This window comes from Gardnerella sp. c12Ub_1 (genome assembly GCF_055804375.1).
The window spans coordinates 1441783-1532315 of record NZ_JANUZC010000001.1; the positions used below are offsets into that span (position 1 = coordinate 1441783).

Annotated in this window: 68 protein-coding genes, 4 tRNA genes and 1 pseudogene; 56 read left to right on the forward strand and 17 right to left on the reverse strand. The window is 43.2% G+C overall.

From position 1 onward, the window contains the following. Positions 1–93: 93 nt before the first annotated feature. A complete protein-coding gene (locus tag NYP65_RS05760) occupies positions 94–1986 on the reverse strand; it encodes a PfkB family carbohydrate kinase (RefSeq protein ID WP_415702816.1) in 1893 nt (630 codons plus the stop codon). A 197-nt stretch (positions 1987–2183) separates the two neighbouring features. Between NYP65_RS05760 and NYP65_RS05765 the strand changes: the two genes are divergently transcribed. The 10 genes from NYP65_RS05765 to NYP65_RS05810 all read left to right on the forward strand — a co-directional run bounded on the left by NYP65_RS05765 (position 2184) and on the right by NYP65_RS05810 (position 11757). Next, a complete protein-coding gene (locus tag NYP65_RS05765; protein ID WP_032813263.1) occupies positions 2184–2840 on the forward strand; it encodes an ECF transporter S component in 657 nt (218 codons plus the stop codon). A gap of 91 nt (positions 2841–2931) precedes the next feature. Next, positions 2932–3753, forward strand: a complete 822-nt coding sequence (locus tag NYP65_RS05770) for an energy-coupling factor transporter transmembrane component T (protein ID WP_473410743.1) — start codon at positions 2932–2934, stop codon at positions 3751–3753. Beyond that, positions 3750–4622 (forward strand): energy-coupling factor ABC transporter ATP-binding protein, encoded by an 873-nt coding sequence (locus NYP65_RS05775; protein ID WP_004133372.1) that lies wholly within the window; start codon positions 3750–3752, stop codon positions 4620–4622. Before NYP65_RS05770 ends, NYP65_RS05775 begins: the two co-directional genes overlap by 4 nt. Then, positions 4619–5422: an energy-coupling factor ABC transporter ATP-binding protein gene (locus NYP65_RS05780; protein ID WP_415702818.1), complete on the forward strand. Its 804-nt coding sequence runs from the start codon at positions 4619–4621 to the stop codon at positions 5420–5422. Before NYP65_RS05775 ends, NYP65_RS05780 begins: the two co-directional genes overlap by 4 nt. A gap of 5 nt (positions 5423–5427) precedes the next feature. After that, positions 5428–6129 (forward strand): phosphoribosylanthranilate isomerase, encoded by a 702-nt coding sequence (locus tag NYP65_RS05785; protein ID WP_116689386.1) that lies wholly within the window; start codon positions 5428–5430, stop codon positions 6127–6129. Further along, entirely contained in the window at positions 6122–7090 is a 969-nt protein-coding gene (locus NYP65_RS05790) for a carbohydrate kinase family protein (RefSeq protein ID WP_473410744.1), read from the forward strand. Before NYP65_RS05785 ends, NYP65_RS05790 begins: the two co-directional genes overlap by 8 nt. Positions 7091–7166: 76 nt before the next feature. Beyond that, positions 7167–8150 carry a nucleoside hydrolase gene (locus tag NYP65_RS05795; RefSeq protein WP_032813262.1) on the forward strand — a complete coding sequence of 328 codons (984 nt, stop codon included), beginning with the start codon at positions 7167–7169 and terminating at the stop codon, positions 8148–8150. A gap of 80 nt (positions 8151–8230) precedes the next feature. Continuing rightward, positions 8231–8944: an HAD family hydrolase gene (locus tag NYP65_RS05800; protein ID WP_353938385.1), complete on the forward strand. Its 714-nt coding sequence runs from the start codon at positions 8231–8233 to the stop codon at positions 8942–8944. Between the two features lie 2 nt (positions 8945–8946). Then, on the forward strand, positions 8947–10152 hold the full coding sequence (locus tag NYP65_RS05805; RefSeq protein ID WP_473410745.1) for an iron-containing alcohol dehydrogenase: 1206 nt from the start codon (positions 8947–8949) through the stop codon (positions 10150–10152). A gap of 159 nt (positions 10153–10311) precedes the next feature. Then, positions 10312–11757 (forward strand): MFS transporter, encoded by a 1446-nt coding sequence (locus NYP65_RS05810; RefSeq protein WP_016635358.1) that lies wholly within the window; start codon positions 10312–10314, stop codon positions 11755–11757. Positions 11758–12215: 458 nt separating this feature from the next. Here the strand turns inward: NYP65_RS05810 and NYP65_RS05815 are convergent, their stop codons facing one another. From NYP65_RS05815 to NYP65_RS05825, 3 genes are all read right to left on the reverse strand, one after another. After that, positions 12216–13400: an SGNH/GDSL hydrolase family protein gene (locus tag NYP65_RS05815; protein WP_473410746.1), complete on the reverse strand. Its 1185-nt coding sequence runs from the start codon at positions 13398–13400 to the stop codon at positions 12216–12218. A 75-nt stretch (positions 13401–13475) separates the two neighbouring features. Continuing rightward, on the reverse strand, positions 13476–15506 hold the full coding sequence (locus tag NYP65_RS05820; RefSeq protein ID WP_473410747.1) for a family 20 glycosylhydrolase: 2031 nt from the start codon (positions 15504–15506) through the stop codon (positions 13476–13478). A 101-nt stretch (positions 15507–15607) separates the two neighbouring features. After that, positions 15608–16747, reverse strand: coding sequence for an ROK family protein (locus tag NYP65_RS05825; RefSeq protein ID WP_102704739.1), 1140 nt, complete (start codon positions 16745–16747; stop codon positions 15608–15610). A gap of 278 nt (positions 16748–17025) precedes the next feature. Here NYP65_RS05825 and NYP65_RS05830 point away from each other — a divergent pair, with 278 nt between their 5' ends. From NYP65_RS05830 to NYP65_RS05875, 10 genes are all read left to right on the forward strand, one after another. Next, the gene (locus NYP65_RS05830; RefSeq protein ID WP_018618127.1) at positions 17026–17979 is read left to right on the forward strand and encodes an ROK family protein; all 954 of its coding nucleotides are present in this window, start codon (positions 17026–17028) and stop codon (positions 17977–17979) included. A 74-nt stretch (positions 17980–18053) separates the two neighbouring features. Beyond that, entirely contained in the window at positions 18054–19337 is a 1284-nt protein-coding gene (locus tag NYP65_RS05835) for an ABC transporter substrate-binding protein (protein ID WP_016785565.1), read from the forward strand. Further along, entirely contained in the window at positions 19337–20308 is a 972-nt protein-coding gene (locus NYP65_RS05840; RefSeq protein WP_415680512.1) for a carbohydrate ABC transporter permease, read from the forward strand. The genes NYP65_RS05835 and NYP65_RS05840 overlap by 1 nt, the downstream gene beginning before the upstream one ends. Next, the gene (locus NYP65_RS05845) at positions 20298–21140 is read left to right on the forward strand and encodes a carbohydrate ABC transporter permease (protein WP_102704738.1); all 843 of its coding nucleotides are present in this window, start codon (positions 20298–20300) and stop codon (positions 21138–21140) included. The genes NYP65_RS05840 and NYP65_RS05845 overlap by 11 nt, the downstream gene beginning before the upstream one ends. 1 nt (position 21141) lies before the next feature. Continuing rightward, a complete protein-coding gene (locus NYP65_RS05850; RefSeq protein WP_115756867.1) occupies positions 21142–22668 on the forward strand; it encodes a DUF4127 family protein in 1527 nt (508 codons plus the stop codon). Positions 22669–22698: 30 nt separating this feature from the next. Then, positions 22699–23637, forward strand: a complete 939-nt coding sequence (locus tag NYP65_RS05855; RefSeq protein WP_415684666.1) for an acyltransferase domain-containing protein — start codon at positions 22699–22701, stop codon at positions 23635–23637. Positions 23638–23755: 118 nt separating this feature from the next. Then, positions 23756–23828: transfer RNA gene (locus tag NYP65_RS05860), tRNA-Gly, on the forward strand. A 27-nt stretch (positions 23829–23855) separates the two neighbouring features. Beyond that, positions 23856–23926: transfer RNA gene (locus tag NYP65_RS05865), tRNA-Cys, on the forward strand. A gap of 31 nt (positions 23927–23957) precedes the next feature. Next, a tRNA-Val gene (locus NYP65_RS05870) sits at positions 23958–24029 on the forward strand. A gap of 40 nt (positions 24030–24069) precedes the next feature. Beyond that, positions 24070–24142 (forward strand) — tRNA-Val (locus NYP65_RS05875). 303 nt (positions 24143–24445) lie between these two features. Here the strand turns inward: NYP65_RS05875 and NYP65_RS05880 are convergent. After that, the gene (locus tag NYP65_RS05880; RefSeq protein WP_473410748.1) at positions 24446–33211 is read right to left on the reverse strand and encodes a Rib/alpha-like domain-containing protein; all 8766 of its coding nucleotides are present in this window, start codon (positions 33209–33211) and stop codon (positions 24446–24448) included. A 459-nt stretch (positions 33212–33670) separates the two neighbouring features. Here NYP65_RS05880 and NYP65_RS05885 point away from each other — a divergent pair, with 459 nt between their 5' ends. The 14 genes from NYP65_RS05885 to NYP65_RS05950 all read left to right on the forward strand — a co-directional run bounded on the left by NYP65_RS05885 (position 33671) and on the right by NYP65_RS05950 (position 49213). Next, entirely contained in the window at positions 33671–33964 is a 294-nt protein-coding gene (locus NYP65_RS05885) for an ACT domain-containing protein (protein WP_004131818.1), read from the forward strand. A 19-nt stretch (positions 33965–33983) separates the two neighbouring features. Further along, positions 33984–35348: a DUF711 family protein gene (locus NYP65_RS05890; RefSeq protein ID WP_473410749.1), complete on the forward strand. Its 1365-nt coding sequence runs from the start codon at positions 33984–33986 to the stop codon at positions 35346–35348. Positions 35349–35446: 98 nt separating this feature from the next. Further along, positions 35447–36469: a ribokinase gene (locus NYP65_RS05895; protein WP_415684669.1), complete on the forward strand. Its 1023-nt coding sequence runs from the start codon at positions 35447–35449 to the stop codon at positions 36467–36469. A 67-nt stretch (positions 36470–36536) separates the two neighbouring features. Beyond that, complete coding sequence (locus NYP65_RS05900) at positions 36537–37553, forward strand: ribose-phosphate diphosphokinase (RefSeq protein ID WP_115761538.1); 1017 nt, start codon at positions 36537–36539, stop codon at positions 37551–37553. A gap of 195 nt (positions 37554–37748) precedes the next feature. After that, on the forward strand, positions 37749–38045 hold the full coding sequence (gene rpsF / locus NYP65_RS05905) for a 30S ribosomal protein S6 (RefSeq protein WP_004131822.1): 297 nt from the start codon (positions 37749–37751) through the stop codon (positions 38043–38045). A 98-nt stretch (positions 38046–38143) separates the two neighbouring features. Then, entirely contained in the window at positions 38144–38785 is a 642-nt protein-coding gene (gene ssb, locus NYP65_RS05910) for a single-stranded DNA-binding protein (RefSeq protein ID WP_060785657.1), read from the forward strand. Positions 38786–38992: 207 nt separating this feature from the next. Beyond that, entirely contained in the window at positions 38993–39241 is a 249-nt protein-coding gene (gene rpsR / locus NYP65_RS05915) for a 30S ribosomal protein S18 (protein WP_004105399.1), read from the forward strand. 16 nt (positions 39242–39257) lie between these two features. Then, on the forward strand, positions 39258–39704 hold the full coding sequence (gene rplI, locus NYP65_RS05920; RefSeq protein WP_004112972.1) for a 50S ribosomal protein L9: 447 nt from the start codon (positions 39258–39260) through the stop codon (positions 39702–39704). Positions 39705–40244: 540 nt separating this feature from the next. Beyond that, entirely contained in the window at positions 40245–41414 is a 1170-nt protein-coding gene (mvk, locus tag NYP65_RS05925) for a mevalonate kinase (protein WP_473410750.1), read from the forward strand. A gap of 21 nt (positions 41415–41435) precedes the next feature. Continuing rightward, entirely contained in the window at positions 41436–42593 is a 1158-nt protein-coding gene (gene mvaD / locus NYP65_RS05930) for a diphosphomevalonate decarboxylase (protein ID WP_473410751.1), read from the forward strand. After that, positions 42586–45015, forward strand: coding sequence for a type 2 isopentenyl-diphosphate Delta-isomerase (gene fni / locus NYP65_RS05935; RefSeq protein ID WP_473410752.1), 2430 nt, complete (start codon positions 42586–42588; stop codon positions 45013–45015). The genes mvaD and fni overlap by 8 nt, the downstream gene beginning before the upstream one ends. A gap of 142 nt (positions 45016–45157) precedes the next feature. Continuing rightward, positions 45158–45352: a 50S ribosomal protein L28 gene (gene rpmB, locus NYP65_RS05940; RefSeq protein ID WP_004105392.1), complete on the forward strand. Its 195-nt coding sequence runs from the start codon at positions 45158–45160 to the stop codon at positions 45350–45352. A gap of 222 nt (positions 45353–45574) precedes the next feature. After that, positions 45575–47956: an ATP-dependent DNA helicase RecG gene (locus tag NYP65_RS05945; protein WP_473410753.1), complete on the forward strand. Its 2382-nt coding sequence runs from the start codon at positions 45575–45577 to the stop codon at positions 47954–47956. 108 nt (positions 47957–48064) lie between these two features. Then, positions 48065–49213: a PfkB family carbohydrate kinase gene (locus NYP65_RS05950; protein WP_004131834.1), complete on the forward strand. Its 1149-nt coding sequence runs from the start codon at positions 48065–48067 to the stop codon at positions 49211–49213. Between the two features lie 280 nt (positions 49214–49493). On the opposite strand, the gene uriT is transcribed toward NYP65_RS05950, so the two are convergent. Next, complete coding sequence (gene uriT, locus NYP65_RS05955; protein WP_473410754.1) at positions 49494–50915, reverse strand: uridine transporter UriT; 1422 nt, start codon at positions 50913–50915, stop codon at positions 49494–49496. A gap of 107 nt (positions 50916–51022) precedes the next feature. Beyond that, positions 51023–51970, reverse strand: a complete 948-nt coding sequence (uriH, locus tag NYP65_RS05960) for a uridine-preferring nucleoside hydrolase UriH (RefSeq protein WP_016635661.1) — start codon at positions 51968–51970, stop codon at positions 51023–51025. 242 nt (positions 51971–52212) lie between these two features. Here uriH and rsmD point away from each other — a divergent pair, with 242 nt between their 5' ends. Next, complete coding sequence (gene rsmD / locus NYP65_RS05965) at positions 52213–52797, forward strand: 16S rRNA (guanine(966)-N(2))-methyltransferase RsmD (protein WP_353938371.1); 585 nt, start codon at positions 52213–52215, stop codon at positions 52795–52797. Positions 52798–53307: 510 nt separating this feature from the next. Here the strand turns inward: rsmD and trmD are convergent. From trmD to rpsP, 4 genes are read right to left on the reverse strand one after another with little or no spacing between them, the layout of a single operon-like run. Then, positions 53308–54111 (reverse strand): tRNA (guanosine(37)-N1)-methyltransferase TrmD, encoded by an 804-nt coding sequence (trmD, locus tag NYP65_RS05970; protein ID WP_004574709.1) that lies wholly within the window; start codon positions 54109–54111, stop codon positions 53308–53310. A gap of 29 nt (positions 54112–54140) precedes the next feature. Continuing rightward, the gene (rimM, locus tag NYP65_RS05975; RefSeq protein ID WP_004131853.1) at positions 54141–54725 is read right to left on the reverse strand and encodes a ribosome maturation factor RimM; all 585 of its coding nucleotides are present in this window, start codon (positions 54723–54725) and stop codon (positions 54141–54143) included. A gap of 8 nt (positions 54726–54733) precedes the next feature. Next, positions 54734–54967 carry an RNA-binding protein gene (locus NYP65_RS05980; protein ID WP_004131855.1) on the reverse strand — a complete coding sequence of 78 codons (234 nt, stop codon included), beginning with the start codon at positions 54965–54967 and terminating at the stop codon, positions 54734–54736. 2 nt (positions 54968–54969) lie between these two features. Continuing rightward, on the reverse strand, positions 54970–55431 hold the full coding sequence (gene rpsP, locus NYP65_RS05985; RefSeq protein WP_004113466.1) for a 30S ribosomal protein S16: 462 nt from the start codon (positions 55429–55431) through the stop codon (positions 54970–54972). Positions 55432–55744: 313 nt separating this feature from the next. Between rpsP and NYP65_RS05990 the strand changes: the two genes are divergently transcribed. Beyond that, positions 55745–55873, forward strand: a complete 129-nt coding sequence (locus NYP65_RS05990; protein WP_004131857.1) for a hypothetical protein — start codon at positions 55745–55747, stop codon at positions 55871–55873. A 121-nt stretch (positions 55874–55994) separates the two neighbouring features. On the opposite strand, the gene NYP65_RS05995 is transcribed toward NYP65_RS05990, so the two are convergent. From NYP65_RS05995 to cysS, 3 genes are read right to left on the reverse strand one after another with little or no spacing between them, the layout of a single operon-like run. Then, on the reverse strand, positions 55995–57056 hold the full coding sequence (locus NYP65_RS05995) for an endonuclease/exonuclease/phosphatase family protein (protein WP_473410755.1): 1062 nt from the start codon (positions 57054–57056) through the stop codon (positions 55995–55997). Between the two features lie 22 nt (positions 57057–57078). Beyond that, positions 57079–58785, reverse strand: a complete 1707-nt coding sequence (gene ffh, locus NYP65_RS06000; RefSeq protein WP_102704727.1) for a signal recognition particle protein — start codon at positions 58783–58785, stop codon at positions 57079–57081. 51 nt (positions 58786–58836) lie between these two features. Next, positions 58837–60432, reverse strand: a complete 1596-nt coding sequence (cysS, locus tag NYP65_RS06005) for a cysteine--tRNA ligase (protein WP_473410756.1) — start codon at positions 60430–60432, stop codon at positions 58837–58839. Positions 60433–60609: 177 nt separating this feature from the next. Between cysS and NYP65_RS06010 the strand changes: the two genes are divergently transcribed. Further along, positions 60610–62019 carry a nicotinate phosphoribosyltransferase gene (locus NYP65_RS06010; protein WP_473410757.1) on the forward strand — a complete coding sequence of 470 codons (1410 nt, stop codon included), beginning with the start codon at positions 60610–60612 and terminating at the stop codon, positions 62017–62019. Between the two features lie 50 nt (positions 62020–62069). Here the strand turns inward: NYP65_RS06010 and NYP65_RS06015 are convergent, their stop codons facing one another. Further along, positions 62070–62417, reverse strand: a complete 348-nt coding sequence (locus tag NYP65_RS06015; RefSeq protein WP_032819058.1) for a DUF3039 domain-containing protein — start codon at positions 62415–62417, stop codon at positions 62070–62072. Between the two features lie 451 nt (positions 62418–62868). Between NYP65_RS06015 and coaD the strand changes: the two genes are divergently transcribed. The 6 genes from coaD (at position 62869) to NYP65_RS06045 (ending at position 67798) form a co-directional block, all read left to right on the forward strand. Then, positions 62869–63420, forward strand: a complete 552-nt coding sequence (gene coaD / locus NYP65_RS06020) for a pantetheine-phosphate adenylyltransferase (RefSeq protein WP_018633895.1) — start codon at positions 62869–62871, stop codon at positions 63418–63420. Positions 63421–63576: 156 nt separating this feature from the next. Further along, complete coding sequence (locus tag NYP65_RS06025; protein ID WP_473410758.1) at positions 63577–64518, forward strand: hypothetical protein; 942 nt, start codon at positions 63577–63579, stop codon at positions 64516–64518. A 1-nt stretch (position 64519) separates the two neighbouring features. Further along, positions 64520–65161, forward strand: a complete 642-nt coding sequence (locus tag NYP65_RS06030) for a YceD family protein (RefSeq protein ID WP_473410759.1) — start codon at positions 64520–64522, stop codon at positions 65159–65161. Between the two features lie 111 nt (positions 65162–65272). After that, positions 65273–65467 (forward strand): 50S ribosomal protein L32, encoded by a 195-nt coding sequence (gene rpmF, locus NYP65_RS06035; RefSeq protein ID WP_004113441.1) that lies wholly within the window; start codon positions 65273–65275, stop codon positions 65465–65467. A 201-nt stretch (positions 65468–65668) separates the two neighbouring features. Beyond that, positions 65669–66619, forward strand: a complete 951-nt coding sequence (gene rnc, locus NYP65_RS06040; protein WP_473410761.1) for a ribonuclease III — start codon at positions 65669–65671, stop codon at positions 66617–66619. 42 nt (positions 66620–66661) lie between these two features. Then, positions 66662–67798 carry a tyrosine recombinase XerC gene (locus tag NYP65_RS06045; protein WP_473410762.1) on the forward strand — a complete coding sequence of 379 codons (1137 nt, stop codon included), beginning with the start codon at positions 66662–66664 and terminating at the stop codon, positions 67796–67798. A gap of 36 nt (positions 67799–67834) precedes the next feature. Here NYP65_RS06045 and NYP65_RS06050 read toward each other — a convergent pair whose 3' ends face one another. Further along, positions 67835–68098 (reverse strand): type II toxin-antitoxin system RelB/DinJ family antitoxin, encoded by a 264-nt coding sequence (locus NYP65_RS06050; RefSeq protein WP_004113434.1) that lies wholly within the window; start codon positions 68096–68098, stop codon positions 67835–67837. Between the two features lie 175 nt (positions 68099–68273). Between NYP65_RS06050 and sufB the strand changes: the two genes are divergently transcribed. From sufB to NYP65_RS06095, 9 genes are all read left to right on the forward strand, one after another. After that, a complete protein-coding gene (gene sufB, locus NYP65_RS06055) occupies positions 68274–69863 on the forward strand; it encodes a Fe-S cluster assembly protein SufB (protein WP_101889787.1) in 1590 nt (529 codons plus the stop codon). Continuing rightward, positions 69863–71152, forward strand: coding sequence for a Fe-S cluster assembly protein SufD (sufD, locus tag NYP65_RS06060; protein WP_473410763.1), 1290 nt, complete (start codon positions 69863–69865; stop codon positions 71150–71152). Before sufB ends, sufD begins: the two co-directional genes overlap by 1 nt. 9 nt (positions 71153–71161) lie before the next feature. Further along, positions 71162–71938, forward strand: a complete 777-nt coding sequence (gene sufC, locus NYP65_RS06065; RefSeq protein WP_004113429.1) for a Fe-S cluster assembly ATPase SufC — start codon at positions 71162–71164, stop codon at positions 71936–71938. Between the two features lie 82 nt (positions 71939–72020). Next, positions 72021–73943 carry a translational GTPase TypA gene (gene typA, locus NYP65_RS06070; RefSeq protein WP_004114597.1) on the forward strand — a complete coding sequence of 641 codons (1923 nt, stop codon included), beginning with the start codon at positions 72021–72023 and terminating at the stop codon, positions 73941–73943. A 9-nt stretch (positions 73944–73952) separates the two neighbouring features. Then, positions 73953–74387, forward strand: a complete 435-nt coding sequence (locus tag NYP65_RS06075; RefSeq protein ID WP_004574855.1) for a hypothetical protein — start codon at positions 73953–73955, stop codon at positions 74385–74387. Positions 74388–74539: 152 nt separating this feature from the next. Further along, a complete protein-coding gene (locus NYP65_RS06080) occupies positions 74540–75568 on the forward strand; it encodes a prephenate dehydratase (protein WP_004113425.1) in 1029 nt (342 codons plus the stop codon). Further along, positions 75562–76629 carry a prephenate dehydrogenase gene (locus tag NYP65_RS06085; RefSeq protein WP_174142898.1) on the forward strand — a complete coding sequence of 356 codons (1068 nt, stop codon included), beginning with the start codon at positions 75562–75564 and terminating at the stop codon, positions 76627–76629. Before NYP65_RS06080 ends, NYP65_RS06085 begins: the two co-directional genes overlap by 7 nt. 24 nt (positions 76630–76653) lie before the next feature. Further along, entirely contained in the window at positions 76654–77661 is a 1008-nt protein-coding gene (locus NYP65_RS06090) for a site-specific tyrosine recombinase (RefSeq protein WP_473410764.1), read from the forward strand. A gap of 53 nt (positions 77662–77714) precedes the next feature. Continuing rightward, entirely contained in the window at positions 77715–78554 is an 840-nt protein-coding gene (locus tag NYP65_RS06095) for a ParA family protein (RefSeq protein ID WP_004113420.1), read from the forward strand. Between the two features lie 239 nt (positions 78555–78793). Here the strand turns inward: NYP65_RS06095 and NYP65_RS06100 are convergent, their stop codons facing one another. Continuing rightward, positions 78794–79075 (reverse strand): DUF6725 family protein, encoded by a 282-nt coding sequence (locus tag NYP65_RS06100; RefSeq protein WP_009994887.1) that lies wholly within the window; start codon positions 79073–79075, stop codon positions 78794–78796. Positions 79076–79845: 770 nt separating this feature from the next. Between NYP65_RS06100 and NYP65_RS06105 the strand changes: the two genes are divergently transcribed. From NYP65_RS06105 to NYP65_RS06120, 4 genes and pseudogenes are all read left to right on the forward strand, one after another. Next, entirely contained in the window at positions 79846–86070 is a 6225-nt protein-coding gene (locus NYP65_RS06105; protein ID WP_473410765.1) for a Rib/alpha-like domain-containing protein, read from the forward strand. A gap of 255 nt (positions 86071–86325) precedes the next feature. Further along, positions 86326–88110 (forward strand): SpaH/EbpB family LPXTG-anchored major pilin, encoded by a 1785-nt coding sequence (locus NYP65_RS06110; RefSeq protein WP_473410766.1) that lies wholly within the window; start codon positions 86326–86328, stop codon positions 88108–88110. 243 nt (positions 88111–88353) lie between these two features. Then, positions 88354–89502, forward strand: a complete 1149-nt coding sequence (locus tag NYP65_RS06115; RefSeq protein WP_473410767.1) for a class C sortase — start codon at positions 88354–88356, stop codon at positions 89500–89502. Between the two features lie 308 nt (positions 89503–89810). Continuing rightward, positions 89811–90533 (forward strand): annotated as a pseudogene (locus NYP65_RS06120) (hypothetical protein); the annotation flags it as partial.

Below are 90533 nucleotides of genomic sequence, written 5' to 3' on the forward strand. Positions count from 1 at the left end.
AATCTCGAATCTCTACCGCTCTTGATGCGGTCAGCGAGAGCGATTTTTCCGCTTTTTGTAGCTCTAAACGGCGTGTCTAACAACAAAAAGCGTCTACTGGTTTATCAAACTGCTTTTAGGCATAGTTATACTTGTTTCTAAAGTATATTTGTCTATAAAAGATGGTGTTATCTCTTCTCTGGAATTCGAATAATTTGCAGCGTAGGCCGCAATTTCTGCTGCTTGGTTTGTAGTGTAACCATATAGCATATATGCTGCTAGTGCTGATACAAAAGCATCACTGCAGTTGCTATACTTCTCGATGTTGGGTTCGTTGCTATTTACTATTTTTTCTTCTTTGTAATCAGATAGTAAGTATCCTTTATGCAGCATATTTATAATTACTGTTTTTACGCCTTTATTTATAAAAGATGAGGATTTTTCTTTTGCTATTTCCTCAATTCGATCAGTGTTTTTACTATCTATATTCGTAAATAAAATATCTATTTTATCTATTATTTCTTTCGGTATGTTTTCGGATGAAACATGATTGAATATGATTTTTGCGCCAACTTTTTTAGCGATTTTGCACGCAGATATTATTGCATCGACAGGTATATCTGATTGAATTATGCAATATGCTGTGTTTTCAAACAAATTAGCTCTATCTTGTATGTTTGATTGATTTAATGTGCTATTTGCGCCAGATATTACAGATGTTATTGAATCCCCGCAAGCGTCTACTAATGTGTACGCTTTTCCAGTGTGAGATTCATGTTTGCGTATTACGCCAGATGAATCTATTGCCCATTGTGAAAGTGTTTTATATATTTTGTCTGCATCCAAGTCGTATCCAACATTTCCTATTAGGGTTACACGTTGGCCAAGGTTAGATACTGCTATAGCTTGGTTTATTGCGCTACCGTTTGGATAAGTTTTAGAAGTTTGAACATTAATGCTTTCATTTTTACTTGGCAAATTTTGCACAGATAGGAATGTGTCTAGGTTAATAGATCCTATAATTGTTATCTTTTGTTTTCTTAGCTGAGACGGTGATCCTATAGTTCTTGTATTGTCCAGATGGAATTCTTGAACGAAAGAAGTCTTTGATTCATGTCTTTTTTCTATTTCGTCTATAAGCTTGCTGCACAAGTATGACCCAAAATCAGCGTTGCGGATTGTATATGTAGATATTTCAGAGTTTTTTGCCAATATAGGCTGTTCGTTTGTGTCATTTTTTATGGATACGAGTGACACGTCCTCGGGAATGCTTCTATTTAGAGAAGTCATTAACTGTTGAAATTCTAAAGCTTTTCTATAATGAGAAGACACGAGCGCAGTAATAGAGTGATCGCTTATTTTTTCTACTAATTTGTCGTTGAGGTCAAAAAATATTCTGCTTTCGTCAAAATCGAGGTGATGGTCAAATAAGCATGATTTGAATCCGTTAAGAAAATCTTTTGTTCTTCTTCCATCTGTCATTAAACATCCTATTGATGTGTGACCATGCGATATTAGTTGTTCCGTCAGTTTATATGCTGCATCTGAATAGGGCAATAATAGTGATTCGTCGCCTCCTATTGATCCAATAGTTAGCCATGGTATTTCGTGTTCAATTCCTTTTAATTTATTAAAGCTTTCTTTGCTTACTGGCTCCCATATAACACCGTCGATTTTGTGTTTGCTAAGCGCGCTTATATTTTTACTTTCTTGTTCTATGTTTGAATAGCTATTGAAAACTACTGTTCCATAGCCTGATTGTTGGGCTGTTTGTATTATTCCGTCTAAAGTTGTGTCAAAAGATATTGAAGATCTAAGAATTACTGCAATATGCCAAGTTTTTGATTGTGACGATATTTTTGCATATGGAGTGTAGTGATATTGTCGTATTACAGATAAGACGCGCTCGCGAGTTTCAGAACTGATTGAATCATCTTTACTGTTAACAATTTTTGACACAGTTGATGCTGAAACTTTGGATAATCGAGCTATGTCTTTAATGTTCATTTGATTCCTTCTTTTTTGTCTTCAAAGATATAGTTTATTCATAACTGTGCATTATTGACAATAAGTATTTATTATTCTAAGATGAATTATGAAAACTGTTTAGGAAACAATTTTCATACAGTGTTGTTTTGTTGAAATTTTGAAAGAATTAACAACTTTGCAAGACTTATCAACATTTTGTTGAAGGGTGGTGCATGATGGCAAAGAAGCTATTATTTATTGAGAATATTAAGAATCAATTCTCAACTAAATCGTTAGTTTTGATTCCTATTGCAGTAGGTATAAATCTTATTGGCGGTACTCTATGCTCAACGCTAAAGCTCCCTCTGTTTCTAGATATGATTGGAACTATGGTAGTTGCCTGCTTATCGGGACCGTGGGTTGCTGCCTTAACTGGGTTCTTAACAAATGTATTTTTAGCATTGGTGGCAAATCCGGTTAATTTACCTTATGCGGTAGTTAGCGTTTTATGTGGTCTTGTTGTTGGTTATATGGTTAAGGCAGGTTTATTCAAAAAGTGGTGGGGTGTTCTAATTGTTTGGGTTGTTGTAACCTTAGTAAACGCCGTTTCTGCATCACTTATAACAGTATTTGTTTTTAGTGGAGCAACTGGCATTAATGGAACCTCGGTTCTTACTGCAACGCTTGTTGTAGCAATGAAAAATATTTTTGCTTCTGTATTTTCATCATCAATTATTGAGAACCTATTAGATAAGGGAATTGCTGTTGCTGTTGCCTACTTTATTGTTAAAAAGGTGCCTAAGAGGTTCTTAAGTCAATATGCTGCAGGCAATTCAGATGATTCGGATAATTCTGATGAATCAGATGAATATGATGAAGATTCTGTTGATTAATTAGTTTTTTGGCAAAGAAGCTGATTTAACAATCTTGAATCAGCTTCATGGTTTTATGGTTTCATAAGTTTAACAAGGGAGTTATGTTGCAATGAGTGATAATAAAAGTTGTTTAACATGGCAGCGTTGCGATAATAATCCTGTTTCTATGCTGAATCCTATAACAAAAATAATTGCTATTTTTACTTTAGGAATCTCATCTATGGCATGGCCAGATCCTTGTCTAGGAATTGCATTTATTGTAGTTCTTTTTGTTGTAGCAATTATTGCAAGGATTGTTGTTCCATATGTAAAACTTATGTTTGGCTTTGGAATACCAATGACATTAATGCTTATGTTTATACAAGGGCTATATAGTCCCAGTAATAAAACCTTTATAGCGGATTTTGGATTTGCAAAACTTGGTCTCGAAGGAATGATTTATGCGGGAAGAGTAGTAGTTACTGTTCTAGTATTTTTGGGCAGTTTTTACATTATGAATAAAACTACTTATATAGGCAGTATGGTCGCTGCTTTAACTGGCATAGGTCTTCCTGCAAAAATAGGTTACTTAGTTTTAGCAAGCTTAAATGTTGTTCCGCAAATGCAAAGACGAATGTCTGTTATTAGCCAGGCTCAAAGCGCTAGAGGGTTAAAAATGTCTGGAAGTGCGATTGGTAGATTGCGTGCTCTAATACCTTTACTTGGGCCTGTTGTTTTAAGCTCTTTGACTGATGCTCAAGAGCGAGGAATGACATTAGAAACGCGTGGCTTTGGTGTAAATGGAGTAAAAAGAACAAGCATAGTAGAAGTCCAATGGAAAGTTTATGACTCAGTTTTGGCTTATATATTATTACTAATTCTTGCTATCTCTTTAGTCTTGTCTACCTGTTTCTATGTTGGAATTATTCCTTATTATGGGGGTCTAAAATGAATAATATTCTCTCCGTAAAAGATTTTTCATATAGATACAGCGGTAGTAAGAAAAGTGCATTAAAACATATAAGCTTTGATGTTAAAGAGGGAAGCTTTTTATGTATCATAGGCGCTAACGGATCTGGTAAATCAACATTATGTAATGCATTAGTTGGTTTAATACCGCATTATTTTGTTGGCAAATCTCGCGGGAAAGTGGTTGTTGACGGCAATGATGTTTCTTCTTCTAGTGTAGCTAAACTTTCTAAAACAATCGGTCTAGTATTTCAAAATCCGTTTAATCAACTTAGCTACACTTCGGGCACTGTTGCAGAAGAGCTTGCATATGGATTATGTAATCAAGGTGTTGCTCGTAAGGAGATGACCGAAAAAGTTATTCAAGTTGCAGAATTAATGCGTATAAGTGATATTTTAGACCGAAATCCTCTTGAGCTTTCGGGTGGACAGATTCAAAGAGTTGCATTTGGATCAACTTTTATTATGGAACCTAAGATTTTGGTTTTAGATGAGTGTACAACACAACTTGATCCACTTGGCAGCGAGGAGATTTTTGACATTGTAAAACGTCTTAATAATAGTGGCGTAACTGTGATTATGGTTGATCACGATATGGAGCGCGTTGCAAGGTGCGCTGATACTGTTATGGTACTGGATAATGGCGAAGTTTTTACAAGTGGATCGCCTTATGAAGTATTTACAAATCCAGATATTACTAATCACGGAATTGAACCTCCAGATTACGTAAAACTCGGTTTTGCTATTGCCAATTGCGGAGTAAATGTGACTAAAATTCCTATCACCGAAAATCAGGCAGTTGATCTTGTTAAAAGTAGCATACGTTCTAATAAAAGTGAGGTTAACTCATGAAGTTAGATGTTATCAATCTTGTGCACGAATATAAATCGGGGCACAAAGCGCTTGATGGTGTTTCTTTTAGCATTAGTAGCAATGAGCCTGTTGCAATAATTGGTCAAAATGGCGCTGGTAAAACAACGCTTGTTAAGCATTTTAACGGTATTCTTAAAGCAACTTCGGGCAAAGTCTTAATTGATGGGATAAATGTTGATGCTAAAGATACCTCTGAATGGGCTTGCGAAGTTGGGTATGTATTCCAAAATCCAGATGACCAGCTGTTTTTAGAGAGTGTTCGTAAAGAATTTTCGTTTGGTCCAGAACAAATAAAAATGGATTCAAAATTAATCGAAGAACGCATGGAATTAGTTTCAAATCTTGTTGGTCTTAACAATAAGTTAGATATTCATCCTTTTGACCTATCTTTAACAGAGAAAAAATTCTGCACTATTGGTGCAGTACTTATGATGGATCCAAAAGTCATTATTTTTGATGAGCCTACATGTGGTCAAGATGTTTTAGGAAATCTACGTCTTAAGAAGATTATAAAAACGCTGCAATCTCAAGGAAAATTGTGCATAACAATATCGCATGACATGAAGTTTGTTACGGAGAATTTTAGTCGAATAATTGTTATGCAGTCTGGAAGAGTTTTGTTAGATGGGCCAGCAGAGAAGGTGTTTTCTCAAACGGATATCTTGCGATTATCTTTTGTAACTCCTCCACCGATTACAAGAGTTGCGCAAAAAGTTGGTATGAATGGCACTCCATTTACTGTGCCAGCGTTTGTTGAATTGTTTAACAGTGAAAGGTGAATAATATGGCTGACGTTATTGTACAAATTTATGGAATTAGGACTGTGGAAGATGCGCGTATGGTTGTAAGTCTTGGCGCTAAGCATATTGGCGTAAGCTATGGGCATATTCAACATACTCCAGGTCAGTTGTCTTGCTCGCAAGCAAAAGAGATTTTTAATGGAGTACAACCAGGTGCCGTAAGAATTGGCTTAACGTGTTCGGAGAATATAGACGAAATTAGTGAAGACTTAAATTTAGCAATGCCAGATGTTTTGCATTTATCTGGAAACATAGAAGGTATAACTCCTGAACAAGTTGGTGAGTTAAAAAGTAGGTTTCCTGAGCTTCTTATTATGCAAGCTATACCTGTTCTTAAAGGCGTTCCTTTAGAAGAGCAAAAAGTTCTCCAATATGTTAAAGATTATGAAAAAGTTTCCGACTTCTTTTTAATAGACACAAAATCGCCAGATGCTAACGACATAGGCGCAACTGGAATTGAGCACGATAGGTCTATTGATAAGGAGATTATTGACTCTACATCTGTTAAATGCATTATTGCTGGAGGCCTTGATGCTTCTAATGTTGCTGATGCGATTCATGATACTAGCCCATATGGTGTTGACTCATTTAGTCTTACAAATTACAAAGATGAGCGTGCAAATACGTTGAGATGTAAGGATCCTGTAAAAGTGGAAGCTTTTATTAAGGCGGCGTTAAATGCATAATGTTATTGTTGTTGGCGATGCAAATGTAGATATTATAGTTCCTTATCCGCGATTTTTGAATGAGCAAAGAACTATTGTTAAGTATCCTGATGTATCTATTCAAGGTGGAGGTACTTCTGCAAATACTGCTGTTGCGCTTTCTAGATTAGCAGTTAATACATTTTTTGTTGGTTCTATAGGGAATGACCAATATGGTCGTTTTGTTTTAGATGATTTTGCTAAGGAAGGCGTTGACACAACCTATTTGCGCACGCATGCTGAGTTAAATACCGTTGGAGTGTTTGCGTTTGTAGATGAGTTTGGTGAAAGGTATTTGTGGGGTTGGCCAAGGGAGAGCCAATCCTTTAAGGTGCTAGATCTTGATGATCGCATTATGAATGCTGTTAGAAACTCTGATTGGATTCATTCTTCTGGTATGTGCCTTGTGTATAACACTTCTGCAAGAGATTCCATTACGCGCATATTTAGAGAGGCTTATAATCTCGGAATTCCTACTTCATTCGATTTGAATTTACGAGTTGATAATGGCGTATTAAATCCTGATTTTTATGATGCTTTGATGGGAATAATGCCATATGTAACTCATTTATTAGGTTCTGGTCCAGACGAGTTTTCTTATTTAGGAGATGATACATGGGAAAATAATGCAAAAGATTTATCTGTTAACGGACGTACAGTTGTTGCAAGAGATGGTGCAAACGGCTCTATAGGATTTAAGAATAGTAGCGTTATATCTGCTCCACCGTTCAATGTTGATGTTGTAGATACTATAGGTGCTGGCGATATTTATAACGCTGGTTACATAAAATCTATGTTGGATTGTTCTAATATTGAACGATCCTTACTGTATGGGAATGCTGTTGCTGCGTATTCAGTAGCGCATAAAGGTGCTAGGAATTCTCCTAATATCAATCAAATTAATGAATTTTTGTTGCATTATGATGTAAAAACTTTCAAATAACAATTGAGGTTATTGATTAATAAATAATGCAATAAATAATAAGTTACCAAACAATATGATAAGGAAGTCATTAATAATGAGTAATAAAAAGAAAGTAATTTTGGATTGTGATCCAGGTCATGATGATGCATTTGGAATAATGATTGCGGTTAAGCATCTTAATGTTCTAGGGATTACAACAATTGGCGGCAATAGCCCATTAGAAAATGTTACGACTAATGCAATTAAAATTCTTGAAGTTTTAGGCGAGGCAGATAATATTGGTGTTTACCCTGGGCATAGCTGTCCTATGGTTGCGCCTCTTGTTACTGCGCCTCAATTCCACGGTGTTACTGGTCTAGATGGTCCAGTTCTTCCAGATCCTGTTCATAAGCCACAGAATAAGCATGCTGTAGATTTTATTGTTGATACAGTTATGAGCACAGATGATGTAACTCTTATAGCTACAGGTCCGTTAACAAACATAGCATCTGCAATAAATAGAGAACCTAGAATTGTTGATAGAGTCAAAGAAATATGCATCATGGGTGGGTCTGTTACTTTTGGAAATTGGACTCCATCGGCAGAATTCAATATTTTTGTTGATCCAGAAGCAGCATCTAGAGTGTTTAATTCTGGAATTCATGTAAAAATGACTGGAATTAATTTAACTCGTCAATGCGATCTTAAAGCAGAGCATGTTGCTAAATTTAGGCAAATTGGAACAAAAGCAGCAATGTTAGCTGCTGATTTAACTGAATTCTTTATAGGAACATGTGCTGAAGAAACAAATCTAACAGGCGCAACAATGCATGATGCTTGTGCTGTAACATGGGTTGCTTTCCCTGAACTTATTAAGGCTGTGCCAATGCATATTGACGTTGAGCTTGATGGAAAGCTAACAAGAGGAATGACTGTATGTGATTACAGACATCTACGTGGCGAAAATCCAGCTGTTGATTTAGAGCGTACTCCAACTATGGAGCCAAGAGGTAAGGAACCTAACGCAGAAGCAGCTCTTGAGCTAGATTTCCCTGGATTTGTAGATATGCTTTACAAGACTCTTGAAAGTTATAACTAATTTAGTTTTAGAAACAGTATTAAGAAGCGCTATTTAGAAACATTGTTCATTATTAACAATCTATAAAGAAAGGGCTTGGGATGAGGTATAAATTAATCCTTTGGGATTTTGATGGAACCATAGCCAGTACAAGCGAAGACGTGTGGCGTTCCATAAACTATGCCGCATGTGCTTGTGGGTCTAAGCTTCCTGAAGGATTTATATCTAATAGTTCTAATTTGAGTAAGTCAACATTAGAAATATTTAAGTGCCTCATCCCATATCCTGGATTTGAATTTTATAAAAAATTCGATTCAGATATTAGTAATCATTATAGGAATTTAAATAATTTTCATAGTACGCACATGTATGCGGGTATTGCTCGGCTTATTTTGAAACTTAAAAAATGCGGAGTAATAAATGCAATAGTTACGAATAAGCCATTGGTTGCATTGGAAAAGATTTTGAATATAAAAAAATGGATTGAGCTATTCGACAGTTGGATTTCTCCAGATTCTTTGTATTCTGAATCGAAAGTTTATATGAGCAAGAAAGAAATGATCTCTTTAATGATTAGTAAATATAATATTAGCCCTTTTGATTGTGTATATATTGGAGATTCCTATAGCGACGTTGAGTCTTCTAGAGAAAATTGTGTTGATTGTATTGCTGTATCTTATGGAGACGGTGAAATCTCTGCATTGAAGTTGGCCAGGCCAAAGTATTTAGCTAATTGCGTAAATGACATTTCTTCAGTTCTATTTTCTTCTGATATTGCAAATGAAGAAAGAAACTCTTTGCTGGAGGTTCGGTAATCATGATTAATAATTTTGATCTTTGCATTGGAACTAAGTTTGTGTTTGGCAGGAATGCTCAATGTAAAGTTGGAAAAGAATTAAAAGATAGAGGTATATCCAAGGTTCTTCTTCATTATGATGGGGGAGAATACCTTTCACATATTCTTTTTGATATTAAAAATAGTTTGCATAAATACAATATTGATTTTGTTGATCTTGGTGGAGTTGAGCCAAATCCGAAGCTATCGCTAGTTAGAAAAGGTATTGAAGTTGTAAAAAATAATTGCATTGATGGCATCGTTGCAATTGGAGGTGGTTCGGTAATTGATTCTTCTAAAGCTATAGGTATTGGAGCTGCTGGTAATTGTGATGTATGGGATTATTTTACTGGGTTTGCGAAAGTAAAGTCTAGTTTGCCAGTGTTTTCTGTGCTTACTTTGCCTGCGTCGGGTAGTGAATCAAGCAAAGTAGTGGTTATAAATAATGACTCTGAGCATCTTAAGCTGCTTATATCTAATACAATAGTCAGACCTGTTGTTGCTTTTATGAATCCAGAGCTAACTCTTAGCGTTCCAGCATATCCAACAGCATGCGGAATAGTAGACATGTTTAGTCATATTTGCGAAAGATATTTTAGCGATGATAACGATTTCGGGGTAGTGGATTCAATGTGCGAGGGCGTTCTGCGCACTCTAATTTCCATAGGTCCGCGCTGTTTGGAAAATCTGGAAAACTATGATTTGCGTGCGCAGATTATGTGGATTTCAACAATTGCTCAGAATAATACTTTTAGTATTGGTCGCAATGAAGATTGGTCTACGCACACGTTAGCGAATGAGATTAGTGCTCTATATAACACTCCTCATGGTGCAACATTATCTATAATCATGTGTTCATGGATGAAGGTTGCTTCTAGCAAGAATGCTAAGAGATTTGCTAGATACGCAAAAGAAGTGTTTGGCATTTCTACTGAAGCAAATGTTAGCACTGTAGATAGTGAATCTTATTTAGCAAATAAGGGAATTTTGGAAACTGAAAAGTTTTTCAAATCCTTAGGTATGCCTACGAGTTTTGAAGATGCGGGTTTGCCAAAAGATGGAATCGATAAGATGCTGAGTCAAATTGAGTTCTTTGGTGAAGATAATTCTATAGGTTCCGTTGCAAGGCTAAATCCAGATGATTGTAAAAAAATATATCAGCTTTCTATGCATAGGAAAATCTGTTAGAAAATTCGTTTTTTAGTGGGTATTGCTGATTTAGCTGATTTATAAGTAAATGTTGTTGACATAAGTCAAATGAAGATTTGTGCCAGCGATGCTGCGTCAAAAATATAGGCGTGGCAAAAATATTCCATTTAATTGGAAGAATAGAAGAAAGGAATAGCCATGACTAAAGTTGAAGTCAGTGAGCGAACTAATGGCATTCCAGTTCCTGAAGAGGGAACTGAAGAGTTCGCAAAAATGAATAAAATGGCAAAAGTTGCAATTCCTGTTGTGCTCGCTATTTTTACTCTTGGCGTATTGCAGCAGCAGGCTTTTGGAATGATTTACGTAAATATTGGAGACCAGCTAAAACAAGCAAACCTTGCTCCATTGATCACGTCTTTGCCAGGAATTGTCTTGGGTATTGTGTGCGTTATTTATGGTTCGCTTGGTGATTTTGTGTCGCTAAAGAAGATGATGACATTAGGAACTGTTGTGTTTGTTGCTGCATCGGTTCTTGGATGCTTTGGTCATCTTAATATTTGGATTGTAATTATTGCTAGGATTTTACAATCTGCTGGATGGCAAGTTTCTGGCTCTATATTCTTGGTGCTGGTTTCTAAGTATGTAGAAAAGAAGAAGCGAGTTATTTGGTACGGAATATTTGTTGCAGTATTCCGTGCTGCTGCCGCTTTAGGTGTGTTCCTTGCAGGATATATGACCCTAGTTGATTGGAGAATTCTGTTTGGCATTGGCGTGTTGGCAGTGTTCTTGCTGCCAGTATTGCGTAAGAATCTGCCAGATGAACATTGCAAGGGCGCAAGGATTGATGTTATTGGCTTTGCGCTTATAGGTCTATTTGCAGCATCTGTAACTATGTTCTTTACAGATATGAATTATTTCTGGCTTGCTGCTTGCGTGGTTACGTTAATCGCATTTGTTGTTTATATAAATAAGGCTAAGAACCCATTCATTACACCTAAGATGCTTACAAATCCAGCATTTGCAATGACTATGGTTGTAATCTTTGTTGGATACTTCTTTAGCTACACTTTGAATGCAGGATGCAATGCTATTGGATTAAATGTTTATAAGATTGATTCTTCCCAAGTGTCTAATTGGCTTGTTTGGTCAATCATCTTAGCTGCGATTATGGGATTTGTTGCTGGTCCTATTATTCAAAAGATTGGACGCAAAGCTTCGGTAATTCTCGCTCTTGCGTGCATGGGATGCGGCTTGATTGCAATAGCTATTTTGATTCCTGCAGGTCAGATTTGGGCGCTTGCTGTTGCTCCGTGCATCTACTACTTTGGCACTTCATTCTTCTACCAACCAATTGTTGATACTGCAACTTTGACAGTAGAACCTGAAGAATCTGGTAGAGCTTTAGGATTTAATGATTTGCTTCAAGCTATTACTGGTTCGATTGGTGTATCGTTATTCGGACAGCTTATGGCCAATGGCTCGATGAGCGGAGGATCTATGTTTGGAACAGCAAGCGGCCTTGCTTCCACATATGCAAACGTGTTTATGATAGGCGGAATTATCGTTCTTGCAGCTATGGTTATTTTCATCTTCTCTATGAAGATGATTTATAGCCATTCGCACGTTGAGAAAGATGAGGCGTAGTAGAGTCAGGTATTGTAGTCATGTATTTTAGTAAATAAATTATTTATTGCCGTATTTAACTGTAATTGTTAAATTGCAGAGTATTAGGCATTGTTGAAAATTTTAGAAAGGTTTATAAGCAATAAAAGCCGCAGTGGATTTTTCGTTGCGGCTTTTATTTTATTGTTGAACACGCTGATTATAACTACAAAATGCGGAAGATTTGCGGTTTCATGTAGTGCGTTTTCGCGATGACCTGCCTTGCGCTACGCTTTAAGTTCTCATGCAAGTAATTGTTCGCGCGGTCTAAGCGCGCGAACGTCTTCGCTTGCGTTGAAAGCACACTGTGCTTTCAACCTTAAGCAAGCTCAGCGCTCCGAATTACCTTTTCGTGCTACGCTTTAAGCGAAAAGGTAATTCGTCGCGCAATCACACTACAGTTTTGTGTAATGCATACTTTCTTCTTTGATTGTCATCCTTTACATCAACTGTTTTATTTTATTAATTAAGATTTGCGCAGCATTTTTATGTGCTATTTTTCCAGGGTGACTGCATGCGCCAAGATTATTATCGCTAGTATTTTGTAATTCAATATAGAATATTTTCTTGTCGCTCGTTTTATTACAGAAATCATTAATGGATTGTTTAATAAGATTCTCCAGCCTATTTCCAAGCATCCCATAGCACCAAATTATGGTTGAGTCTGGGTTAATCTTTCTAACTGTTTCTAATAGGTTATTTACGCCGTTTTTAACTATCTTTGCAGACTCATTATCTAAGAAGTCATTTTCACTTGAGTTTAGAGCGTTTTTATCTAAACTTAACTTGAATTTTTTATGTGTTTTCGGGTCTTCCCACTCGTTTGCAAAGCAGGCTGTGGCGTCGTTTGTTCCAAGATTTATAACAATAAAATCAGTGTTGTTTACTGGTTTATAGCTGTCGTTGCAGCCAAATTCAATGTTTTTCCCTTGAGCAGGTTTACAAATTTTTGAGTATATATTTGTTAATGTGCAATTAGGATTATTTTCGCAGTTGCAAACTATTCCCCAGCCTGCTTGAGATATTACGCTAAAATCTGCATTTAAGGCGTCTGACACTATTCTAGGGTATCCATTCCAAGCGCTAAAAATGGCAGAGCAATATTTCTGTATACTCGCATTCGCGCATGCTCCTTCTGCGCTTGTTATACTGTCTCCTATAAATTCAAGAGTTAAAGATGGTTTTTCTGGATTCCTAAAAGTTCCATCATATATGACTTTTTCTATAACGAAAGTTTGGGTTGGGTCTTCGTGCATAAACTGTGTTTCTTTTAGCAAACGTATTTTATGATATTTGTTATCTTCTAAATCGTTAGACAATTGGATTAAGTTAATGCCATTGTTAAGTGCTTGTTTGCTTATTTGGCATCCATCTATGTCTACGCTTACCCAAGGTTCATATTGTGTGTAAGATGACTCAATTACAAGTTTTAGTGAGTTTCCTGAATACAAAAATTCAACGCCGCTTCCAGTCCAATAAGTTGAATAGTATTTTTTGTTTCCACAAGGATTTTTTACATTATTATATCTTCCTAAAACTCTATGTTTTACATCGAATATGTTAGATATTTTTAATCCAGAGTCTAGAATTGCTTGTTCGTTGATTGAGCAGTTTGTGTTATTCATAAAAGCCTTCATCTTGTATTTATAATTTTCACAAAATAGTCATCGGATAATAAACAGTAATAAAAAGTAATATATTTAATTGGAATTTTTTAGCAGCCAATCTATGTACCAATCAAAAACTTGTCGAATCCTGTACAAGTCTGCAGATTTTCCTATAGAATTCCACCTATTTGCATATTGAACAAACCAATTGTTTATAGTCTGTACAAAGTAAGCTACTTGGTCTTTGCTTATTTTACTGCTGCTATTTGAATATTCTGCGCTTGCGTTAAGAATATACAATCCAAGGCTGTTAAGTATTTGCTGGCCTTGAATGCTTAAAATTGTTGTGTTTATAAAGTCTTTATTTATTCTTTCTTTGAGTGTGTAGCATTTGGAGCAAGAGTACGTTTTATAAAGATCATTTATGCATTTGTACAATGTGTTGTTGTATTTTTCTGCATTTAATATTTGTTGATTTCTATCAGTCAAAAACTGTTTTCTTGCTTCTTTTAGAGATATGTCTTTTTTGAATCCTAATAAGAATAAAACATCTTTGTTTGAATCGCCATTATCATCAAGCTCTTTAAATTGCACCGCGTCTGACCAGCTAAATGCTTGTGAGTGTGATGCTTCTTGAAGAATATTGCATAATTGAGGGCAAATATTATCGGTAAGAATATTGCTTATATCTTTTAATAAGGTATTTAGCGAATTGATATCTGCAAAATCGTGTTCTACATTGTTTTTACTTATCTTGCTAGATCCCCATGAGTATTGAGCAGTCATAATCAAATAAGGCAAAGAGAGAATTGGGTCATTTATATGACCATAATCTCCCCAGTCTGTGAGTAATAATCCACAAGCGTTATTTTTGTGAGCATATTTACACATTTTGGATATGTTGCTAATTGCACAATCAAAATCTGGTATTAGCCTATTCCATGTTTGTGTTCCAGGGCATACGTATTGCTGTGCGTTTTGATTACGTATTAATTTAACACTATCTTCTGTAACGTTTGCTGCATAATTCCAGTTTGCAAAAATAACATTTTTTGGAATGGCGCATAACATATTTGGATGTTTTAATGCAATATCTGCATACATTATTGGCTGTGATCCTATTTCTTGTAACGTATTGCATAATTTTTGAACGTAAGATGAATATAGGTTTGCTACGCCATCTTTTTGCGCAATTTCTTTGCTTTCTCCGCAGCCAAGATCAAAGGTTTCATCTGCACCAATGTTGAATTTATTTGATCTAAATAATGCTGCATAATCTTTAATTCTTTTACTTATGAATGGTATTGTTTGTGGGTTTGCAGGATTAAATGTGTGATGCAGCATTCTTTCTACAAAGCTAAACGGCCTTTGTGATTGGCTAGGGAATTCGCCAAGATTTTTATAAGACGTACTTCTTAAAACTTCGTACATATGACCAAAAGTTGCCATAGTAGGAACAAGCTCAATTCCTCGGTTGTAGCAATATTTGTCTAGTTCAATAATTTCACTGCATGTAAGTGGAGTATGTTTAATCCATGATTCAATAGTATTTTCTAAATCAATAGTATGCTCAACATAAAGCTGTAGTTGGTTATATTTGTATAAGCACAATTGATCTACCAAAATCTTTAGCCAAGAAAGCTTAGGTATTCTACCTCTTGAAACATCGTAAGAGTATGCTCTGACTGGTATTTTTGGAAAGTCTTCAATTTCTATTAAAGGCATACTTGTTCCAAATTGTTTAATTAACTGTCTTATAGTTTGTATTGCAAAACAAATACTCTGAATGTCTTTAGCTTCTACAGTGATTATTGCACGATTTATTCTTGGTTGATTATTTGCTAATGACGTATAAATTTTATATTCTTGTGCGCGAAGATCCTTGTTTATTGATACATTTATGGCGCTTTTATAGCCATCCCCGTAGCTAACATTCCAATCAAAATTAAATTGATTTTTTAAGTCTACGCATAACTGTTTTCCAGCAGTAGTAATTCTTGTATCTGGTTTAATATTTTTGAAACTAATATAGCTTGACTCTGGAAGAGTTATGGAGTCGTTTCCTGTAATTTTTAATTTTTGTGGATAAGGCACAAGTATTATTGTTGATTCTTTTATATCCATGATTAATGCTTCTTTGCTATTTTTGTTTAAGTTTTATCTTTTAATACATATTCAATATGATTAAAGATTTTTATTGGTAAATATTGGTATATTTTCGTATATTAAAGATGCATAATTCTGTTTTGAATAACAGAAATGCATTCTCCAATAAGAGTTATGTCGTTATTACACGTACAGCGTCTTACGGTGCATAAGTGTTTTGGATTATAAGGGCCGTACTCTTGTATGGCTTCTTCCGTTGCGCTTATAAAGACTTTGTTTACAATGTCGGATGGTCCATAAATAACAACATCTGTTAAGTCTAAAAGATTAATAGTTGTTGTAAGAGCTTTTCCTAAATAATGACCAGCTTCAGTTAGTATGTCTATTCTTGCTTGATCAGATGTGAACATTTTTTTATGCAATATTTCTGCAGATATATATGTTTCTAAACATCCCTTTTTTCCGCATGTGCAAGTTGGGCCATTTGGGTCAACAGTTATATGACCGATTTCTCCTGCAGAATTGTTTATGCCGGTAATTATTGCATCATTTATTAATATAGATGCTCCAACGCCTAATGATAATTGTATAAATATAGTGTTTGATACTCCGTTGCCAAAAAATCTTTCTGCTAGAAGTGCGCTATTTGTATCGTGGTCAATAATGATAGGGCAGTCAAAATATTTGTTTAATTCTTCTTTAAGATTTATATTTTCCCACTTAAGATTTAACGAACGTATGACTTTTCCATTGTTGTCTACAATTCCAGGAACAGCAATGCCTATTCCCAATATATTATTGTTCGATTCCTTTATAAGAGTTTGGCACAATTCAACTATTTTGTCTGTGCTAACGTCTGTGTTTTTGTATAGTGATATTTCTGATCGTTTTAATATATCTCCGCATAGGTTGAGGATTGCTCCTTGTATTAAGCATGGTTGAGAAATATCAATAGCTATAATATTCCAATAAGTTTCATCAACTTCTAGTAGTGTTCCTCTTTTTCCTCGTTCTATTTTTGATTCATGCCCACTTTCTATAAGCATGTGGTCATCTAGCATTTCAGAGACAACCGTAGAGATTGATGCTTTTGAAAGTTCGGTCTTTCTTACAAGCATTGCTCTAGAAAGTATTTGCTTTGGGAATAAATAATTGAATACTAGCATTCTATTATTTATTCTTGCATCTGCGGGTATTGTTTTTTGAGAAACCGTCATTAGCTGATTTATCATCGACTGAGGTATTTGGGTATCTTCCATATTGCATCCCATCTTCAAGCCCTTTTATTTTTATATGTTACATATTATCAGATAAATATATAGTTTGGAACATATACTAAAAGATGTTTTTGGAAATTATTTTTTTGAATTTAAGTTTTTTGTATTAATAAGTTATATTGCGAAACGCCTTTATTTTCAATGTTTTTTGATAAATATTATAAACGGTATTGCTTTTTTATTTTTTAGTGCAATAATTGTACTTAATCCAATAAATATGGACTTTACTTCAAGGTAGAGGTAATTATAAGGAGTTTATTATGGCACTTGATTCGCCAATACGTATAGGTGTAGATGTTGGTGGCACAAAGGTGCTGTGTGCAGCTTTTGACACGGACAATAAGCCGATCGCGTATTCTCAAGTGTCTACTCATCAAGGAGAAAAAGAAATCGTTGATGAGGTGTGTAATCTCATATCAAAAGTGATTAAGCAAGTTACTAATAAGTATGGAAAGGAAGTTGATTTAAGTATTGGTATTGGAGTACCTGGATTAGTGAATCAAAACACTGGTTGCGTATGTGAATCGGTGAATTTGGGTTCGCATAATCTAGATTTCAAATCTGAAATCTTAAATAGATTTGGAATAAATGCCTACATTGATAACGATGTTAATGCTGCAGCATTTGGTGCATACCATTATTATGGAGCAAATTCAAGCAGCTTAGTGTTCTTGAATTTAGGCACTGGTGTTTCGGCAGGAGTAGTTATTAATGGGTTGCTTTTCCACGGTTCAACTGGGATTGCAGGAGAGGTAGGACACATTGTTGCAGATAAAGATGGTGCAATGTGCCCATGCGGTCAGCGTGGGTGTGTAGAAACAATAATATCTGGAAGTGCTTTAGCGCAAATGTGGCCTACCAAAAATGGATATCCTATTGCATCGTTGCTAAGAGAAGTCTCCAATAAAAATGAAAAGGCTGAAAAAGTCTGGCATAAATTCATATTCACGCTTGTAAGCACAATACAAATGCTCACAGTAACTTTTGACCCAAAAATTATTGTTATCGGCGGTGGCATAAGCAAGATAGGAACAATTTTATTAAAGGATATACAAAAAGTTATTGGTGAACTTGAGACAAAATCGCCATTTTTGTCCTCATTAAATATATCTAATCGTCTAGTGATTGCAGATCAAGAGGTGTTTTTTGGTGCGTTAGGAGCAGCTCTTATCGGCAATCACAATGACGATATAAAAAAGGAGGGAAATAATTAATTACATACATTTCCAACTAGATATTGCTAATACGTAACTGTTAATACATAAATTGATTTCAAAGGAGAAACATTATGAATGCTATTGGTAAAGGTGTTATTGCTGGATGCGTCTCAATCGCAGCCGCACTATCGTTATGCGCATGCGGTTCTTCTGCAAATAATTCCGAATCTTCTACAGTATCGTTCCAAACTTGGAATCTTAAGAACGATACTTACACTCCATATTTTACAAAACTTATTAGTGAGTTTGAAAAAGAAAATCCTGGAGTAAAAGTCAAGTGGGTCGATCAGCCTGCAGAAAACTATGATTCAAAGTTGTCTACGGATGCCGCAGCTGGTCAATTGCCAGATATTGTAAATGTTAACGAACAGCAAGCATACAATCTTGCAAAGTCTGGAGCGTTGCTGAATCTTAGTAAAGAAGCTGCAGGAATGGCCAAGGACTATTTGCCTCAGGTTTGGGATGGATCTAAATTCTCGGGCAATGGTATTGACGAAGGAGTCTACGGATTCCCATGGTACTTAAATATTGATGTTGCTTATTTGAACAAGGATGTTTTTGCTAACTGCGGTCTAGACATTAATAAGCCGCCAAAAACCTACAATGATTTATTCGATCAGGCAAATACGGTTAATGAAAAATGCGGTGGTAAGAGCTACATGATTGCTGTTCCATACGTATTCCCTTCGCAATTTGAGGAATATGGTGTTAACTTCTTGAGTAAAGACAGGTCAAAGTTTACCTTTAACTCTAGCAAGGGTGTTGAGTATATTCAGCATTATGCAGATCTTTATAAGAAGGGTGCTATTCCTAAAGATGGAATGAATGCAAACATAATTAACGCAGAGAAACTATACTTCCAAGGAAACATAGCGTATATGCTTGATTCAACTTCATCTGTTGCCGCATTTAAGGCAAATGCTCCGCAAGTCTATAAGCAACTCGATGTAGCACCATTGGCAACAAACAAGAAGAATACGCTTAACCCAATGCTAATGGCAGTAAATTCTCAAACAAAGAATAAGAAAATGGCTCTGAAGCTCGCTAACTTCTTAACAAACAAGAAGAATCAAGTTGAGTTTTCTAAGAAGTCAAACACTTATCCTTCGGCAGCTGGCGCAATGGACGATCCATTCTTTAAGAGCATTGACGAATCTACTATAGAAGGCAAGGTTCTTAGAGTTGCTAAGGAAGAAATTGATAATGGTACTGTTGCAAACTTCCCACCAGAGATTTCCGATACTGACGGCGTAAACTATCTATCTCCTGAATTAACTCAGGCAATTCAAGGAGAAAAGGGAGTTAAAGAAGCGCTTGATAAAGCAGTTGCCGCACTAAACGACAGGTTAAAGTAATGATTTCTCCTATGAATAATCCACAAGCCGAGTCGGCAGTGAGTCGCAGTAATGCGGCTCCTGCCCCTCGGGGCATCTTCCGTAAAAAATTTAACGAAGATGGGTGCATATCTTGGTTATTTGTTCTGCCAGCTTTAATCATACTTATATTGTTTTGCATTTATCCGTTTATAAACACCATCTTAAGATCTTTTACAAACGCTAGAATGCTTATACCTGGGCACAATGTTGGATTTGCAAATTACGCAAAACTATTTGGCGATAGTCGTTTTGTAACTGCTATTTTCAATTCTGCTTTATACACAGTATGCGTTGTGCCATTTATGATTATTTTGCCTCTTATACTTGCTGCTTTGGTGAGTAAAGATTCAAAAATAATAGGATTCTTTAGAACAACCTACTACTTCCCAGTAGTGTTGTCTGCAGTGGTAATAGGGCTTATCTGGACTAACTTGCTCGATACAAGGGGATTAGTTAATTCCATTCTACAGATGATTCACGTAGTAACAGGGCCATTGCCATTCCTTACAGACAGATGGCTAACAATTTTTAGTGCAATGTTTGTAACAATATGGTTAGGTCTTGGATATTACATGATTATTTATTTAGCAGCTTTAGCTAACATAAATAAATCATTGTACGAAGCTGCAGATATAGACGGAGCTGGAATAATGCGCAAATTCTTCTGCATCACAGTACCAGGAGTTAGATCCACAATGACTCTAATAATGATGCTTTCGTCTGTAGCAGCATTCCGAGTGTTTAACGAGGTGTATGTAATTACTCGTGGTACAGGCGGAATAGGCGGAAAAGACATAACAATGACAATGCTGATTCAGCAAGAAGGAACAGGATTGAGCGCTCGCACTGGGTACGCTAGTGCAATAAGCGTTGTTCTGTTAATTATTGTTGGTTTTATAACAGTTATTCAGCAAATATTTGTTCACAGGGGTGCTGGAGATGAAAACTAATAACACTCATCGCGTTAGAATCGGAACGATAGTTCAATATTGCATTCTTGTATTAGTGTTCATATTGCTAGCTGGTCCATTAGTATGGGAAATTGCACTAGCATTTAAGGGCCCTAATGACAATGTTTTTGCAATGCCTCCGTATTTGATTCCGCATGATTTTACAGTGCAAAATTTTGTAAAAGCATTTAGAACAGTTCCTATACTTCACTATTTGTGCAACACCTTGATTGTTGTAGCAATGAATGTTTTAGGCAATATAATCGGATGCTCAATGGCTGGATATGCTTTTGGGTGCTTAAAGTTTAAGTTTAGTAAAATTGGTTATTTGCTTTTTGTTGCCGCAATCATCATGCCATGCGAAGGTATTCTTGTTTCTACATTCCTTCTAGTAAAAGGTATGGGATTAACTAATACTCTGTTTGGTTTGGCTTTGCCTGGTTTAATCGGCCCGTTAAACGTATTGCTTATGGTAAATGCGTTTAAATCTGTTCCGCAAGATTTACTAGAAGCTTCAAAAGTAGATGGAGCGAATATTTGGCAAAGATTCGTGTATGTAGCCTTGCCGCAGGTAAAAGGAACGCTTACTGTTATTGGAATATTATCATTTGTTGGAAGCTACAACGACTTCTTGTGGCCATTGGTTGCATTAAGCGATGACGATAAATATACGCTTACTGTTGGCTTGAATCGTTTACAAGGAACGTTCTATACGGATCCTAGATTAGTTGCGGCTGGTGCAATAATATCGCTTATTCCTATAGTTGTATTCTTTGCTTTATTCCAAAAGCATCTTTACAAAGGATTACAAGAAGGTGGGTTGAAAGGTTAAAATGAAAGTCTTATTTCTTCCATTAGACGAGCGACCTTGTAACTATAAGTTCCCAGAGCTTTTAGCTAAAAGTAGTGATTTTGACCTTGTAAATGTGCCGTTAGAATTATTAGGTAATAAAAAACAGTCTGCAGATATTAATGGAATAGTTGATTTCTTGATGGATAACGCCAAAAAATGTGATATTGCTATAATATCTGCAGACATGCTTGTGTATGGGGGATTGGTTCCTTCAAGAGTACATAATTTACAAAGCGATTGTTTGCAAAGCAGACTGAGCGTATTGGAAAAGCTCAAAAAAGTTAATCCAAATATGACTTTATTTGTTTTTTGCACTGTTATGCGCGCGCCTGCGTATAACAGCAGCGATGAGGAGCCTGATTATTACGCAGAATATGGTAGGAGTCTTTATTTAAGAGCATATCTGAGTGATAAAAAGATTAGATGCAATGATCTAACACAATTGCAGGAGAAAGAGTTAGAATCTTTTGATATTCCTCAATATGTTATTGATGATTATGAAAATCGTCGTGATAAAAATCTTGGTATTAATATATCAATTCTTGATTTAGTAGCAAATAATACTATTGATTATCTTATTTTTCCACAAGACGATTCTAGTCCATACGGATATACTGCAGTATCTCAAAGAAGACTTCAATCAGCTGTTTATTCTAAGAGGTTAAACAGTAGAGTTGCTATGTATCCTGGATCAGATGAAGTTGGCATGACTCTGCTTGCAAGAGCGTTTTGTAAATCGCATAGAATAAAGCCTGCTATAAGTGTTGAATATTCGTCTATATTAGGGCCAACAATAGTTCCTTCTTACGAAGATAGGCCTATGTTTGAAAGCCTAAAATCTCATGTTTTAGCTTGTGGAGCAAGGCTTTTAGAAAATTGGGAAGATAGCGATTTAGGTGATTTAAGCGGTTTAAGTGGACTAAACAACATTTGTTTAATGATTAATGCTCCTGGAAAAGTTATGCAAGAAGCAGAATTTTCTGTATCTAATCATGATGTAGCGTACGACACGTATAGAAATTTAGATTATTTTACTAATCATATTTGCACGCTAGTTGAATCTGGTAAGAAAGTTGCGTTATGCGATAGTGCGTATTCAAATGGTGGGGATTTGCAATTATTAACTTTGCTAGATGATAATAACGTTTTAGACAGAATTATTAGTTATGCGGGATGGAATACAAATTGTAATACTTTGGGAACAGTTTTATCTCAAGCAATTCTGGGTATTGATTCAAAAAGTATAAAGAAAAATATTGCATATAGAATAATAGAAGACGCGTTATATCAATCAAATATTCGATGGAATATAGCTAATAGGATTGATAATTATGGTGGTAATTATTTTGATGTAAAGCCATGCGAAGAGTGGGCTAAGCTTGAAGCTAAAAACTTGTTGCAGAAAGAGTATAGCAAGTTGAATTTATCGAAAGCGCTTCCTTTGAAAATCAATAATGTAGATTTTCCATGGAAAAGGATGTTTGAAGTTAATTTTGATTTGTTGTGAGGCTTATTGTGAGTTTATTGTGAGGTAAAAATGTGTGATTTGTTAAAAGAAGATGAAAAGTCATACCTGATTTCGCAGACTGCAGAAGATGTTGAAAATCTGTGTAACGAATTGCATTTTGATGATTGCCTAACGCGCACAATAATACAATCGTTTAAGAATGTAGATATTTCTGTTTTGATGGATTGTATACAAGACCTTTTTAATGACGGGTTTAATCAAGAGCTAGCAGTTGCAAAATTGAATGAATATTGTGCTGATGATAGCGGAATGCGTATTCTTTCCATATTTATGGTATGCATTCTTTTGGTGCGTAGAAGATATGAACAAGCTGGAATTAAAGATGAAGTCTTTTTAAGTACTTTTGGTTTTATTAAAAGATTTGTTAAGAAGATTTATGTTGGCAAGTATCCTTTTGTTTTTAGTGAAGAATTTTGGTTTCCGCGTCTTCTTTCTATGAAAATATTTAGATTAGGTGAATTAGAATTTGAGTTTTGCAAAAGGCAAAATCTGGTAAGCGTACATATTCCGTCTGATGCAAAGTTAAGCATAGAAAATTTAACGATAAGTTTTATGTTGGCTAATGAGTTTATAGATAAGTACATTCCTGAGTTAAAGAATTGCACTTTTTATTGCATATCATGGCTGCTTGATCCTGCTTTAGATAAGTTGCTACCAGAAAAGTCGAATATTCGAGTATTTAGATCTATGTTTAGAGTTTTTGGAATTGCATATTCTGACGACTATAAGCGTTGGGTTTTTGGAGAAAATCGCGAGATAGCTGGGCATAAAGAAAGTGGAGTAGATTGTGGCAAGGAAAACAATGTAGAAGCGTGTGGGGAAGTGCGCAAGGAAAGTGGCAAGGAAAGTGGCAAGACGGAAACAAGTTTGCAAAAAAATATTAGGGAATATGTTGAAAATGGGGGAAGGATGGCGATTGGGTACGGAGTTTTAAAGAATGTTAGGTAGAAAATTTAACAGTGTTTGCTATTCGACACGCCAATGGGCGGCGGACTTGAATTTATAAATATTTCTGGTATAGTAGTTACTCGTGCTTCGGGCTGGCGTTAGTTAGCGAGAAAGCATTGCGGACATAGCTTAGTTGGTAAAGCGCAACCTTGCCAAGGTTGAGACCGCGGGTTCGAGTCCCGTTGTCCGCTCTAGGTCTGGTGAGTTATCGGCCTTGTGGTGGGTTAGCCAAGCGGTTAGGCAGCGGCCTGCAAAGCCGTATAGATGAGTTCGACTCTCGTACCCACCTCGATTGAGCGTGTTAGCTTAATAAACAACCTGGGCGGTTGGCGCAGTGGTAGCGCACTTCCCTGACACGGAAGGGGTCACAAGTTCGAACCTTGTATCGCCCACTCGAAAGGATTGCCTTTCACGCATAATTAAAAAAATTTTGGGTGATTGGCGCAGCGGCTAGCGCACTTCCTTCACACGGAAGGGGTCATAGGTTCGATTCCTATATCACCCACAATATGTTTGTTTTCGCGGTATTTTGCCGCGTTTTTTTTTACTCATTGACGTTAGCGCGCTTAGGCTGCGCGAACGACACGATCTGTTTTCCGCTTTTTGTACCATTTTTAGGTCAAATATAGTACAAAATGCGGAAGTTTTTTCCGGGTTTTGTACGTAATTTAGGTGGAATATGGTACAAAGTGCGGAAATATCGTTCGCGCAGGTTAGCTGCAGAATTCAGAAAAGCGGGTAACAAAAGGCCCAGAGCAATCGCTCCAGGCCTTTGTTTGTTGGTTTATAGTTACTTAGCGCGTGCTAGCTAGTTGCGCTTCTTGCGGCGAGATACAGCCCTTCCTGCAGCACCCATGCCAGCAAGCATCGCAGACGCAAGAGCACTTAATGCAACACCAACGCCAGTATTGCCTAGCGCACCCTTACCTCTTCTAAATCCACTATTAGATCCACTATTGCGAGATTGGTTTCCATGATTATTGCTGCCATTCTTGTTTGCGTTGTTGGCGTTGTTTGCGTTGTTGGCGTGGCTTCCGCTATCGCCACTACCATTATCGCCGCTATCATCGCCACTACCACTGTCTCCGCTTCCGCTATCGCCACTACCACCGTCTCCAGGCTGCGCAATCGTGCCTGTAACAGTACTAGACGAGCCTTCAGCAGTGTTATCAGTGCTATTCTTTGCAACAGCGGTGATCGTGCTTCCGTCTTTAACGTTTGCAGCTGGAATCGTAACAACGCCAGTCTTTGGATCAACAGTTACGCCGTCAGGCGCAGAGCCATCAATCTTCCACACGCGCTTATCGCCCTCGGCGATAACGGTGATTGTAACAGTTTGCGGCGTGCTTCCGTCGCCTTCAGGCGTATACGTAATAACAACCTTATCTATGCGCGTATCCGTAAGATTTGGCGTTATTGTGGCACTTCCGTCTGCAGGCGTGTCTATGCGTGGAACGGCAATATCTCCGCCAACCGTTACTTCAACAGTGTTTCCAGTCTTAGCAAAATCACCTGTGCCGTTTGTAGGCGTAAGGTTTACAATCGCGCCAGGCGTTTGCTTGTTGATAGTAATAGTGAAGTTGCCATTCTTATCTGCAACGCCTGTTCCGATTTGCTTTCCATCTTTGTCGGTAACAGTTACTGTTGCGCCCGGAATAGTCTTTCCAGTGATGATTTGCTTAGTAGAATCATCTGGATTATCTTTCAGTGTTTGCTCGCTAATCTGTGGAGTCTTAAAGCCAGTCACAGCAGTAGCAGGATCAGATGGTTTGTCTGTCTTGTTCTTAGATACTGCAGTAATAGTGCTGCCATCCTCCAAATTCTTTGCTGGAATAGTAACAACGCCAGTCTTTGGATCAACAGTTACGCCATCTGGAGCGTCTCCGTCAATCTTCCACTTACCATCGTTATCCTTCTTAGCAATAATTGTGCGAACTGGCTGTTCTGGACCATTGATTGAATTTGGCTTAGCATTGATTTCAATCTTTACAACCGTTGTGTCGCCAGTTGGCGGAGTTACAGTTACGTTTCCGTCGTTCTTCTGGTTGTCGGTTGGTACCGTAATCGTTGGCTTTTGTGGTTTAGCCGTGACGGTTACTTCTACTGGAGTGCCTTCTTCATTACCTTTGCTTGGAACAAGCTTGAGTGTTGTACCAGGATCCTTCTTATCGATTTCGATAGTGAAGTTTCCGTCTTCGTTGGCAGTTCCAGTACCAACAGTATTACCGCCATTGTCTTTGACAGTTACGGTGTTTCCTGGCTGAGTTTTACCAGTAATAGTGGTCTTATCAGGCTTAGTTGGCGTGTTTTCAGCATTGCCATCATTAATAAATGGCTTGTCTGTAACGTTTAGAGTTACTTGCACTTCTACTGGGTTATTTACGCCTGGAATCTTGACGAGCACAGTGCCTTTAGTGGTGCCTGGCTTGTCAGTATTTGGAGCAGCATCTTTCTTCCAGTCGAAGGTGGTTCCCTGAGGTAAATCATCTTTGTTGGAGATGCTGTCTTCTGGCTTTGGCTTGGCGTTTACTGGCACGCTCACCGTCTTGCCTTCTGGATTTGGCACAACAAGCACGTTTACAGGCACATCTACAGGAGTCATTCCTGGAACCGTAATAGTCACAACGCTTGGCTGGTTGCCAGTCTTTGACGTATCAGGCTTCTTCTTCCAAGAAACATCAGCATTCTCAGGCAAATCGCTATGATTCTTAATAACTTCCTGTGGCTGAGGAGTGGTATCCTTGCCGCCAGTCTTTTGCAGCACGGTTACGTCTTTTCCTTCAGGAGATGCTGTAACAGTAATTTTTACAGTCACTTCTTGAGGATCTTGCCCTGGAATCTTTACAATCACAGTGCCGTCAACAGTGCCTGGCTTGTCTGTCTTTGGAGCAGCATCTTTCTTCCACTCGAAGGTGGTTCCCTTAGGTAACTTATCGTTGTCTTTAATGCTGTTCTTAGGATCTGGATCGCTGTTCTGAATGACGGAGGTGTCCTGCGCTGTAGGCGCAGGGTTTACGTTCACAGTAACTTTGGCTTTCACTGGATCTTTCACACCTGGGATATGAACGAGCACAGTGCCAGTAGCAGGACCCGTCTTGTCGGTCTTTGGCTCGTCATCCTTCTTCCAGTCGAAGGTGGTTCCCTTAGGGAACTTATCCTTATTAGCAATACCCTTCGATGCGTCTGGAAGTTTGTCGCCAACCTTCACGTTAACAACATTCGTTTCTGGATTTGGCGTAACGTTCACTGTTACAGGCACCTCTACAGGGGATTGGCCTGGTAGGGTGACTAGTATAACTCCATCTTTCTTTCCAGAGTTGCTGGTATCTGGTGTATTCTCAGGTTTCCATGTAAAGGTAGTTCCGCTAGGATACTTATTCGTTTCGCTAGAATCCTTAATAACATCCTTAGCATCTGGCAACTTGCCTTTTTGTGGCACGTTGACTTCAGATGCACTTGGGTCAACAACGTTAACCTTTACTGGCACTTCTTGAGTAGTAGATCCAGGAATAGTGATCTTTACTTTTCCGGACTTGTTGTTGCCTTCCTCAGATGTGTCTGGTTTTTCGGTCCACTCGAAGATGGTGCCATCAGGGAACTTATCCTTATTAGAAATCATGTCTTCTGGCTTAGGTTCCGCACCCTTTGGCACAGTCATGCCAGTTTTCGCTTGTGGCTTTGGAGCCTTAATAATTACAGGCACGTTGATCAAGGTTTTTGATCCATCCGGATACGTAACCGTTACAGGCACCTCAAACTTGCCAGCCTTATCTCCAGCAGGGATCTGAGCCTTATCACTATCAGCAATAGAGTAAGTTGGATTATCTTTTTCGCCTGCTGGCCAATTAGGAATCGTAACCTTACTTGTAATGTCGCTATCCGAAGGCTTTCCGCTGTCGATATTTCTTTCAAGTGGTTCAGCTTGTGGAGTATGCGTATTCGCATCCGCATCCTTAACAACCACATGAACATTTACAGTGTCAGTTGTGCCATCTGGGTAAGTAACAGTAACCGGCACGTTGCTTTCGCTTGGAGTATTAGTATTTGGAAGCGTTGCTCCAGTTCCTACATTCTTATTCGGTTGCTTTTTGCCGGTTGGATAATTAGGCACACTTACTTGACCGGTAATATCGTCATTGCTAATCGTTTCGCCGTGCTTCTTCGTAAGAGTTTTAGCGGTTGGTTCGTAAGAGTCGGAATCCTTATTCAAGATTGTAACGTTTACGTCCACATCTTCGCTTGTGCCGTCCGGATAAGTTACTGTTACAGGTACTGTGTAAGCTCCAGGCTCTGAGTTTCCTCCTGGAATCTTCTTAGTGTCCTTGACTTTGTAAGAGATTTTAGTTGCATCTCCAACAAAGTGTGGAACCGTAACCTTATCAGTAATATCCTTATCGCTAATAGTTGAGCCGTAAGGCTTTTCTAGCGTAGAAGACGTTGGCGTGTAAATATCCTTGTCAGTGTCCTTAACTACCACTGGAACTTCAAGAACAACTTCTGACCCATCTGGGTATGTGACCTTAACAGGAACATTAGTTGTGCCAGTCTTAGTCATATCAGGCAAGTTGTTTTTGTTTACAAGCTCTACTTTTGTTTTGCTCTTATCCGGGGTCTTGCCATCAACTGTAGAAGTCTTTACAGCATTCTTAATGTCATCAGCTGTGATTTCATCACCACGGTTTTTCTTAACTTCGTTTGCGCTTGGTGCGTAAGTCTTAGTATCAGGATCTCCAGTAGTAACTTTTACTGTAACGCGAGATTTGGAGCCATCAGAATACTCGATACTAACGTTAATATTTACGTCGCCAGGAGTCTTACCATTTGGAATATCGCTAGCGTTTTCAACAGTTACTGAAGTTGGATTAGGTTTACTACCGTCAAAAGTAACGTGCTTCTTTACTTCAGCTTCGTTAGTTGTTTTACCATATTCCTTCGTTATATTAGTAACAGTTGGATTATTTGTTTCGCTTTGTGGCTTGTTAATTTTTACCTTAACAACTGTATGATCTTCTGAACCGTCCTTGTATGTAATTGTTACAGGAACAGTAAAATCGCCAGCTTTAGTTCCGTCTGGAATATTACTTGGGTTGTCAATAGCAATATTTGCGCCAGTAGGAAGCGCTGTATCTTTACCATGATTATCTTTAAGACTAATGCCTTTATCCTTGCCAACACCAGTAATTTTACCGGATATGTTGTCAGTCTTTGGCTTCGAGTTGTAAGCAAACGTAAGCGTATTGCCTTGTGGGTTGTAGCTCTTGCTCTGCGGCTCGCCAATCTTAACTTTTACTGTGGCGTATCCAACAGAGTTATCGCTATACGTTATCTTTACAGGAACTTCATATATGCCAGGTTCAGTTCCTCTAGGAATCTTGGTTTCGTCTGCAATCTTAATTGTTGTTCCTGCAGGAATTTTGTTCTTAGGCCAAGATATTCCGCCGCCAGTAGAAGTGCTTGTTATGGAATCTTCTATTTGCTTCTTAGTAGAGCCGTAAGACTTATCAACCTCGTTTGTAGTAGGTTTATAAGTCTTACTCATTGGCTCTTGGATGGTAATAGGCACTTCGACTTCTGTTGTAGAACCATCTGGATAAGTAACAATAGCTGTTATTGTGGAGTTTCCAGGAGTGCTTCCATCTGGTAAAGTTTGGCCAGTTTTTACAGAAACTACTGGTTTCTTAGTTTTGTCTTTATTTGTATAGTCAGTTGTTACTGCTTTCTTTATATCGTCTTCTGTTACTTTTTTACCGTTTTGCTTAGTAATACGCGTAGCGGTTGCAGTGTGTTCCTCCGCGCTTGTATATACAGCAATCTGAATAGGGAGTTTAGAACTATTACCAGCCTCGTCTGTTACAGTAACAGTACGGCTCCAATATTGGCTTGTTCCTTCGTTGGTTGGTGCTGTGCCAGTTATATGAACAATAGCAGGGTTCTTAACACTGTGGTTGCCTGCATTGTCAACTGTTAAATTAGTTTTAGTAATTCCGCAATCAGGTACCGTGCTATCCAAGTTTGCGCCGACTACTTTGCCAGTGTTGTCGTGAACTTTCAGTGTAAGATCAAACTTCTGTCCGCGATGAACTTTCAGTAAGTAATGATCTTTGCTTCCATGTTTTGCTGTTCCTAAATCAGGCTTTTCAATAACAGGCTTAATAGTATCCGTAACAGTAAGCTTTGGTGAAACGTCTACGTGAGAACCATCCGGGAACGTTATGCGAATTGTAGCAGTTGTATTTTTGCCAGGCTTATTCCAATCTGGTTCCTTAACCCAAGAATACGTTGTACCGGTTGGCAAATCTTTCTTGCTAGTTTCGGATATACCATCTTCAGCCTTTGGGTGATTATTATTGTTTCCATCTTCAGGAATGTTATGAGTTATATCCTTTGGAGTAATCTTGCCGAATTTATCTGCTTGATTGTGCACAATAAAGCGAATTGGGAAGTTCGTTTGATTTCCAGAGCCATCAACTGCTACAAGAGTCCTAGAGTACGCTCCGGCAGCCGTGCCATTCGGCACATTTCCTGCAATCTTTATAGCTCGAGGATCTTGTTCGGAACCAGCGCCTTTCTTTGACTCAAAATCAGATGAAGACAAGCCTGTTAATAAACTATTAATATTCAAATCTGTAACGTTGCCACTGTTGTCTGTTGCTGTTATTTTCAGTTCGCACTTGTCGCCGTGGTACGTGTCAATCTTTGTGTAACTTGTTTTGCCTTCAGTAACCTTTTCGGTTACTTCAGTCCAAGTGTCACCAGGACCTTTCTTGTACACCCTTATTACTGGTTTCACTTTATCTTGAACTGTTACGGCTACAGGAATCTCCTTAGTTTCTCCTCCAGGAATGCTGACTTTTACTGTGCCTTGCTTTTCTTTCCCAGTTGAGTTTGTTTCAGGTTTAGTAACCCAAGTGTATGTTGTTCCAGAAGGAACATTTTTGCTGTTTTCAAATATCTTCTTAGCGTCATCATTAGTAAGTTCATGACCTAAGTCAACGGTAATAGGATTTGCTTTTAGCTCGTAAGGTTGCTTAACTGTTAGCTTAACTTCCTTCTCAGTTTTGTTTCCAGCAGCATCAGTAACTGAGAACTTAAGTTCGTGTTCTCCAATTTCGCTTTCTTTCATGCCGAGTATCGTAATTTTTACTTTGCGATTTTTTGGATCATCTTGTTTGCCTTGGTATTCAATCTTCAAACGTGAAAAATCACCATTTACAAGTTTCGCTAGTGGAGCTGCAATATTGAAGTCGTCAATTTTAATATCATCTTTTGCTTCAAGATTAAAGATTAAGTTTTCTCCAACTTTTGCAGTTGCATCGTTTGCTGTAAGTGTTGGCTTTTGTTTATCTTCTGTAGCTTGATGATTTTCACTTTTATCGGAAGATAAATTGAAGGTATTTGTATGTTTATCCTGATGATTGTTGTATGAACTGCTTGTAATCGCATACACATTTCCTGCAGGTATGCCATTAGCTACAGTAATAGTTGCCTTACCGTCTTTGATTTCGGTAGTAGAGCCAATTGCGTTATTGTTGGCATCGTATAATGTAACTTTGTTTGTGGCACCTGGTATAAACCCAGTGCCGACGTTTACTACTACTTTCTGGTTTTTAATTTTTGCGCGACCGGTTAAATCTGTTTCAATAACAGGTGTTTTCGGCTTAACGTTAAATGTTACAGTAGTATCTTTGTGGCTACCGTCTGTGTAATGCACTCTGACAGTGTTATTAAAGTTGCCAATTGTGCTGGAATTAGGTGTTCCGCCGTACCATTCTACTTTTTGCGGCTTAACTTTATTGTCAGAATTATTTTCGAGTGTTATGTAATCGCTTGGTTGTTTAAGTTTATCCCCAACGGTTACAGTGTTCTCGCTACCTTTTGGTGCGTGCTCAAAAGCAAGTGGCTTTCTAACTGTTACAGGAATGTTCACTATATGGTAGGATCCATCCGCATATATGATTTTTGATGCGACTTGCAGAGTGTTTTTAGAATGTTTGAAACGGCTTTCGGATAGATTTGTCTTTGGTAACTTTTTGTCAATAAAAGTTATTGTACCATTTCCATCATTGCCTTTTATCTGATTTTCCAGTTCTTTTTCAGTAAGCTTATGCCCCCAATCAACAGTAAGTGGGGTAGCGGTTGGAGCCTTGTACTTCTGGTTCAGGTTCTTAAGATGTACAGTGACTTTCTTTTCTGCTTTGTTGCCGGAAGCGTCGGTTGCAGAAACTGTAATCGTGTAGTCGGAGTTTACTGGATTATTTTTTTCATCCTTGTGCTCAAACTTAACGCCATTAATTTCGTGTTTGTAAGGATTCTTTTCAGTTGCGTCATAACCGTCCTTATTATTCTCATCAAAGTTTGCATTCTTTATGCTATCCGGGAATCCTTTTACAGAGAAATTAGTTACTTTTTCGCTATTATCGGACGTGCCGAAAGTAATCTTTTGCTTATCACCTTGATATACGGTAATGCTACTGGAGTCGTCTGTAAGCTCCTTGCCATTAAAATACAGCTTTGGAGGCAAATTATCGCTTTTTGTGCGAGGGAAGTTTTCGTCGTGAGTTCGTCCGGAAATGAAGGTGTAAGCAGAATGTGTATTTCTTCCGTAAGAGCTTGTGTTTGCGTAAGTAAAAGCGTTTTGAATGTCGTCTGTTGTTACGCCTTGGCGCAGCTTTACCTTGCAATGCATGCGTACAGCGTAATCAACATTAACAGTTGTTATACCAATGCCGTAATTGTATCCGCTATAAGGGCTTGGTCCAGGAGCTATAGCCTTCTTAATAGCGTCATCTAAATCTCTTTCGTTAACGTGGAAGTTATCGGATATGTCTCGTCCTCTACTTCCTCCGTTACGAACGTTCAATGAATTCTTATAAGTAGAGCCATTATAATCATGGTCATTGTTAAATAAATTCTGATCGAACGATTTGCTTGCCTCATGATTAAACAATTTAATATCATGAGAAAGGTTTGCATACGTTTGAGGTGAACTGCCATTGCGCTTGTAGAAATCAAATCGTAAATCAGTTACGGTATCGCTTTTATAAGCACCATTGTTTAAATCTGCAACAGCATAAGGCACTAGCCACACATATTGCTGTTTTTTAGACGATGTAAGCATGGACTTGCCGTCGTTGTTAAAGAACACGTCGAAGACTAGGTACTGGTCGTTTCCTATCGTTTTAACATGCGCATACATATCCGTCTTGTTCTTTAAGTCGTCGTAGTTGCCCTTGTTGTAGTCATCATGATTTTCGTCAGTGTTCACGTAACCTGCGTCACCATTGCTATTTTGGTAACGGTAGCGCTGATACTCAAGAATGTTTGGCGTATGTAGCCAAGGAGTAGGGTCTGCGTTACGCACTTCTTGCGCAAATGCCGCAGTAGTTGGAGGAAGAAGAATATTAGAGGATGCGAGGATTGGCTGACCGCCCAAGCAAGTGGCGGCAGTAAGAACTGTTGTAAGTGCGCTAAGTGACAGTTTGCGTGCGGTTGATGCACTAAAATTGGCGCTTACATTTGCAAATGAGCGATACTCTTGATTGCGAGCGTGCTTTTGACGAGTGCTCTTTACCATAATAATCCCCGTTCTTTTTGTGTTCTTCTTTTATTCGTCCGCTTTATGGAGCATGCGATGCATTGCGATTGCTAATGTGTGCTTAACATGCATGCATTCAAGCTTTGCCCAATTACATGAACAGATAAATATTCATCAATTCAAGATATTATATCGTATTTTTGTTTTTTGAGTGAAATTTTTTAAGCGTGACGTTGTTTATAAGTGTAAAATTTACTGATGGGGGGGGGGTATTTGACGCATATTATGTTGATATAACGATATATAGAGGATTTTATTATAAATTTTTAACCTTTTATGAAAATTTATTCATATGTTATTTTGGCGTGTTGCACAACTAAGCGATTATACGCGGCGGGCAATAGTATAAATAAGGAGCAAAACGCGCGCGAATGGCACATAAAATAGATAGAATAGCTGTTGCGCAGCAAAAATCACATATAGCCAATAGGAGTGATTATGAACACCACTAATAATGATGAAAACAAAGCCGTAATCACCGTAGTGGGCAAAGATGCTGTAGGAATCATAGCAAAAGTTACGACTCATTTAGCAAATAGCAAGGCGAATATTTTAGATATATCTCAAACAATCGTCAACGGATTCTTTAACATGATGATGATTGTAGACGTAAACGAAATAAGCGTAGAATTTGGCGAGCTGGCCGAAGAATTGGCAAAGCTGGGCGAAGGAATAGGCGTTAGCATACACTGCCAGCGCGCAGAAATATTTACAAACATGCACAGAATCTAGGGATTAGTAGGAGAAGCCCATGCTAAACATTATGGAAGTGAGCGAAACAAACTCCATGATCGAGCAAGAAAAGCTCGACGTTAGAACCATAACAATGGGAATAAATCTGCTAGACTGCGCAGACGCAAGCGTGCAAAAAGTGTGCGAAAACGTGTACAACAAGATTACGCGCCTTGCAAAAGACTTAGTTAGCACGGGCTGCGCGATTGAGCACGACTACGGAATTCCGATTGTAAACAAGCGCATAACCGTAACGCCAATAAGCCTAGTTGGAGCAGCAGCGTGCAAAAGCCCAGACGACTTTGTGCAAATTGCGCACGCGCTAGATAAAGCAGCAAAAAAAGTTGGAGTAGATTTGATTGGCGGCTACTCCGCTCTGCCTGCAAAATCCATGACAGCTGCCGACCGCATGCTTATAGAATCGCTGCCAAAAGCCTTGAGCGAGACGGATATTGTGTGCTCGAGCGCAAACGTGGGGTCTACGCGAACTGGAATTGATATGGATTGCGTTCAGCTGCTTGGGCGAGTAATCAAGCAAATCGCGCGCGCGACTGCAGACCGCGACTCGTACGGATGCGTAAAGTTTGTGGCATTTTGCAACGCTCCAGACGATAATCCATTTATGGCAGGCGGATTCCACGGCGTAACCGAAGGAGACGCTGTAATAAACGTTGGAGTATCGGGGCCAGGCGTGGTTTCGCGCGCGCTAGACGAGGCACGTGGCAAGGATTTTGCGTTCTTGTGCGAGACGATTAAGCGCACAGCTTTTAAGATTACGCGAGTCGGTCAGCTTGTTGCGCAAGAGGCATCTAGAAGGCTTGGTGTGCCGTTTGGAATAATCGACTTGTCGCTTGCGCCAACGCCAGCCGTGGGAGATTCCGTAGGCGAAGTCCTAGAGAAAATCGGACTTTCTACTGTTGGTGCGCCTGGCACAACAGCCGCTCTTGCAATGCTTAACGATCAAGTTAAAAAGGGCGGAATAATGGCCAGCAGCTACGTTGGCGGGCTTTCTGGCGCGTTTATACCTGTTTCAGAAGACGCAAACATGATTGCTGCTGCAAAGTCTGGCTGCCTTAAAATAGAAAAGCTAGAAGCAATGACGTGCGTATGCTCCGTAGGGCTAGATATGATTGCGATTCCTGGAAGCACAACTGCTGCAACAATATCTGGAATGATTGCGGATGAGGCAGCAATTGGCATGATAAATCAAAAAACAACTGCTGTACGCATAATACCTGTGGAAGGCAAAAGCGTTGGGCAAATGGCTAATTTTGGCGGTTTAATGGGGTACGCTCCTATTATGCCAGTAAATACCGCAAGCTGCGAGGAGTTTGTTTCGCGTGGCGGAAGAATTCCAGCGCCTGTTCATAGCTTTAAGAATTAGGCGAGTTAATCGTAAGTTAAATTGTGATTTGATTGCGGCTTGAATTAATACTTAATCACGCTTAAATCACGAATTAATGGAATTTTACGAAAGGATTTATGATGGAAAAGACTACGCCACTAAGCGGCGAAATGCTTGCTAGCGCGCTAAAAAAGATAGGCGAATCAAGCAATCACGTTGCTGTAGTAGGCTCCATGAACGCAGACTACACAATAGTCGCAGATCGTCTCCCAAATCCTGGAGAAACTGTAAACGGAAGTGATTTGCGCGTTCTTCCAGGCGGAAAATCGGGAAATCAGGCCGTTTCTGCAGCAAAAATAGGTGCAAACGTGCAAATGTTTGGCGCGGTAGGCAGCGACGAAAATGCAAAATTCCTACTAAACACGCTAGAATCTGCTGGAGTAGACACGTCTAGAATTTTGCGCGTAGAAGGCGTAAAAAGTGGCGCAACAGTAATAACAGTAGACGCAAAAGGTGGCGAAAACACAATCGTTTACGCTCCAGGGTCTAATGCAAAAGTGAGCGTTGAATACATTAATCAAAACGATGTTAAGCAAGCAATTTGCGGCGCAAGCGTTTTAGGACTTTGCCTAGAAAGCCCAATGGAAACCGTAACGGCGGCGGCAAAAATTGCGCGTGCGGCTGGCGTAAAAGTTTTGCTAAATAATTCTCCTTTTGTAAGCGAGCTGCCACGCGAATTGATTGAAAACGCAAGCATACTTCTTGTAAACGAGCACGAGATGGCGCAATTGCTTAAAATTAGCGAGCCAGAAGACGGAAATTGGGACGATTTTGATTGGCATGATGCGGCGCGCATTATGCACGAGTACGGCTTTGACGAGGCAGTTGTAACGCTTGGTGCAGAAGGCTCGGTTGTTTTAGACTATGCTGCGCAAGATGGCAAGAAGGCTGTGCGCATTTGCCCTCAGCGTGTTAAAGCAGTAGATACAACGGGTTGCGGAGACGCGTTTATGGGAACCGTTTTAGCAGGACTTGCCGCTGGCTTTAGTCTAGCGCAAAGCGCGCAAGTTGCCACTTACGTTTCGGCGTATGCAGCAATGGGATTTGGGGCGCAAAGCTCGTATGGAAGTGCGCAGCAGGTTGTTCGCGCATTTGAGTAGTGGCGTTGTATGCTGCTAAACTAGTCGCGTATGCGTTTTTACAGATTTTGCAAACGGGAAGGCAAATATGTCAACAATTCTTGAAGGCACTCCAAAAAAGCAAATGATGCTTGTAACGGGTAGAGCGTATCCGCAACTTGCGGAAGAAACCGCCAACTACCTTGGAATAGACGTGCTGGAAACAACTGCCTACGATTTTGCAAACGGAGAAATGTATGTGCGCTTTACGCAGCCAGTTCGAGGCGCAGACGTTTTTGTTTTGCAAGCGCACACAGATCCAATCAACAATTGGATTATGGAGCAGCTGCTTATGGTGGATTCTTTAAGGCGAGCATCCGCTAGAAGCATAAACGTTGTTGCGCCTTTCTTTGGGTATTCGCGTCAAGACAAAAAGCATCAAGGCCGCGAGCCGATTACAGCGCGACTTATGTTTGACTTGTTCCGATCTGCTGGAGCTACTCGTATTTTGACTGTAGACATGCATGCTGCTCAAGAGCAGGGATTCTTCGACGGTCCTGTGGATCACTTGACTGCTATGCCAGTTTTGATTGACTACGTTCGCAACACTATGAGCCTAGAAAACACTACGATTGTTTCTCCAGACGCAGGGCGAATCAAGGTTTCGGAGCAATGGGCTGCAAAGCTTGGCGGATTGCCATTAGCGTTTATTCACAAAACGCGCGATATAACAAGGCCAAATCACGCGGAAGCGCATGGAATTATTGGAGATATTCAAGGCCGCGATTGCATTGTTGTAGACGATATGATTGATACTGCTGGCACGATTTGCGAAGCTGTGCGCACACTTAAAGGCGCTGGTGCAAAATCCGTTACTTTGGTTGCAACTCATGCGCTGCTATCTGGCCCTGCAGTAGAGCGACTTAAGAGTTGCGGCGCGCGTGAAATCATTTTAACGGATACAGTTCCTGTTTCCGAAGAAAAGCGCTTAGAAAATATGACGGTTCTTTCGATTGCGCCTCTTTTGGCTGCTGGAATTAGGTCTGTGTTTAGGTCCGGATCGCTTGTTTCGCTTAGAAACGCGCTTCCAGAAGACATGAAGCATAGAAATATTTACGCTCATTAGTGTGGTTGATTAGCTGCGCGGCGGTGAGTCGCAAGCATGATGTAGACTTAGTAGGTTGTTCGTAAAATTAAATATGCAAAAATATTGCGTGAGAATTTGCGTAATAATGCGTAATAAGTTTGATTTACGAACGATTTTGCAAACACACTCCTGCTGTGGAAAGCCCGCAGCCGAATAGTCCGAAGGAGGTGGGTGATGTCTGCACATAAGTATGAACTGATGTTCATTGCCGATCCAGAGCTTGACGAGCGCGGTCTTAAGAAGTTGACCGAGCAGTATCTTGAGCTTGTCACCAAAGAGGGCGGTTCCGTTGATGGTACCGACTATTGGGGTCGCCGTAAGCTTGCTTACGAGATTGATGGCAAGAACGAAGGTAACTACGTTGTAGTGAATTACACTGCCGAGCCAGCTCTTAGCGACGAGCTTGACCGTGTTTTGAACCTTAACGAATCTGTAGTCCGCACGAAGATTCTTCGCAAGGACGCAAAGTAAAGCGAAATAAAGCAAAGTAAAGTCAAGATTTGAAAATAGTCAAAATTATTTTAGATATGCTCTAAATTGTTCCAAGTCTTAATAGAAAAGAGGCTACGATGGCTGGAGAAACTGTTATAACGGTGATTGGTAATTTGGCTAAAGAGCCAGAGACTGCTACCAGTTCCAATGGTAGTGTTAGAACGTCTTTCACGATTGTTTCTAATTCCTCTACTTTTGACAGAAGAACAAACAGCTACGTTAACGGCACGCCATTATCGCTTAGATGCGTTGCATGGGGTGACTTAGCTGAGCATTGCGCGCAAACGCTTACAAAGGGAATGCGCGTTATTGTTCAAGGTAGGTTGCGTGCAAACAACTACGTTGATAAAAACAGCAACGAAAAACGATACAGCATTGATTTGATGATTGATGAGATTGGGCCATCCTTGCGTTTTGCAACCGCTCAGGTTAATCGTTTGAGCTCGAAGGGCGGTTTTGCTGGGAACAATGGCGGATTCAATCAGGGCGCTGGTGCTGGAGCTGGTATGAATGCTGGTGGATACACTGGCGGTTATGCTGGCGGCGCGAATTATGCGAATAGTGCGGCTGTTGGTGCTGGTATGAATGCGCAAAATGGCGCTAATCAGGGCGTAAACGTTGAAGATCCGTGGAGTGCTTCTGCTCCATCAAACGGCGGATTTGCAACGTTTGGAGCTAGCTCCGATTTTGGTGGATCAGACGAAGAGCCAGAGTTCTAGTTTTTCTAGTTTTACTGGTTTACTAGTTTTATGCGCGCGCTAATGGCGTCTAGTCGCCGCTGCTTTAGGGCAGATAGTTTAGCGAATATGACTTATTGCTTGTAAAACTAATGCTGGTAAAAATCTAAATACGACTTTACAATTAAAAACATCAGTTTAGCGTATAAACAAAAACAAAAGTTTAACGCATTTAAGAGAGGACATCCTATGTCACGTAAGAGGCCGCAACCACCGGTCAAGCCTTTTAAGAAGAAGCCAAATCCTTTGAAGGCTGCCAAGATTACTGAAATTGATTACAAGGACGTTGCTTTGTTGCGTAAGTTCGTTTCGGACCGCGGCAAGATTCGTTCCCGTCGTATTACTGGTGTAACCGTACAGGAACAGCGCAAGATCGCGAAGGCCGTTAAGAACGCTCGCGAGATGGCTTTGCTCCCATACGCCACCACTGGTCGCTGATTGAGAGGATAAGAACATGGCAGAAACCAAGGTTATTCTCACCAAGACCGTTGCAAACTTGGGTCACTCGGGTGACGTTATTACTGTTAAGGCTGGTTACGCACGTAACTACTTGATTCCACAGGGCTTGGCCTTTGCGTGGAATAAGGGCGCTGCTTCCCAGATTGAAGCGATGCGTCGCGCTCGCTTGGCTAAGGCTGTGGCCACTCGCGAAGAGGCCGTTGCAGCTAAGGCCGCAATCGAAGGCACTGTTGTAGAAATCGCTGCTAAGGTGAGCGAGTCTGGCAAGCTCTTCGGTGGTATTTCCGCCGATAAGATTGCTGCTGCTTTGGCACCAAAGGCCGCCGTTGAAGCACGCGCTATTAGCGTTGCTGCAATCAAGACCACTGGCGAATTCCCAGCAACTGTGGCTCTTCACCCAGAAATCAGCGCTTCCTTTACTGTTAAGGTTGTAGCTGAGTAGTTAAACGTGTTCCAGCTTCCCACGCGGGTTTTGTGAGTTCTTGCAAGTTATTGTGATTTTGCGAGTTTTGCAGGATTTGCGTATTCTTGCAGGATTTCTGCGAAATTTGCGATGGGAGGCAATCCATTTGGATTGATCTTAAGCATTGGCTCTGTGCGAATTGTGGTGAGTTTTACTTGCTGCGACTTGCGCAGAGCTTTTTATTTCCCGTGTTTGTTTCCAAAATTGGCTGAAATGGGAACAAACGTGGGGGAAAAGAAACAAACGTGGGCGCGAACGACGACCTACATCTCCGCTTTTTGTACGTGATTTAGGTCAAATTTGGTACAAAGTGCGGAGTTGTTTTCCGTGTTTTGTTGTTGAACACGCTAATTAGAGAAACAAAATTCGGGAAATGTGAATGTGTTGTGTGTGTATTGCACAAATCGTGGTGTTTAGTCGCTTTAGCTACTAAATTATAAAAGTTGTGCAAATAAGCTTAAACGCGCATCAATTAAGCAATGCCAGCGAGTGAGCCAGATGAGTCGCAAAGGAGGATTAGTGACTGAGTGCAACACTTTAGCGAATCGCCACGTGTCTAATCCGTGCGATTGCAAGAATGCGCACAATAATGAGCATGTGCGTGCGAGCGCGAAAAATCGCATACACAATCGCATTGGCGTTGGGCAGACTTGCGCAAAAGTAATTCTTTTTGGTGAGCATTCGGTTGTTTATGGCTACAGTGCAGTGGCTCTTCCGCTGAAAAATCTTAAGATGCGCGCAACAGTTAGTAGCGCAAACGAAGAAAACGCATCAATTGCAGAAAACGCAGAAAACGTATTAAACACAGGTGCGCAAAAGTCACAAGCAACCGACGAGCTAGTTGCACAAATCGAAAATAATCCTAATAAAAACAGCTTGCAAGAGCTTGCTCAAAGTTACGTAACGCTTAAAGCGTTGAATTTTTGCGGGCCATTAAAAAATGCACCAAAGTGTTTGAACTCCATTAAAACCGCGATTTATAAGGCTTTGCAATTTGCGAATTGGCGCGGCGAAGCGTTACAAGTGGAAACGGCTTGCGATTTTCCGCCAGAGCGAGGATTGGGGTCGTCGGCTGCAGCTGCAGGCGCTGTAATTCGCGCGATTCTAGACTATTATGCGATTGAAGCCAGCGAGGATCAGCTTTTTGCGCTTACGCAGGAGGCGGAAAATGTTGCTCATGGAAAGGCATCGGGATTAGACGCTAAGGCTACTGCTTCGGCGCGCGCGGTGCGATTTTTGTGCGGCGAATTTAGCAACATAAATATACGATTGCACGCGTGTCTTGTTTTGGCTGATTCGGGATGCAAGGGTCAAACGCGCGATACGGTTGAAGAATTGCGCAAAAAGCGCGATTTGAATCCGCATGCGGTTGATGCGATGCTAGAGCAGCTTGGGAAAATTGCTATTAGCGCGCAAGAGGATTTAGAGCTTGGGCAGCCGCTGGAAATTGGGCTTAAGATGAGCCGCGCGCACAAGATTCTTGCGCAATTAGGCGTGAGCACGCCACTTTTAGACGAGTTGGTTAGTGCTGCGTGCAAAAGTGGTGCTTTGGGAGCAAAGCTAACTGGTGGAGGCGGTGGCGGATGCGTTATCGCGCTTGCGCAAAGTTACGAGGATGCGCTTAAAGTGGCGCTGGCTTTAGAGCGTGCAGGTGCTGCCAAAACGTGGATTGTGGAAATCGGCAGTTAGAAAGGTTATAGAAAGGTTATTGTGGAAAACGTTGAAATTGAGCCAAAAATAGCGTTTGACGAGTCGATGCAAACGCATTGCGCAATCGCGGAAGCAAACGCAAATATTGCGCTAATCAAGTATTGGGGAAAGCGCGACGAGCAGCTTATTTTGCCGTATTCTTCCTCGCTATCTTTGACTTTAGGCGGATTTTCCACTAAAACTAGCGTGCATTTTGACGATTTTCTAAAAGAAGACTCCGTTTGTTTAAACAACACAGAGCTTAGTGGCGATTTATTGCAAAGCGAAGAGCGTGCGCGAATCGTAAGAATGCTAGACATGGTGCGGAAAATGGCTGGAATCGAAAGCCATGCGCGAGTCGTAAGCAAAAACACGTTTCCAACGGCCGCAGGTCTTGCGTCTAGCGCCTCGGGTTTTGCGGCGCTGGCTGCGGCGTCAGCGTATGCGTCTGGTCTTAGGTTAAACGCGCGCGAACTTTCGATTTTATCGCGCAAAGGGTCGGGGTCGGCATGCAGGTCGATTTATGGCGGATTGGTGTTGTGGAACGCGGGCGTGAGTAGCGAAACAAGTTATGCGGAGCCAATTGAATCGCCAAAAGATTTGAATCTTGCAATGGTGGCTGTTGTTTTGAATACAAGCAAAAAGAAGATTTCGAGCCGCAATGCAATGCGGCAAACGGTTGAAACATCGCCGCTTTATAAAAGTTGGATTGAAAGTTGTAAAGATGACATTGCAACGGCTTTGCAAGCGATTAAAAACTGTGATTTAGAGGCTTTGGGCGAGGTTTCGGAGCGAAACGCTTTAGGAATGCATGCTGCAATGCGCGCGGCCAATCCTAGCGTTGACTACCTTAGCGAAGAATCGCACGCCGTGCTTAGAGTTGTGCATCAAATGCGCGGCGAGGGGTGGCCTGTTTGGGCTACAATGGACGCAGGTCCAAATGTTAAGGTTTTAACTAACGCGGAGCATGCTTTGCGCGTTAAAAATGAGTTGAGTTTGCGCGTGTTGAGTGAGATTAAGAGTTTGCGCGAGTCGCAGAAATCGGCGGATTTGGCGGAATCTGTTGAATCAACGGAATCTGTGGAATCGGCGGAGTCGTCGCAATCCAATCCGCAGTGTGTTATTGCGCGCCCAGGCGATGCGGTTAGCGTAACGGCGTACGGAGAAAATCATGACTAAGTTTCAAGCGGAAGCACCTGGAAAGCTTTATATAGCAGGCGAATACGCTGTTGTAGATGGAAGAGCTGCAATCGTAACAGCAGTGAATCGTTATGTAAAAGTTACGGTTGATGCGGCTGGAGCTTGTGATTTTCTTGAAAATGGTGCATGTAGTAGGAATTTTTACGGAAAAATTACGTGTGAGGATAAAAATTTTGAGCCGTTGTATTGGAAGTTTGGCGGCGCGCGTTTTGGCAATAACAAGGAATTTATTTTAGATAAAAATGATGGATGCGGATGCGATTCGCGCTCGGTTGCTTGCGACTTGCCAGCGGAAAAATCGCCAGCAACCAACGATTTGCTAGAACAAACTAATGTAGAAAAAATTAAAAAATACTACGCGTATGTGATTTCCGCAATGAACGTTGTAGATGAATATGCGCGCGAGGTGGGCGCGTTGGGTGCGGCGGAAGCACTGGGCAACACGCGCGAGTATAACGTACACATTGAAAGCGATTTAGACGATAAAAAAACGGGCAAAAAATACGGGCTTGGATCTTCGGCTGCAGTAACGGTGGCTGCTGTGCGCGCGCTGTGTGAATGGTACGGATTGGCGCTTGCAACGCCAGAACTGTGCAAATTAGCCATAATTGCGTCTTCGCTAGTAAAAAAGTCGGGAAGTGGCGGAGACGTGGCAGCCAGCGCATACGGCGGATGGGTATTGTACCGCGCGTACAATCGCGAATGGCTTAAAGCAGAAGTAGAAATGATTGAAAGCGGAGACTCCAGCTTGTGCGAGTTGATGCAAAGAAAATGGCCGCGATTTGAAGTAAAACGATTAAAAGTGGGCGGCGGCTTGCGACTTTTAGTTGGGTGGACGGGTAGCCCTGCAAGTAGCGCGGAGCTTGTTGGAAGCGTGAAGGCTGGCGTTAAAGCTGGCGCGAATGCTGGCGCAGCAACTAGTGATTTAACCGCGCGCAATCCTACTAAAACTTACGCTAAAACCTACGAAGATTTTTGCGCGCAAAGCGAAAAATGCGTGCAAAAAATCGCAAATGCGCTAGAAAATGGTGATTTTAACGCGTTGTTAAGCGGATTCGCGCAAAATCGTGCGTTACTAAAAGATCTTGGCGAAATCACGGGAACGCTAATCGAAACGCCAAAACTTACGCGACTAATAGAAGCAGCAAATTGCGCAGGATTGCCAGCAAAAACAAGCGGCGCAGGCGGCGGAGATTGCGGAATCGCGATTGCGCGCGCACAAGATTTTGATGCCGTGTTTGCTCGCATTAAAGACGAATGGCAAAAAAGTGGGATTGAGGCGCTTAATCTGAAAGTCGCAGAAATTGATGAAAGTGGCGATTTTTCGCTTATCGAGCAACGCAAAAACGATCACATAAAACTTGCGTGCGAACAATATAAATCGCACGCGGACGCTGGTTTTGAACAAGTGCGATTTATTCCAAATGCGTTGCCGCAATTGGCGCTAAGCGATGTAGATACAAGCGTGCGCGTGTTTGGAGAATCCGAAAAATGGGACGTTCCGCTGTACATTAACGCAATGACGGGCGGCAGCAAGAATGGCGAAAATATAAACGCAATGCTTGCAAAAGTGGCGGAAAAAACTGGTGTAGCAATGGCTTCTGGCTCGCTAAGCGCAGCGCTTAAAAATCCGCGTCTTGCAGAGACTTTTAGCGTGATTCGGCGCTTTAATCCGCGCGGATTTGTGATGGCGAATGTAAGCGCTGGGGCAAGCGTTGAGCAGGCGATTAAAGCTGTGGAAATTTTGCAGGCAAACGCGTTGCAAATCCACCTTAACGCGGCGCAGGAGCTTGTTATGAACGAAGGAGACCGCGATTTTAGCGCGTGGCTTAGCAATATTGAGGCCATTGCGCGCGCGCTTGATTCAATGAAAGTGCCAGTTGTTGTTAAGGAAACTGGATGCGGAATGAGCGCTCGGGATGTGTTGCGCTTGCAAAATGTGGGCGTGCGCGCGGTTGATGTTGGCGGACGCGGCGGCACGAATTTTGTTGCGATTGAAAATGCACGGCGTGGGCGTGGGCGCGGCTACGAGTTTCTTGATTCTTGGGGGCTTACCACTGTTGAATCGTTACTGGATATAGCGCAATGTGATGAGATTTTGCGCGATTCTTGCGATTGTGCGGCTGCTTGCGATAGTGCGCAAATGCAAGTGTTTGCAAGCGGAGGAGTGCGTACGCCGCTTGATGTTGTGCGCGCGCTAAAGCTTGGGGCGAGTGCGGTTGGAGTTGCTGGCGAGTTCTTGCATACGCTAACTTGCGGCGGTACGGACGCGCTTGTTGAGCAGATTGAAGATTGGAAGGCGCAAATTCGCGTAATAATGGCGTTGCTTGGATGCAAGAATATTGCCGCCTTGCGCAAAAATTCGCGCATCTTGATTGATTCCAACTCGTTCTCGCTGTAATGTCTGGTGTGGTGATATACTTGTGTAGTTGTGCGTTCAGGCATGCTTATTTGTTTATGCGATTTAGCGTCGGTTAGTCGCGTTTGGATTTGCATGGATGAGCGACGCAAGACTTGCAAGTCAAAGAAAATAGGAGTCCATTATGGCAGCTCGTTGCGCAGTATGTGGCAAGGGACCGCAGACCGGTTTCAGTGTTTCACATTCGCACATTCGCAATAAGCGCACCTTCCGCCCGAACCTTCAGCCAGTTCGCACCACCATTGATGGCGAAAATGTTCGCCTTCGTGTGTGCGTAAAATGCATTAAGGCAGGCAAGGTTCAGCGTGTTGAAGCGTGAATCGCGTGTTAAATGTAAGGCCCTGAGCAGTGCTCGGGGCTTTTTTGTTCGCTCCGACCTGCCTTTTCGCTTAGAGCGTAGCGCGAAAAGGCAATTCGGAGCGCTGAGCCGCTTAGAGCAGAAGCACTGCTTCTGCGCGGCGAAGACGTTCGCGCGCTTAGACCGCGCGAACGACGACCTATCTTTTCGCTTAAATCGTAGCGCAACGATTATAATCGAAGTATGGCAGCACGCATAACACTTAACACAGCAATATCTTCAATCGTAAGCAACAAGCGCCGCGTGTCTGCATTAAAATCGCTAGGTGTAGTCACAGTAAAAGACGCGCTAACGTACTACCCGTTTAGAGTCACAAATCCGCTAAAACGCGCGCATTTAAGCCAAATTTTGCCAGGTCAAGAAGTGGCGTTTTGTGCGATTATACAGTCCATAAACTTAGTGCAAATGAATGCCCGAAGAGGGTATCGCCTAGATGTAAACGTTGCGCAAGATGCGTCGCGCGCTCAAATCGTCTATTTTTCAAAAAGCAAGCAATACGCTCAATGGGTTAGCAGCCGCATGAGCGTTGGTCAAACCGTTGTTGTGGGCGGCACGAGCGGCGCGTTTAATGGCGTTTTGCAATTTACGCATCCGCAAGTTATAAGCGTTTTAGCGGCGTGTAGTGATGATGAGAAGTCTAGCAACGATAGCAATGAGAGCAACGATGACAAGTCTAGCGCGTCTGGCGATTTTGTTGCACAAAGTGTTGAAGAAGCGTTTGAAAAGTTATGCGCTCCTCGGCCGATTTATCACGCAAATTCGCGTATTTCTAGCGACCATATTCACGAGACGATTTTAGGATTATTGCAACTTTGTAAGAGTTATTGTAGTGGCGATTTTGCGCCTGAATCCCTGCCTGAATCCTTGTCTGGATCCCTGCCAGACATTCTTCCGCAATCCGTAATCGCAAGTAAAAATCTTATGCACCGTGCGGATGCGTTTGAATCAATCCACAATCCGCAAAGCAAAGAGGATTTTGCGTGTGCAATTAACACAATGCGTTTTGAAGAGGCGTTTATATCTCAAATTGCTGTTTTGCAATCGCGCGAGAATTCGCGTCTAGGCTCTGCTTATAAATGCAACAATGGCGCTTTAAGGCAGCAGTTTGAAGAAAGTTTGCCATTTGCGTTGACGGAAGGTCAAAAAAACGTTATTAGCGAGATTACTGAAGATATGCAAGGCGCGCAGGGCGAATCGCAAGCAGCCGCAGAATCCCCATTAAAACCAATGCGTCGTCTTTTGCAAGGAGAAGTCGGCTCTGGAAAGACGGTTGTTGCAATGAGCGCAATGCTTCAAGCTGTTGGTTCGGGCCATCAAGCGGTTCTTGTTGCGCCAACTCAAGTGCTGGCTCATCAACACGCCGAAAATTTGCGCAAAATGATTGCGCGCGCGCATATAAACGTTGAAATTACGCTTGTGACGGGCGGGATGAAGCTGGCGGATCGAAGAAGTGCTTTGGCAAAAGTAGCAAGCGGCGAGCCAGCGATTATAGTGGCCACTCATGCCGCATTTTCCGCCAGTTTTAAGCCCACAAACCTTGCGCTTGCGATTATCGACGAGCAACACAGATTTGGCGTTGAGCAGCGCGATTCGCTTATACGAAAAATGAGCAATAATGCGGATGTTCATCTTCTTGTTATGACTGCTACGCCGATCCCTAGGAGCGCTGCAATGACTTGGTTTGGTGATTTAGACGCGTCTTATTTAACGGAGCTTCCAGGCGGCCGCAAGCCGATTCGCACCTTTGTTATAAACGAGCTGGACTTTGCAAAAATGGCCGCTATGTTTAGTCACATTCGCTCCAGAATTGACGCAGGGGAGCGCGCGTACATTGTTTGTGCGCGAATCGACGATGATGATAATGGCGATAATGGCGATAATCGCGATTGCGCGGTTGCTGGCGATTTTGGCGCATACGCATCTAATCCACTAAACGATTCGCAAGTTAACTCGCAAGTTCACACAGTATCGCAAATTTTAACCCGCCTTAAAAACCTAGCTCAATTTAGTGGCGTCAATTTTGCTGAGCTTACAGGCCGCACAAGCGACGACGAGAAGCGCAAAATTATGAGCGACTTTGAAAGCGGAAAAGTGCAAATCTTGGTTTCTACAACCGTAATCGAAGTTGGCGTAGACGTTGCAAAAGCAAGTTGCATAGTGATTTTTAACGCAGAGCGATTCGGCCTTGCGCAGCTTCATCAGCTTAGAGGCAGAGTCGGGCGCTCTGGCACGCAATCATGGGCTTTTTTGGTATCTGCAGCTCAAGACAACGAGTTGGCAGCAGAGCGTTTGCAAGTTGTAGAAGAGTCGTTAGATGGCTTTGTAATCGCGCAAAAAGACTTGGAGCTTAGAAACGCTGGAGACGTTTTAGGAGACAGTCAGTCTGGCGGAAAATCAAGCTTAAAGCTGCTTCGAGTTGTTAAAGACGCGCATATTATTGCAGACGCAAGGCAATGCGCAACCTCGATTCTTGCAATCGACCCGACTTTGCAAAATCACACGCAACTCGCTGGAGCTGTTTTAGACTTTACTCGTGGAAGTAGCACTGCGATTTTGAGCAATTAGAAGAAAATCGAGAAGAAAATCGCACAATTTTTTACAATTTACGTGCGAAAAAGACAATTTTTGAATATTCTAGAGATATAAGGTAAAAACGCGAGAGACGAGGCAAAGATGACTGAACGCGAACAACAAATATTGTCGTGGATTCAGCAGAATCCTATGATTAGTCAGCAAGAGCTTGCAGATTTAGCTGGCATTACGCGATCGGGCGTGGCCGCGCACATTTCTAATTTGATTCGCAAGGGATACCTTAGAGGCAAAGGTTACATTGTTACGCCACCAAGCTACGTGACTGTAATCGGCGGAATAAGCATGGATGTTTTGGGAATCGCGTGCGGAGATCTTATGGACTACACGTCGAACGCTGCAAAAGTGCGCTACGCGCTTGGCGGAGTTGGGCGAAATATCGCAGTTGCTTTAGAGAGGATGAACACGCGCGCAAGTCTGGTCTCTGTGTACGGAGGCGACCATAATGGCGAACTGTTCAAAATCGATGCATCCGTAAATGGACTAGATATAGGCTACTCAAAGCAGCTTCCAGACGCAATGACAGCGTCTTACATGTACGTTGGAGACGCTTCTGGTCAAAGGCTTTTGGCGCTAGATGACATGAGCATCTACGATTACATGACGCCAGACTTTTTGCGTGAAAGAATATCAATCATAGAAAACGCAGATATTGTTGCGCTCGACACCAATATTTCACAAAAGTCGTTTGAATGGGTGTGCGATAACTACAAGAAGCCGATTATGGTTCGTGCAATAACGGATGCAAAAGCGCCGAGAATACTTTCGCGCTTAAATTGCATTGATACTCTTGTTTTAGACACTGCAGAATCGCAAGCGCTTACTGGAATTTGCGCTGTAGACGAAAGGTCTGCCATTCAATGCGCAAAGGCTCTGCTTAAGCGTGGAGTAAAGCGCGTGTTTGTTAATTCTGGGCGAGAAGGCGTTGCGTATGGAATTCTTGGGGAAGGCATTGCGTTTTATCCTGTGCCTTTGCGGCGCGTTCAAAGGATGATTGTTTCTAGAGGAAACGGATCCGAAGGCGCTAAGGCTGTTGGCAACGACAACGGTTCTAGTGATACTGCGACTGCAGCTTTGATTTACGCGCGATACAACCACTTTGACAATTCTAAGACTGGGCGATTTGCGGTTGCTGCTGCTGCGCTTAACATGGAGTCTGTTGAAGCGGTGCACGAGGCGATGACGCCAGAGCTTGTTGAGGAGCGTATGCAAAGCATTCATGAGCGCGCGTGAATCGACTTGCATGAGCGCTTAAAGCGTAGCGCGCGAATGCACTTCGATTCGCTGAGCAGCTCAAGGCAGAAGCACTGCTTCTGCGCTGCGAAAACGCGAGCGCGCTGTAACGCGCGAGCGATTACCTGCCTTGTAGTGTGTTTGTATATGATTTACGGCGTGTCGCTATACAATCGCACTACAAAGTCGGTAGGATTTTTGTTTTGATATAAAAAAGACCGCAGCTAAAAAAACTGCGGTCTTAGTTTATTCTGTTATTCTCTAGTGATTGATTAGCAAATCACTCGCAATCTTCTGGCTTAGGGATTAAGAACGAGCATGCAAACGCTAGAGCAAGCAGCACGATTCCAGCAATCATCGAAGCAACGTAGCCAGTGGTCGCTCCAGCGTTCTGCGCAAAATTGGTCATAACAGCGTAAAGAATCGCAAAGCTCAATCCTGCTCCAAGGTTAAACGCGCCAGCATTCATGCCAGGCAAATATCCAGGATTATCCTTAGGCGAAAGCACAATTCCAAGGCCGTTAAGCATAATGTTTGCAACACCTGCGTAGCTAATTCCAAGCCACAAGGAAAGCACTACGAGTCCCCAAACAGAAGGCATCTCGGAAACGTACATTCCAAATACAACGCCAAGAACGCTTACAAGGATTCCAGCGCGCAAAACGAGTCGGTATCCAAACTTTGCAGAAAGCATGCCAGCAACAGGGCCAAACACAAAGCCAATGATTGCGTATGGTGTAAGAGTTGCAAAGCTCACAACACTTGCGCTCATTGCAGCTCCAGACTTAGCATCTTGTGCAAGCTGTGGAACAACGCCATTCATGATTGCAAAAACGCCCGTCATTGTAAGAAGCGTGCAAGAAAGCAAGCCCCAAGTTCGGCGCTGGCTCATGTATTTTGTGGAAACAAGCGGAGCGGAGTTTTTGCCCTCTACGTTCCAGAAGATTACAAAGAAAACGATTGCAAGAACTACAAGAACTGCAACAAGCGTCAAGTTGGCGCTAGCAAGTTTGCCGATTTCGTTAATCGCAAGATATGCAGCCAAGAACGCGATTCCAAGCGTTACAACGCCAACCCAATCCATCTTAGGAGTGTCTTGAGCGTGCGACTCTTCAGTTTGGAATATAACCAAAAGAACTGCAATCACGCCGATTATAGCCATAGTCCAAAACACGGATCTAAAGCCAAAGTTGCCTGCGAGCCAGCCGCCTGCAAGTGCGTCCACGCCTGCAATTCCGCCGTTTACAGACGTTAAAATTGCCATCAACTTTGCGTAACGCTTTTCTTCGCTAACGCGCACGCGCAGCATAATCAAGCACATTGGCACAACTGGACCGCTTGCGCCTTGAAGAATTCGGCCAATCATAAGAACCGTAACATTTGGTGCAATGGCGCTAATAACGCATCCTAAAATGGTTGAAACCAGAATGCCTGTAAGTACTTTTTTGCGACCAACAAGGTCTGCTAAGCGAGGTAGGAATAGCGAAAACAGCGCTGCTGCAGTAAAGAACACGGTTTGTGTTAGCGCGATTTGCGTATCTGTTGTTTTAAGCTCGTGCGTCATAGTGGCGAGTGCTGGGGATAGCATGGATGCGTTTAGCTGGAACGCAAAAATGGCCACTAGAAGTGCGGTCATAAGTGCTACGATTGAGCGCCCGCCCTTGTCTAACATGTGTGGAGCTGGAGATGAAACCTCAGTCATAATAACTCCTATATATTTGTTTGGTTATTAGGGATCTTCTCTTGTTAGGGATTTTCTCTATTATCTTTTATTTATTTGTTTGATGTCTATTGTTTGACTTATTTGACTTATTTGATTCCATCGATTCGCTTTAGAGCGTCGATAATCAAATCCCAGAACTTGTTAAAGTCAAGCTTAGTGGCCACTTGCGTATGGCATTCGCTGGCTGATGGCTCTGGTCCGCGCAAATCTGCAACCGTCATTCCAAGTGTTAAATCGCCTTTAATTTCAACGTCTAGAGGGCATCTGCGAGTTTGTACAACACTGTGGTCAATCAAGTATGCAACCGTGCATGGATCGTGTACAGGTGGGTCAATAAAATCTTGATTATTTTGATACGCCTTACGGAAGAAGTCCATCAAGCCGCTTGCAAAGGCAGAAAGAGGCGTGCCGATTGCGTCGATTTTAGCCTGCACTTGCGGCGTGCAAAGTGCTTGGTGCGTTAAATCAAGGCCAACCATTGTAATAGGCCAATCTTCATTAAACACAACGTGAGCGGCTTCTGGATCTACCTTAATGTTAAATTCTGCAACTGCGCTCCAATTGCCAACGTGGTAGCCGCCGCCCATAAGCACAACTTCCTTAACGCGGCTAACGATTCGCGGCTCCATTCGCGCAGCCATTGCAATGTTTGTAAGTGGGCCAGTTGGAACAAGTGTAATCGTGCCTGGCTCGCTGTTCATAATCGTGTTGATAATCCAGTTTACTGCGTGGCCTTCGTCTAATGGGCGAGTTGGCTTTGGAAGCGTTACTCCGTCTAGGCCAGTTTCGCCATGAATGGATGCAGCCACTTCTAGCGGGCGAATCATTGGGCGATCGCATCCTGCGTGAACTGGAATGTTTGTTGCGTGAGCCATTTCTAGCGTTGCTCGCGCGTTGTACGTAACTTTTTCGAGGCTTTGATTACCGCCGACTGTTGTTACGCCAATCAAATCAATGTTTGGGTTGCCAAGCGCTAGAAGAATTGCCATCGCGTCGTCGTGGCCAGGGTCGCAATCTAAAATGATTGAAGTCATTGCTGCTCCTTAGTTGTTTAGTTATATGTCAGTTGTATTTGGGATTTAGATATTTTATGCTTAGGCTTTTTAGCAAACTTCATTGTTTAGCGTAGTTTGGGATAAATCGCCAGAAACCAGTGCTAAGCAACATTTGTTGATGTTAATAAACAAATGACCAATACAATTTTAACAAGTATAAAATTTGACACAAGTAAAAAAGATACATAAGTCAAAATAAATTAAAATGATATGCTTAAAATATGCACGTAATTGCAGGAAGATTTAAGGGCACGCCATTATGCGCCGCAAAGTCATGCACAAGACCAACAACAGACCGCACAAAAGAGGCGATTTTTTCTAGACTCGACTCGTGGGGAGTGTGCGGGGGAGCGCGCGTACTCGACTTATTCGCAGGCACTGCAGCTCTAGGTATTGAGGCGATTTCTAGAGGCGCCAAAGAGCTTGTGTGCGTGGAGGCGAATGCAGCTGCGGCAGCGTTAATTGCAAAAACCGTTAAAGTGCTAGAAAACCAAAGCGCGTGGAGTGAAGATTTAAGCGCGCGCGTAAATAAAAAGCGCGCGGAGCAATTTGTGCAAGACTACAGCGGCGAGGCTTTCGATTTGGTGTTTGTGGATCCGCCGTATGCGTTGGAGACTGCGCAAGTTGAGCTTTTGATTGAAAACATGGTTAAAAACGGCGTTGTAAGTGATGCGGCAGATACGCTGATTGTTTTGGAGCGTAGCGCGCGCAGTGTTGCGCCTAAGATTTGCGCTGGGTGGGAGATTTTCGACACGCGAAACTATGGCGAAACTGCCGTAATGTTTATTCAAACTACAAATCGATGACTTTTATTTGCGTTTATAGAGTAGCCAAACTAGGTAGAGATTCGAGATTTTTCGCAGCGAAAGAGGTGTATCGCTCGCGCGTTACAGCGCGCTCACGTCTTCGCTTGCGTTGAAAGCACACTGTGCTTTCAACTTTGAGCAAGCTCAGCGAATCGAAGTGCATTCGCGCGCTACGCTTTAAGCGCTCATGCAAGTCGATTCGCAGTGCCGAAGGTGGTGACTCGCCGAGAGAGCAAGAAAAATCGAGAATCTCAGGCGACTAGCGATACGCAAAAGTTTTAGCATGTAAGAGGGCTGGGTGATTCTTGGTCGAACAGTATAAGAGCGGCAGCCGATACCAAATAGTCCAATGACTCACCCTACAAACAAACTTAAACCAAAAACAAAACAAAAAGCCGAATCGGAACAACCGCAACAACAGACTACACGTAATAGGCGGAGCGTTGTGAGACAAGAAACACCCAGCCCTCCTACACACCAAACAAGGAAATGCGCTAGCGATAGCTAGATTTATAGGCGCTTCGGCGAATCGCCAGAAACCTCCCACCCAAGGCTAATCAGCGTTTTTCTATCTTGCTTACTAAGCGACTTGCAATCAAGTTTTTCAATCAAATCTGGTCTAATTTGACTTGTGCGCTCCAACGCATCATCTCTACGGAATCGATCCACTTTAGCGTGGTCTCCCGAAGTGAGAATCGCAGGCACGCTAAGGCCGCGCCAAGTTGTTGGTCGCGTGTACTGGTGATGCTCAAGAATCGCGTCCGCGCCCGTATACGACTCTTCCACAATCGACTCGGGATTTCCCATAAAGCCTGGAATCAAGCGCGTAATGGCCTCTACCATAACGCTAACAGCCACTTCGCCTCCATTAAGAACGTAGTCGCCAATTGAATATTCGCGCACATCTAAGCCGCGCGATTTGTAGTATTCTGGGATTCGCGCGTCGTAGCCTTCGTAGCGGCCGCATCCAAACACAAGTCGCTTTGCGTTTGCTAATTGCGTTGCGTCTTTTTGCGAAAACAGTGGTGCAGAAGGATTTGGGAATATTAGAATTGTGCCGTTATCGCCATTGTCGCCATTGTCGCCACTAAAAAGCAGCTCATCAAGGCACTCCGACCACACTTCGGGCTTCATCACCATTCCAGCGCCGCCCCCAACTGGCGTATCGTCAACAGATTGATGAACGTCGTGTGTCCATCTTCTAAGATTGTACGCGTTAATTTTAAGCAAGCCATTATCTTGCGCTTTGCCGAGCAAGCTTAAATCAAGCATGCGAAAATATTCTGGAAATACGGAGATTATGTCGATTTGCATTTTTATAAGCCTTAAGCTTAAGTCTTTAGCTAAAGCCCAGGGATTAAGCCGCCTGGAGGGTCTAAAGTTAAATATTCGTCTTTAAGATTTACTTCGGGAACAAGCGCTTGAACAAAAGGAACTAGCGCAATTTTATCATCGCCAACTGGCTCCAAAAGGCGGATTTTAAGCAGCGACTGCGCGCCGTCCACAACGTCTACGACTTTGCCGATTTCGCGAGGAGCAACACCAAGTGAATTATTCTTACAAATGCGCGCGCTAAGGCCTACTAAATCCTTAATATACCAGGCGTTTTCTTGCTCTAACTCTTCCGCGCTTTGAGCCTTAGTGTAAAGCTCCAAGCCGTTTAATGCCTCTGCGTCGTTACGATTTAGGCTCTGTTCAAAAAGCAGAATCCAGCGGTTTTTGAAAGTGCGAGAGGCTTCGATTGTAAACTTGCGCTCGCCGTCTTGCGTGTAAAGCACATTGCCTGGTTCAAAGCGATTATAAGGTTCGTCGGTAAAGATTTGAACCGTGACTTCGCCTTTTAATCCTTGCGCTTTTCCAATACGACAAACCCTCAGTAGGGTGTTTGAACCTTGCTGAGGGTTGTCAAAAAGTTGGTTTTTAGCCACGTTCAATCTCACTTACGTACGTCCATAATGTCTACGCGCACATTGCGACGGCTTAGAGCCTGAACAACAATACGAATAGCATTAGCGGTACGACCGTTTCTTCCAATAACGCGACCGATGTCTTCTGGATTTACGCGCACGCGCAAAAGTTCGCCGCGAGCGTTTGAATGAGAACGCACGGATACGTCATCTGGAAAATCCACAATGTTCTTAATGAGATGTTCCACAGCTTGAGCCAGCATAATTACTCAGCCTTTTCCTCGGCTTCAGCATCTGCTGCTGGAGCTTCTTCGGCTTCGTTCTTAGCGGCTTCTGCAGCAGCCTGAGCCTTTGCAGCGGCTTCGGACTTAGCAGCCTTAAGCTTCTGAGCTTCGGCTTCTACAGCTTCAACGCGAGCTTGAGCATCTGGGCCAGCTTCGCTAGTCTTCAAAGTGCCTTCTGCACCTTCAAGACCCTTGAACTTCTGCCAATCGCCAGTAATCTTTAGCAGCTTCAACACTGGTTCGGTTGGCTGTGCGCCAACGCCAAGCCAGTACTGTGCGCGATCAGACTTAATCTGAATCAAAGATGGCTGCTTGTTTGGATCGTAGATGCCGATCTCTTCGATGGACTTGCCGTTGCGCTTGTTGCGCGAATCAGAAATCACAACGCGATAGAAGGCGTAGAACTTCTTGCCCAATCTCTTAAGACGAATCTTGGTTGCCAAAATGGCTCTCCTTATAACTAGAGTCGTAGAATTTCGCTCGGGTGTGGGGCACTCCTTGCGAGTTCCACTGTTCCTCGCGTGGTCGATAAGAGGGCTTCGATTCACGCGAATAACTTTTCTATTATGACTGATTGCGTGGACTATTCGCTCCGACCTGCCTTCGCGCTTAGAGCGTAGTGCGTGAACGATATTTCCTATTTCCTATTTGGTGTTGTAGGAGGGCTGGGTGTTTCTACGCTCGCGCGTTACAGCGCGCTCACGCCTTCGCCGCGCAGAAGCAGTGCTTCTGCTCTAAGCGGCTCAGCGAATCGAGGTGACTTCTCGCGCGCTATGCAGCTCGAAGTCGTCGATTCGCCGCGAAAAATCTCGAATCTCTACCTTGCTTGGCGGAGTAATGTACGCAAAGAACGTTGTTATTCGCGTGAATAAGCGCTTTGACTGAGCTTGAAATTGCATAACGCATTTCAAGCTCCTTCAAAGCGTGATTTGGCTCAAGCATAAAGTCCAGTGGACTTTATGTGCCAAATCAGCCGAGCGGCTACTAATAGCCGTGAGGAATAGAGCTAGAGGAGGATTGAAACGCAAACGATTAGCGCAAAGTGGTCGCTGCCGTCCACGCGAATCGTGCTTTGCTCTGTGGCTTTAGCGATGCATCCGCTTGATTTTACTAACACATGGTCAAGCGCAAGATTCGGCCATTTTTGCCACGTTGGCCAAGTCTTTAGTCGCTTGCCGATTTGCATTGATGCGTCGAAAAAGCCTGATTTTAGTAGCGTTCTAAAGCTTGGGTGGTCTGGAGTAGAGTTTAAGTCTCCGCCGATTATTGTGACTTTTTTGCATCCGCTTTTATTATGATTTTCGCCGATTTTTGCAAGCGACATTATTCCGCTGCACCAAGCCGCGCATCCGCGCATAGGCGATTTTGGATGCGCTGAGGCGAATGTTATTAGAATATTTTCCGCGGAAGAATCGCAAGCCTCCGCCGTAACAATTGGCACGTTTGCTGCATCAATCTTAATCGACTTACCAAAAGATTTAACATTGCTTAGTCGCGTATAAATCGCGTTAAAGCCGCCATTTTCGTGGTCGTTCGCGTTGCCCAATTGCACATGCGCAAAATCACGCTTAATGCCAAGTTTTTCAAGGTTTTTTACAAGTTTTTTGCTTACTTCTTGCAAAAGAATCGTATCTATTTTATGCGTTTTTGCGATCTTTATTATTTGACTTGCGTTTGCGTGGCCATATCTGCAATTAAGCGTCATAACGCGGATTTCTAGTGATTTTTCCTGCGATCTTGTCTGCGATTTTTCCTGTTTTATTCGCATCAATCGTTTTGCAAAATAGGGCGAATACGATTTCAAAGAGATTACGAACAACACAAAATATGCAATACACAAAAATACGTAAGATTTATAAAATTCATTTTGCGAGCGTGTTGCAACTGCAGCCACAGCGCTGGCGATTAGCCCAAGCGCCGCACAGAACGGCGCAATTGGAAGCAGCGCAATAACATAGGGCAGTGGTTTTAGCCCGTCTGCTCCAGCTGGCAGCCACCTAAGCAACTGCCAAGCTAGAAGCAAAACAAGCGCAACAAGTAAAATCGCAAGTAAAATCGAGTAAATCATCTACTGATTATCTGTTATTGGCTTATTTGCCAAAAAGACCTGCGAGTCCGCCGCCCAAGTTTGGCGGCAAATCAGGCATTCCGCCAGCAAAATCACCTTCGCCGCTCATAAGGTTTTGAAGATTTTCTGGCAGATTATTAGGCAAATCCTGCTTCTTCTTCATAAAAGCAGATTCGCCATTCGCGTCATCGCCATTATTCGAATTATTTGCATAAGAATTTCCAGACAAGCGGTCTCTTAGCGCGCGCTCCTCAGCCTCGCGGCGCATAGGATTACCAGACTTTCCGCCCTTCTTCTTGCTCTTTTTGTCTTTGCGCTTCGACTTTCCTGCGCCGCCGCCAAATCCAGGAATTCCGCCCATTCCAGGCATTCCTGCGCCGCCGCCATTGCTCATGCGCTTCATCATCTTAGCTGCCTGCTCAAAGCGTTGCAAAAGCGCGTTCACTGCGGAAACCGAAACGCCCGCGCCAGCTGCGATTCGCGCGCGCCTAGAACCATCGATAATCTTTGTATCTTTGCGCTCTTTAGGCGTCATCGAACGAATAATCGCCTCTGTGCGGTCTATCTCGCGGTCGTCAAACTGCTCAAGCTCCTGTCTGTGCGCCGCCATTCCAGGCATCATTCCAAGAATCTTCTTCATAGAACCAAGCTTTTTAACCTGTTGAAGCTGATCCAAAAAGTCGTCTAGTCCAAAAGTTCCTTCGGAAATCTTAGCCGCCGCTTTTCGAGACTCTTCCTCGTCGAACTGCTTTTGTGCATTCTCAATAAGCGTTAGAATATCGCCCATATCTAGGATTCTGGAGGCCATTCTATCTGGATGGAAAATCTCAAAATCCTTCAAACCTTCGCCAGTAGAAGCGAACAAAATCGGCTTGCCTGTAACGCTTGCAACAGATAGCGCAGCGCCGCCTCTCGCATCGCCATCTAACTTAGAAAGCACAACGCCTGTAAAGTCAACGCCCTCGTTAAACGCTTGAGCCGTGCGAACAGCATCCTGACCAATCATGGCGTCTATAACAAACAGAATTTCTTGCGGATTAACAGCATCGCGAATTTCTCGCGCTTGATGCATAAGAGCATCGTCCACGCCAAGGCGACCAGCGGTATCAATAATAACCGTGTCGTACATTTTTGCGCGCGCGTAGTCAATGGAATCTCGCGCAACTTTAACAGGATCCCCAGTGGCTAAACCAGCCGAAACAACTTCGCCGCCGCCATCACTTTGCACGCCTCGCTCTGGCGCAAAAATCGCCACGCCTGCGCGCTCGGCAACAACCTCAAGCTGAGTAACGGCGTTAGGGCGCTGTAAATCCGCCGCAACAAGTAAAGGCGTATGTCCCGAATCTTTAAGCCAGTAGCCCAATTTTCCTGCAAGCGTTGTTTTACCAGCGCCTTGCAAACCAGCAAGCATGATTACGGTTGGGGGGTATTTTGCAAAATTCAGCGGACGCTCAACGCCTGCGCCCAAAACGTTTGTAAGCTCGTCGTTTACAATTCGCACAACCTGTTGAGCAGGATTTAGCGCGCTAGAAACCTCTTCGCCTAGTGCGCGCTCGCGGATTTTAGCGGTAAAAGATCGCACAACGTCTAGAGCCACGTCTGCGTCTAAAAGTGCGCGGCGGATTTCGCGAATCGTGCCGTCTATGTCGGAATCGGATAATTTGCCTTTTCTGCGCAAGTGCTTGAATGCGCCAGAAAGTCTTTCTGTTAACGAACTAAATGCTGCCATAATTGCTCTATTCTACAGGTTGTTTGGAATGTTTTGTTATATTGTTTTTGCTTAAGACAAATGCCACGATGACCCTTGTGCGGAATCTTCGATTACAACTCCAGCGGCAGTTAAAGAGTCGCGAATCGCGTCTGCGCGTGCAAAATCCTTAGCGGCGCGCGCAATCGCCCTTTGTTCCAGCTGATTTGTAATCAAAGATTCAAGAGCCTTGTGTTCTGCGCTTGCGCCATTATCTGCGTCTTCTCCTAAATCTTGCGATTTTTGCGCGTTACTGCGCCATTGTGGAGAGTAAGGGTCTAATCCAAGCGTGTCTAGCATTGCACGAACTTGCAAAACACAAGTCTTAAGAAGGTTTTTAATACTATCGTTTTGACTGTTATCTTGACTTTGCGCATAGTCGTCCAAAAGCGCGTTGCCAGAGCGAATCGCAGTAAAAATCGCGGCCAGCGCGCCCGAAACGTTAATATCGTCGTTCATAGCTTTAGTAAAATCTTCTGGAAGATTATCTGCATCAACGCCCTGAACTTCCGCATAATCTGGCTGATTTTCGATTACGCGGCAAGCGCGCTCGAGGAAGTTAGATATGCGATCATAAGCAGATTGTGCCTCGTTCAAAGATTGATCCGACCACTCCAGCATTGCGCGATATTGCACGCCGCCTAGTGCGTATCGCACAACCCACGCGGATTTTTGAGCCAAAACAGATGGAACCGAAAGGCCGTTTCCAAGGGATTTGCTCATTTTCTCGCCCTTAGATGTAACCCAAGCGGAATGCATCCACACGTTTGCACTCTTCCATCCGGCAGCGAGTGTTTGTGCCATCTCATTCTCGTGGTGTGGGAAGCGCAAGTCTAGTCCGCCGCCGTGAATGTCGAAGGAATCGCCAAGATAGCGGTGACTCATCGCCGAGCATTCAATGTGCCATCCTGGTCGGCCTGCTCCAAACGGCGTATTCCAGCGCGCGTCTTTTTGGTCAAAATCGCAAGGTGCTTTCCAAAGCGCAAAATCGCGAGCATCGTGCTTATCTGGGCTTGCGTCGGCAGGGTCAATCGGATTGTATTTGTCGGCCTTGCTGGATTTGTCGTCGCTATTGCTGCCATCTGAATTGCCATTTTGATGCGTAAGCGCGCCATAATCTTGCCAACTTGGAACACTAAAATACACGTTTCCAGTAGGATTGCCATTCGTGTCTGTTATTGCGTAAGCGTGGCCGCGATCAATCAAGCGCTGTATAAGCTCCACCATGTCGTTGATGTGACCAGTCGCGCGCGGCTCCACAGTTGGCGGCATAACGCCAAGCGTATCGTAAGCTTTAGTGAATTCGCGCTCGTAAATGTACGCGCGCTGCCACCATGTTTGGCCATTTTCACTAGCTTTTTTGATGATTTTATCGTCTATATCTGTAACGTTTCTAACAAAAGTAACACTGTAGCCAAGGCGTAAAAGCCATCTGCGAACAATGTCGAAGGCGATTGCTGCGCGAATATGGCCTATGTGCGGCGAGCTTTGCACAGTTGCACCACACACGTACATTCCAACATGACCAGGAGTAACGGTTGTAAACTCGCTAGTGTTGTGCGTTGCTGTGTTATATAAGCGCAATCGCGCGGCTGCGGACGTAAGAGTTCTGTTCGTATTTTCAAGCATAATCTCAATTATATGTTTAGCTAATAACTCCGCGCTAACGTCTTCGTCGCGCAAAATGCGTAGATAGGCATAGGACTATGATTGCAAGCAGATAGAAAATGCAAGCGCAGCTACGGAAAAATGGCCATTAACCGCCCGCCGAATGCACGCCACTAAAATCGCAAGAAAGGATTGAAAATGATTGATTCTTTTGATTTCGCAAAGTCTGAAGTAAAGTCTGACGTAAAATCCTACGCAAACTCTTCCGTACTCATGACCGATATGTACGAGTACACAATGCTAGACGCAGCGCTAAAAGACGGCACAGCAGACCGCAAATGCGTTTTTGAGATTTTTACGAGGCATCTTCCGCAAGGCCGACGCTACGGAGTGGTAGCAGGCACAGGCAGAATCCTAGAGGAGCTAGCGCGATTCCACTTTAGTGACGAGGATTTGCGATTTTTGCAAGACCGCAAAATCGTAAGCAAAGACACCATTAAATGGCTAGAAAACTACCATTTTAGCGGCAAAATTCGCGGTTACAGGGAAGGTGAAATGTTCTTCCCAGATTCGCCAATTTTGCAAGTTGAAGGCACTTTCGGCGAATGCACATTGCTAGAAACACTGCTGCTTTCCGTGCTTAACTACGATTGCGCAGTGGCGAGCGCCGCCGCACGCATGGTTTCCGCATCTGCTGGAAGGCCGTGCATGGATATGGGCGGCAGGCGCACAAACGAGTGGTCGGCAGTGGCTGCCTCTCGCGCGGCGGTAATCGGCGGTTTTAAGGGCACTGCAAACTTGCTCGCGGCAAAGCTTTACGGTCTTAAGGCGATTGGAACGGCCGCGCATTGCTTTACTCTTGTGCACGACCGCGAGCGCGATGCTTTTGAATCGCAAATTGCCGCGCTTGGCAAGGGAACAACGCTGTTAGTAGATACGTACAACGTGGAAGAGGCTGTTAAAACCGCCGTTCAGGTTGCTGGCGCGAATCTTGGCGGCGTTCGCATTGATTCGGGAGATTTGTGTGTTATGGCTCGTCGCGTGCGCGCGCAGCTCGATGCGTTAGGCGCTAAAAACACTAAAATCACAGTTACTAACGATTTGGACGAGTACGCTCTTGCGTCTTTGCAAAACGCGCCAGTCGATTCCTACGGCATTGGCACAATGCTTGTTACAGGTTCGGGCGCGCCTACTTGCGCAATGGTTTATAAGCTTACGGAGCGCCAGGGCGCGGATGGCGTTATGCAACCTGTTGCTAAGAAGTCTAAGAATAAGGCTACTGTTCCAGGGCGTAAACTTGCGTATCGTTCCTACGATTTTAGTGGCGGTGCGAATGGTGGCGCTGCTGGCAATGGCGTAGCTGACTGCGAGCGCGTGATTTCTGGATCGGAGAGTGCGCTCGCTGATTTTAAGCCGCAAGATTCTTGGGAAGATTTGCTAGTTGACTACGTGCAAAATGGCGAATTTAATACGGAGTTTATGGGTCATGACGCGATTATGCGCGCACAGGATTATTGCGCCAAAGCGCTTAGCAGACTTCCGATTTCTGCTCAAAGTCTTATGCGCGGCGATCCTGCGATTCCTACAGAAATCAACGTTTTAGGCTAGTTTGAGTTAGCTTAGGCTAGTTTATAAATCAGCTTTAATTTGACGTTACTCTAAAAGCCCAGATTGTTCATCTCTTCGTAGATTTTTTTGCACTCTGGGCAAACAGGGTAGTCGTTTGCTTCGCGTTTTGGAATCCACACTTTTCCGCACAGCGCCACAACAGGGCGGCCAGTCAAGCGCGATTCGATTACGCGATCTTTGGAAACGTAGTGTGCAAAGCGGTCTGCGTCGCCGCCGTCGTCCATTTTTGCGGATTCGTCTACTTCTGGTTTTTCGAGCACACTTGTGCTTGTGCTAGACCCAGAATCTGGGAGGCTTTGCGAATCGTCTTCCATAACAGCGTTCAAATTAGCAGCGTTTGAGCGATCGCCATATTTTGAATCATTTGAAAACGTCATTGCATCCCTTTCGTACAAATCCTTTTCACACAAATCATGTTTGCATAAATCGTGTTTTGTTGCTTGCGATTTATGTTTATACAAGCATAATTCATAATCGCAACAAACACACGAATCGACTTGCATGGGCGCTTTGACTGAGCTTGAAATTGCATAACGCATTTCAAGCTCCTTCAAAGCGTGATTTGGCTCAAATGTAAAGTCCAGTGGACTTTACATGCCAAATCAGCCGAACGGCTACTAATAGCCGTGAGGAATAGCGTAGCGCGCGAGTGCACTTCGATTCGCTGAGCCACTCAAGGCAGAAGCACTGCTTCTGCGTGGCGAAGACGTTCGCACGGCTAATCCGTGCGAACGACATAATACGCCGTAAATCTAGTACAAACTCGTGCAAAATATGCTAGTTGCGGCTCGCGTCTAGCTCGTGGCAGATTCGTGGTAACCTAAATATATGACTATAGCTGTTTGCCCAGGCTCCTACGATCCCGTTACAGCCGGGCACTTAGACGTGATACAACGTTGTACGCATCTTTTTAACGAAGTGCATGTTTTAGTGGCGGTTAATGCGGCCAAAACGCCCATGTTTTCCGAGTCGGAGCGCGTGGATATTATTCGCAAGGCGCTGGAAGACTTAAAAGACGATTCGCCAATCGGCAAGTTTGCGCCACCTTTGCGCGGTGCTGCTAAATCGCCAGCGTGTAAAATAGTTGTTTCTTCTACAGATGGTCTTATTACAGATTATTGCAAAAAAGTTGGAGCAACCGTAATCGTTAAGGGATTGCGTCAAAATGGCGACTACGAGGCGGAGCTTGGAATGGCGCTGGTTAATCGCAAGTTGGCTGGCATTGAAACCATGTTTTTGCCAGCGGATCCTATTTTGGAGCATGTTTCTAGCTCTGTTGTAAAAGATGTGGCTCGTCATGGTGGCGATGTTTCGGGAATGGTGCCAAATAATGTGATTCCACTTTTGCAAAGCGTTTTTTCTAAAACAAATGTATCGTAATCATAAAATTAGCGAAATATTGTAATGGCAAGTTAAATATCACCGAAATAAGTACAATATTACTAAAATAAATACGTACTAAATAAATACGTACTAAAATACATACAATAAAATTGTTAAGAGATAAGAGAGCAGCTACTTAGCGAAGGAGCGAAAATGAGCGAAAACGAAGACGACACAATGGAAAGCCAAGTATCGGCAAATCGCAGCCAAAAGTTGCCATTAAATCCAGTGATTGCAAACAACGACGATTCGCCTAGTGCTGCTTTTGAAGCTTACGACGCTGTGCCTGCGGCAAGTAAGGTTAATGATGATGCTAGTGACGCTGCTAGCGACTCAGCGGCTGCTGGCGATTCTGCGTCTGCTGGCGATAATGTGCAAAACTTGTTCCCAATGCCAGATTTGCGCGAGCGAGAAGACGGCGGTGCAATAGCGTTTGACGACGAAGAAGAAAACGTGTTTAAGGCAGCAGATCCGCAAACCGTTAGTGAGGAAGTGCGCACAAAGTCGCGTGAAGAGTTCACTACTGTGTACGACATAATCGACACGATGGAAACGGCGTTAAATAGCGCAAAGGGAGTGCTTTTTGCTGCTGGAATGGCAAAGGTGGATCGCGAAGAGTTTGGCGATTATTTGTCTAGGCTAAAAGACATGCTGCCTGTTCAGCTGGAGCGCGCTAGTGCGTTAATGCGAGAGGCAGAGAGGCGTTTGCGAACGGCTCAAGCTCAAGCAAATTCTGTTGTAAGTTCGGCTCAAAGTCAGGCTGCGCAAATGGTTGAGGAAGCTCAGGAGCGAGCCAGATTCTTGGCAGGTCAAGAAAATGTTGTTGCGATTGCAAAGAATCAAGCGCGCGAGATTGTAAACAATGCGCAAGCAAAGGCCGAAAAGCTTACTCGCGGTGCGGATCAGTACAGCGCCACGGTTATGGAAGGCTTAAAGCAGCAATTAGATAAGCTTGAGCAAGACGTTCAAGCGGGTCAGCGTGTTTTGGAAGAGCGTAGACGCGCAGCTGCACATGTGCAAAATCAGGCTGCGAGTAAGATAGATGAAGAATTTAACAGCGAAAGCAGTGAAAGAAGCGACGACGAAAGGAATTAAAATGACATCGCATCCCTCCCAGTCTTTGTGGGCGGTTCCAGTTGCGCAAATGGCAGCGCGTGCAGGAAGTAGCATGCAATTGCATCGCGATTTTCCAGCGCCAGAAGGCATTGGAGACAGCGTTATTGGCGTTAAGCCAGGGAGTGATGTTACGGTAGACGGCAATTTTGATTCCGTAGTGGACGGGCTTATGTTCCAGGGCACGATTACGGCGCGAGTGCATGCAGAGTGCTCGCGATGCTTGATGCCGTTGCATAGGGATTGGCCTGTTGATGTGTGCGCGTTTTTTGCGCGCGTGGAAAGCGGCAAAGGCGGCAAGAGCGCAAATGGCGGCGCGCGTTCTAATAACTCTAATGATGATTTAGAAGATGCTGATATTTGGGACGAGGGCGACGATTCTGGAAATGTGTATCCGCTGGTTGGTGGCGGCGATTTTGCCGACATTGAGGCGCTGATTCGAGACATGATGGTTAGCGAGTTGCCACTTAAGCCTTTGTGCGAGCTAGATTGCAAGGGGCTTTGCTCGCAGTGTGGCGAGAATCTGAATGAGCATCCAGAGCATCATCACGACGTTACGGATATTCGTTTTGTGGCGCTTGAAGGTCTTAAGGAAAAGCTTGAAAAATCGCAAAATCGCGGTTAATCCGCGCGAACGATTACCTGTCATGTAGTGCGATTCTGAATAATGTATGGCGCTTGCTGTAATATACAGAACGCTTAAGCTCAATCGGTTGAACGAAATAGAGGAAAGATTATGGCACTGCCAAAGTACAAGACCTCGCGCGCTAATACTCATTCGCGTCGCGCCAATTGGAAGGCTTCTGCCGTGCAGACTATTACCTGCCCGAACTGCGGTTCGCCAGCGTTGTCTCACATGGCTTGCCCAACCTGCGGTAACTTCCGCGGTCGCGTGTATCGCGAAGCAATTCGCTCTGCGCACACCAAGTAGGTTGTATTTTAAGAGAACCCTGCCATCGACGGGTGGCAGGGTTTTTGTTTTTTTCCTAGTTTTTGTTGTTTCCCGAAAATGTACGTGATTTAGGTCAAATTTTGCACAAAGTCGGGAAAAGTTGACGGGTTTTGTTGTTTTGCACGCTGATTATAGCAACAAAGTCGGGAAGCATATAGCGCAAATCAATGACTTCAATGCTTGCGCTATAATGTTGAAAATATGAGTGGGAACAATACAAAAGATCACTATGACGTTCAGAATGATGTAAAAAGTGACGTCAAAAGTAATGACAAAAGTGACGTTCAAAGTGACGTCAAAAATGACGTTCAAAATAGCGCGTACAAGAACACAAATCATCCAGAAAATACTAGAACTGGCAGCATTGGCGTTGCGCGCACTCAAGATGGCCACACGCAGAATGGTGACCCCACTCAGGAGCTTTTGCGCGCGCTTGGCACTACGATTTCGCCAGATTTGCTTGTTGAAGCGCTCACTCATCGATCTTTTTCGCACGAGCATCCAGGCACTAAAAACTACGAGCGCCTAGAGTTTTTGGGAGACGCTGTTTTGGAGCTTGTCTCTACGGAAACGCTGTTTTCTGCTCACCCAGATATGACAGAAGGTCAGTTGGCTAAGCTTCGCGCTAAGGCTGTTTCGGAGTGGGCTTTGAGCGCTGTTGCGCGAGATAAGTTGCACGTTGGGCCGTATATTCTTTTGGGTCATGGCGAGATGGAGCATGGCGGCGCTCAAAAAGACTCGATTTTGTGCGATATTGTGGAGGCGCTTATTGGCGCGACTTTTGTTGAGCATGGCATTGGCGTTGCGCGCGCTGTAGTGCATCGCTTGATTGACGACACTTTGGCGGAGGTTCTTACGGAAGGCCCAGCTTTGGATTGGAAGACTTCGCTTACAGTTTTGGCGCACGAGATGGGGCTTGACGAGCCGCAATATAGGATGTCGGTTTCTGGCCCAGATTATGCGCCTGTGTTCCATGCGCGTGCGGTTTTGGCGCACGAAAGTGGCGATGAGCTGCTTGGCGAGGCGGATGGTTCTAGCAAGCGCAAGGCTCAGCTTGCTGCTGCAGATAAAGCGTGGCATGTGTTGGATAGAAGGCGTAAATCGAGCGCGAGCGAAGAAAGCGGTAATTAGGTCTTTCTGATTGCTGTTATATAGGCGATTTGAGGCGGTTCTATGGCTAGCAGTCGTAATAATAATGATTTATTATTTGACGATGGTTCAGCATCATCAACGGTTGCTGGCGACTTTTGCGACTTACGCTACCACTGTGCGCGCTACGTTGACTATTTGCGCGCAAACAAAGGCCTTGGAAGCGCCACCTTGCGCGCGTATAGCGCTGATGTTTTGCAATGCTTAGAGTGGTGCAATCGCAATGGTTTTTGCGATTTGCGCGAGGTTTCTACGAGTGTTTTGCGCCAATGGATGTATTGGCTTAACAAGAATCACGCGCGCTCGAGTTTGGCGCGCAAAGTGGTAGCTGTGCGCGGCTTTTTTGCGTGGGCTAAGCACGTTGGTTTGATTAGCGCAAATCCTGCGCAAATTCTTTCAACTCCTAAGATTGCTAATGAGCTTCCTACTGTTTTAGACGAATCGCAAGCGCAAAAGTTGCTCGATTATGCGGATAGTTATGCAGATAATTGCGCAGATAATTGCGCTGATAACTTTGCGCAGGATTCAACTGAGCATGATTCAACTGAGCAAAGCAGCACGCAAAAAAAGCCTCGCGCGCAAAAGTCGCAAGCTTCCGAGCGTAAAGAAAATACGCCACAAAAATCGCCCAAAAAATCCCCTCAAGAACATGCAATCGCCCTTAGAAACGCTGCGATTCTAGAGCTTTTATACGCAACGGGCATGCGCGTGGGGGAGCTTACAAGCATTAATGTGCAAGATATGGATTTTGAAAATCACACTGTAAAAGTTACAGGTAAAGGAAACAAGCAGCGCGTTGTGCCTTTTGGCGTTCCTGCTGCAAACGCTTGCAAAGAGTGGATTGAGCATGGTCGAAGTGAGCTGCTGGAAAAGCACGCAGAAAGCTCGCAAGCGCTGTTTTTGGGCGCGCGAGCAAAGCGCATTGATCAGCGCATTGTTAGGAGTATTGTTCATGCAGCTGCAGCTGCTGCAAACGTGCCAGATGTTGCTCCGCACGCACTTCGCCACAGTGCTGCAACGCATATGCTCAACGGTGGAGCGGACCTTCGCGAGGTTCAAGAGCTTTTGGGGCATTCGTCGCTTAACACAACGCAGCGCTACACGCACGTTTCTATTCAGGCTCTTAAGCAGCGCTACTCGCAAGCCTTCCCGCGTGCGTGATTTTTGTTCCACCCCCACGCTTCATCTGTCCACGCTTTAATCATCTAGCGGAACCTCGTGTATAGTGCCGCCTGTTTCTTCCATGTGTGCTATGGATTTTTTAAGACGACTTATATTCTCTGGATTGTAAAACGGATCTGCTGAAACTTCGAATGGTATTCTGTGCTCTCTTCCAACTTTCTTAGCAAATATTGTGAATGCTGCACTCATTGAAAGCCCTAGTTCTCGGCAAACATTTTCCATAAGTCGTTTATCGTCTGCATTTAGCTTGAAATTAATGTTCACTGTATTTGTTGTCATCTAAATTACCACCTTTCTAAATAAGATTTTAATAAAAATGCAATAAAAAATAAAGTATTTTTCTTTGTGTTTAATTAACACATGCAGGGAATGAAAAGATGTGATTTGAATCACGTAATGCCGCCGCGTGGCTAAATGTATAATCGACTTATAAGCTTGATAGGAGGGTAAAACAGTGGTTGATGATTCAAATAAGCCTGAATCAAGCGCATTGACGAATAGCGTATCGACGAATAAGAATGTAGCGAATCAAAACGAATCCAGCGCCGCAAAGGTAAGCGCCGCCGAATCCAGCGCCGCAGACGTTGAAATGAGCCAGTATGTAGCAGATCGCGCTCGCGTAAATGAGGATAAAATCCGTCAAGACGAGCAAATTGTTGCTGAATTTGGCGAATACAATTACGGATGGCACGATTCGGATGCTGCAGGCGAAGCTGCAAAGAAGGGCATTGACGAGTCGGTTGTTCGCGCAATTTCTGCCGACAAACACGAGCCAGAATGGATGCTAAATCTTCGTTTGCAAGGATACCGCGCGTTTTTGCAAAAGCCTATGCCAGATTGGGGCGTGGATTTGCGCGGCTTTGACGCAGACGATTTTAAGTACTACGTGCGCCCAGTACACGATCAAGCGAAAACTTGGGATGATTTGCCAGAAGACATTCGCAAAACTTACGATAGGCTTGGCATTCCAGAAGCGGAGAAAAAGCGCTTAGTTTCAGGCGTTGCAGCACAGTACGAGTCGGAAGTTATTTACAATTCGATTCGCGAGGACTTAGCAGCTCAAGGCGTGATTTTTGTGGATACGGATACGGCAGTTCAAAAGTATCCAGATCTTGTAAAAAAGTATTTTGCAACTGTTATTCCAGTTGACGACAACAAGTTTGCGGCTCTTAACACCGCAGCTTGGAGTGGCGGCTCGTTTGTGTACGTGCCAAAAGGCGTGCATGTGGATATTCCGCTGCAGGCTTACTTCCGCATTAACACGCCGAACATGGGTCAGTTTGAGCGCACTTTGATTATTGCAGACGAAGGATCGTACGTGCATTACGTTGAAGGTTGCACAGCTCCGATTTATTCCACGGATTCGCTCCACGCTGCAAACGTTGAAATCGTTGTAGAAAAGCATGCGCGCGTGCGCTACACAACCGTGCAAAACTGGTCAAATAACGTGTACAACTTGGTAACTCAGCGAGCTTACGTGCGCGAAGGTGGCACAATGGAGTGGGTTGATGGAAACATTGGCTCCAAGGCTACTATGAAGTATCCTGCTTGTATTCTCGCCGAGCCGTACGCAAAAGCGGAGACTATGTCTTTGAGCTTTGCGGGCCGCGGTCAGTATCAGGATACGGGTGCGAAGATGATTCATTTGGCTCCGCACACGAGTTCTACGATTGTTGCTAAGTCGATTTCGCGCGGCGGCGGTCGCTCGGCTTACCGCGGTCTTGTGAAGATTGTTAAGGGCGCTAGTGGCTCTAGCTCTTCGGTTGTGTGCGACGCTTTGCTTGTTGACGATTTTTCTAGATCCGACACTTATCCGCATGTTGACGTGCGCGAAGATAACGTTTCTATGGCTCACGAGGCCACTGTTTCCAAGGTTTCCGAGGATCAGCTTTTCTACTTGATGAGCCGAGGGCTGGAAGAAAAAGAGGCCATGGGAATGATTGTGCGCGGCTTTGTGGAGCCGATTAGTCGCCAGCTGCCGATGGAGTATGCTCTGGAGCTTAATCGTCTTGTGGAATTGCAAATGGAAGGATCCGTGGGGTGATGAGCGAAGATCTGAAAAAGAATTTAGGCAATAAAATGACGGAAAAAGAAATTAATATTCCTGTAGCAGACCCTAACGATCCTTATTCTGTTCCTGCTGCAATGCCTTCTAGTGCAGATAAATCCGTGCGCTCTTTTAACGTGCAAGACTTTGCTATTCCAACGCGCAAGCAGGAAGATTGGCGATACACGCCAGTTGAGCGAATCGATGAGTTTTTTGAAAGCTTTGAGCCGTCTAATAACGTTACGGTAGAGCTAAAAGGCGTTGATGGCGATTCGCGCGCAACGCTACAAATTCTGCCAAAAAACGAGGCTCCGCACACAGAAATGAAGCCTTCGGATCGAGTGGCTGCTGTTGCGTGGAATTCTGCAAAGTCGGCATACGTTTTGCATGTTTGTGGCGAAGTTACAAAGCCAATAATATTGCAAATCCACGGAAACAACTTGCAATCACTAGACGCTGTGAAATCACTAGACGCATTGCACTTAGTGATAGAAGCCGATTCCTGCACAAATGCGGATATTATTGTAGAACACACAGGAGTTGCAAAGCTTGCTGAAGGCGTAGAAATCATTCTTGGAGATAATGCGCACGTTTCTACAACGTTCATTCAAGAGTGGGATTCAGGCAGCAAACACGTTGGAAATCATAGGATTCACGTTGGGCAGGGTGCTTCGCTTCGTCACACAATGGTCACGCTTGGCGGAGACGTTGTGCGAATCCGCATGGATCAGGATTTTGGTGGCGAAAAGGGCGATTTAAACATGCTTGGCATGTATTTTGTGGATCCAGGCGAGCATGTTGAGCATCGTACGATGGTTGTGCACAATCACCCAGAATGCAAGTCGCGAGTAGTGTATAAGGGCGCGCTTTACGGCAAAGGAGCGCATTCTACATGGGTTGGAAACGCGCTTATTAAGCCAGAAGCTCCAGGCACGGATTCGTACGAGTTGAACAGAAACCTGGTGCTAACTCCTGGCGCGATTGCCGATTCGGAGCCAAATCTAGAAATCGAAAATGGAAATATTATTGGCGCAGGTCATGCAAGTTCTGTCGGCAGATTCGACGACGAGGAGCTGTTTTACTTGCAATCTCGCGGCGTGAGCGAAGCGGATGCGAGAAAGCTTGTTGTGCGCGGATTCTTTAACGAGCTTATTGATGAGATTGGCGTGCCGCAAATCGTAGATCATTTGATGGCTGCGATTGAGAGGCGTTTAGCTAAGACGGAAGAATCGCAAGCAGCCGCAGAATCTGTAAATGCGGAAAAATCGCCAGCAACCGAAGAATAGGAGATAAACATGTCAACTTTAGAAATCAAGGATTTGTACGCGTCTGTAGAAACAAAGGAGGGGCGCAAGCAAATCTTAAAGGGCGTAAATCTTACAGTTAATTCTGGCGAAACGCACGCGATTATGGGTCCGAATGGCTCTGGAAAGTCTACTCTCGCATACACTTTGGCAGGTCACCCAAAGTACGAAGTGGATTCGGGTCAGGTGCTTCTAGACGGCGAAGATATTTTGAAGATGACTCCAGACGAGCGCGCAAAAGCTGGGCTGTTTCTTGCGATGCAATACCCGGTAGAGGTACCTGGTGTTTCGATGACGAACTTTTTGCGCACAGCAAAAACAGAAGTGAGCGGCGAAGCTCCGACTTTGCGCGCGTGGGTTAAAGAGCTTAACGAAGCAATGAAGCGCTTAAGAATGGACCCAAAGTTTGCATCTCGTTCTGTAAACGAGGGATTTTCGGGCGGCGAGAAAAAGCGCGCGGAAGTTTTGCAACTAGAGATTTTAAAGCCAAAGTTTGCGATTTTAGACGAGACGGATTCTGGTCTAGACGTGGATGCTTTGCGAATTGTTTCGGAAGGCGTAAATCGCGCCAAAGAAAGCACTGGTTTGGGAATTATGATGGTTACGCATTACACGCGAATCCTAAAGTACATTAAGCCAGATATTGTTCACGTTTTTGCGCAAGGTCACTTTGTAAAGACGGCAGGACCGGAGCTTGCAGACGAGTTGGAAGAAGAAGGATACGACAAGTATTTGCCAGAAGGTGCCAGCGAATCTGCGATTGCGTGAGTCTGCGATTGCATGAGCGGCGTGTCTAAAGCCGCGAGTAAACTCGTCTAGGTTTGGCTAAATAAAACGGAAGAGGTTTGTAATGACTGTTCGCGGTGATATAAGAAATGTGGCAATCGTAGCGCACGTTGACCATGGTAAAACAACGCTCGTAAATGCCATGCTTCAGCAGTCGCACGTATTCTCTGAGCGAGAAGAAGTGCCAGACCGCGTAATGGACTCCAACGACCTTGAGCGCGAAAAAGGCATCACCATTCTTGCCAAGAACACTGCTGTGCAATACACTGGCCCGCTCGCAGAAAAGTACGGTCACCCAGAGGGAATTACAATCAACGTAATCGATACCCCAGGTCACGCCGACTTTGGTGGCGAAGTAGAGCGCGGCATCTCCATGGTTGATGGCGTTGTGCTGCTTGTTGACGCTTCCGAAGGCCCACTTCCACAAACTCGATTCGTTCTACGCAAGGCTCTTGAGGCAAAGTTGCCAGTGATTTTGTGCGTTAACAAAACGGATCGTCCAGACGCGCGTATTGACGAGGTTGTGAGCGAAGCTACAGATTTGCTTCTCGGTCTTGCACAAGACGTTGTTGAAGAAGGAATCGACCTAGATATTGATTCGCTTCTTGATTTGCCTGTTATTTATTGCGCTGCAAAAGCTGGCTATGCATCCTTGAATCAGCCAGAAAACGGCGGTTTGCCAGACAATGATAATTTGGAGCCGCTTTTTGACTCCATTATTTCCAACATTCCAGCACCAGAGTACGAGGAAGGCGCACCTCTTCAGGCTCACGTTGCAAACATTGATTCTTCCGACTTCCTTGGCCGCCTCGGCTTAGTGCGAATCTACAATGGCACTTTGGAAAAGGGTAAGACTTACGGGCTTTCTCGTGTAGACGGCTCTATTGAAAACTTCCGTGTTTCTGAGCTTTTGCGCACGCAAGGCTTGGAGCGAACTCCTGTTGCATCTGCAGGTCCTGGAGATATTGTTGCAGTTGCAGGCGTTAATGACATTATGATTGGCGAGACGATTGTAGATCAGAACGATCCAAAGCCTCTTCCATTGATTCACGTTGACGACCCAGCTATCTCCATGACTTTCGGCATTAACGATTCGCCGCTTGCTGGCACAGAAGGTAAGGATCACAAGCTTACAGCGCGCATGATTAAAGATAGGCTTGATCGCGAGCTTATTGGTAACGTGTCTATTAAGGTTCTTCCAACAGACCGCCCAGATGCTTGGGAAGTTCAGGGTCGTGGCGAGTTGGCGTTGGCAGTTTTGGCGGAGCAAATGCGTCGCGAAGGCTACGAGCTTACAGTTGGTCGTCCTCAAGTTGTTACTAAGACGATTGACGGCCAAATTAACGAGCCTATGGAAAACACTACGATTGATGTTCCAGAAGAATACATGGGTACTGTTACGCAGCTTATGGCGGATCGCAAGGGTCGCATGGATTCTATGAGCAATCACGGATCTGGCTGGATTCGCTTGCAATTTACTGTTCCTTCGCGTGGTCTTATTGGCTTCCGGACAGCTCTTCTTTCTGCGACTCGCGGAACGGGAATCGCAAGCTCTATTTCTGCAGGCTATGCTCCATGGGCTGGTCAGATTGTAACTCGTCAAAACGGCTCCATGGTTTGCGATCGTAAGGGTGTTGCAACGCCTTATGCTATGCAGCGTTTGCAGGCGCGTGGCGTGTTCTTTGTGGATCCGCAAAGCCCTGTGTACGAAGGTCAAATCGTTGGTATTAACAATAAGCCAGACGAGTTGGACGTTAACATTACGCTTGCTAAGCATATGACTAACATGCGTTCTTCTACAGCAGATGTGCTTGAGACTTTGACTCCACCAATTAAGATGAGCTTGGAAGAGTCGCTTGACTTTGCTAACGAAGATGAGTGTGTGGAAGTTACGCCTGAGTCGATTCGCGTGCGCAAGATCATTTTGAGCCGTGATGAATGGTATAAGTGGCGTGCTAAGCAGCGTCGTCAAAATAATGCTGCGTGATTCCTTAAAATGATGTTTAACATAAAGTCGCATTCCGTGCTATTTGCTAGCAAGTGTGCGGCTTTATGCGTTTTGGCGGCATTTTGCGCGGTTTTGGGCACTTTTGCGCATCGAATGGGCGCTATGTACAACTTTCCGTACGGTCTTGTAATCGCGCTTTTGCTTGTTACTTTGAGCGCGTGTTTTGCTCGCATGCTTTGTGGCATGTTTGGCTTTATTTTGCACGCAATTGTGTGCTGTTCGGTTGTGTGGATGATTGCGCTTGGATGGTTTAGGATTTTTGGCGCGTTTCGAGGCGTGCTTGTTGCCGTTGGTTTTGGCGCGGATAATCTTCCGTGGATTGCGCAAAATGCTGGATATTTTTGGCTTTATGGCATTATTATTGTTCACGTAGTTTTGCTTTTTATCCCTAATAAATTCTTTGTTATCTCTGATGCTAAATAAGCGGTGCTAAATAAGTGTAAGTTAGTTTATAGGTGAATTTTTATAGGTGAATTTGCTGCATGTTTGTGCAAAAATAGCATTATGCAGTAGTCTTACTTACAGTCTTAGAGTCTTAAAGTCTTACAGTCTTAGAGTAGTTTTGAGGAATAGTCATGAATAGCAATATAGTCATGAATAGTAATAAGAACAGTAATAATGCTCGTAAATTATGCTATTTAGGGCCGGAAGGTTCTTTTACTCATCAAGCTGCTTTAAAAGTTAAAGAACAATGTAAATCGTTAGGTGCTTTGCGTCTTATTCCAACTGCGTGTGAGAATATTCGTAATATCGCTAGCAAAATTGAAGATTGTCACGATTTGGGTATTATTGCGTGGGAAAACAATATTGAAGGCGTAGTAATACCTAATTTAGATCTATTAATTGATGCAAAAAATATGGTTGGCATTGCTCGCTTGGGCGTTGATATAAGTTTTGATGCTGTTGTTTGCCAGTCGGATTCAATCGATAACTGTTCGACTATTGTTGCTCACCCTCATGCGTTGGCACAATGCCGTAAGTTTGCTCAAAAGCATGGATTGAAAGAAAAAACTGCGTCTTCAAACGCTGCTGCTTGTAGGGATTTAGTTCCTGGCGAAGTTGCTTTGTGCCCTAAAATTTGTGCTGATTTATACAATAGGCGGATTGTGAGTGAAGCTGTTGAAGATTTTTCTGGCGCGCGCACTGAGTTTTTAGTGTTAGCTCCTAGAGATGAGGCTTTCAATTTTGTTAGTATGCATCGCGAATGCTATTCATCTTTTTCTTCGATTATTGCTTTTATTCCGCGTTGTACAGGTGCTGGAGTGCTAGCAAATTTGCTTGACGTTGTGCGCGATCATGGTCTTAATATGACTTCTTTTATGTCTAGGCCGATTAAAGGTCAAGATGGTTTATATAGTTTTATTGCCACTGTTGATGCTGCTCCTTGGGATTCTACGTGCAAAGCTATGATTCAAGAAGTTGTTGAACATGGTGATTGGGTGCGAGTTTTAGCAGTGTATCCTTCTGATAATAGAGATAATCCGGTTATGAATGATTGGATGCTGCCTAATGGCGGAGTGTGTATTGATGCTCCAGGCGATGCTCTAGTTGATGCTTTGAGCGCTTTGAACACAATGCGTGCAGAAAGAGAATTATTATGGTAGAAGATGTTGGATTTTCTAAAAAATTTTCTGTTGGTATTGTTGGACTTGGACTTATTGGCGGATCAATCGCAAAGCGTTTGGCTGCGACTGGCTCCTGCAAAGTGTACGCGTATAATCGCCATCAAACAATGTATAAAGAGGCGAGGGTGCTTGGAATCACTTGCGTTGAAAGCGTTGCGGAGCTTGCGCGCATGCAGCCAAATGTTTTGATTTTATGCAATTCGCTTGCCTCTATGCCAGAAGTTCTTGGCGAGATTTCGCGCGGAATCAACAAACAGCACACAACTTTGACGGATGTTGGTAGCGTTAAGGGGCTTGTGCGCGAGCAGGTTAAGGCAGCGGGGCTTGGTGATTGCTATATTGGCGCGCATCCTATGGCTGGCAGCGAGTTTACGGGTTGGCAGGCGTCTAGCGTGCAGCTGCTGAACGGCGCGCTTTGGGCAGTTAGCGTTGATGAGAATAGTGATTTTTGGCGGTTTTTGGCGGTTTTGCGCGTTATTGTGTCGTTGTGTGGCAATCGCGCGCTTGTGTTGAACGATTCTATACACGACGCTTCGGCGGCGCTGATTTCGCACATGCCGCACGTTGTTTCTACAGCGCTGGCGAACGTTTTGTGCGGAAGCGAAAATCGCAATGTTGCGTTGCAAATGTCGGCTGGTTCTTGGCGAGATATGACGCGAGTGGCGCTTACGGATCCAGATCGCACGCGTGCAATGGTTGCGGAAAATCGGCGAAATGTTGCGGATTTGCTTGGGAGTGTGATTGAGGAGTTGAGTTTTGCGAAGAAGATGCTTGAGAGGAGCGATGGCGATTCGGCGGTTGCTAGCGATGAGCGCGCGTTTTTTGCTAAGGCTGATTCTTGGCGCGAATACAAGTATAAGGAGCGCGCGGTTGCTTGCGATAAGTCGGCTGGCGATTTGCGCGAGCTTCGATTTGCGCTTGATTGTGCAGGTGATTGGCAAAGTCAGCTGATTCAAAGCGCGCAAAGCGGCGAGCAGATTGTTGGCGTGGCGTTTAGCGATTCTGCGGTTGCTTGCGCATTACGCAACTCGAAGTGGTAGATTCGAGCGGCATATAATTGACATATGACCGAATCGCAGCAATCGCCATTTTCCCCAAAAATCCAGCAGTTTCTAAACCACATAAGCGTGGAGCGCGGGCTTTCGCCAAAAACCGTTGAAGCTTACGAGTCGGATCTTACAAAATACACGAACTGGCTGCGCGAAGCCCGAAAAATAAACGATGTTAATGAAATCACGCAACTAGATATTGAAGAATACGTGCGCGCAATGTCATCACAAGCAATGTCATCGCAAAACTTAGGACCTCGCACGATTGCGCGGCGAATCGCAAGCATCCACGAGTGGAACAAATTCATGCTTTCCAACGCGCAAATCGCAAGCGACCCTTCTGCAGAAGTCAAAGCGCCAAAGCAAGCGGAGCATCTTCCAGACGTGCTCAGCATTAGCGAAGTGGAGCACGTAATCGATGCTGCTGGCGGCTTTGGCAGCACGGATGCTGTCTCGCTGCGAGACCGTGCGCTTGTGGAATTTTTGTATGCTACGGGTGCGCGCGTAAGTGAGGCGGTTAGCTTAAAATTCGAGGACATTGATTTAGATGAATCGGTTGTGCGTCTTACTGGCAAAGGACAAAAGCAGAGGCTTGTGCCGATTGGAAAGTGCGCGGTACGCGCGTTGCGCGATTATTTAGCTAACGCAAGACCTATTCTTGCAAGTCGCGCGCAAAAGTCGCCAGCAACCGCAAAGTCGCGACTCAAGTCACCCTTAAGCTCATCGTCAAAATCTGCTAATACTCACGTGATTTTCCTCAACAAACGTGGCAAATCGCTATCTCGTCAATCCGCGTGGGAGGCGATTTCGCGTGCTGGCAAAATGGCTAAAATCGGCAAAGAATTGCATCCGCACACGCTTCGACATTCATTTGCAACGCATTTGATTTCGGGGGGCGCCGATGTTCGCACTGTGCAGGAGCTGCTTGGTCATGCGTCCGTTACAACAACGCAAATTTATACGCATATAAGCCCAGATGCGCTTATGGAGGCGTATGTTATGAGTCATCCGCGCGCGAGATAGATACACAACGACGCATCGATTCACTGAACATACCTTTTGATAGACTGAAGTTTATGCCTACTGATTTACTTGGACGCGAATATGAGACTTTCCGCGCGCCCGATGCGCTTACAACGCACGGTCCTGCGCGCATTATTGCTATGTGTAACCAGAAGGGTGGCGTTGGTAAAACCACCAGCTCCATCAATATCGCTGGTGCGTTGAGTCAATACGGTAGGCGAGTTTTAATTGTTGACTTCGATCCGCAAGGCGCTGCAACGGTGGGGCTTGGGATTAATGCGAACGCGCTTGATAACACGGTTTATACGGCGCTTTTTGATTCTTCTGTAGACGTGCACGATGTGATTCGTCACACTGCCACCGAAAACATTGACGTTATGCCTGCAAACATTGATCTTTCTGCTGCAGAGGTGCAGCTTGTTACCGAGGTTGGTCGCGAGCAGATTTTGGCTGGCGTGTTGCGCAAAGTTCGTAACGAATACGACGTTATTATTATTGACTGCCAGCCTTCGCTTGGCTTGCTCACTGTAAACGCGCTTACGGCGGCGGATGGTGTGATTATTCCTGTTGCTGCGGAGTTCTTTGCGCTTAGAGGCGTGGCGCTGCTTATGCAGTCGATTGAAAAAGTGCAGCACAGAATTAACCCAGATTTGCAAGTGTTTGGCGTGCTCGTTACTATGTTTACGCGCACTTTGCATAGCGAAGAGGTTTTGCAAAGGATTTACGAGGCTTTCCAGGGGCGCGTGCTGCATTCTGTTATTTCGCGTTCGATTAAGCTGCCAGATTCCACTGTTGCGGCGGTTCCGATTACGATTTTTGCTCCTGAGCATAAGACTGCTAAGGAGTATCGCGAGGTTGCGCGCGAGCTGATTTCTAACGGCGTTGTTGAATAGCGCTTTGCGTGACGATCTGCCTTCGCATTGCGCTGTAGTGCGCGAACGATATTTCCGCTTTTTGTTGTTGATTTTGTGGTTTTGAGCTACAAAGTCGGGAAAACTTTCCGCTTTTTGTTGCTCGACACGCCAATTAGAGCAACATTCTCTCGCGCGACGACCTGCCTTTTTGCTTAAAGCGTAGCACGCGGTACGACACGCTGAAATTCAGTAAAATCGCACTACATAGCTTGCGTAGATTAGCTGCGATGTTTGCGCTCGGGCACGGGCTTTAATCGCACGATTGTGCGCGCGTCAATGAACATTTCTTGCTCGGGTCGGCTTCCGTTTGCTGCCGCGTCTCGCATAAGATGCAATGTTGCTCCGTCCCAGCTGATTACGTGACCAATCGCGTCGTGGTATTCGATTTTTTGCGATTTGGCGTCGGTTGTTTCTTCGCTGGCGTCGGTTGCTTGCGATCTGCCAGTGGCTGTTTGCAATCTTTCGTCGCCGCCTAATTGCGCGACTTTGTATGTTCGCACAACAATTCGTGCGCCAACTGGTATAAACTCTGGCAGAATCTGCCGCCTAATTAAGCTAATCGTAGTGCTGCCTTCCGTGTTATTTGTGTATTCGCGTTATTTGCCGTGTGTTTTGCTTTGACTTTGTTAATTGTATCGCAGTGCTATCAAACTCGTAACGTTTTGCAATACTCTGCAGTGCTCGAACGAATGATCTGCTTTCCCGAGTTTGCGCGACGACCTGCCTGAGCGCTTTTATGTAGTGCGTTTGTATCAAAAACGCTGAAATTCAGTACAATCGCACTACATAGCTGGCGATTTGTGGTCAGTGCGCATCCGAACCACAAGATGTTGTGGTTTTACGACACGCAGGTCACGCAAAACACTTCACCTACTACATAAAACTATTCTGTTATTAGCAATCAATCAATAGATTTTTTTGTAAAAGAGAACGATTGTAAAAACTTTTCCTTAAAGTTCTGTTAAAGTCTATTTTTTCTTGCAATTCGTTATGGGGGGGGGTATATTTGATAAATGCTTTTGCTTGAGTACTTTAGTAAAGCTGCGCGTTCTGCTGCTTTATTGTTGTGCTCACATGTGGAATTGCATTAGGCGTTGTTTGTAAATGCTGCAATTGCTAAATGCTAGTTCATGTATTTGAATGCTCTTAGTACTTCTGTACTTGATACGTGTAGTATTCTGCCCAATTTTGGGATTCGTGTAAAAGCAGGGTGTTGCTTATGCAATAGCCGAAATTGCCAAAATGGCTAGGATGTACAAACTAGCCAAAAATGACAATCGAAGGTGAGTCGATTATGTTACCTGCAAAGTTTGCTCGTTTCGCATCTCGCGTGTGCCGCATTGCGCAGAAGGTTTTTTCTGTGAGCGATACTGACAATGCGAATAGTGTGGCAGATGCGTCTGCTGGTTCTGACTCTACCTATTCAACGCGCCCAGATTCCGACTACCACAGTGCGCCAATTTATTCGTACTCAAATATTCAAGTAAATTCTTCATCATCTTCTTTATCTTCATCATCTTCTTTATCTTCATCATCTGAGAATGATTCATTAGGCTCATACGTAGGTAAAACAGCAAGAAAATCGCATATCTTGCAAAACTCGATTCTCGCAATAATTGTCACCTTTGCCACCATAGTAACCATGCTCATCGTGCCGCCGCTAAAAGAAGCTAATGCAGCTAATGTTAGTTGGGATTACATTGGTAATGGATTTATTTCTCCTAACTCTGTTGCGAGTTATGATGTATATAGGGATTTCGATGTTCAGCCGCCAGATATAAATACGGTAACCGTTAATGGAAAGAAAAAAACGACCATCACTTGGAATGTTCTTTTTAACGCAAATGGATGCAGAATTAAAAAAATAGAAAATCCAAATGTAGTGTGTAATGCTGACAATTTTGGACATGCGTATGGTGGTAGACCTGATTTTTACTTTATTCTTCCAAAAAACATCAAAGATAATAGCATAAGAATTACAAGGTATCGTACAGGATTTGTTATCGGTGGTGCTGGGGGCAACAAGTTTAAGTGGGAAGTACGAGGCAAAGATCAAACACCAGGCGAGTTTAATGGTGGTAGTAATGCTACGCGCTTACCGGGTGATTCTGATTATGAGAATTTCTGGAAAGCATCTGTTGAAAAATGTGGTTTAGGTACAGATGCAACATGTGAAGTCGATACATGGCGTAGAGCTGGTGATTTTGGTAGATTATTGAAATCTTGGGAACAAGATAACGATGCAGATTCTATTCGCTGGATTGTTACTGCAGAAGTTGAAGAAGGCGTTGATCCTTATAAGTTACCTTTTATGGCAGGTTGGATTTCCTACAGAGGAGATAAGCACAAGTTTACAGTTTTTGGTCCATATGATCACGATGGTGACGGCATACCAGACTTGGAAGAGTTTAAGTATGGTTTAAATCCTAAAAATAATGATGATATCCAATTCCCAAAGAAGTCTAAAAATGACGCTGTTTACGGTGAAGTTACTTCCGTAAAGCCTTATATCAACACTGGTGAGTGGGTTGGCGATTCATATTACGGCGACTTCAAATATTACAAGGACATGCCAAGTCATAGCGTCAGAAATACGTCTGAGATGATTCCAACTGATGCTGGAATAGAATTTACGTTTAAAAAGAATGAAATTGGGAATAGGGAGATTCTTCCGCCCGGTGTTACAAGAACTAATAGTCCTAATAATATAAAACCTGGCGAGGCGTATATTAATCCAAAAACAGGCGAGGTTAAGTATAGTCCTAAGACTTCTGATAGAGGTAAAACTATACATTTTGAAGTTCAAATAAACTATCCTGATCCTAGACCTAACAATTGTAAAATGAACAATTCAATTGTTAAAGTAAAGGGTGTTGACATTCATGTAGTTTCGCAAGCCTCACTGTATAATCCGTACTACGACACTACTACAGTAAAAGCTGGTGAAGGTAAAGATTCTAATTCTCCTAGGGATAGGGGAGGCAAAGCATTCCCATCTGGCACTAGTTTCAGAGCAGAAACTTATAATGATTATCAGAATCCACCAACATGGGCAAAGATTAAGAATGAGTCAACTGGTGTTGTTGCCTTCCACCCAAATAAGTGGGTTCCTGCTTCTAAACCTAATCAGCCTGAAAATAGACCTGTAGTTGTGTATTATCCTGATGGCTCAACTTCAAAGGATCGTGATTCTGGTAATAATGGTAATCCAGTTAATGCCCCTGTAATAGTCACTAGAGATGCTTCTGAATCAGGTGACTTGCAGCTCCATATTCATAAGAACCAAAATGGTCAAGAGATTGATTACACCAATGGATTCGTATTCCGCAAGAATCGTGATGTTACTCCACAGCCATGGATAGATTCTTGGTCTGTACGTGAGCCTGGAGATATTAGTATTCGTTCTGTGTGCGCTGATACTACGAATCCTATGAGTTTGAAGTATCATCTTAACGGTATTAATGGCATAAAAATAGAAGGTGATACACCTTGGCAGCATGCAACTGATGAAGAACAGGAAAAGTGTCGAAATGGTCAGGGTTGTGCAGCAAACAAATTATTTGATAGCACAGGCAATACCATGGAGCGTACGCGTGGCCATATTAAAGGAAAACCAACAAAGATTGGCAATTATCAGTGTACTGTGTATGCTTTGAAACCTAATGCTTTGAAGAAATTTGAAGAGGCAAAGAAAAAAGATTCCAAGATTGAAAGCTCAGACGGTTCTGCTACTAATATCATTAATACAAATACTTTCAATGGTCTAAGAGAAGGTGTTGATTATACATCTAGAACTGTGCCAATTAAGGTTCACTCTGACGCGCATTATTATAACCCGCAGTACACGAAGGTAAGTGTACAAGCTGGTAATACAGAAGGTGTAATGAATGCTGCTCCAGTAAGCCAAACTGGTGCCAATGGTGTTGCAGCTGATGATCAAAGCCAAAAGGATTTAGTGCAAGACGGAACATATTTGCCAAAAGGCACATGGTTTGAGCTTAAAAAGTATTCTAAGCATAAAGATTCTAGAGAAAAGCCTGTTTGGTCGAATTTTGAAGCAGATCAGAGCAATAAGAAAAATGGTAGTAATGAGGCAAAAGATAAAACTACTGATAAAAGGTATGGAAAGATTACGTTTAAACCAGAAAAGACTACAGAAGCAAGAGATTATTTAGTTCCTGTAATTGTGCATTATCCAGACGGCTCCACGTCGGAAGATTCTGATTCTGGTAATCTCGGAAAGCCGATTTACGCTCCTGTCTCTGTAACTCTTACAGAAGTTGCAGATGATGATTTGAAGTTGAAAGTTTATGATAGTAAAACTCATGGCGGACGACTTATTAAAGATAATGATAGGAATGGTGTGCGCTTCCGTAAGGGTGAAACGTTAGGCGATGGCAGTAATGATACTAAACCAATGTTCTTTGATTCTTGGTCAAGCAAGAAACAAGGAACTATTTACCAGAGAATGCTCTGCTATAAAAAGAATAGGCAAACTGGTAAGCCTGAAAGTTATGAACTTGATGGAATAAACGGTTTGAAGCTTGCAGGTAGAAAAAATGTCTACGATGGTGATTTGGTTAATGCTGTAGGTGGTAAAACTTCTCAATGGAAGATAGCTACAGAGCAGCAAAAAAAGGATTGTAAAGATAAAAAACAGTGTGATACGAAACATTACTTATATGGTAATGAGAATGATACTACTGCTCGCACTTGGGGATGGCTGCACGGCAAAGTGAAAGATAATGGCGACTTTGTGTGCACTGTGTACGCTATTAAAGAACTTAAATACAATGGAAAAAATGGTGAATTACAAAAAAAGTTTGATACGGCTGTAAATGAATTTGTAAAGAAACCTGGTGACCGTAAGTTTGAAGATGTTGTTAAAGGAGTATTAACAGATAAGCAAGATAAAACAAATCCTCAGAATAGCACTCAAAGACACGTTGATTGGGACTCTGTAACATTCCCAATTCACGTACACTCGGACGCTCACTACTACAACCCTAAGTATGAGACCATTACTATGGAGGCTGGTACTAAGAAAACATCAGAACGTCCAAAGAGTGCTCGTGATGCTAACAAAGCAACACTTAACCAGAGTGAGGTTCAGGAAGGAGAACTTCCTGAAGGTACTTGGTTTGAGTTTAAGATGTATAAAGGATATGCTCATAAACCTCCATTGAGTTATTCGTTCTTTGAAGATGGGCAAAATAATACTGATAATAATAATTCAGCTAAAAGCAAAGATGGATTATATGGTAAAGTAACATTCCGTCCGCACAAGTGGTTCCCTGCTACAAGTGAGAATAATCCAGATCAAACTCCTGTTGTTGTGCATTATCCAGATGGTTCTACATCAGAAGATTCTGATTCTGGTAACAACGGTAAGCCAGTCTTTGCTTCAGTTAACGTACTTCGTTCTCATGATGAAGATGCTAATAATCTACACCTGAATGTAAGTGATCGTGAAGGTGGCGGTAATTGGAATGATCCTACGATTAACCTTAGTAAGAACGAGGAACTTACAGTTAATAATAGTAAGGGTCGTTGGCTTGATTCATGGTCACAGTATAAGCCTGGTAAAATTAACCTGCGCACTATTTGCTATAGGAATAATCCAGATGGCACTAAGTCTCATTATCAATCTGGTGGCATTGCTGGAATTACCATGCAAAATGTAGAAAAGTGGGATCATACTGAAGATCCTGAAAAGCAGAAGAAATGCGAAGAAAATAGCAATGAATGTGAAGTTAAGCATTTATACGACGACTATATTTCTAACGGTAATTCGCAAAAAACTACCGAGCGTACTCGCGGATGGATTAAGGGTACTGCAAAGGAAACTGGCGACTACGAGTGTGTAGTGTACGCGATTAAAGAGAAGCAGTTCAGTAAAGATACTAATAATTTGCTTACTAACTTTGATAATGCAGTAAAAAAACTTAACAAAGATGCAAGTAAAAATAATACTGATCCTTTAAGAGATTTCCAGTGGAATATTAGTGGCAGTGGCAATAACATTGTTAAGGCTAAAAAAGGTGTCGATTATGACTCTCGCACAATACCAATCCACATTCACACTCAAGCTCACAACTACAATCCTGTGTATGATAAAGTAAATGTTCGAGCTGGTGATGAAGTACAATCTGGTTTGCCAAAGAATAAGAAGCCAACTGGGAAGCATGTAAATACTAAGTCGCTTGCGTATGGAGCTATATCAGACAGTGTATCGTTCCCTGACGGTACGTGGTTTGAGTTGAAGAAGGATGACGGTAGTGCTGCATCTTCATCTGAAGACGCATATGATTGGTCATTCTGGAAGAATGGTCAGAAGGATAGTAATGCTCCTAGAGATAATAACAATCCGCTTAATCACAATGGTAATGATACTGGAATAGGTGCAGGCTCTAGGTATGGTAATGTTACATTCCATCCAGACGTAACTGTTACTCCAAAAGACCACTATAAGACACATGTTGTTGTGCATTATCCAGATGGTTCTACATCAGAAGATCCAGATGCTGGCAATAACCAGTTTAAGCATGATGATAATGCAACTAATACTATGAACCCTGTGTATGCTCCAGTTAAAGTAACTGATTTGGGCTATAGCGGTAACGATTTGCGAATGAGTCTAACTAAATCTAAAGATACTAACAGTGTGCTTAATGGTAGTAATGATCTTACTGTTATGAAAGGCATTGGTCTTATTAGAAATCCGTTTGTACAAGCTTGGAGCGTAAAAAATAAGACCAAGATTCATCTACGTATGATGTGTTCAAAAGACAACACGAATAAGTGGAGTCGCGGACTTGAGGATACATTGAACATGCATTTGGGTCATGATTATGGCGAAAACACTCCTGAATGGACTTTTGCGACCGAATCTCAGCAGAAAGATTGTAGAGAAAATGGAAATTGTTCTGCTGACCATGTTTTGTATGGAATGCTGAATGCGAATAATACTCAGGCAGGAAGTGTGGAAAGTTCAACCGCTCGCAGGGAAGAAGAAATCGAAGGTGCTCCAAAAGAGACTGGAACGTATGTTTGCTCTGTTTTTGCACTGAAAGATAATGCGCTTACTGCTTTTAATCAAGCTGTTAAAGATGGTATTCCTCAGAATGATGGTAGTTATTCATCAACCGATATGTGGAATGTAAAACTTGCTGGCGTAGCGCAATCTAGAGACTGGGATCGCATATCCTTCAAAGTACACGTGGTCGAACAATTTAAGCTGCCAAAGACAGGTGGGGAAGATTGCGTGAACTGGAACATGGTGATGAGCGTTGTGTGCGTGCTTGGCACGGGCGCTATGGCGGCTGGATTCTTCCTTGACCAGACCAAGTGGGGGCGCGCGATGCTGGAGGCGTTGCTGCGTAAGGCGTTGTTGCGCGAGACACTGATGCGCAATGTGAAAATTAAAGCTTTTATCCGCAAAACTGCCAAAAAGCTTCGCGCTTTAAGGCGACGTAGCGAAAGGTGGCGATGCTGATGAAAATTTTCTGCAGCTTAAAAACTGCAGTGTCAACGTTCCATATGTCGGCAATGGCGTTACGTAGTTGCGTTACATAGTAACGACAATTATGCCGAAGCATGGTTCGGATTTAATCTTGCTGCGCGCGGCGCAAATCGTAGCCGCCGACAGAGTTCATGCGGCTTTGCGATGACTCCGCCGACCGTGCGCAACACAAAACATAACACATATCTCTCAAAGTGTTCGCAAGAACAAAACAAACAAGGAGAAAATATGAATAAGATAACAAAGCAGTGCGTGGCCGCGGTGGCCTCGCTCGCGATGGCTGGCACGCTGTGCGTTGCTGGCGCCGTGGTTGCTGGCAGCTCCGCTTGGGCTGCTCAGACTACTACTGAAAAGGCTCCATGGGATACAACTCTTGATGCCAACAAGAAGGGTTCCATTACCATTCATAAGAAGGATAGAGTTGATTCTCAATCCGCACAAGGTCTTAATGGTGCTGAGTTCACTGTTAAGAAAGTTTCTAAGTTTGGCACTGAATCAGTAAATCTTAAAGATCAAGATAACTGGGTAAAACTTGCTGCTAAAGTTAAGGATCTTAATGAGTGGGTTGCTACTCATGGTAATAACTCTGCTGCTGGCGCATCTGCTGCAGGAGCCTTCAACGTTGAATTTGATAAGTCATTTGGCACAAATGGTGAAAGTAAAAAGAATACTGCAGAAGTTTCTGGTGAAAAAGGTGTGGCAAAGTTTGATAGTCTAGAAATCGGACTTTACTACGTTTATGAGTCAAAGGTCCCAGATGGGTATTCTGCTGAATTTGTTCCTTTCTTTGTAACAGTTCCTCAGATTACACGAGAAAGTAATAACGTTAATAATACTTATACTTATGATGTTAATGTTTCTCCAAAGAACAGAAATGCTAAGGAAGATATTATTAAGGATGCGCTGACTAGTAAAATTGTCGGTGCAGGAGACACTCTACCTTATGTCATCACAACTAAGGTTACACTGCCGTCGGATGCTAGCAAGGACTCAAGTGGTGAATTTGAAACTAAAAATCTTACAAATTTCCAGATTTATGATGATGCATTAATATCAGCATATGATGACCTTGAAGTCAGTAAAATTTCTGCTGTCGTAAAAGTTGGTGAGTGGGATTCTACTGCTAACGATAGTAAAGGCGGATTAAAAACTGGTTCATCTGAAATTACTAAAACAACAGAATATTCTCTGAGTGTGAGCGATTCTGAAGTTGATAATAATAGTGGTGCAACTCGTAAGCGTATTCTCTTTAAGTTTGACAAAGACGCTGGATTGAAAAAAATTATAGGCAAGTTTAATAAAGATTCATCCAAAGATGTTCGAGTTCAAATCACTTTGAATCTTAAACTGAAAAAAGATTTGAAGACAGTTGGATCCAAAAATAAGCTAGCCAACAAGTATGGTTTTATTCCTGGTCATAAGCCAGGTGGACCAGATACTCATATTACTGGTAAAACAACAGAGACAGAGTTTCGTAAGTTCCATATTTTGAAGTATGACGGTACAACTGGTCAAAAACAAGGTGATGCAAAGAAGGGTCTTCCTAAGGCAGAATTTAAGGCATTCACAAATAAAGGTGATGCTGATAAGTGTGCTAAGGATCCAAGTGGTAACGATAATTGTAAGAATGCTATGCCTGGCTTTGCTGATGTTGCACAGACCAACACTGAAGCAACAATTACCACCACTGATGCTGGTGGAAAGACCAAAGATTATGTTGCTAAGGTAACCGATGTTAATAGCAAGATCTATGTTGTTGAGATCAAGGCTCCAGAAGGATTTGCTCGTTCTGAAAAGTCTTACGAAGTAAATCTCACTTCTGCAGCAAATGAAGAAGCACAAGAAATTGAAATTCCTAACGTTCCAGATAACAAGGGCAACAATTGGTTCAAGCTTCCAAAGACTGGTGCTGCTGGCGTGATTATCTTCGCTCTCGTGGGTCTTGGTCTTGTGGGCTCTGGTATGTTCGTATTCCTTAAGAATCGCAAGAAGGAAGAAGAGCAGGCTGCGTGATTGTGTGTGATTAGCCAACGCTGTATTAGGTGGCGTTTGGTTTAATCATGCAAAAGATTTAGGCACTTTGTACCAGAAGACACGCTGCAGCGCTTAAAACAAAATGCGTTGAGCATTTTGTTTCTACGCTGGCGTGTTCTGGTACAAAGTGCTCTAATCTTTCCCGAGTTTGTACGTGATTTGGGTCAAATGTGGTACAAAGTGCGGAGTTATTTAATTCAATAGCTTGAGCTTGGAGGAGTTATGAAGCTAGCCGATATTAGCAATTGGTGCCACTCGTTAAGCGAGCGCGCGGTTGCTAGATTGTTCAAGAATAAGGCGAAGCGTACCTCCAGTGTGATTGGCACGAGCAGTGTGGCTGGTGCGAGTGATTTGCTAGCGGAAGAATCGCAAGCAACCGAAGGGCAGACTCCACGATCCAACTCAAGCAAAAATATAAACCAAAATACACTTAAAACTAAAAAAACAATTAAAAAAATAACTAAAAAGAAAAGCGCACTGATGCGCATTCTAGAGCCGATTGCGCTGGTTCTTGCAGGTATTTTGTGCTTTAGTTACCCTGTGTGCTCAACGCTGTGGAACAACCACGTTTCTAAGGAGATATCGACAGCGTACGATAAATATAATCACGATCAGGCTGGCGATGTGCGACGCGCACACATTCGCGCTGCGAAACGTTATAACGCAACGCGCAAAGACATGCTCACGCGCGACCCGTACGGAGGCGACGGTCAGGAAGATATAACTAACACGCCTGGATACAAGCGTTATCTTAAAACGCTTGAGGAGCCGATGGGTATTATCGGCATTGTAAAGATTCCGAAGATTGGCGTAAAGCTGCCGATTTACCACGGTACAAAAGAAGATACGCTTGCGCGAGGCGCGGGGCACTTGTATGGCACGGATTTGCCAGTGGGCGGCAAGGGGCGGCATACTGTGATTACCGCGCACACTGGTTTGCCGAACGCAACCATGTTTGATTCGCTAACAGACCTTAAAAAGGGTGACTACTTTTATCTTGATGTGCAAGGGGAGACCTTGCGTTACAAGGTGTTTCGTATAAACGTGGTGGATCCGCACGATATAAGTTTGCTGCAGCGCGAGAAGGGGCGCGATTTAGCTACGCTGCTTACTTGTACGCCGTATGGTGTGAACTCGCATAGGTTGCTGGTTACGGGGTATCGTGTGCTGCCGGACCCTGTTGCGCCGCCAGAAGACCATGTGCAGTGGCCGCTTTGGATGACGCTGTTTGTTATAGCGATGATATTCTCGGCGGCGATTCTTTCCATGATGATTACGGCGGCGGCTGGTAAGAGGCGGCGCAAGTGGGATATTCGCGGCAAGCACATACTATGGGTTGGGCGTGGCGAGATTAAGTTGCGCGCAAAGTGATGCGCGGCGCGTAGACCGCGCGCGAGCGATACTTCCGCTTTTTGTACGTGTTTTGGGTCAAATTTGGTACAAAGTGCGTCAACTATTTCGCTTTTTGTACGTGATTTGGGTCAAATGTGGTACAAAGTGCGTCGCTTTTCCTGATTTTTCAACGTTTTATAGCCTTTAACCACATTGATAAAAAATTCTTTACATACAAAAACAACGTTATTTATTATCAACATATGTCAAAGAAAATAAATATTAACGGCATACCCGATAAATTATTTAAAAAACTTATTGAGTCAGAGAATTCTAAGTCATGTCTTATGGCTTCTCAAAGCAATTCTCGAACAGACTTGCGACGCTGCTTAGAATCAGGAAAATTAGTCGAGCCATATTACGGCTTCTACGCTATTCGTGATCACTGGGATCAATTGCTGTACAAAGATAAAGTTAAGCGTATTGCAGTCACTCTTACAAACAAGATAAAGATAAAAAAGTGGAATTTTACTGGCGAAACTGCTGCCGTGCTCCTGGGGTTGGAGGTGGTTCACTTGCCTTACATACATCATTCTCTTACAGAAATATACGTGTCGTCTAGTTATGCGGAAAAATTTGCTTCGAACAAGAAAAAATCTGATTTAGAGCGGAAAAAATCGGTGCGAAGTGCATTTAGACACAAATATAGCCGACTAAAACTTCCAAACATAATAGAAGATGAATCTGGTATAAGGCTTGATGATTTTACTAAAAATAGACATAAAAATGTGAGCAACGGCACAATTATTGGCAAGGGCACAAGCGCTAATAGCGGCACAGTAAAAAATACGAATCTTTTGACGGCGTCGTCATTTGGACATATTGCAACTGATGAAGAGCTTGCGATTAGTCATGTTGCCAGCATTTACAACGTTCTCTACGTGTGCGCTTGGAAGGGGTCGTTCGCCGAGTCGCTAGCAACTTTCGATTCTGCTGCTCGAAAAGGTGAAGATCTTAACAAAATTTTGCGTGTTTGTCGTAAATTTTACGGCTCCATGGATTGTTGTAGT

Coding starts and splice junctions, on each gene's coding strand:
- uriH (WP_016635661.1), bottom strand. CDS start 51,970: ATGACTTCAATCATTTTAGATTGCGACCCTGGCCACGACGACGCGATG.
- NYP65_RS05810 (WP_016635358.1), top strand. CDS start 10,312: ATGACTAAAGTTGAAGTCAGTGAGCGAACTAATGGCATTCCAGTTCCT.
- NYP65_RS06030 (WP_473410759.1), top strand. CDS start 64,520: ATGACATCGCATCCCTCCCAGTCTTTGTGGGCGGTTCCAGTTGCGCAA.
- NYP65_RS05850 (WP_115756867.1), top strand. CDS start 21,142: ATGAAAGTCTTATTTCTTCCATTAGACGAGCGACCTTGTAACTATAAG.
- NYP65_RS06050 (WP_004113434.1), bottom strand. CDS start 68,098: ATGACAACAAATACAGTGAACATTAATTTCAAGCTAAATGCAGACGAT.
- NYP65_RS05880 (WP_473410748.1), bottom strand. CDS start 33,211: ATGGTAAAGAGCACTCGTCAAAAGCACGCTCGCAATCAAGAGTATCGC.
- NYP65_RS06025 (WP_473410758.1), top strand. CDS start 63,577: ATGAGCGAAAACGAAGACGACACAATGGAAAGCCAAGTATCGGCAAAT.
- NYP65_RS06095 (WP_004113420.1), top strand. CDS start 77,715: ATGCCTACTGATTTACTTGGACGCGAATATGAGACTTTCCGCGCGCCC.
- rpsF (WP_004131822.1), top strand. CDS start 37,749: ATGTCTGCACATAAGTATGAACTGATGTTCATTGCCGATCCAGAGCTT.
- NYP65_RS05945 (WP_473410753.1), top strand. CDS start 45,575: ATGGCAGCACGCATAACACTTAACACAGCAATATCTTCAATCGTAAGC.
- rpmF (WP_004113441.1), top strand. CDS start 65,273: ATGGCACTGCCAAAGTACAAGACCTCGCGCGCTAATACTCATTCGCGT.
- NYP65_RS05890 (WP_473410749.1), top strand. CDS start 33,984: ATGCTAAACATTATGGAAGTGAGCGAAACAAACTCCATGATCGAGCAA.
- NYP65_RS05835 (WP_016785565.1), top strand. CDS start 18,054: ATGAATGCTATTGGTAAAGGTGTTATTGCTGGATGCGTCTCAATCGCA.
- NYP65_RS05775 (WP_004133372.1), top strand. CDS start 3,750: ATGAATAATATTCTCTCCGTAAAAGATTTTTCATATAGATACAGCGGT.
- NYP65_RS05830 (WP_018618127.1), top strand. CDS start 17,026: ATGGCACTTGATTCGCCAATACGTATAGGTGTAGATGTTGGTGGCACA.
- NYP65_RS05765 (WP_032813263.1), top strand. CDS start 2,184: ATGGCAAAGAAGCTATTATTTATTGAGAATATTAAGAATCAATTCTCA.
- coaD (WP_018633895.1), top strand. CDS start 62,869: ATGACTATAGCTGTTTGCCCAGGCTCCTACGATCCCGTTACAGCCGGG.
- NYP65_RS05780 (WP_415702818.1), top strand. CDS start 4,619: ATGAAGTTAGATGTTATCAATCTTGTGCACGAATATAAATCGGGGCAC.
- NYP65_RS05900 (WP_115761538.1), top strand. CDS start 36,537: ATGTCAACAATTCTTGAAGGCACTCCAAAAAAGCAAATGATGCTTGTA.
- NYP65_RS05815 (WP_473410746.1), bottom strand. CDS start 13,400: ATGAATAACACAAACTGCTCAATCAACGAACAAGCAATTCTAGACTCT.
- rpsR (WP_004105399.1), top strand. CDS start 38,993: ATGTCACGTAAGAGGCCGCAACCACCGGTCAAGCCTTTTAAGAAGAAG.
- NYP65_RS05790 (WP_473410744.1), top strand. CDS start 6,122: ATGCATAATGTTATTGTTGTTGGCGATGCAAATGTAGATATTATAGTT.
- NYP65_RS06115 (WP_473410767.1), top strand. CDS start 88,354: ATGAAGCTAGCCGATATTAGCAATTGGTGCCACTCGTTAAGCGAGCGC.
- rplI (WP_004112972.1), top strand. CDS start 39,258: ATGGCAGAAACCAAGGTTATTCTCACCAAGACCGTTGCAAACTTGGGT.
- ssb (WP_060785657.1), top strand. CDS start 38,144: ATGGCTGGAGAAACTGTTATAACGGTGATTGGTAATTTGGCTAAAGAG.
- NYP65_RS05995 (WP_473410755.1), bottom strand. CDS start 57,056: ATGATTTACTCGATTTTACTTGCGATTTTACTTGTTGCGCTTGTTTTG.
- NYP65_RS05895 (WP_415684669.1), top strand. CDS start 35,447: ATGATGGAAAAGACTACGCCACTAAGCGGCGAAATGCTTGCTAGCGCG.
- NYP65_RS05785 (WP_116689386.1), top strand. CDS start 5,428: ATGGCTGACGTTATTGTACAAATTTATGGAATTAGGACTGTGGAAGAT.
- sufD (WP_473410763.1), top strand. CDS start 69,863: ATGAGCGAAGATCTGAAAAAGAATTTAGGCAATAAAATGACGGAAAAA.
- trmD (WP_004574709.1), bottom strand. CDS start 54,111: ATGCAAATCGACATAATCTCCGTATTTCCAGAATATTTTCGCATGCTT.
- rsmD (WP_353938371.1), top strand. CDS start 52,213: ATGCACGTAATTGCAGGAAGATTTAAGGGCACGCCATTATGCGCCGCA.
- NYP65_RS05980 (WP_004131855.1), bottom strand. CDS start 54,967: ATGCTGGCTCAAGCTGTGGAACATCTCATTAAGAACATTGTGGATTTT.
- cysS (WP_473410756.1), bottom strand. CDS start 60,432: ATGCTTGAAAATACGAACAGAACTCTTACGTCCGCAGCCGCGCGATTG.
- NYP65_RS05885 (WP_004131818.1), top strand. CDS start 33,671: ATGAACACCACTAATAATGATGAAAACAAAGCCGTAATCACCGTAGTG.
- ffh (WP_102704727.1), bottom strand. CDS start 58,785: ATGGCAGCATTTAGTTCGTTAACAGAAAGACTTTCTGGCGCATTCAAG.
- NYP65_RS05805 (WP_473410745.1), top strand. CDS start 8,947: ATGATTAATAATTTTGATCTTTGCATTGGAACTAAGTTTGTGTTTGGC.
- uriT (WP_473410754.1), bottom strand. CDS start 50,915: ATGACTGAGGTTTCATCTCCAGCTCCACACATGTTAGACAAGGGCGGG.
- rpmB (WP_004105392.1), top strand. CDS start 45,158: ATGGCAGCTCGTTGCGCAGTATGTGGCAAGGGACCGCAGACCGGTTTC.
- NYP65_RS05825 (WP_102704739.1), bottom strand. CDS start 16,747: ATGGAAGATACCCAAATACCTCAGTCGATGATAAATCAGCTAATGACG.
- NYP65_RS06015 (WP_032819058.1), bottom strand. CDS start 62,417: ATGACGTTTTCAAATGATTCAAAATATGGCGATCGCTCAAACGCTGCT.
- NYP65_RS05760 (WP_415702816.1), bottom strand. CDS start 1,986: ATGAACATTAAAGACATAGCTCGATTATCCAAAGTTTCAGCATCAACT.
- NYP65_RS05845 (WP_102704738.1), top strand. CDS start 20,298: ATGAAAACTAATAACACTCATCGCGTTAGAATCGGAACGATAGTTCAA.
- NYP65_RS05795 (WP_032813262.1), top strand. CDS start 7,167: ATGAGTAATAAAAAGAAAGTAATTTTGGATTGTGATCCAGGTCATGAT.
- NYP65_RS06075 (WP_004574855.1), top strand. CDS start 73,953: ATGATGTTTAACATAAAGTCGCATTCCGTGCTATTTGCTAGCAAGTGT.
- NYP65_RS06045 (WP_473410762.1), top strand. CDS start 66,662: ATGGCTAGCAGTCGTAATAATAATGATTTATTATTTGACGATGGTTCA.
- NYP65_RS06105 (WP_473410765.1), top strand. CDS start 79,846: ATGACAATCGAAGGTGAGTCGATTATGTTACCTGCAAAGTTTGCTCGT.
- NYP65_RS06010 (WP_473410757.1), top strand. CDS start 60,610: ATGATTGATTCTTTTGATTTCGCAAAGTCTGAAGTAAAGTCTGACGTA.
- NYP65_RS05770 (WP_473410743.1), top strand. CDS start 2,932: ATGAGTGATAATAAAAGTTGTTTAACATGGCAGCGTTGCGATAATAAT.
- NYP65_RS05840 (WP_415680512.1), top strand. CDS start 19,337: ATGATTTCTCCTATGAATAATCCACAAGCCGAGTCGGCAGTGAGTCGC.
- NYP65_RS06085 (WP_174142898.1), top strand. CDS start 75,562: ATGGTAGAAGATGTTGGATTTTCTAAAAAATTTTCTGTTGGTATTGTT.
- NYP65_RS05800 (WP_353938385.1), top strand. CDS start 8,231: ATGAGGTATAAATTAATCCTTTGGGATTTTGATGGAACCATAGCCAGT.
- NYP65_RS06090 (WP_473410764.1), top strand. CDS start 76,654: ATGACCGAATCGCAGCAATCGCCATTTTCCCCAAAAATCCAGCAGTTT.
- NYP65_RS05855 (WP_415684666.1), top strand. CDS start 22,699: ATGTGTGATTTGTTAAAAGAAGATGAAAAGTCATACCTGATTTCGCAG.
- NYP65_RS06080 (WP_004113425.1), top strand. CDS start 74,540: ATGAATAGCAATATAGTCATGAATAGTAATAAGAACAGTAATAATGCT.
- NYP65_RS05820 (WP_473410747.1), bottom strand. CDS start 15,506: ATGGATATAAAAGAATCAACAATAATACTTGTGCCTTATCCACAAAAA.
- typA (WP_004114597.1), top strand. CDS start 72,021: ATGACTGTTCGCGGTGATATAAGAAATGTGGCAATCGTAGCGCACGTT.
- sufC (WP_004113429.1), top strand. CDS start 71,162: ATGTCAACTTTAGAAATCAAGGATTTGTACGCGTCTGTAGAAACAAAG.
- fni (WP_473410752.1), top strand. CDS start 42,586: ATGACTAAGTTTCAAGCGGAAGCACCTGGAAAGCTTTATATAGCAGGC.
- NYP65_RS05950 (WP_004131834.1), top strand. CDS start 48,065: ATGACTGAACGCGAACAACAAATATTGTCGTGGATTCAGCAGAATCCT.
- NYP65_RS06110 (WP_473410766.1), top strand. CDS start 86,326: ATGAATAAGATAACAAAGCAGTGCGTGGCCGCGGTGGCCTCGCTCGCG.